This is a genomic window from Bradyrhizobium brasilense (assembly GCF_029714345.1).
Classification (GTDB): domain Bacteria; phylum Pseudomonadota; class Alphaproteobacteria; order Rhizobiales; family Xanthobacteraceae; genus Bradyrhizobium; species Bradyrhizobium australafricanum.
Map to the genome: position 1 here is coordinate 6,391,236 of NZ_CP121669.1, position 115,343 is coordinate 6,506,578.

The following is a 115,343-nucleotide window of genomic DNA, read 5'->3' on the forward strand; positions in this document are numbered from 1 at the left end:
CGAACGGCTCGTCGAGCAGCAGCATGCGCGGCTCGTGGATCAGCGCGCGGCACAGATTGGCGCGCTGGAGCATGCCGCCGGAGAGCTGCCAGGGATAGCGGCCGCCAAAGCCCTTCAGCCCGACCTGCTCGAGCAGCGTGTTGGCCTTGTCGCGGAACTCGGTCTTGCGCAGCTTGCGGAATTGCGAGCGGAACGGCTCGACGATCTTCAGCGGCAGCATGATGTTCTTTTCGATCGTCATCCACGGCAGCATGGTCGGGTTCTGGAACGCCATGCCGACCCGCATCGCGCGCGCCGCGACCTCGCGGCCGCCGACGATGACGACGCCGGTGGTCGGCCGCGCCAGGCCTGAAACCAGCCGCAGGATGGTGGACTTGCCGCAGCCGGACGGGCCGACCAGCGCGACGAACTCGCCGTCGGCGATCCGCAGCGTGGTTGTCGACAGGGCCGGCACGGCGCGGGCGCCGCGGCCGAAGGTCACGGAGGCGTCCGACAGCTCGATCGCGGTCGGCGCGGATCCGGCGGCCATCGGCTCGCCGGCAAATTCGGAGTTTGGTTGCATGCGCATCACGAGCAAAGTGCATGCAAGCCGGATGCCAGCGGCCGTAGCGTTAAAAATCAAGGAGATCGCGCGTGCCGCGCCTCAAAGGCCGGATTCCTTTTGAGCAATCCGCGGCTCAAACTGCATGCAATTCGAGCGCCCGATTGCTCTGGCGGTATGATAAAGAGGCGTTCGAAGCACCTTCGAGAGGGATTCGCGGCAATGGCGGGGCGCGCCGACAGCAGCAAGACGGCTGAATCGTCAGACAAGGTCAGCGTGATCTGCCGCGCGCTGCGGCGCGCGATCATCGAGCAGGCGCTGGAGCCCGGCGCCAAGCTGCCCGAGGATTCGCTTGGCGAGCGCTTCGGCGTCAGCCGCACCATCGCGCGGCATGCGCTCGGGCAATTGGCGGCGGAAGGCCTGGTCGAACTGCGCCGCAACCGCATCGCCGTGGTGGCGACGCCGAGCTGGCAGGAGGCGCGCGATGCCTTCGACATCCGCATCGAGCTCGAGCGGCTGGTGGTGCGGCAACTCGCGGGCAAGCTGACCAAGGCGCAGATCGCCGAGCTCACCGCCCATGTCGACGCCGAGGATCGGGCCCGCGACGGCACCGACGCGGTGTCGATCCGGCTCGCCACCGAATTCCACATCCTGCTCGCCCACATGACGAGCAGCCCGATCCTGGTGCGCTATGTCAGCGAGGTCGCCTACCGCTGCTGCCTGACGCTGTCGCTCTACAGCCGGCCGCATTCGTCGGAATGCGCGATCAACGAGCACCGTGCGATCATCGCCGCGCTGGCGAAAGGCGACGTCGACAAGGTGATGGGGCTGATGCACAGCCATCTGGATTCCGTGGCGACCCGCGCGCTGGTCGCGCCAAGCCCGCAGCGCGGCCGCGATCTGCTGGATATTCTGGCCCCCTATGCCGACGAGGCAACCGGCGAAAAGGTGGTGAAGCTGCCGAAGGCGGCGCGGCGCTGATGACTAGCTGCGCTTTACGACCGTCATCTTGAGGAGACTCCGTCGCTCTATCGCCGTCATCCTGAGGAGCGCGTAGCGCGTCTCGAAGGATGCATGGCCCCGCTGGTGGCCGTCGATCCTTCGAGACGCGCGCAAGAGCGCGCTCCTCAGGATGACGGAAGAACGACGGCAGGCGATACTTTACGCCTCGATCCCCCGCTGAATCAAAATCCGCTCGGCGCTGTCGTTCCAGACGTCCATCTTGACGATCTGCCCGCCCCGCACCACGAAGCGGTCGACATAGCGGTTGCCTTCGAACGGCGTGCCGTCGGTCCATTCGCCGTAGAGCGTGCCGACGCTGTAGACGACGGTCTCGTCCGTGCCGGGGCAGACATCGAAGCGGTCCATCTTCTTCTTCACCCAGCGATAGCGCTTCGCGTTGAAGCCGGTCGGCCCGCGCGGATGGTCGAATTCGCGCCCGCCGGTGAAGGTGATCACCGTGCCCGGCTTCATATAGGCCGCGGCCGCATCCGGATCGGGGATCATCGACGCCGTCAGATAGGCCTCGACGATCTCGGCATCGGACATCGGGCGGGCATCGGCTTTGGCGGGTGCGGACATGGGGCCTCCAGGAATAATCAGGACTCTACAATCTGCCGGCAAAAGTGTATGCATATTTTTTAGACAATCGAACCATAAAACTGCACACAATCTGGTGCTGCCGGATCCTGGCCGTTCCGCTAGGCTCAGACCACCCTGATGTTTCCCTCGCCGATGATCGCGAAACCTGCCTTCGACCTCGTCTTCCGCAATGCCGTGACGCGCAGCTCTGCCGCCGCGGTCGATATCGGCATCGCCGGCGGCAGGATCGCCGCGATCGCGCCGCGCCTCGTGTGCGAGGCGGTCGACGTCGACCTCAACGGCCGGCTGGCGTTGCCCGGCTTCGTCGACACCCATATCCATCTCGACAAGGCCTGCCTGCTCGGCCGCTGCGGCCACGATCATGCCAGCCTCGGCGAGGCGATCCGCGCGGTGTCGGCGATGAAGCGCGACTTCACGATCGAGGATGTCTATGCGCGCGGCTCAAAAGTGATCGAGCGCGCGATCACGGCGGGCACCACGCGGATGCGGACGCATGTCGAGATCGACCCGCGGATCGGGCTGCGCGGCTTCGAGGCGGTCAAGGCCTTGAAACGCGACTATGCCTGGGCGCTCGACCTCTCGCTTTGCGCCTTTCCGCAGGAGGGCCTGACCAACGATCCCGGCGCCGACGAACTCTTGCTCGCGGCGCTCAACGACGGTGCCAAGGCGGTCGGCGGCTGCCCCTATGTCGACAGCGATCCGAATGCGCATATCGCGCGCATCTTCGACCTCGCGCAGGAGTTCGACGTCGATGTCGACCTCCATCTCGATTTCGACCTCGATCCCTCCTGGTGGCACATGGAGGAGGTCTGCCGGCAGACCGAGCGGCGCAACTATCACGGACGCGTCGCGATCGGGCACGCCACCAAACTCTCCGCGCTGCCGCCTGATCGGCTGAAGGCGGCGAGCACGCGCCTCGCAGAGGCCGGTGTCGCGGTCACCGTGCTGCCGGCGACCGATCTCTATCTGATGGGCCGCGACGCCACCCACAACGCGCCGCGCGGGCTGACCGCCGCGCACCGGCTCGTCGCCGATGGCGTGCTGTGCTCGGTCGCGACCAACAATGTGCAAAATCCCTTCACGCCGTTCGGCGATGCTTCGCTGCTGCGGATGGCCAATCTCTACGCCAATGCGGCGCATGCCGGGATCGGCGAGTTCGACGCCTGCCTCGATCTCGTCACCGACCTGCCGGCACGGCTGATGAACCTGAAGGATTACGGCATCGCGGTCGGCAACCCCGCCGACATCGTCGTGCTCGATACCGACAGCGGAACCAACGCGATCGCCGAGCTGCCCGACGTGCTGATGGGCTTCAAGCGCGGCCGCAAGACCTTCGAACGGCAGCGGCCGACATTGTTCCGGCCTGACACCGAGATGTTTGTCCCGTCATCCTGAGGCGCGAGCTCTTGCGAGCCTCGAAGGATGCACGGCCCCGTGAGATCCATGCGGAAAGAGCCGGGCCGTCGCCCTTCGAGACGCGCGCAAGAGCGCGCTCCTCAGGGTGACGGTGAACGAAGAGGCGAGTGCCGCCTTGCCAATACGCATTGTCGCCTTGCCCTGGCGCGAATTGACGCCCTCGCCGATCCGTTGTTGAACGTCCTCAACACCAACAAACAACCCGGGCAGGAAACCATGAGCAAATCCACCACAATCAAAAGCGTCGAGACGCTCGCCTGCGATGCCGGCTGGCGGAATTATCACTTCGTCAAGGTGACGACCACGGACGGGCTGGTCGGCTGGAGCGAATATGACGAGGGCTTTGGCGCGCCCGGCGTGACGGCGGCGATCGAGCGGCTGTCGGCGCGGGTGGTCGGCAAGAACGCGTTCGAGCACGAGCGGATCTATGTCGAGCTGTTCGCCGCGACGCGCCCTGCCGCCGGCGGCGTGGTGGCGCTGGCGCTCGGGGCGATCGAGAACGCGCTGCTCGACGTCAAGGCCAAGGCGCTCGGCGTGCCCTGCTACGACCTGCTCGGCGGCAAGGTCCGCGACCGCGTGCGGGTGTACTGGTCGCATTGCGCGACCTGGCGCATCAATCATCCCGACTGGTACAAGCCGGCGATCACCGATCTCGACGGCGTCAAGGCGATCGGGGCCGAAGTGCGCGAGAAGAAATTCACGGCGATGAAGACCAACATCTTCGTCTATACCGACGGCAAGCCGCAAGGCTGGCGCCCCGGCTTCGGCTCGCCGTTCCAGCCCGAGATCAATATCGACCGCACTGTGCTGCGCAATCTCTGCATGCACCTGGAGGCGATCCGCGACGGCGCGGGGCCGGATGTCGATCTCCTGCTCGACCTCAACTTCAACGCCAAGACCGAGGGCTATCTGAAAATCCTGCGCGCCATCGAGAAGATGGACATGTTCTGGGTCGAGATCGATACCTTCAATCCGCAGGCGCTCGGCTACATCCGCCGCCAGAGCCCGCACCCGATCTCGTCCTGCGAGACGCTGCTCGGCCTGCGCGAATTCCTGCCCTATTTCACCGAGCAGGCGATGGACGTCGCGATCATCGACACGCCATGGAACGGGGTCTGGCAGTCGATGAAGATCGCCGCCGCCGCCGAGCATTTCGAGGTCAACGTCGCGCCGCATAATTTCTACGGCCACCTCTGCACCATGATGAATGCGCATTTCTGCGCCGCGGTGCCGAACCTGCGCATCATGGAGACGGACATCGATCGGCTGGCCTGGGACCACGAGTTGTTCACCCACGTGCCTGAATTCGTCGACGGCCATCTGGTGATCCCGGATCGTCCGGGCTGGGGCACCGAGCCGAACGAGGAAGGCCTGCGCGCACATCCGCCGAAGAACAAGGGCGGGCTGCTGAATTATGGATTGAAGAAGTAAACTCTCTCCACACCGTCGTCCCGGCGAAAGCCGGGACCCATAACCACCGCTGCGTGGTGTGAAAAGGATTGTTGCCCCAGCGACGCACAACAACTGAGAGTTGGGGTAATGGGTCCCGGCCTTCGCCGGGACGACGCATGACCCAACTCAACGGCCCTCAATTATCCTCGCGCACCGCCGTGAACGCGCTGTCGATCACGTCGCCGATCGGCTGCCAGGCATTGCCGTCGAACTGGACCAGGCGCATCTGCTTGATCGGGCGGAAGTCCTTCGGTCCGGTGTTGATCACGATCCCCGGCAGCGCGATCGGGCTCTGGTAGTCCTTCAGCGACGCGGCCTGGCGCATGATGTTCTCGCGCGACAGATCGTCGCCGCACTGGCGCAGCACCTGCATCAGCGTATCCGCGGCGGCGTAGCCGAACACGGCGTAGATGTCGTCCTTGTCGCCGTCGGGATAATACTTGTCCATGAAGGCGAGCCACGCCTTGATCTGCGGATCGTCCTTCCAGGAGGCATCGCCGGCATCCTTGAGGAACGAGGTCGAGATCACACCGAGCGAATTCTGCAGGCCCGCCGGCCGCAAGGCGCTGGCGATCGAGGCCGAGGCATTGTCGAGGATGAACACCGGATGCCAGTCGAGGTCGGCGGCGACGCGGATCGCGCGCGCCGCGATCGCCGGCGCGCCGTCGAACACCAGAATATCGGCGCCGGAGTTCTTCAAAATTCCGATCTGGTTCTGGATCGCGGTCTCCGATGCATCGAAGGCGAGATCGGCGACGATCATGCCGGCGGTGTCGCCGAGCCCCTCCTGCAATCCCTTGAACAGGTCGCGGCCGAACTGGTCGTTCTGCCAGAGCACCGCGATCTTGCGCGAGGGATAGGCGGCCTGGATGTAATTGGCGTAGATCCGCCCCTCGGCGCGGAAGGTCGGCTGCCAGCCCATGGTCCAGGGAAAGGTCGCAGGATGCGCCCACGCCTCGTCGCCGGAAGCGACGAACAGCTGCGGGACCTTGTTCTCGTTGAGGTACTTCCGGACCGCGAGGTTGCTCGGCGTGCCGAACGAACCGAACATCAACAGCACGTCCTGCTTCTCGACGAGATCGCGGGTCTGCTCCATCGCGATCTTCGGATTGGAGCTGTCATCGACCGAGACGAACCTGACCTTGCGGCCGTTGATGCCGCCGTGCTCGTTGACCATGTCGAAATAGGCCGCCTCCGCCCGCCCGATGGTCGCGAACGCCGCGAGCGGCCCGGTATAGGGCATGACGTTGCCGACGCGGATCTCGTTGCCGGCCGCCGTCTGCGCCTGCTGCGCGCGCAACGGCGCCGCCGCGAGGACAGCTGCGAGGACCAGGGACATCGAAAGCGCAGTTTGTCTTTTTGTTTGCATCAACATCGCCACAAACGCCGGCGGCTGGCCGGCGCTCCTCCCGAGCGAGCGGAGTTTATCGCCCAAGCCAATGCCCGAAAAATGAAATGTTGATGGCGGAGGCGGGCCTTCTTTCACCTCCCCCGCAAGCGCAGGGCAATCGCATATGGCAGCGAAAAGCTTGGCGGCGCTATTTCCACATCGTCATGGCCGGGCTTGTCCCGGCCATCCACGTCTTTTTCGCGCGGAAACCAAGACGTGGATGCCCGGCACAAGGCCGGGCATGACGAGTCCGTGGAGGGATCGAGCGCACATGCGATAGCCCTGCCCGCAAGCGGGAGAGGGAGTGCAGTTCCGACTTGGCGATCAGCGCAATGTTATGTCGAGCCAGCCCAGCGGGTTGACCGCGACGCGGTCGCCGCTGTCGACCAGGACGGTCGTGGTTTCAGCCTCAATGATCGCGGGACCGGCCAGCGCTTGGCCCGGCCTGAGATCGTCGAGCGCGTAGACCGGCACCTCGCGCCAGGCACCGAACCAGGCCTGCCGCTTGCCGCGCGGCGCACAGGGTGCAGCCGAGTTGGCCTTGCCGGCATCACTGCTGCCGCGCGCCACCTTGCCGACCGCGGCGACGCGGGCATTGACGAACACCACCTCCTGACCGCGCGAGGCATAGGTGTAGAGCTCCTCGTGGCGGCGATGGAAGCGCTCCTCGATCTGTGCCACCAGGTCCGCGGCGCCGAGATCGAGCTCGCCGAGCGGCACATCGATCTCGAACACCTGCTCGCCGTAGCGCATCTCGGCCGAGCGCTCGATCGCGATGTCGTCCTTGAACCAGTCGCGCAGCCGCCCCGCCGCCTGCGCTTCCAGCCCGGCGAACAAGGCGCGAACTTCGTCGGCGGAAATCCGGCCCGTGCCGTAATGGGTGCGGCTGACCTCGTAGCGCAGATCGCTGGTCAGCATACCCCAGGCCGAAAGCACAGAGGCGACCGTCGGCACGATAATGCGCTTGATCTCGAGCTCGCGCGCGACCTCGGCGGCGTGCATGCCGGCGGCGCCGCCGAAGCTGAGCAGCGCGAATTTGCGCGGATCGACGCCGCGGCGCAAGGTCATCAGGCGGATGCCGTCGGCCATCTTCAGATTGATCATCTTGTAGATGCCGGCGGCAGCCTCGATCCGCGACAGCTCGAGCGCTGCGGCAATCTGATCCACCGCCGTTTCCGACGCCGCGCGGTCGAGCGGGCGCGCGCCGCCCATGAAGGCGGCGGCGTCGAGATAACCGAGCACGACATTGGCATCGGTGACGGTGGCAGCCGTGCCGCCATTGCCGTAGCAGGCCGGGCCCGGCACCGAGCCCGCGCTCTCCGGCCCGACCCGCAGCGTGCGGCCGCCGTCGACACTCGCGATCGAGCCGCCGCCGGCGGCGATGCTGGCGATGTCGAGGCTGCGCAGCGCGATGCGCTGGCCGGCGAGCATGCCATCCGCCGACAGCGAGGCCTGGCCATCTGCGATCAGCGAGATGTCGGTCGAGGTGCCGCCCATGTCGAACGGCACGAGATCGGGGATCCCGAGCATCTCGGCGCAGCGGCGGCTGCCGGAGATGCCGCCGGCCGGCCCCGACAGCACCGTGCCCGCGGCGAGCCGCGAGGCTTCCTCCACCGGCGCCATGCCGCCATGCGACAGCACGACGAACAGCGAGCCCTTGAAGCCCGCCTCATGCAGGCTGCGCTCCAGATTGGTGAGATAGCCCCGCACCGTCGGCGCGACATAGGCGTTCACGATCGTGGTCGAGACGCGCTCATATTCCTTGATCTGCGGCAGCACGTCGCTCGAGCGCGACACGCTGACGTCGGGCAGCTCCTTGGCCAGTTGCTCGACGGCGGCAAGCTCATGCGCCGGGTTGAGATAGGCATGCAGAAAGCAGACCGCGACGGAATTCGCACCCGAACGTTTCACCTCGGCGATGACGTCGCCGAGCGCGGCGGCATCGAGCACAACCGCGGCGCTGCCGTCGGCCTTCAGCCGCTCGCGCACGCCGAAGCGACGCTCGCGCGGCACCAGCGGCTCCGGCGGCGGCGTGCGCAGATCGTAGCGGTCCGGCTTCAGCCCTTCGCGCATCTCGACGACATCGCGGTGGCCTTCGGTGGTCAAGAGCGCAACCTTCGCGCCCTTGCGCTCGAGCAGCGCATTGGTCGCAACCGTCGTGCCGTGCACCAGGCGATCGGTCGCGGCGAGCATCGCCGCGCGCGTCACGCCGAGGCGGCGCGCCAACTCTTCCAGTCCCGCCATGACGCCGATCGACTGATCGGCCGGCGTGGACGGCGATTTCGCAAAAACGGTGCGCCCGCTTTGATCCGTCGCAACCAGGTCGGTGTAAGTGCCGCCGACGTCGACCCCAATCGTGTACATCGCTGCCTACACCGCTTTCGAAACCAAACCTTGCGCAAGATCGCGCGCCCGCGCTTCCGCCGAGCGTTTCTCCGGTGGACCCCAGCCGCCGCCGCCGGAGGACCGGATCTCGAGGCAGTCGCCCGGACGAAGCTCGATGCCGACCTCTTTGGTCTTCAACACGCGCGGCTCGCGTCCTTCCGACAAGAGGCGATAGTGATGCGGCTCGCCGTCCTTGCCGCCGAGCATGCCGCAGGGACCATGGCGCGCGCCGTCGCCGGCGGTGTTGCCCTTGGCCGGCTTTTGCGTCTCCAGCACCATGTCGAGCGCGACGCCAAGGCCGCCGCGATGCTGGCCGTCGCCGCCGGAGTCCGGCCGGAATTCGTGCTGGCGGAAATGCAGGGGAAAGCGCACCTCGGCCACCTCGATGCTGCCGAATTTGAGCCCGCCGACCGAGTGCCATTCGCCGATCGACGAATAACCGTCGCCGCCCGGCGAGGCGCCGCCGCCGGGTCGAGCCTGGAACATGTGCCAGATGAAATTCCGTCCGTTGCGCGGGTCCTCACCCTGGATCGCGATGCGGAAACGGCGCCCCCAGCCGCCCATCACGCGATCCGGACAGGACGCCGACATCGCCTTGATGATGGCTTCGACGATCTCGTTGGAGGGATGGCTGGTGCACAACGTGACGGGACGGCCGGGATCAGCCCAGACAATCGTGCCCTGCTTCGCCACCACCTTGAGCGGCCGCAGCGCGCCGGTGTTCTTGGGAATGTCGGCGTCGATCAGATAGGCAAAGGCCATCGCGACCGCCGCCTGCATGTTGGCATGCGACGAATTGACGAAGCTGGTCGACTGCGGATCGGAGCCGGTGAGATCGACCTCGAGGTCGCTGCCCTTCTTCGTCACCTTGGCGGCGATCTTGATGTCGGTGCGGCCGTGGCCGTCATCGTCGAGCAGCGCCTCGCCATGGAACACGCCGTCCTTCCAGCTCGACACCACGGCGCGGGTCTGCTGCTCGGTCGCGTCCAGAATCGCCTCGATCGCAGCTTCGACCGTCTCCGCGCCGAACTCGCTGAACAGTTTGGAGACGCGGCGCTCGCCGAGATGCGCGGCCCCGAGCATTGCCGCGAGGTCGCCGCGGAATTCCCTGGGGTTGCGGATGTTGAGCGCCAGCAGGTCGAGCAGATCCTCGCGCGGCTTGCCGGCCTCGTAGAGCTTGATCGGCGGAATGCGGATGCCTTCCTGATAGATCTCGGTGGCGGCTGGATTGTAGGCGCCGTGGGTGGCGCCGCCGATGTCGCTCTGATGCGCACGCACGATGGTCCAGAGCAGCCGCTTGCCGCCGTCGAATACCGGCACGAATGCGGTGAGGTCCGGCAGATGGCTGCCGCCTTGATAAGGATCGTTGAGCAGGATGACGTCGCCGGGCGCGACATCCTTGAAGCGCTCCTCGACCGCCAGCGTCGCCCAGGGCAAGGCGCCGACATGAACAGGAATGTGGTCGGCCTGCGCGATCAGCCGCCCGTTGGTGTCGCAGATCGCCAGCGAGAAATCGCGGCTGGAATTGAGGATCTGCGAATAGGAAGTGCGAAGCATGGCTTCGCCCATCTGCTTCACGATCGACGACAGGCGGTGCTGGACGACGGAGCGGGTGATTGGATCGATCTTGGCGGACATTTTGGCCTTCTTGGCGCGAGGACTTGCGCAGGGAGGATGGTGGAACCGGTCGATCGAAACCGGAATTCCTTCTTATAGCCAGTGGCTTGCGGATCGCAAATCGGCTGCCCCGGCCGAAACGGATCATTCCGGCGATCAGCAAGTCGTGATCGACAAGAATCTGCCTGACGACGGAATAGAACTCACGCTGCTGCGTCCCACCCATGCAAGCCGGCCCAAGGCCGTAACCGCTCGGGCCTCCCCGACAACTCCCAGGGTGAACGCAAATGCTTCCTCGATTCCTTAAGTCCGGCCTCGCGCCGCTCGCCGCGGCCGCCCTGCTCGCTTTTGCAGCTGCGGCGGCTGCTTTCGCGCATGACGACCATCATCCGGTCCAGACCGGGCAGACGGCCGAGGAGAGCGCCTTCCTCGCTGAAAACGATACCGCGATGACCAAGATGATGAATGACATGGCAGCCAAGCCGAGCGGCGATATCGATCGCGACTTCGTCGCGATGATGACGCCGCATCATCAGGGCGCGATCGACATGGCCGTGATCGAGCTCCGCTACGGCAAGAACGAACAGCTGCGCCGGATCGCGCAGGAAATCATCGTCGAGCAGCAGCAGGAGATCGACGCCATGAAGCTCGCGATCGGAGCCCCGGTTACGGCGTCCGCGCCGGCCCCGACGCAGCAGAGCCCGGCGCCCGCTGCTCACGATCATATGAACATGTCCCACGGAATGAAGAACTAGGAGCCTCAAACGATGAACCGTCAAATCCTCAAGAGCCTGCTGGCCACGACGGTGCTGGCGATGTCGAGCCCTGCTTTCGCCGGACAGGCGCCGGGCGCTGCGTCCTCGCCCGACATTCCGGTCAGCCATCACGATCGCGTCTACGCCGCCGAGCAGTTCTCCAACACGGTGTCGGTCACCGACCCGGCCGACAACAAGCTGCTCGGCGTGATCCGGCTCGGCGACCCGCAGCCGGGCAATTTCAGCCCGCTCTACAAGGGCCAGGTGCTGGTCCACGGCATGGGCTATTCGCCCGACCACCGTACCCTCGCCGTGGTCTCGATCGGTTCGAACTCGGTGAGCTTCATCGACACGGCAACCAACTCGGTCAAGCACGTCACCTATATCGGGCGGTCACCGCACGAGGCGTTCTTCACGCCCGACGGCAAGGAAGTATGGGTCACGGTGCGCGGCGAGAATTACATCTCAGTCATCGACGCGCAGAGCTTCAAGGAAACGACGCGCATTGAGGTGCCCGCGGGACCCGGCATGCAGATCTTCTCGCCCGACGGCAAATACGGCTACATCTGTTCGTCGTTCAATCCGGAGACTGACGTGGTCTCGGTCGCAGACCATCAGATCGTCGCCAAGGTGAAGCAGGAAAGCCCGTTCTGCCCGAACATCGCGGCCTCGCCCGATGGCGACCAGGTCTGGTTCACGCTGAAGGATGTCGGCAGGACGCAGGTGTTCAATGCCAAGCCGCCGTTCGACCTGATCAAGACCATCGACACCGGCCCGATCACCAACCACGTCAATTTCGCGAAGACGCCTAAAGGCACGCTCGCCTATGTCACGATCGGCGGCACCAATGAGGTCAAGGTGTTTCGAACCGACGACTTCTCGCAAGTCGCGACCATTCCCGTCGGCAATCTGCCGCACGGCGTCTGGCCGTCCGGCGACGGCACGCGAGTCTATGTCGGTCTCGAAAATGCCGACGCGCTGGCCGCGATCGACACCGCGACCAACAAGGTGATCGCCAATATCCCGATCGGCCAGGCGCCGCAGGCGATCGTCTATGTGCCGAACGCCGCGCCAAATCCGGAAGATCGCCAGAACCTGCAAGCCCTCGGCGTCGCCGGCCAGGCCGCTCACCTCACGCTCGCACCGAAAAAGCAAGCCAAGGGCGAGAAGCCGCCGACCAGCGTATCGCTGTTCGATCAAGGGCTGATCCAGGTGCTGCAGGCTTCCGTGACCGGGCTCGAGCCGAAGCAGCGCTACGTGCTGGGCTTGGCCGAACACGCCGACGGTGGCGGCATGGTGGAGCCGCTGGCAGCCTTCATGACCAATCCGGCCGGCTCCGCGATCGTCAACGCGGCCGGTCCGATCCGGCAGATCGTGCAGAGCGCGGCCAGGACCGAGCGACGCTACCTCGTCATCGCATCCGGCGAACCGGCGAAACTCGGCGCGGTTGTGCAGGTCCAAGCGCCATGAGCGACATGCTGCACCTGGTCGAGCCGCTAATACCCGCCTTGCGGCGCTATGCGCGGGCCCTGGTCCGCGATCACGCCGCGGCCGACGACCTGGTGCAGGACTGCCTGGAACGCGCCGTCATTCACTGGGAGCAGCGGCGGTCGGACAATCCGCGCCCGTGGCTGTTCGCGATCCTGCATAATCTCGCCATCAACCAGTTTCGCCGCGCAACGGTGCGCGGCGTCCATGTCGCGATCGACGAAACCAACGAGGGTGCATTCGGTCAGGAAGCGGCGCAGGAGCACAAGGTGATGTATCGCGACGTCATGGCGAAGCTCGCCAGGCTTCCGCATGACCAGCGTGCGGTGCTGCTGCTCGTCGGCGTCGAGGATTTGTCCTACGCCGATGCCGCGAAGGTGCTCGGCGTGCCCATTGGCACGGTGATGTCCCGCCTCGCGCGCGCCCGCGAGCGGCTGCATCACGAACTGGAGGGGACTCCCGGCGACCGGGATCATAATGTCGTGCAATTGCGGAACAAGACATGAGCAACCGACCCATTACAGAAGACGATCTGCACGCCTATGTCGATCGCGCGCTCGAGCCGGAACGCGAGGCCGAGGTCCGTGCCTATCTGGACAAGCATCCGGACGTGGCCAAGCGCATCGCCGCCTACTCCGATGAGCGTAACCTCTTGCGATCAGCGCTGCTGCCGATCGCCGAGGAGCCGCTGCCGCCGCGGCTCAACCTCGCCAGGATGATCGAGAGCCCACGCCGCCGCCCCTCGTCGTTGCGCTGGGCCATCGCAGCGATGCTGATGCTCTCGATCGGCGGCCTCGGTGGATGGATGATCCGTGGTGCGACACAGGCACCGGTCGGCGGAATTGTGGCGCTCGCCGAGGAGGCCGGCGATTCCTACAGAGTGTACGCCTCCGATCGCACGCGGCCGGTCGAGCTGCGCGACAGCACCGAGCTCGTGCAATGGGTCTCCAACCGGTTGCATCAACCGGTGAAGCTGCCGGATCTCACCAAGTCGGGATATCGCTTGATGGGCGGACGGGTAGTGCCGACCGCACATGGTCCGGCGGCCATGTTCATGTACGACGACGATCGCGGCGAGCGGCTTGTGGTTCTCACCCGCCCGATGACGTCAGACCAGAACGCGCCGATGGCTGCGCATTCGGGGGACGACGTCGCGGGCTTCTCGTGGGCTGACGGCGGTACGGGCTACTCCCTGGTGGGGCCACGCGGAGTGGATTCCCTGCGGCCGCTCGCCAACGAGATTCGCAAGCAGGCGCAGACGATCTGATCGGAACGGAGCGCTAAGCATGATCCGGAAAAGTGCGAAGCGGTTTTCCGAAAAGATCATGCTCAAACAAAGAGCTAAGGCGCGATGCCGATTCAACCCAATCTCATCGCGCCTTAGGGCCCGGTGTAGACCAGGAACAGCACGATCCCGATCACCAGCGCGCCGGCGATGAACAGCAGCACCGCGGGCAGCCCGAACAGCGCCGCGACGCCGGCGGTGCTGGATTGCAGCAGCGCCGCGCCGAGGAAGAATGCGAGGTTGACCGAGGACAGCGCCTTGCCGGTGTTCTGTGCGGCGACAAGCTGGCGCGTCATGCCGTAGATCAGCGGCTGCGCCGACGTCGCGAGCCCGATCAGGATCAACAGCACCAGGTCATATTGCGTCGGCATCACGGTAACGCCGAAGAGATTCGAGACCGGGAAATGCGGCGCACCGGCCGCCATCAAGACGAGCAGCAGCGCGGCGATGGCGTGCGTCACCGCCACCATGGCGCGGCGGTGTCCGAACTTGCGATCGAAGGCGCCGATGCAGGCCGGGCCGACGATCATCGCCAGCGTGAACAGGCCGAGCACATTGCCGGCCTCGATCCGGCTCAGCCCTTTCTCGTCCATCAGCCACGGTCCGCCCCACAAGCCGCGCAAGGTCAGCGACGCGCCGAGCGACACCAGCGACAGCGCGATCAGGCCACGCAGGCCGCGCGACATGCCGAGCCGCAGCACCTCGGCCATCTGGTGCAGCGGCGAGGAATCATCCGCATGCGCCGCCGGCTGCCGCGGCACCAGCGCGAACACCGCGATCAGCACGACAATGCCGAAGCCGGCCGAAACCCAGAAACCGGCGCGCCAGCCGAACTGATCGACCACGAAGGCCAGCGGGCTTGCCGACAGCAGCATGCCGATATTGCCGATCGAGAGGATCAGGCCGGACCACAGGCCGAACTTCGCTGCCGACATCTGCTTGGCCGCGAGCGTCATCGGGCACATCAGCATGCCCGAAGTGGCGACGCCGAGCATGAGCTGGCCGAGCACAAAGCTCGCAGGCCCCGTCGCCAGCGCCGAGACCAGCGTTCCGATCACGGTACCGGCTAGCAGGCTCAACGACACCGGCCGCACGCCGAAACGATCCATCGCGGCGCCGACCGGGATTTGCGAGGCGGCAAAGGAGAAATGATAGATCGAGGTGAGGCTCGCCAGCGCCTGCGGCGAGGTGCCGAAATCCGACGCCATCAGATCGAGGCTGATCGCCGGGATGGTCCGCAGCAGCGTCGACAGCATGTGGCCGGAGGCCAATGCCAGAAGTGCAAGCACCAGGGCGCGGAACCCGATCCCCGCCTCTTCCTTCGTCACCACGCCGTCCACGAATCGCCTCTTCCCCGAGCGGTTTGGCGACGGGCGTAACATTATTGGGCGGATGGTGCCAACTTTGGCGGCAATGCTGCTGCCTCGACGCCGTCATGGCCGGGCTTGTCCCGGCCATCCACGTCTATCTTCACGCAGAACCAAAGACGTGGATGCCCGGGACGAGCCCGGGCATGACGAGTTTGTGGGGACTGCGTCCCTCACTGCTTATGGAATACCAGCGTGCGCAGCTCGATGCTCTCGCGCGGCGCGGCGTCTGCGGGCGTGGTCGGATCGACAAACGCGGTATGCGGCCCGAACCGGGTGCGGCCGTCGGTCGCCGAGTCGTAGCATTTCAGCAGAATTGCCTCGTCCGGCGTCATCTCGGGAATGTAGAACCAGCGGTGGTTCGGATTGTACTTCACCGAATAGGTCTCGCCGCTGCGGTTCGGATAGATCAGGTCCGAAGCAATGAGGTCCTCCGGTGCGACCGTGGTGCCGTCGGCCATCGCCAGCGGAGAATCGCGCAATGGCCCGCGGATCGGGCGCCACAGGTTGATCACCTGGACGCGGCCCTTCACCAGCTGCTCGGCCTCGTCGGGCAGATGCTCGAACACGCGGTTGCGGCCGGAGACGGCGGTCTGGTCGACATGGACGCGGGTCGCCGGCTGGCGCGGACCGCCGCCGCGGATATCCGCCGCACCCTCGACGCGCTTGCGCACGGTGTGATCGAAGATGAGGACGCGATCCGCCTTCAGCGTCGCCTTCAGGAAGGCTTCGACGGCCGGGTAGTAGACGTTGCGGACTTCGTTCTCGTCGTAATAGTCCTTCACACTGGTCGGATGCTTGACCAGCGCAAAGCCCTCGCGGTCGAGCGAGAAGCTGTTGGCGATCAAACGCCCGTCAAAGATCGGAACGTTGTGGGCTTCGGGCAGCGCGGTGGATTTGGGTTCGCCGGGCGGCGGATCGAAGGCGTAGGTCCGGGGCTTGCCCGGCGTCGGCGCAAGATAATTCAGTTCAGCGGTCACAAACGGCAGCGACTCGATGCGAGTTTGTTGAAGGCCCATGGTGATCTCCCGGACTCGATTGTTCGTGCTTTTGATCTTGGCAGCGCCGGCCGGGGTGGCAAGGCCGCGGCGAAAATAGCAACGTTGCGGTTCTGGAATGTGCCAAACGGGGAAAATCCTTGCCGCGCCGCAGCCCGCGGACGAATGGATGCTTTGAATCACGGGTTCGTTAGCGGTGCGATAGTGCGGAGCTGAATCGCTTCTGCGCAGACGGTCCACATCTCCCGCCTGCAGGGCCGCCGCAGGTGCGCAGGCAAAATATCGAAAACAACCCCATGCAAAGGACCTCGCGGCTGCCGGCCTTCGACAGGGCAGCTTGACACGTCGGGCAAATCAGGGATACATTTCCAATATTCCGAAATCGTGCAAGCAGCGTCGTCTGGCGAAAGCCAGGACCCATTACCACTGAATTTGATAGTGAGCGGGATCGCGGCCCCAGCGTCGTACAACAACTGCCATCCGGGGTAATGGGTCCTGGCTTCCGCCAGGACGACGCTGGTGTCGCTTGCAAATTGCCTACAACCCCGCGCCCTTCCCGACGGCCGCACCAAACGAGCGGTCGAGGATGTCGGCGGCGTTGATCTTCTGCCGGATCAGGCCCCAGCGGTCGTAGAGGTCGATGGTCTTCTGCTCGTCGGCCACCACGCTGTCGTCGATCGGCGCGATGCGGATCTTGGCGCGCGTCAGCCAGTTCAGCGGCACCGCGGGCGGGATGTTCATCAGCCTGCCCCAGGTGGCGGCGTAGCCCTCGACATTGTTCTGCGACCATGCGCGCGCGGCCGCCAGCCGCCGCACGAAATCCTCGAGCTCGGCGCGCTTGGCCTTGATCGCATCCGGTGTCGCGACCTGGAAGCCGAGGCCGGGCGTAATGCCGTCGGCCGTGATAACGCGGCGCGACTTGAACAGCACTTCTTCCTGGCTCACATAAGGCTCCCAGGTCGACCAGGCGTCGACCGCGCCCTGCGTGTAGGCGACCTTCGCGTCCGACGGCGCGAGGAACACGATCTGCACGTCGCTCGCCTGCCATCCCTTGGATTCCAGCGCGGCCAGGATCAGCTGATGGCCGATCGAGCCGCGGCCGGTTGCGATCTTCTTGCCGCGCAGATCGTCGAAGCTCTTGATCGCGGAGTTCTCCGGCACCACGACCGCGAGCCCGTCGCGCGACTGCCGCACCGCGGCAATCGCCTTGACCGGAATTTTGGCGGCCGCCGCGAAGGTGAACGGCGCGTCGCCGACCAGGCCGGTATCGATCGCGCCTGCCCCCAGCGCCTCCAGCAGCGGCGCGGCCGCGGCGAACTCCTTCCACTCGATCTTGTAGGGGACGTCCTTGAGCACACCGGCCGCTTCCATCACGGCCTGCGAATTGCCCTTCTGGTCGCCGACGCGCAGCGTGGTCTGCGCGGCAGCGCCATCGACGGCGGCGAGCGCAAGCACTGCCGCAACAATGAGACGGATCATTCGGCGGCAATCCCCCGCTGCTGGTCGCGCGCTTCGATCAGCTTGCGGGTCAGCGGGATCAGCGCCCGGCCATAATCGATCGCATCGACCAGCGGATCGAAGCCGCGGATCAGGAAGTGGCTGACGCCGAGATCGTAATAATCGCCGAATACCTCGGCGACCTGCTCGGGTGTGCCGACCAGCGCCGTGGTGTTGCTGTTGGCGCCGGTCAGTTTGGCGATCTCCGTCCACAGCCGCTTGTCGATGCGCGTACCCTGATCGGCGAGCGCCAGCAGCCGCTTGGCGCCGTCGGTCGCGTGGTTGGGACGGCGATAGCCGGTCTGGTCCTGCAGCGCGGTGGCGCGCTCGAGGATGTGCTCCGCCTTCTTCCACGCCTTCTCCTCGGTGTCGGCGAGGATCGGCCGCACCGACAGGCTGAAGCGCGGCGTCGGCCTTCCGTGCTTCGCAGCGGCAGCGCGCACCCGCGCGGTGACATCGCGCACCTGCGCGTAGGACTCGCCCCACAGCGCGAAAGTATCGGCGTGCTTGCCCGCGACCTCGACCGCGGCGTCCGAGCCGCCGCCGACGAAGGTGTAGATGCCGCCGTTCTGCAACGGCTTCACCTGCGAGAAGCCGTTCTCGACGTTGTAATACTTGCCGCTGTAGTTGAACGGCTTCTCGCTGGTCCATTCCAGCCGCACCACGTCGAGGAATTCGCTGGTGCGGGCGTAGCGCTCGTCCTTGTCGTCGAGCGTGTTGCCGTCCTGGCGCAGCTCGATGGCGTTGCCGCCGGTGATGACGTGCAGCGAGACGCGGCCGCCATAGAATTGATCCAGCGTCGCGAGCTGGCGCGCCAACAGCGTCGGCGCGGTGAAGCCCGGTCGCTGCGCGATCATCACCTTGAGCTGCTTGGTGATGGTCAGGACATGCTGCGCGACCTGCAACGCATCCGGCGTGGTGGAGTGGAACGCCAGCAGCGCGCGATCGAAACCGGCGAGCTCATGCGCCTTGGCCACCGTCTCGATATAGGGCGGATCAAGCACCGGGCCGGAGCGGACGATGGTCTCGGAGGCATTGTTGTTGGTGATGAAGCCGATGAACTCGACCGGCATGACGGGAACTCCGTTGTTGTTGGCTGTTGTTTTCAGACGCCCAGCGCGGAGCGTCCGGCGGAGACACGGGTGGCATCGTCTTGCGGGGTATGGACGCGGCCGCACAGCACGTCGCGGTAATGCCGCTCCAGCGGATTGGTTCGCGACAGGCCGTGATTGCTGGTCAGCGACAAGGCATCCTCCACCACTGCCGCGGCGTTATTGGTCACCGTCAGCTTGATGATGTTAGACTCGATCGCGGACAGCGGGAAGCCGTTATCGAAATCGGCGGCGAAGCTGTCGATCAGGCGGGCATTGACCGCAAGCCGCGCCTCGATCGCGCCGACGACATCCTGCATCCGCGGCAAGGTCGCGAGCGGCGCACCGAGATTGGCGGGCACCCGCTGCTTCAGGAATGTGACCAGCCAGTCGCGGGCGGCGCGGGCGATGCCGTCGTAGATCGCGGCGACGAAGATCGCATGCACGGTCGCCTGGGTCACGTCAGGAACCTTCCAGTCGTCGGGCCTGCGGACGTCGATCTCGTAATCCAGCGGAAACACCGCGTCGTCGAAGATCACGGTGTGGCTGCCGCTGGCGCGCAGGCCGAGATGATCCCAGCTCTCCTCGATCCGCGTTCCCGGCAACCCTGCTGGAACCAGAAACAAGCCGACACGCGTCTCCGGCTCATCAGTCTTTGCCCAGACCGAATACCATTTCAGGATCGGCGCACCGGTCGAATAGATCTTCTTGCCGGTCAACCGCCAGCCGGTTTCGGTGCGGCGCGCCGTGGTCGCCGGCAGGCCGCCGCGCGCGGGCGAGCCGAGCTCGGGCTCGACGCGGAGCGCGTTGATCAGCGCCCCGCCCTCGACCGTCTCCTTGGCGAGCTTGCGCGACAGCCGGCCTGGCCAGCGCGTGCTGCGCGCCATCACCAGATGCTGGATGTAATGCATCGACAGCACCAGCGCGGTCGACGGATCGGCCTTGCCGATGATGCCGAGCACGCGCGTGGCGTCGCGGGCACCCGCTCCGCCGCCGCCGAGCGCGGCCGGCACGGTCAGCGCCAGCAGGCCCTCGCGCGAAAGATCGGCGAAATTCTCGAACGGAAAACTGGCGTCGCGGTCGTGCGCCGGCGCACGCGCTGCAAACACGTCGGCGAGCCGTAACGCGCGCGCGATGTGCTCCGGCCCGTCCGCCGGATGCAGCTCCCTCGCCGCAGATCTCACCATGTCGCCTCCAGTCCGAGCAGGCCGAGAATCTGCTTGCGCAGCTCAGCCAGATAAGGATCGCCGCGATGCCGAGGATACGGCCGGGCGACAGCGATGTCGGCCTTGATCCGCGCCGGCCGATCGGAGAGCACGATGACGCGGTTGGCCAGCACCAGCGCCTCCTCGACGTCGTGGGTAACGAGCAGCGTGGTAAAGCCCTTGCGCTGCCACAGCGCCACGAGCTCGGACTGCATCGCGATCCGCGTCAGCGAATCGAGCTTGCCGAGCGGCTCGTCCAGCACCAGGATCTTCGGATCATTGACCAGCGCGCGCGCCAGTGCCACGCGCTGCGCCATGCCGCCGGACAGCTGGTGCGGATAAGCGTTGCGGAACGAGGACAGGCCGACCAGCTCGATGACGTCATCGACGCGGTGGCGTTGCGCCTTCAGGATGCCCTGCGCTTCGAGCCCGAGCGCGACATTGTCCCACACCGTGCGCCACGGAAACAGCGTTGGATCCTGGAACACGACAACCCGCGACGGATGCGGTCCGGCGATGCGGACTTCATCCTCGCGCAGCGAGCCCGCGCGCGGCTTCTCCAGCCCCGCGACCAGCCGCAGCAGGGTCGACTTGCCGCAGCCGGACGGGCCGAGCAGCGCGACGAACTCGCCCGGCGCGATCGCGAGATTGACATTGTCGAGCACCGGCAGCGTAGCGCCATCGATATCGAAGGCGTGGCTGACGCCTTCGACATCGAGCTCGGCGCCGACCGCCGGATAGGTGATCGCCTCAGCTGCGGACTGCACTACCATTTGACGACGCCCTTCTGCCAGACCAGCAGGCGGTCGCGGGTGCGGAACAAGAGCGTGATCGCGCCGGAGCAGAGCAGCGACATCACGATCAGCGCCGCATACATGTTGGCGTAAGCCGCCCAGCCCTGCGCCCATTGCAGGTACCAGCCGAGCCCGGCCTTGACGCCGATCATCTCGGCGACGACGAGCACGGCGAAGGATGAGCCGAGCCCCATGAACAGGCCGACGAATACATGCGGCAGCGCGGCGGGGATCGCGACCTTCAGCACCAGGAATGACGGTTTTGCGCCGAGCGTGCGCGCGACGTCGTAATAGGCGCTGCTGACGCTCGCGACGCCCGACCAGGTCAGGACCGTCACCGGAAAGCCGGTGGCGAGCGCGATCAGGAAGGTCGAGGCGCTCCAGCTCGACGGGAAGGTGAAGAAGGCGATCGGCAGCCAGGCCGTGGCCGGCAGCGGGCCGATGAAGCGCAGCACCGGATGCACCCAATAACCGATCTTCTGCGACCAGCCGATCGAGACACCGGTGATAAAGCCGACGGTTGCGCCGATGATGTAGCCGCCGAGCTGCAGCTTGATCGAGGCGAACACGCTGTCGAGCAGTTTCGGCAGATCGTCGGTATAGACCTCGAGGATCGACTGCGGCGGCGGGAAGAACGGCAGCGGCAGCCAGGCGAACTTTGCGGTGGCGACCTCCCACAACGTCACGAAGGCGCCGAACGCCACCAGCCACGGCGCGCGCTTGCGCAACGCCTGCCCGGCGCCGCCGAGATAATCCGCGCTGAATGTGCCGAACAGGATGAAGGCGGCGATGACGATCGCGCCGATACCGAGCGATCCGGTCCGCGACCAGTCGCCGACATCGGGCCAATAAAGGCACGAGAGGCCGAAGGCGAGCCAGACGAGGCTCGCCGCAAGGCCGACACCGTAACTGCCGGAAAGATTCGAGAACGTGACCGCCGCGCGCGGCCCGGCCGCAGCCGTCGTGTCAGACACTGAATACGTCGACATAGATCCGCTCCGCGAATTTGGCTGTGTCGGTGCTCTGCTTGAACACCTGCACCGTCTTGAGGTCGTCGGCGTAGCCCTTCAGCTCGCGCTTGAGCACCTCACCGGTCGGGTGATGGTGGTGGGTGTGGTAGCGAGCCATTGCCTCGAGATCGGCGAGGCTCGCCGCCTTCGGCGCATAGGGCTGGAACGACTTCGCCGCCTTGTCCGGGTTCTGCGAGGTGAACATCGCCGCATCGAGCAGCGCCTGGGTGATGGCTCGCGCAACTTGCGGCTCCTCGCGCACCAGGCTGCCGCGCAGGCCGACGATGCAGCAGCTCTTGTCGCGATATTCGCCGTCGAGGTTGGAGGCGACCTCCTTGTACTGCGCATCCTTCAGCCAAAGATAGGCCAGCGGGTCCGACGACAGGAAGGCCTGCACCTCGCCCTTCTCGACCGCGACATTAAGCAGATTGCCGGGATAGGCGCGCCAGTCGACGTCCTTGATCGGGTCGATGCCGAGCTTGGCGAGCTGGATCGAGAAGAAATTCTTGTCGGGACCGGCGAGATCGCCGACCGCGACGATCTTGCCCTTGAGATCGGCGAGCTTGTCGACCCCGGAATTGGTGCGGGTCAAGACGCGCATGCAGCCGCCATGGGTGCCGGCGGCGATCTTGACGTCAAAGCCCTGCTCCAGCGGCTTCAGCCAGCGCAGCGCCATGCCGAGACCGGCGTCGCTCTTGCCGGTGGCGATCGCCTCCAGCAGCTGGTCGGTCGAGCCCGAATAGTTGACCAGCTCGACGTCGAGATTCTGCTTCTGGAAGAAGCCGTGGTCGATCGCGACCGGCAGCGGCGCAAGGCAGACCGCGCCGGCGTTCCAGGAGAGCTTCAGCTTGCGCGGCGCGCCGGTCAAAGCCGGTGCATTGGATGCGGTCTTGCAGACCGGAAATTCGGAGAAGTCGATCGCCGGCGTGATCGCCCGTGGCGCGAAGGCCTGTGCGCTATAGGCCCCGATCGGCGCGGCAAAGGCCGCGGCGGCGCCCGCACGCAGCAATGTGCGGCGATCCATCACCGTCTTCTTGTTATCCGTCGACATCTTCACTCCTGCATTTCGGCAAGGCTTCGCCCCGCGCGCAAAACGTCTCCGTTTGCACGCCCCGTCGTTCGAAGCACATGGTTCAGAAAAAAGCGGATTTCTCCGGCGCGATTGCACTCAAAGCAACGTGCAAATGATGCGGCGCGACAAGATCATCGTCAATGAAATGGAATTTCGTATGTTGTCGGCGCCACAGCTGAACTCTCCACGATCGCATCGCGCGGCGATGAAAGGATTTTCACGATCGTCCCACACGGAGATGCGGCGCGATCACCCGCGACTGCATCAAATTTGAGCGGTCTACAGTCGCATGCGCGAAGTTTTCTACGCGCGGCATGCCTGACGAGATCATCCTTGCCGCGTAGCCGGCGAATTCAGATTTCCGTTTCGTTGACGGCGAACGGCTTGCTCATAGACTTGATCGAACGCTGCCGCGCGTTCCGCCGCGCAGCGAATGAATCAGAAAGAAAAATGCAGATGCGCAAACTGACCCGCTCGGGCCCTCCCCATTCTCTCACCCGCCGCACGGCAGCCGCGTTCGTCGCAGCCGTGATCACGCTGTCGACGTCGGCCGCGGCACTCGCGGCTGACGCGATCGTGCTGCGCGTCGGCGACCAGAAGGGCGGCAACCGCTCGCTGTTGGAGATTTCCGGCCTCGCCAAGGATCTGCCCTACAAGATCGAGTGGTCGGAATTCCCTGCCGCGGCCCCGATCCTGGAGGCGATCAACGCCGGCGCGCTCGACGTCGGCTACACCGGCGACTTGTCGTTCCTCACCGTCTATGCGTCGGGCGCGCCGATCAAGGCGATCGGCGGCACGCGCTCCGATGCGCGGACGCAGGCGATCCTGGTGCGCGGGGATTCGCCGATCAAGACCGCGGCTGATCTGAAGGGCAAGCGCCTTGCCGGCACGCGGGGCGGCTGGGGCCAATTCCTGATCAACGCGACGCTGGAAAAGGCCGGCAGCAGGATCGAGGACGCGACCTTCGCCCCGCTCGGCCCGGTCGACGCCAAGATCGCGCTACTCGCCGGCTCGATCGACGCCTGGGCGGTGTGGGAGCCGTATATCTCCTACGCCACACTGAAGGACAGGGCGCGCGTCGTCGCTGATGGCGAAGGGCTGACGCCGACCATCACCTTCATCGTCGCCTCCGACAACGCGATCGCAACCAAGCGCGCGGCGGTGCAGGACCTGGTGCAGCGGCTCAACAAGGCGCGGCTGTGGTCGCTCGACCATCTCGCCGAGTACGCCAGGAACACGGCCGAGCTCACAAAACTACCGGAGGACGTGCTGCTCGCCGCCTACACCGCGCAGAAGACGAGCCCGATCGCGATCGACGAGGCCGTGGTGAAGGAAGTGCAGGCCGCCTCCGATCGCGCCACACGCTACGGCATCCTCGGCAAGACGCTGGATGTCGGTAAGGCCGTCGACCGCAGCTTTACGGCAAGCGCGAGCTCGAACTAGCGGCGCGCGTGAACCGGGCACGCTCTTTCCTCACCTCCCCTTGAAAAGGGGAGGTCGGTTTGCGCAGCAATCCGGGTGGGGATCCTGCCTCCGCACGCGCCGGCGTCCGTGGAGAGAAACCCCCACCCCGCCCTCCCCTTTCAGGGGGAGGGAGACAGACGGCGGTGCTCGCCTAACGAGCATCAAGCCTCGCACCACCATGGAGACATCCGATGTCCGGTCCGCTCCATCTCGCACTGATTGTCACAGCACACCTGCTCTGCATGACCTTGTTGGTCGCGCTGTCGGTTTGATAGCGTCCTCTCCGGGCCAGCCCCAGGGAGAACAACAATGAACCTATCAATGAAGGACCGCGTCGCGGTGGTCACCGGCGGCAGCAAGGGCATCGGGATCGCGGTGGCGCGGCGGTTTGCCGAATCCGGCGCAAGGGTCGCAATCCTCGCCCGCGGCGCCGCCGACCTCGCAGCGGCGCGCGAGGCGCTCGCCAGGGACGGCCTCGTGGTGCGCGACTACGTCTGCGACGTCGCGAAGGCCGCCGATATCACCAAGGCCCACGACCACATCGTCGCGGATCTCGGCAAGATCGACGTGCTGGTCAACAACGCCGGCACGGCACGCACGCTGGCGTTCGAGAGCATCAGCGACGAGGCCTGGCAGGAAGACCTCGACCTGAAACTGTTCGCCGCGATCCGTTTCGGCCGGCTGGTGTGGCCGGGCATGAAGCAGCGCAAATGGGGCCGCATCATCAACGTGCTCAACACCTTTGCCAAGGCGCCGGCCGGCAATTCCGCGCCGACCTCGGTGTCGCGCGCGGCCGGCATGGCACTGACCAAGGTGATGGCCAATGAAGGCGGCGAGCACAACATCCTGGTGAATGCGCTCTTGGTCGGCCTGATCATGAGCGATCAATGGGTCAAGCGGCATGCTGCCCAGGCGCCGAACACGGATTTCGGGGAATTCGCCAAGGGCCTTGCCAAGGGCACGCCGCTCGGCCGCATCGGCACGGCGGAGGAGTTCGCCAACCTCGCCTGCTTCCTGGCCTCGGAGCAAGGCTCCTACATCACCGGCACCGCCATCAATGTCGATGGTGGCCGGTCGCCGGTGGTCTAGAGCCCCGGTCCCGGTTCAACCCGGTCCGGAGCTCCAGATTCTGCTTTGGCGCGTTTTCTTCACGCGAACCGGTGTCCACTGCGCTCGAAAACGCTCAAGCGGGCAACCTACGGCAGGAAGCGACGGCTCAAAAGCAAAAGGCCTCCGTTACCGGAGGCCTTTCATCTTAAACCGCGTCCTTGGCGGCCTTGACCGGCCGTGCGCGGACGATCTTCCGGGCCGGCTTGGCCTTGAACATCATCTCTTCGCCGGTGAAGGGGTTGGTGCCCTTGCGCGCCTTGGTCGCAGGCTTCTTGACCACAACGAACTTCGCGAAGCCGGGGACGAGGAACACCCCGGCCTTCTTCAGCTCCTTGTGGCCGACATCGACAAGCGAGTCCAAAACGTTCTTGACGTCGCGCTTGGAGAGTTCGGTGGTGGTCGCGATCTTCTCGATCACTTGCGACTTCGACAGTTGGGTAGCCATGGTTGCTCCATTGATTCTGGAGTGGGCACGATATGGCGGAAAACGCCGAGAAAAACAGTGTTTTCTGCACTCCCCACAGCAATATCGTTGTGGACAGCCCCCGAATCAGGGGTTTTTCCAGTGTTTTTTCCAGTCAAGGCGCTTCCGACCCCTAAATTTACAGGGTTTGCGCGGCTTCGGTGCTCCCGAAAACGCCCCCTCGAGAGAATCACCAGACGCAACTCGCGCGGCCCAAACTGCGACAATGCGGCGCCCGATCCGGGTTGCGAAGCGTCGCAATGCGCCACTTCAGGTTTCGGAAACGATCCTCCAAAAGGCCGAGGCATTAGAAAATGACTCGGGTTCCCATTCCATCGTAACATCGCAAAGGGGCGCCACGACCGATCCGGCTGGTCGCCCGATGCAAGCCTTTATGTAAGTACCGGAGACCCGCGTATGGATTTGAGCCGCCTCGAGATCAACCGCCGCACGGCCCTTCTGACCTCGGCCGCGATTGCGGCCAATGTCATCAATCCGATGCGGGCATTCGCGCAGGAGGCCCCGCGCAAGGGCGGCGTGTTCAACGTCCATTACGGCGCCGAGCAGCGCCAGCTCAATCCCAGCATCCAGGCCTCGACCGGCGTCTACATCATCGGCGGCAAGATCCAGGAGAATCTGGTCGACCTCGACGCCAACGGCCAGCCGGTCGGCGTGCTCGCCGAGAGCTGGGAGGCGACGCCGGACGGCAAGACCGTCACCTTCAAGCTGCGCAAGGGCGTCACCTGGCACGACGGCAAGCCGTTCACCTCGGATGACGTCGCCTTCACCGCGATGAAGATGTGGAAGAAGATCCTCAACTACGGGTCGACGCTGCAGCTGTTCCTCACATCGGTCGATACGCCCGATCCGCAGACCGCGATCTTCCGCTACGAGCGGCCGATGCCGCTCAACCTGTTGCTCCGGGCCCTGCCCGACCTCGGCTATGTCTCCGCCAAGCATCTCTATGAGAGCGGCGACATCAGGCAGAATCCGACCAATCTGGCGCCGGTCGGCACCGGCCCATTCAAATTCGTCAAATACGAGCGCGGGCAATACATCATCGCCGACCGCAACCCGGACTATTGGCGGCCGAACGCGCCCTATCTCGACCGCATCGTCTGGAAGGTGATCACCGACCGTGCCGCCGCGGCCGCCCAGATGGAGGCCGGCGAGCTGCACTACAGCCCGTTCTCCGGACTGACGATCTCGGACATGGCGCGGCTCGGCAAGGACAAGCGCTTCATCGTCCAGACCAAGGGCAATGAGGGCAACGCCCGCACCAACACCATCGAGTTCAACTTCCGCCGCAAGGAACTGGCCGACATCCGGGTCCGGCGCGCCATCGCGCACGCGATCAACGTGCCGTTCTTCATCGACAATTTTCTCGGCGATTTCGCCAAGCTCGGCACCGGCCCGATCCCGTCGACCTCGACCGACTTCTATCCCGGACCGAACACGCCGCAATACCCCTATGACAAGGCCAAGGCGATCGCGCTGCTCGACGAGGCCGGTTTCAAGGCCTCCGGCGGCAACCGCTTCTCGCTGAGGCTCCTGCCGGCGCCGTGGGGCGAGGACATCTCGCTGTGGTCGACCTTCATCCAGCAGTCGCTGGGCGAAGTCGGCATCCAGGTCGACATCGTGCGCAACGACGGCGGCGGCTTCCTCAAGCAGGTCTATGACGAGCACGCCTTCGATCTCGCGACCGGCTGGCACCAGTATCGCAACGACCCGGCAGTCTCGACCACGGTGTGGTATCGCTCCGGCCAGCCCAAGGGCGCGCCATGGACCAACCAGTGGGGCTGGGAGGACAAGACCGTCGACAAGACCATCGACGATGCCGCCACCGAAGTCGATCCGGCCAAGCGCAAGGCGCTCTATGCCGACTTCGTCAAGGAGGTGAACACCGAGCTGCCGGTCTGGATGCCGATCGAGCAGATCTTCGTCACCGTGATCACGGCCAAGGCGCGCAACCACTCCAACACGCCGCGCTGGGGCTCGACGAGCTGGCACGATCTTTGGCTGAGCGCATGAGGCCACATCTGCGCTAGGCGTGGCGCCCTCTTCTCCCTCGCCCCGCTCTTGCGGGGAGAGGGTCGGGGTGAGGGGCTGTCTCCGCGAGTCGCGTGCGCGGATGGACCTGTACCCCCTCACCCGGATCGCATTTCGCTTCGCTACATGCGATCCGACCTCTCCCCGCAAGCGGGGCGAGGTAAGAAGAGGCCGGTGGCCACTTCGTCTGAAAACGCTATAGATAACCGATGCGTATCCTGAGCCTTGCGGGGCGGCGGCTCGCCGCCTCGATCCCGACCCTGTTCCTGATCCTGATCGGCGTGTTCCTGCTGCTGCAGCTTGCGCCGGGCGACACCGTCGATGCGCTGATGGCGCAGATGGGCGGCGGCGACGCCGCGACCGCCGAGGCGCTGCGCAAATTCTACGGGCTGAACCTCTCGGTTCCGGCGCAGCTCGGGAACTATCTGTGGCACCTGGTCCGGCTCGACCTCGGCTTCTCCTCGATCTACGGCAAGCCGGTGGCGACCGTGATCCTGGAACGGCTGCCGCCGACCATCCTGCTGATGACGGCGTCGCTGTCATTCGCGTTCTTCTTTGGCCTCGTGTTCGGCGTGATCGCCGCGCGCGGCGTCAACCGCTGGCCGGACACGATGATCTCCACGCTCGGCCTGATCTTCTACGCCACGCCCTCGTTCTGGTTCGGGCTGATGGCGATCGTGGTGTTCTCGGTCTATCTGCAGTGGCTGCCGCCGGGCGGCTTCGAGGATATCGGCAACGTGCAGACCGGAATCTGGCGCGTGCTCGATATCGCGGCGCATCTGGTGCTGCCGACGCTGACGCTCGGGCTGATCTTCCTTGCGATCTATCTGCGCATCATGCGCGCCTCGATGCTGGAGGTCCTGAACCTCGATTTCGTCCGCACCGCCCGCGCCAAGGGGCTGGATGAGACCCATGTCATCACCCGCCATGTGCTGCGCAACGCGCTGCTGCCGATGGTGACGCTGATCGGATTGCAGGCCGGCACCATGCTCGGCGGCTCGGTCGTGGTCGAGAGCGTGTTCTCCCTGCCCGGCCTCGGTCGCCTCGCTTATGAGTCGGTGGTGCAGCGCGACCTCAACACCCTGCTCGGCATCGTCTTCGTGTCCGCGCTGCTTGTGATATCGGTGAACTTCGTCGTCGACCTGCTCTACGCGCGGCTCGATCCGCGCATCGCGGCGGAGGGCTGACGATGGATGCCGTGAAGCGCTACTTCCGCAGCCCGGCCGCGGTGATCGGCCTGATCCTGCTGCTGCTTGTCATCGCGATGGCGATCAGCGCGGGTCTCCTCTATCCGCGCGATCCCCTTGCCCTCGCGGGCCGGCCGCTGATCTGGCCGTTCTCCAACCCGCGCTTCCTGCTCGGCACCGACAATTCCGGCCGCGACATCGCCGCCCAGATCTTCTACGGCGCGCGGATCTCGCTGCTGATCGGCGGCGTCGCCACCGTGATCGCGATCCTGATCGGCATCCTGGTCGGCGCCTTCGCCGGCTATTACGGCGGCTGGGTCGACAATGTGCTGATGCGGATCACCGAGGCGTTCCAGACGCTGCCGAACTTCGTGCTGCTGCTGGTGCTGGTCGCGGTGTTCGGCTCGACCCTGACCACGGTGACGATTGCAGTTGGCGTGGTGTCGTGGCCGGCGCCGGCGCGGCTGACCCGCGCCGAGTTCCTGTCGCTGCGCAACCGCGAATTCGTTCAGGCCGGCAAGACGCTCGGCATGAAGGATATCCAACTGATCCTCGGCGAGATCTTGCCCAACGCGCTGCCGCCCGTGATCGTCTATGCCAGCGTGGTGATGGCGGTCGCGATCCTCTTGGAAAGCGCGCTCGCCTTCCTGCGTCTGTCCGATCCCAACGTCGCCTCCTGGGGCAATCTGATCGGGCTCGGCCGCGACGTGCTCCGGGTGCAGTGGTACGTCTCGGCGATTCCCGGCATTGCGATCCTCGTCACCGTGCTCGCGGTGTCACTGGTCGGCCAGGGCCTCAACGATGCGCTCAATCCGAGGCTGAAGAGCCGATGAGCGACACAGTCCTTTCGCTCGACGCCCTGACGGTGCGCCTGCCCAAGGGCGCCGACCGCCCGCATGCGCTGTCCGACGTCTCATTGTCGATCGCCTCCAACGAGATCCTCTGCGTGGTCGGCGAGTCCGGCTCCGGCAAGTCGATGATGGCGAACGCCATCATGCGGCTGCTGCCGAACGAGGTGACGATCGAACGGGGCCGGATGATGTTCGACGGCCGCGACCTCTGCGCCGCCGAGAGCGCCGAAATGCGCGACGTGCGCGGCGCCGGGATTGCGATGATCTTCCAGGAGCCGATGACCGCGCTCAACCCGCTGCGCACCATCGGTGACCAGATCGGTGAGATGTTTGCGATCCACACCGCTCTCTCGAAGTCCGAGATCAACGCCCGGGTGCTGGCGTTGCTCGAGGACGTCCGCATCCCCGACCCCAAGGCTGCCGCAAAAGCCTACCCGCACGAGCTGTCCGGCGGCCAGCGCCAGCGCGCCATGATCGCGATGGCGCTCGCGCTCGATCCGAAGCTTTTGATCGCGGACGAGCCGACCACCGCGCTCGATGTCACGACGCAGGCGCAGATCCTGAAGCTGATCCGCGATTTGCAGCAGCGCAAGAAGACCGCGGTGCTGTTCATCACGCATGATTTCGGCGTCGTCGCCGAGATCGCCGACCGCGTCGTGGTGATGCAGCATGGCGCGATCGTCGAGCAGGGCACGGCCGATGAGGTGCTGAACGATCCGCAGCATGCCTACACGAAGCAGCTGATTGCGGCCGTGCCGCCGCTGAAGGCACCGCCGCCGCGCATCCTGTCCGGCAAGGATATCCTGACCATCGATGGCGTCTCCAAGACCTACCGCACCGGCGGCTTCCTCGGCCGCGGCGCGCGGATCACGGAGGCCGTCAAGAACGTCTCGCTGCACCTGCCGCGCGGCGCGACGCTCGGCATCGTCGGCGAATCCGGTTCGGGCAAATCGACGCTCGCGCGCTGCATCGTGCGGCTGATCGATCCCGACACCGGTTCGATCGTGCTCGACGGCAAGGACTGGGCGAAGCTCGGCCGCGACGATGTCAGGCGCCAGACCCGCCACATCCAGATGGTGTTCCAGGATCCGTTCGCCTCGCTCAATCCGCGCCGCAAGGCGGCCGAGCTGGTGGCGCAGGGACCGATCGTGCATGGCACCGACCGCGCCACCGCGATTGCGGAAGCGCGAAAGCTGTTCGAGCTGGTCGGCCTCGATCCCTCCGCCGGCGATCGCTACCCACACGAATTCTCCGGCGGCCAGCGCCAGCGCATCGGGCTCGCCCGGGCATTGGCGTTGAAGCCGGACGTGCTGGTGGCCGACGAGCCGGTCTCGGCACTCGACGTCTCGGTGCAGGCGCAGGTCTTGAAGCTGCTCGCCGGGTTGCGCCAGCAGCTTGGCCTCTCCATCATCTTCATCACCCACGATCTGCGCGTCGCCGCCCAGATCTGCGATCTCGTCGCGGTGATGAAGGACGGCGCCGTGGTCGAGCAAGGGCTGACCGCCGAGGTGTTCGGCAAGCCGCAGCATCCCTATACGCAGGCGCTGCTGTCAGCGATCCCCGGCGGCGCGTTCGCGCGCGAGCACGGCACCGCAACCGTGTAGCCGGGCACGCGCGGCCCTACTCCGCCGCCTGTGGCTTGGGCTCCTCGCGCAGCCGGAAGCGCTTCAGCAATCCGGATACCGTGTCGCGGAAGCCGCCATATTCCAGCTCTGAATAGGGCAGCATCGCAGCGCCGGACCAGCCCTGGCTGCGCATCTCGATCGCCTTGCGCTGCGCGCGCTGGCGGACCTCGTCCCAGGCAAGGTTGTCAAAGAAGTCGGTATAGGACTCCGAGAACTTCCCGTCCCGGTCGATCGAGAAGCCGACGCAGGAAACGATCGGCAGGCAGTACATCCCCGTCACCGGGGTGTTGAGCGGCACCGGCATGAGCGGCATCACATGCGAGCCGCGCGCATCGCCGCCCACGAAGTGCGCCTTGGCGAAGGGCGAGATGATTTCTTCGGGCGCCGCAAAAATGCCCTGGTTCCTGACGACCGCGACCGGATCATCCTTGCCGGTGTACTTGCCTGCGATGGAGTGAAGGCGCTGTGCCGAAACGGCGACGGCGACCTCGCCATAGGTTTTCGAGACGATGCGATCAATGCCGAAGCGCTCGTTGTCGCGAAGCAGCGCCGCAATGTGGTAGCCGTCCGCGGGCGCATCGAGTTCGATCACGCTGTCGCCGGCCGTGTTGTCCATATCGATGATATGGAAACGGAAGCCCTTGATCATCGGGGGCAGCATCAGCCCGGCGCAATACATGGGATCGGCAAAAGCCAGATAGAGCGGCAGGTTGTAGGCGCCGGGGCCGCATTTGTCTGCGGCGAACACCATGAAGGACTCCGCGGGTCTCGCGCCCGAAAGGCTGTGGTCGAAGCTGAGTTCGGCGACGGCCGGGCCCGCGCCACGAACGTTTCCGGACGGGGCGTCGACGAGAAGATCCTGGCCGGCGCCGTAGAGCCCGGAGGTCTTCGCAACCGCAGTGGCCGCGAGAAACGTCTTCCAGGCGAATTGGTGGACTTCGGAGCTCCCTTCGCCCCGCGTGTGCGTCATGATGATCGCAATATCGTCGCCGGTATGGCGCACGAAACCGTCGATCAGGAGACCGTTGTCGATCGCTTTCGCGACCTCCCCTTCGACAGCCGCCATCATGCGCGCAGATGGTTTCGTGTGGCCCCCGACGGAGCCAATGTCAGCCTTGATGACCGAAATGGTGAGTTTCATGAGCATCCCTCCGACCGCAGCGCAGCGCCTTCGCCTCGGCGCTCGCTGCGCCGGGGGCGACGGCGCGCTCATTTGCGAAAAAGAACGTCGTGTGGTGCGACAGGTTCCCTGCGCAAATTTCTTGCGGAACTATGGCCCCTCCGTCACCGCCTGTCGATACGGGCTATCGACGCATCTGGAATAGCTCGTCATGCCCGATGGGGTTACCACCCGCCCTATGAAGCGCGGTTGAGAAAGATCGGCAGGCCCCGCTTGTTGGAATAGAGAGGACGGTAGCGCTCGGTGTTGTACGCGCTTGCGACGTCCAATTTGCGTGGCCCGAGCTTGGCGTCGGGGATCGGCACGAGGTCGTAGCGGCCCTCGACCAGCGCCGACATGAGGCCGGTTTTGCCTTCCAGGATCGCATCGTAAGCCATGTTGCCGAACGTCAGCGCCACAAGCTTGTCGATGAAGTCCGGATCGCCTGACCGCAGGTCGTAGGTGAGGTCAGAGACGATGGTCTCCTCGCCGGTGCGCCGCTTGATCTCGTCGGCGAACGCTTCGGCCACGCTCGCCTTCCTGCGGTGACCGTAGGCGTCAGGCTCGCCGAATTCCTGCACCTTGTAACCCTCCCACTCGGCGCCCTCGCTGAGCACGATCAGCGCGTAGTTGCTTGGGTTGCCGTGCTTGTCATCGAGGAGAAGCTGGATCAGCTTGTCGAGATTGACCTTGTACTCCGGTATGGCGCATCGGATCGAGGTTGCGTATGCGGTATAGAGCGCCGTAAAGCCGGCATCGCGACCAAAGACGCGGAAAATGCCGATACGCTCGTGCGAGCCGACGGTGGTGCGCTGGCGCTGGATGGCATCGCTGGCACGGGTGATCGCGGTCGAGAAGCCGATGCAGTATTCGGTGTTGCGAACGTCGTTGTCCATCGTCTTCGGGATGGCAATGATCTTGACGCCTCGCCTGTTGAGCTTGTCCGCGTAGCTGAGAGTATCGTCGCCGCCGATGGCGATCAGATGTTCGATACCGAGCCCCGCGAGGTTCGCGAGCACCTCGTTGGTGAGGTCCCACGTCGTGGTTGCGACGCCACACTTGGTGCTCTGGGAAACCGGAAAGTCGCGGCCCGCGAGATGATCGGGCAACTTCTTCATTTTGGAGGGATTGGTGCGGCTCGAGTGCAGCACGGTACCGCCGCGCCGGTCGATGACGCGCGTGTTTTCGCGGTTCAGCGGGATGATGTAATGGGACTTACTCGACGGGTCGTCGAGGTTCAGGTGCGTGAGGGCCTCCCAGCCCCGGCGGAGACCGACAACCTCGATGTCGTCCTCACTGCCGCGATAGGTCACGCTCTTGATCACCGCGTTAAGGCCGGGGACGTCACCGCCTCCCGTGAGAATACCAATGCGCTTCCTCGCCATGCCCACCTCCCAGGGTTGCTATCTGGCAATAACGCCTGCGTCGCGTCGGGGTTTCCACAACGCTATCCGCCAACGGCGGAATCCTCGTGATCACGGCACCCGGCCGAACCTGCTTGGGCCCCAATCTTCCAGCGACGTCCTCTGACCAGTCCCCACCTCGGGCGGCTTGCCCCTCCATGCCCTTTATCTCGCGTGCGTGGCGCGACGTTGCTCCGCGCTTACCGCGAACGGCGCGAGGCGAGGAAGTACTCGGCCCATCGCAGCAACTCGAAGCGATCGCCCTTGACCAGTTCCTGTGCATCGCGGCGCCGGTAGAGCACCAGCATCCAGGGCGCCAGCTTGCGGAGCAATCCATGCGCCACGTACTGCACCGGCTCGGAGAACGGCAGCGCCAGCTCGCCTTCCGGGACGCCCTGGACCGCGCGTGCCAATTCGCGACCGAGCGGGATCGTCAACGCGACCGCGCGGCCATTGCAGCCGGTCCAGCCATAGGCGTTCGGTCCCAACCGGTGCATGCGCGGCAGGAAATCCGCGGTCATCCCGACATAGCCGTTCCAGACATAGCCGAACGAGACGTCGCCGATCTGCGGCCACAAACGCTGCAACCGCTCGGTCACCCGCGCCTTCAGCCGCCCGGTCTTGTCGCCCGGACCGAGCACGGCGCCGCCGGTGACGAGGCGGTTGCGGGCGTCGTAGCGCGCGAAATAGAGTTCGCCATGGGTGTCCGACATCGCCTGCCGGCCGGGAATGATGGTCTTGCGCACATTGTCCGACAGCGGCTGCGTCGCCATCTGCCACGACAGCACCGGCATCACCTCGGTCGCGATCTCAGGCACCAGCGATTTCGCGAACTCGCCGCTATAGGCATTGGTCGCGACCACCAGCGCGCGGCCGGAGATTTCACCCTTTTCCGTCTTCACCACCCAGCGATCGCCGCGGCGCTCGAAACTCGTCGCAGGCGAGCGGGCATAGATCCGCGCACCAAGACCGAGCACGGTGCGCGCAAGGCCGCGCGCCAGCGCCAGCGGATTGACGTGACCGCCGGTCCTGTTCCAGAAGCCGCCGTACCACGCATCCGAGCCGAGCATGTCGCGGGTCTGATCGCGCGACAGCAGCTCAACAGGCGCGCCGAACTTCGACCATTGCTGCACCCGCCGCTCCGCGATCTTGATGCGGCCCGCCGAATGCACCGGCTGCACCCAGCCGGCCTGCTCCTGCTCGGCCTCGATGTTGTAACGCCTGACGACGTCGAACAGCATGGCCGCACTGTCGCGCAGCATCGCGACGAAGCGCTCGCCGGCCGCGCCGTGCCTCGCGATGATGTCGTCGGGATCGGGACGCGACAGCGTCGGGATCACCTGGCCGTTGTTGCGCCCCGAGGCGCCCCAGCCCGGCTCCGCGGCCTCGACGATCGCAACATCGACATTGGCCTCGCGCAGATGCAGCGCGGTCGATAGACCCGTGAAGCCGCCGCCGATGATCACGACATCAGCCTGCTGCGCGCCGGTCAGTTCGGGACAATCGGGGCCGGAGGGCGTCACTGCTGCCCAGAGCGAATTGGGCCAGCGCACGGCATTGCTGTTCATCATGATCCTTCCTTGCGGCCGTCCGGTCATTCTGGTTAGCTTTACTCTACTCTCCTATTCCAGCCGGGAAGACAACAAGTGGCACTCAAGAACGTCATCGGAATCGATCACGCCGTAGTCATGGTGAAGGACCTCGACAAGGCGGCCGAGAACTACAAGCGGCTCGGCTTCACCGTGTCGCCGCGCGGCACCCATAGCGCGCATATGGGATCGGGCAATTACACCATCATGTTCGACCCCGATTACATGGAATTGCTCGGCGTGCTGACGCCGACCGAACACAATGCTCCGGCGCGCGCCTTCCTCGAGAAGCGCGGCGAAGGCATCGAACGCATCGCGTTCACCGCGGTGGATTCCGCTGCTGGTGCCGAGGAGATCCGCGCGCGCGGCTATGCGCCGATCGGGCCGACCGATTTCGAACGCCCGGTGACCTTGCCTGATGGCACGGTCTCCGCGGCGAAATTCCGCACCTTCCAGTGGCCGACCGCGGAGGCGCCCGGCGGCGTCCGCATCTTCGCCTGCCAGCACAAGACCCGCGAGACGGTGTGGATTCCCGAATTGATGACGCACGCCAATGGGGCAAAACGCCTCAAGCAGGTGCTGATGGTCTCGCCCGATCCCGCAGCCGATGCCGCGCATCTCTCCAGGATGATCGACGTCGCCGTCAGGAACGACGCCGACGGTGCGGTTGCGGTGCCGTCCGGCGGCGACCGCGCCGACTTCGTGTTCCTGACCAGGGATCAGCTCGGCAAGCGCTATCCTGGCGTGTCGCTGGACGGCCTGCCCGATCGCGGCGGCGCCGGCCTCGTGATCGCGGCTGATCTTGCCGCGACCGAGAAGGCGCTGGGCTCAGCCGGCGTGAAGAGCGGCAACAGCATCACCGTGCCGCCGGCTTCCGGCAACGGCACCCTGCTCGCTTTCGTCAAGGCATAGCTGCCATACCATGCGCGGCGCAGCGTTATGCAACGGCGCCGCGCATGTGGGACTAGGCACAGAAAGTTGAGACGCTAGTATCTCTCCCAAACAAGAACCGTCCAGGGAGAGAAACATGTCGCATCACCTGATCTCGCGCCGGCAGATGCTGGCCGGTACCGCCGCCGCCGGCGCGGTTGGATTGACCGGGTTTCCGGCCCGCGCCGACGTCAACTGGAAGAAATATTCCGGCACCACGCTCGAGGTGATCCTCGCCAAGGGACCGCGCGGCGACAATCTGCAAAAGTACATCAAGGAATTCACCGAGCTGACCGGCATCAAAGTCGAGTCGGAGCAGATCCCCGAGCAGCAGCAGCGCCAGAAATGCGTGATCGAGCTGTCCTCGGGCAAGCCGAGCTTCGACGTCGTGCACCTCAGCTATCACGTGCAGAAGCGGCAGTTCGAGAAGGCCGGCTGGCTCGCCGACATGTCGGGTTATCTCAAGGATCCGAGCATGACGCCGCCGGACCTTGTCGAGAGCGATTTCTCGGCGGCCGGGCTGCAATATGCGCGCAACGACAAGGGCCAGATGCTGTCGCTGCCATGGTCGGTCGACTATTTCATTCTCTACTACAACAAGGAGTTGTTCCAGAAGAAGGGCGTCGAGGTCCCGAAGACGCTCGAGGAGATGGCAATCGCGGCCGAGAAGCTGACCGATCCGAAGGAAGGCATCTACGGCTTCGTCGGCCGTGGCCTGCGCAACGCCAACATGGCGATGTGGACCAACTTCTATCTCAACTATGGCGGCGAATTCCTCGATGCCAAGGGCAACATCCTGACCGACGGCCCCGAGGCGATCGAGGCCACCAAGCTCTATCAGCGGCTGCTGACGAAATGCGCGCCTCCCGGCGTCGCCGGCTTCAACTGGATGGAGTCGATGGCGTCCTTCACGCAAGGCCGCTCGGCGATGTGGATCGACGCCGACGGCTGGGCGCCGCCGCTGGAAGATCCCGCCGCCTCGCGCGTTGTCGGCAAGGTCGGCTACACGCTGGTGCCCGCCGGTCCCAAGGGCAAGTTCTCCTCGACCTATGGCGACGGCGTCGGTATCGCGGCGGCGAGCAAGAACAAGGAAGCCGCCTATCTGCTCTGCCAATGGGTGGTCTCGCGCGGACAGGGCGCCCGCCTGCTGCAGGCCGGCGGCGGCGTGCCGTTCCGCAACTCCATCGTCGACGATGCCGAGGTCGCCAAGGGCGTGAAGACCAAGGAATGGCTGCAGTCGGTGGTTGACTCCGCCAAGATCTCGAAGCTCGGCCTGCCCGTCATCATCCCGGTCGCCGAATTCCGCGACATCGTCGGCGCCGCGCTGACCGCGACGCTGTCGGGCGCCGATCCCGCCACCGAGCTGAAGAAGGCGCACGAGCAATTCCGCCCCATCCTGGAGCGTAGCGAAAAAGCGTGAGCGTGGTGACTCAGACTGAGCCGGCGGCGGCCGGCAAAGCGTTTTCAAGCGAAGTGGGTACCGGTTCGCGTGAAGAAAACGCGTCAAAGCAGGAATCCAGAGCCGCAGGCTCTGGAGAGGCCGCCCCGGCACGTGAATGGCGTCCGCCGTCGTACTGGCCGTTCGTGATCCCGGCGCTCGTCGTGGTGCTGGCGGTGATCATCTTTCCGTGGGTGTTCACGATCTGGATGAGCCTGCAGGAATGGAAGGTCGGCTCGCCGACCGTCTTCGTCGGGCTCGCCAACTATTTGCGGCTGCCGACCGATCCGCGCTTCGTCGAGGCGGTCGGGCACACGCTGTCCTACACGGCGCTGTCGGTGGTGCTGCCGCTGGTGTTCGGCACGCTGACGGCGGTGGTGTTTCATCAGAAATTCGCCGCGCGCGGCTTCCTGCGCGGCATCTTCATCATGCCGATGATGGCGACCCCGGTGGCGATCGCGCTGGTGTGGACCATGATGTTCCACCCGCAGCTCGGCGTGCTGAATTATCTGCTGTCGCTGGTCGGGCTGCCGCCGCAGCTCTGGGTGTTCAACCCCGCGACGGTGATCCCCTCGCTGGTGCTGGTCGAGACCTGGCAATGGACGCCGCTGGTGATGCTGATCGTGCTCGGCGGCCTCGCCGCGATCCCGACCGAACCCTATGAAAGCGCGCAGATCGACGGCGCCAATTTCTGGCAGGTGTTCCGCTTCATCACGCTGCCCTTGATCATGCCGTTCCTGTTCATCGCCGGCATGATCCGCATGATCGACGCGGTGAAAAGCTTCGACATCATCTTCGCGATCACGCAAGGAGGGCCGGGCTCGGCGTCGGAGACCATCAACGTCTATCTCTACAGCGTCGCCTTCGTCTATTACGACCTCGGCTACGGCTCGGCGATCGCGGTGGTGTTCTTCCTCCTGATCGTGGCGCTGGCGGCACTGCTGCTTTACTTGCGCAAGCGCCTGCTGTGGACATCTGAACTCGGGGGCGAGGCATGAACCCGCGCCAGATTCTCGGGCGGATCGGGCTTTGGCTGTCGGTGTTCGTCATCGTCTCGCCGGCGATCCTGTTCTTCCTCTGGATGGCCTCGCTGTCGCTCAAATTCGAGATCGACAACGCCTCCTATCCGCCGGTGTTCTTTCCGGAGCATATTGCCTGGAAGAACTATGCCGACGTGTTCGCGTCCAACCGGTTCCTGACCTATTTCAGCAACAGCCTTGTGGTCACCGGCTGCGCCACGGGGCTTGCGATGCTGGTCGGCGTGCCCGCGGGCTACGGCATCGCGCGGATGGCGGCGCATAAATCGGCGATCGTGATCCTGATCGCGCGCATCACGCCGGGCCTGTCGTATCTGATCCCGCTGTTCCTGCTGTTCCAGTGGCTCGGCCTGCTCGGCACGCTGGTGCCGCAGATCATCATCCACCTCGTGGTCACGGTGCCGATCGTGATCTGGATCATGATCGGCTATTTCGAGACCACGCCGCTGGAGCTGGAGGAAGCCGCGCTGATCGACGGCGCGACGCGCTGGCAGGTGTTCCGCCATGTCGCGCTGCCGATCGCCAAGCCCGGGCTCGCGGTTGCGTTCATCCTCGCGGTGATCTTCTCCTGGAACAATTTCGTGTTCGGCATCGTGTTGGCCGGGCGCGAGACCCGCACGCTGCCGGTCGCGGTCTACAACATGATCTCGTTCGACCAGCTGAGCTGGGGCCCGCTCGCCGCCGCCGCCTTGATCGTGACGGCGCCGGTGCTGCTGCTCACCGTGATGGCGCAGCGGCAGATCGTGGCGGGACTGACGGCGGGTGCGGTGAAAGGCGGCTAGAGCGCGTACTCGTAAACCCGCCCGCCGAATGACGCCTGCGTTACCGTCAGAAGCGGACAAACGACACGCGCTCGATCATGTCGGCTGAGGCCAATAGCGGAAGCCGATGGCACCCGGCCCCATTACGTCTGAGGACACTGAAATCTACATCTTGTCGATGATCGACGAACCACCGACTTCGGACGCGCTCTCTTTAGCAGCGGCCGCGACAATCGCGGGGATTACGTCCTCGGCACGATCAACGATAATGGGTTGAAGCAGGTGGTCCCTATGAAGGAAACCTGCGCTGCGTATGTGGTCCAGCATTGCCATCATCGGCGCCCAAAAACCTTTGATGTTCACCAAGACCATCGGCTTACGGTGCTGCCCAAGCTGGGCCCAAGTCATGATTTCCACGATTTCCTCGACGGTACCGATGCCACCCGGAAGTGCCACGAAGGCATCAGAACGCTCGAACATTCTGTGTTTGCGCTCGTGCATGGTGTCTGTGATCGTCAAGTCTTCGAACATCTTGAGCGCATCAGTCGTCGTTTCCCAGTTTGTGAGAAATCTCGGAATGATCGCGCCGACCTTGCCGCCGTTATTCAGTGTGCCGCGAGCGACCGCGCCCATCACACCATGGGTTCCGCCGCCGTAGATCAGCGTCAATCCCGATGCTGCAAGAGCGTGTCCCAATCGTTCGCCTGCCTCGACGTAGGCAACGTCGTGACCGGGCGAGGAGCCGCAATAGACGCAGACTGCTTTGATCGTGCTCATGTGGAGGATAAACGCGATGCACGGCCATAGCGTCAAGCTTGTTGTGCACGCCAGAGTCCGCTTTGGGTCACAAAGGCGATATCCCTGACGCGTCCCCTCGCCCTCTAGCCAGCGAGCGCCTCCAGCACCGCGGCTGAATCGGTGACCCAACCGAAAATGCCGCCCTGCGCCTTGATCATCTTCAGGCCCATCTCGTGGAATTCCGGGAAGTAGGACGCGCAGCCGTCTGATATCACGACGCAGCGGTAGCCGCGGTCGTTGGCCTCGCGCACCGTGGTGTTGACGCAGACCTCGGTGGTGACGCCGCAGACCAGGAGATTCTCGATGCCGTATTTCTGCAGGATGTCGCCGAATTCGGTGGCGTAGAACGCGCCCTTGCCGGGCTTGTCGATCACGATCTCGCTGTCGAGCGGATAGAGCTCTGGAATGATGTCGTGCCCCGCCTCGCCGCGGATCAGGATTCGTCCCATCGGTCCGGGATCGCCGATCCGAAGCGACGGCGCGCCGCGCTCGAGCTTCGCCGGCGGCGCGTCGGAGAGATCGGGCAGATGGCCCTCGCGGGTGTGGACCACGAGCAGCCCGGCGTCGCGCACCGCCGCGAGCACCGCGGCGATCGGCTTCACCGCGCGGGCGAGCCGGCTGACGTCATTGCCGAGCGTCTCGCCGAAGCCCCCTCGCTCCATGAAATCGCGCTGCATGTCGATGATGACGAGCGCGGTCCTGCTCCAGTCGAGCGTGATCGACTCCGGCTCCGCCGCGATTGTCCCGCTTGAATTCGCCATGACCCACGCCCCGAATGCGAGAATGCCCGCATTTGATTAAGCAAACCGCGTGCCATCGCGCAATGATGCGGCGCATCGCGGCGATCCCGATCAGCATGTGACCGTACGCTGCATTTGCGCATTCTGCGATCTTGCTGGCATGATCGTTGCTAGCTGGGAGCCCGACCGAACGAAGATCATCGTTCGCGAAATGACAGCCCATTTCAAACAGGCGGGAGGACAGGCATGAATGGACTTGGCGGTCTCAACAAATCACCAAATGGCGTGGTGATCGGACTGGTGCAGCTGCAGTTGCCTGTGGTTGCGACAAGGTCCGACCTGGCACGGCAGACGGAGCGCATCGTCTGGATGGTCGGCAAGGCACGGCGCAATCTCGCCACCATGGATCTTGTCGTGTTCCCCGAATACTCGCTGCACGGCCTCTCGATGGATACCAATCCGGAGATCATGTGCCGGCTCGACGGGCCTGAAGTCGCGGCTTTCAAGCGGGCCTGCATCGAGAACAAGATCTGGGGCTGCTTCTCCATCATGGAGTTCAACCCGCACGGCAACCCCTACAATTCCGGCCTGATCATCGACGATCACGGCGATATCAAGCTGTACTACCGTAAATTCCATCCCTGGATTCCGGTCGAGCCGTGGGAGCCCGGCAACATCGGCATTCCCGTGATCGACGGACCGAAAGGCGCCAAGATCGCGCTGATCATCTGCCATGACGGCATGTTCCCGGAAATGGCGCGGGAATGCGCCTACAAGGGCGCGGAGATCATGATCCGCACCGCAGGCTACACCGCCCCGATCCGCGACAGCTGGCGCTTCACCAACCAGGCCAACGCGTTCCAGAACCTGATGGTGACGGCCAATGTCTGCATGTGCGGCTCGGACGGGTCGTTCGACTCGATGGGCGAAGGCATGATCGTCAATTTCGACGGCAGCATCATCGCGCACGGGACCACGGGACGGGCCGACGAGATCATCACCGCCGAGGTGCGGCCCGACCTCGTGCGCGAGGCGCGGATCAACTGGGGCGTCGAGAACAACATCTATCAGCTCTGGCACCGCGGCTATGTCGCGGTGAAGGGCGGTGCGATGGATTGCCCCTACACATTCATGCAGGACATGGTGTCCGGCCGCTTCCGCCTGCCCTGGGAAGATCAGGTCAAGATCACCGACGGCACGTCCTGCGGCTTTGCTGCGCCGACACGGATATTCGGTAAAACTGCGAAGGCTGCAGAGTAGCGAAACGGCGGGCGCTACTTGAAGAAATGCACGAGGCCGATGCTCAAGCCCAAGAGCAGCATCAGCGACAGCGTGACGGCCGCCGTCACGCGGCCGCCGACCGTCGAGAGCACGCGCACATCGACGCCGAGCCCGAGGGCTGCCATCGAGACGACGGTGAGGATCGCCGCCGTCTTGGTCACCGGCGCGATCGCGATATCAGGCACGAGCTGGAACGAGCGCAGCGCGGCCAGCACCAGGAAGCCGATGATGAACCAGGGCACCAGCTTGAACGGGCTGATCGAGGCGGCCTTTGAAGTGCCCTCCCTGGCGGCGCCGGCCTTGCGCCGCCGCGCCACCAGCAGCGAGAGGCCGATCACGATCGGACCCAGCATCAACACCCGCACCAGCTTGACCAGCGTGCCGATCTGGGTCGAGACGATGCCGGCCGGCACGGTCGCCGCCAGCACCTGCGGCACGGCGTAGACGGTGAGGCCGGCGAGGATGCCGTATTGCGTCGCCGTCAGCTTCAGCAGCGGGATCAGCAGCGGCAGGCCGAGCACCATCAGCACGCCGAGAATGGCGGTGAATGAGATCGACGAGGCGATGTCGTCGCCGTCGGCCTCGATCACCGGCGCCACCGCCGCGATCGCCGAGTTGCCGCAGATCGAATTGCCGCAGGCGATCAGGATCGCGAGTTTGGTCTTGAGCCCGAGCATCCGGCTGAGGCCATAGCTCACCGCCAGCATGATCACGACGGTCACCGCGATGGCGCCGATCAGCAGCCCGCCCGACGCCACGATCGCGGCAAAGCTGATGGAGGCGCCGAGCAGCATCACCGCGACCTCGAGCAGCTGCTTGGCGCTGAAGGCAATGCCCGAGCGCCAGCGCGCCGACGGCTCCCAGGCGGTGCGCACCGCCATGCCGAGCAGGATCGCGACGACGAGGGCCTCGATATAGGGATGGTCGAAAACGCGCTCCTCGGCGGCCTGGATGCCGAGCGAGATGACGGTGACCGCCCCGCAGAGCAGAATCCCCGGAATGAGCTGGAATATGCGCCTCGGCGCCCCCTGCTTCTGCCCCTGGTCTTGTTCTTGTTCCGGCACAAAATCCTCTTTTCGGAGAAGATTTTATGCGCCATGACACCCCTCTTGGCTAATATATTTTCGGACTGCCCCGATAGAGAGAAGTTATGTCCCTCAACCTGCATCTGCTCCGCCTGTTCGCGGCCGTGGCGAGAACCGGAAGTTTCTCCCGCGCCGCCGACCTCCTGCACATCAGCCAGCCGGCGATCTCCAAGGGCGTGCGGGATTTCGAGCTGCAGGTCGGCTGCCGGCTGCTCGACCGCACGCCGAAGGGGGTGCGGCCGACGCGGGAGGGCGCGGCGCTGGCGCGGCATGCAGAGACCCTGTTCGCGGCCGAACGCGCGGCCGAGGACGAATTGCAGGCGCTGCGCAACCTCGACAGCGGTTCGCTGCGGATCGGTGCCAGCACCACGATTGCGACCTACATGATCCCGGAATATCTCGGCGTGTTCCACCGCGCCTTTCCCGGCATCGATCTGCACGTCGTCAGCGCCAACACCAGCGACATCGCCGCGCTGATGCTGGGGCACGAGATCGAGATCGCGCTGGTCGAGGGGCCGGTCGAGGACGAGAATTTGATCAGCGACGCCTGGCGCACCGACGTGATGGCGCTGATCGCAGGTCCGGATCATCGCTTCGCAGCGGTCCCGGGGCCGATCGACATCCGGTCGCTGAACGACGAGATCCTGATCGTGCGGGAACCCGGCTCAGGCACGCGCGAGGTGGTCGCGCAGGCGCTGGCGGCCCACCACGTCGAGCCGCAGCGGACACTCGAGATCGGCAGCACCGAGGCGATCAAGCAGGCGGTGGCGGCCGGCGTTGGCGTCGCCATCGTGTCGATCGCGACGATCGACGATCAAGTGAAGCTCGGAAAGCTGAAGGTGATCCCGATCAAGGGCATCCACATCGAGCGCACGCTCTGGCAGCTGAAATCGCCCGGCCGGCTCGACGTGCCGGCGGCGGTCGCGTTCGAGGGGATCATTCGGGAGGCGCAAAGGGCCAGGACGGCCCCGCGCGGACCTGCGGCTAGAGCGCGGCGAACAGACCCTGCGCCCAGGCAACGGCATGCTCGAAGCTGAACACGCCCGGCTCGAAATAGACGGCCCGTGCCAGCACGATGCCGACCACCAGCACCCAGAACACGCTGGTGCCCGCGGTCTTCAGCCATTTCGACACGCCCTCGCTCGCGATCGAAGGATCGACTGCGGGGACCGGCTCGCCGAAGGGATCGAATGCGGATTGGCTCATCGTCCTAACCATCAGGAATATCCTGAGAATGTCGCGACGACGGGGGCTGAAGCAAGGGTAGTGGAATGCCTTTTGCGGCGGTTACTTGGAAGGACGTTTTCCGGCTCGAAAACCGGGGAGCATTTCCTTCTCAACGCCCCCTGTGGGCATCAACTATCGGTTCCGCGCCGCGGCGCCACCCGTGGCAGCGTGATCCGCATGCGTGTCCCCATGCCCGGCGCACTGTCGAGATTGAGCTCTCCGCCCAGCCGGTTCGTGACGATGTTATGAACGATGTGCAGACCAAGCCCGATACGGCCGATGTCGCGGCGCGTGGTGAAGAATGGATCGAAGGCTTGCCGCAGCACGTCGTGATCCATCCCGCAACCGTTGTCGGCGAACAGGATCTCGACCTGGTCCGCGCCTGAGGCGCGCAGCCGGATCGCGATGATGCCGCCCTTGCCATCCGGAAACGCATGCGCCACCGAATTGACGAACAGGTTGGTCAGCACCTGGCCGTAGGGGCCGGGATAGCTGTTCATGGCAAGACCGGGCGGGCAATCGACGTCAAGCGCCAGGTTGTTCTTCGGCAAGGCCGGACGCAGGCTCGAGAGCACCTGCTCGGTCACCGCGGCGAGATCGAACTGGCTCCGGTCGAAATAGCTGCGATCGACGGCCACCTGCTTGAACGATTGCACCAGGTCCGCCGCGCGTTTGAGGTTGCCTACCAGCAGCGACGAGGCGCTTTCGACGACCTCGATGAAATCGCTCAGGCTGGATCGCTTCAGCTTGCCACGCGCAGCCTCGGCAGCGAAGTCGGCGCATTTCTGCTCCAGCACCGAGGCGACGGTGAGACTGGTGCCGACCGGACTGTTGATCTCGTGCGCGACGCCGGCCACCAGCCGGCCCAGCGCCGCGAGCTTTTCCGCCTCGATCAGCGACGCCTGGGTCTCCTGCAGATGGTGCAAGGCCTTCTCGGCTGCATCGCGCGCGGCGCGGATCTCGCGTTCGCTGCGCTTGCGATCGGTAATCTCCTCGGCCGCAACGTTGACGCCGACGATGCTCCCGTTCGGTTCGCGCTGCGGATGCCAATGCGTGATCCAGCATCGCTCGTCATTGTGGCCGGGGCGCTGGCCGTAAACCTCCACGTCGGTGACGGGCTCTCCGGTCTCCATGATCGACTGAACGATACCTTCGACGGCCGAAGCCAGCGCGGGCACGCAATCGTGCACCGTACGCCCGAGATGACCTTCGACCGAAATGCCGCAGATCTCGGTGAGACGCTGGTTGATCTGAAGGTAACGGCAATCCGGAGAGAGGTAGGCGAGCCCGATCGGTGCAGTGTCATAGATCAGCTGCAGCGCCGGTTGTTTTGGGAACTGAACGTCCTGGACGACGGACGACCTCATGTCCACTACCCCCCGTTGCACCAAGTCTAGCGCTTCACGCCCGGCCCGCAAATAGCCCAGCTGAGCCGGAAACGGTGGTCTGATCTGTCCGGATCAGGCACGGACGGGGCCGGCAGCGGCCCCTGGACCGGTGCCTGCGGCGTGCTGACGCAACGTGGACAGCAAGCGCTCCTCAGCGAGGGCCTGCGAAGCGCACAATTTTAGCTATTCACTGCAACGTGCGGACGAAAATTCTCGACGACGCGCAGCAGCACCCGCGCGCCGGTGTCGGCATCGGCGAGCTCGACATGCTCGGCCGGATTGTGGCTGATCCCGCCGCGGCAGCGCACGAAGATCATGCCGATATCGGCGACATCCACCATCGCCATCCCGTCATGCCCCGCCCCGCTCGGCAGCTCGAACGCGGCATAGCCCTCGGCCGCGACGGCCTCGGCGATCTGCGCCTTGAGCCACGGCGCGCAGGGCACGCTGCGGTTCTCGTGGGTGACGTCGATCTGCAAGGCGAGGTCGCGGCGTTTTGCGATCGCCTCGATCTGCCGCACGATGTCGGCGACGACGCGCTTGCGATGCGTGTCGTTCTGAGAGCGGATATCCATGGTGAAGGACACCTTGCCCGGGATCACATTGGTGGCGCCCGGCATCGCGTTAACATAGCCGACGGTGCCGACGAGGCCTTGTTCGTCGGACCTGCAAAACTGTTCGATCGCAACGATGCATTCGGCAGCGCCCGCCAGCGCATCGCGCCGCAGCTTCATCGGCACCGTGCCGGCATGGCCGGCGACGCCGGTGAGACTGGCGGCAAGCCGGGTCGCGCCCGAAATCGCGGTGACGACGCCGACCGGCAGCGCCTTCTCTTCCAGCACGGGGCCCTGCTCGATGTGCAGCTCGACATAGCCGAGCAGCTCCCGGCGGGCGCGCGCCGCCTTGCCGATATGATCGGGATCGAGCCCGAACTGGATCAGCGCGTCGCGCATCGACGTGCCGGCGCGGTCGCGCGTGTTGAGCACGCTCTCGTCGAACGTGCCGGCGACCGCGCGGCTGCCGAGCAGGGTCGAGGCGAAGCGCACGCCCTCCTCGTCGGCAAAGCCCACGATCTCGATCGCGAACGGCAGTCGCCTGCCGCGCCGGTTCAGATCGGCGACGCAGGCGATCGCGGTGATGACGCCGAGCGGACCGTCCCATCTGCCGGCGTCGCGCACGGTGTCGTAATGCGAGCCGAGCATCAGCGCCGGCAGGCCCGGCCGGTCGCCCTCGTAGCGGCCGCAGACATTGCCGATCGCATCGAGATGCGCGCTCATGCCGGCCTCGCGCATCCAGGACAGGATGAGATCGGCTGCCTTGCGATGCTCGTCGGTGAGGAAGATTCGCGCCAGATGCTCCGGCGTCTCGGAGATCGTCGCGAGCTGATCGATCCGCGCCACGATCTCTTCGCCAAGGGAAGATGGTTTCGAGGACGGTTTTGTCTCGCTCATGCTGTTTCCCATCAGTCCAACGCGGCCGGCGGAGCCCGCCTCACTCGTAGCAGGCCCGATCCGATTCACCAGCCAGCAAATGGCGCTTCGTGCGCAGGCCCCGACCGGGCTCGCACCGGCTGTCCGGCGGTTAGCGACTGCTTAACGGCATTGCATACAACAGCGATCGATCGCTCATAAAATAGGCAAATCAATCTCAATCGGCTTCCGAGCGTTCCGGGACCGATCACCATTCTCACGTACATTCAATCATTTACGGAAGACTGATCGCCAAACATGCTCTGGCATGAAGCTTGCGACACTTCCCCCAAGCTCCGCCGTCAGGCGGCTGCGACAAGGACAGGCGGGCCGGACCCGCCGGAGGGAGCAGGCGATGGATTTTGGCAGGATTTCAAGAAGGCATTTATTGCAGGGCAGCGCCGCACTGGCGCTCGGCAGCACGCTTGGCATTCGTGGCGCGGCGGCAGCGGAAACCACGATCGGCTTCATCTATGTCGGGTCGCGCGACGACTACGGCTACAACCAGGCGCACGCGCAAGGAGCCGCGGCGGTGAAGAAGCTTCCCGGCATCAAGGTCGTCGAGGAAGAGAAGGTGCCGGAGACCGATGCGGTCGAGAAGACCATCGAGTCCATGATCAATCTCGACGGCGCCACGCTCATGTTCCCGACCTCGTTCGGCTACTACAACCCGCACGTCCTCAAGATGGCGGGCAAGTTTCCAAAACTGCGCTTCGAGCACTGCGGCGGCCTGTGGTCCGACAAGGACCCGAAGAACGCCGGCAGCTATTTCGGCTATATCGACGAGGCGCAATACATCTCCGGCATCGTGGCCGGCTATTCGACCAAGAGCGGCAAGCTCGGCTTCGTCGCCGCCAAGCCGATCCCGCAGGTGCTGCGCAACATCAACGCGTTCACGCTCGGCGCCCGGCTCGCCAATCCGAAGGCGACCACCCAGGTGATCTTCACCGGCGACTGGTCGATGCCGGTCAAGGAAGCCGAAGCGACCAACAGCCTGATCGACCAGGGCGTCGACGTGCTGACCTGCCATGTCGACGGACCGAAGACGATGGTCGAGAACGCCGCGCGCCGCGGCGCTCTTGTATGCGGCTATCACGTCAACCAGTCGCCGCTGGCGCCGAAGGCCTATCTCACCGGCGCCGAGTGGAATTGGGAGGCGCTCTACCCGAAATTCGTCAAGATGATCATCGCGGGCGAAGCGATCCCGAACTTCTATCGCGGCGGCCTGAAGGAAGAGATCGTCAAGGTGTCGCCCTATGGCGAGATGGTGTCCGCCGAGGCGCGCAAGCACGCCGACGACGTCAAGGCCAAGTTCATGTCCGGCAAGTTTACGATCTTCAAGGGTCCGCTCGTCGACAACAAGGGCAAGACGGTGATCGCGTCCGGTACCGATCGCGGCCAGCAGGATCCCGAGCTCGAGAAGATGGACTATCTCGTCGAGGGCGTGATCGGAGCCACCGCGTGACGACGGAAACGGCGGAATCGGTTGAGACGGCCGGCATCGCTCCGGCCGCCGATCCCGGATTCCTCCAGCGCCACGGCGCGCGCATCGAATACATCCTGATCCCGGGCGCGGCGCTGGTCGGCGCGCTCGCGGTGTTCGGCGGCTTTGTCGCGCTCTACGGCAAGAACCCGCTCGATCTGTATTTCTACATGTATTACGGCGCGTTCGGCACCGCCTTCTCCTGGCAGAACACGCTGACCCGCGCCGCGCCGTTGATCCTGACCGCGCTGTGCACGGCGCTGCCGGCGCAGCTCGGCATGGTGATCATCGGCGGCGAAGGCGCGTTGTTGATCGGCGCGCTGTCGGCGACCGCGGCGGCGCTGGCGCTGCAGGGCGCGGCACCGATCGTGGTGCAGATCGCGATGGTGATCGCGGGCATGATCGGCGGCGGCCTCTGGATCACCCTGTCGGGCGGCCTGCGGCAATATCGCGGGGTCAACGAGACGATCTCGAGCCTGCTGCTGGTCTATATCGCGCTCGCGATTCTGAACCATCTGGTCGAGGGGCCGATGCGCGATCCGGCGAGCCTCAACAAGCCTTCGACGCGCGAGATCGGCGCCGCCAACATGATCGGCACCATTCCCGGCACCGACGTGCATTGGGGCCTGGCGTTCGGCCTCGTCGCCGCCATCGTCGCCTACATCCTGATCTATCACACCACTTTCGGCTTCGCCGCGCGCGTCGCCGGCGGCAACATCCGCGCCGCCAAGATCGTCGGCCTCAGTGTCGGCAAACTGATCCTGACCGTGTGCTTCCTCGCCGGCAGTTGCGCCGGGCTTGCCGGCATGATCGAGGTTGCGGCGGTGCAGGGCCGCACCAACGCCAACCTCGCGGCGGGTTACGGCTTCACCGGCATCCTCGTTGCGTTCCTGGCACGGCAGAATCCGCTCGCGATCATTCCGGTGGCGATCCTGCTCGGCGGTATCTCGGCCTCCGGCGGCCTGTTGCAGCGGCGGCTCGGCCTGCCCGATGCTTCGGTGCTGGTGCTGCAAGGCATCATCTTCGTGTTCGTGCTGGCCAGCGACGCACTCTACGGGCGCATCGGCTTCCTGAAGGGAAAGTCCTGACATGGCGGATGCATCGCTCGGGCTCTGGACCGTCCCGCTCGCCGTATTCGGCGGCGCCATCCGCGTCTCGACGCCGTTTTTGTTCGTCAGCCTCGGCGAGTGCATCACCGAGCGAAGTGGCCGCATCAATCTCGGCCTCGAGGGCACGCTGGTGATGGGCGCGATGAGCGCCTACGGCATCTCCTATCTGTCGGGCTCGCCGTGGCTCGGCGTGCTCGCGGCCGGCATCACCGGCGCGTTGTTCGGCGCGCTGCATGCCGGCATCTGCTCGCTGCCGCGCGTCAACGACATCGCGGTCGGCATCGCGCTGATGCTGCTCGGCACCGGCCTCGCGTTCTTCCTCGGCAAGCCGCTGATCGAGCCGACGGCGGCAAGGCTGCCGGCGATCGATTTCGGCTGGTGGAGCGACATCCCGCAGGTCCGCGCGGCGCTGCGCATCAATGTGCTGTTCCTGATCGGCGTCGCGATCGCACCGCTGCTCTATTGGGCCTTCAGGACCACGCGCTGGGGCCTCTTGATCCGCACCGCCGGCGAGAGCGCGGATGCGGCGCGCGCGATGGGCCATTCGGTGCTGCTGATCCGGCTGCGCGCCACCATGGTCGGCGGTTTCCTCGCCGGCATCGGCGGCTCGTTCCTGTCGCTGTTCTATCCGGGCAGCTGGAACGAAGGCCTCTCCTCGGGACAGGGCATCACGGCGGTGGCGCTTGTCATCTTCGCGCGCTGGGACCCGATGCTCTGCCTGTGGGCCTCGCTCGCCTTCGGCGGCGCCGCCGCGCTCGGGCCCGCGCTGCAATCGGTCGGCATCACCTCCGGCTATCATTTGTTCAACGCCGCGCCCTACATCCTGACGCTCGCGATCATGATCATCACCTGCTCGCCGAAGCGCACGCTGACCGGCGCACCCGCCGAATTGTCCATCACCCGATAGCATCTCGAAAGATCATTTCATGCCCGAGCGCTTCATCAAGTCCGAGCCCTACGCCTGGCCCTACAATGGCGATCTGCGGCCAGAGAATAGCGCACTCATCATCATCGACATGCAGACCGATTTCTGCGGCGTCGGCGGCTATGTCGACAAGATGGGCTACGACCTCTCGCTGACCCGGGCGCCGATCGAGCCGATCAGGAAGCTGCTCGCGGTAATGCGCGCACAGGGCTTTCACATCATCCACACCCGCGAGGGGCACCGGCCTGATCTGGCCGACCTGCCAGCCAACAAGCGCTGGCGCTCGCGCCAGATCGGCGCCGGCATCGGCGACCCCGGCCCCTGCGGCCGCATCCTGGTGCGCGGCGAGCCCGGCTGGGAAATCATTCCGGACCTCGCGCCGCTGCCGGGCGAGCCTGTTATCGACAAGCCCGGAAAAGGCTCGTTTTGCGCCACCGACCTCGAGCTGATGCTGCGGCTGCGCGGCATCGAGAACATCGTGCTGACCGGCATCACCACCGATGTCTGCGTCCATACCACGATGCGCGAGGCCAACGACCGCGGCTTCGAATGCGTGCTGGTCGAGGACTGCTGCGGCGCGACCGACCGGAGCAACCACGATCACGCGCTGAAGATGATCAAGATGCAGGGCGGCGTGTTCGGCGCGGTGACCAGATCCGCCGACCTGATTGGGGCGCTGTCGTGATCATCGGCGAGCCGCCCGCACCATCAGGCGCGTTCGGCGTCGACGCCATCGCCATGACGATGCGGTTCGGCGACTTCACAGCGCTCGACAATGTCGAGCTCAAGGTGCGTCCCGGCTCGTTCCACGCCTTGCTTGGTGAAAACGGCGCGGGCAAGAGCACGCTCGTGAAATGCATCATGGGCTATTACCACGCCACCGAAGGCGACATCCTCGTCGGCGGCCGCCAGCAGGCCATTGCCAATCCGAAGGACGCGCATGCGCTCGGGCTCGGCATGGTCTACCAGCACTTTACACTGGTGCCGGCGATGACGGTTGCCGAGAACCTGGTATTGGCGCGCGACGACGTGCCTGCCGTGGTCGACTGGCGCAAGGAGAAGCAGGAGCTGGAGGCCTTCCTGGCACGGATGCCGTTCAAGGTGCCGCTCGACGCAAAGGTCTCGGATATCTCCGCCGGCGAGCGGCAGAAATGCGAGATCCTCAAGCAGCTCTACCTGAAGCGCCGCTTCCTGATCCTGGACGAACCGACCTCGGTGCTGACGCCGGGCGAAGCCGACGAGGTGCTCGGCATGCTGCGCGCGATGGTGGTCGCGGGCGAGCTCACCATCCTGATGATCACGCACAAGTTCCGCGAGGTGATGGCCTTTGCCGACGAGGTGACCATCCTGCGCCGCGGCAAGCTTGCCGGCAGCGGCCGGGTCGCGGAGCTGACGCCGGACGAGATGGCCCGCACCATGATCGGCGCCGAACAGCTGACGGTACAGCCGCCGCGCACCGGCGAGACCGGAGCGGCCCGGCTCGAGCTCGACAAGCTCACCGCGCTTGACGATGCCGGCGCGATTGCCGTGCACGGCGTATCGCTGACCGTGAAAAGCGGCGAGATCGTCGGCATCGCCGGCGTCTCCGGCAACGGCCAGCGCCAGCTCGTGGAGGTCCTGGCCGGCCAGCGCGAGGCCGAGAGCGGCGTGATCCGCGTCCAGGGCGAGACCTATGCGGCGAGTCGCGCGGAGATGCGGCGGCACAGGATGTCGCTGCTACCGGAAGAGCCGCTGAAGAACGCCTGCGTCGGCGGCATGAGCGTCGCCGACAACATCGCATTCCGCGAGTTCGATCGTGCCCCGTTCGCGCGCGGCGGCTGGTGGCTGAACCGTGCCGCCTTCCGCAACGACGCCGAACGCAAGATCAACCGCTACAAGATCAAGACCCGCACGCCGGAGACGCCGATCGCGGCGCTGTCGGGCGGCAATGTCCAGCGCGCGGTGCTGGCGCGCGAGCTTTCGGGCGACGTCGAGGTGCTGATCGCCGCCAATCCCTGCTTCGGACTCGACTTCGCGGCCGTGGCGCAGATCCACGCCGAGATCATGGCCGCCCGCAACCGCGGCGCGGCGGTGCTCTTGGTCAGTGAAGACCTCGACGAGCTGCTGGAGCTGTCGGATCGGCTGGTCGTGATGTTCCACGGCGCCTTCGTGCATGAGGCCCGCGCCAGCGAGGCCGACCTCACCGAGATCGGCCGGCACATGGCAGGCCATTGACCGTCCGCGTCAAGCGAAGCAATCCATTGTTCCGCCTATGCGGGATCTCGCAATGACGAACAGCTCTGGCCTCACAAAGATGTCGTCCCTGCGAAAGCAGGGACCCATAACCACGAATGCCGATTGTTGCGCAGCGCTGGAACGACGAATCCCGTTCACAACGTCCGCCGCGGCGTATGGGTCCCTGCTCCCGTGCGCAATTGCGCACTAGGCAGGGACGACACGGAGTTTGTGGCGCGCGATCGCGGCAAGACTCCTTCATTGCAATGGCGAAGCCCTTTATCAGCACTCCGCGTCATATCAACGCCGAGTTAGCCGATCTCGAACGCGTGTTCCGCGAGATGCTTCAGATTGGCGTGCCAATGCTCGGCGATCGCAAGCCGGGTCGGCACCCAGACGTGCTCGTGCTTCTGGATGTAGTCGAGAAAGCGCATCAGCGCGGCGGCGCGGCCGGGACGCCCGACGACGCGGCAATGCAGACCGATCGACATCATCTTCGGTGAGGTCGCGCCCTCGGCATAGAGCACGTCGAAACTGTCTTTCAGGTAGGTGTAGAACTCCTCGCCGGCGCCGAAGCCCTGCGCGTTGATGAAGCGCATGTCGTTGGCATCGAGCGTATAGGGGATCACGAGATGCGGCTCGGTGCCGGTTGCCTTGATCCAGTACGGCAGATCGTCGGCGTAGGAATCGCAGAGATAGCGCAGGCCGCCCGCCTCCATCAAAAGCCGCAGCGTGTTGATCGAGGAGCGGCCGGTGTACCAGCCGAGCGGCCGCGCGCCGGTCGCCTCGGTATGCACGGCAATGGCGCGGGCGATCTCCTCGCGCTCCTCGTCCTCCGACATGTCCTTGTGCTCGACCCAGCGCAGGCTGTGGCTCGCGATGTCCCAGCCCGCCTCCTGCATCGCGGCGACGACGTCCGGATTGCGCTTCAGCGCCATCGCGACGCCGAACACCGTGGTCGGCAGCTTCCGCTCGGTGAATATCCGCCACAGCCGCCAGAAGCCGGCGCGCGCGCCATATTCGAACATCGTCTCGATATTGGCGTGCCGCCGGCCGACCCAGGGCTGCGCGCCGAGCACGTCGGACAGAAACGCTTCCGAGGCGCGATCACCGTGCAGGATGTTGTTCTCCCCGCCCTCCTCGAAATTGACCACGAATTGCACGGCGATGCGCGCCGCGTCGGGCCATTTCGGATCGGGCGGATTGCGGCCGTAGCCGCGGAGATCGCGCGGATAGCGGGCCTCGGTCACATCAGATTTCCTCGAAGCGGATGTTCTGCGCGCCTTTCCACAACACAGTCTTGCCGAAGGCGGTGAGGTTCTCCAGCCCCGAGGTCAGCGTGATGAAATGATTGCCGGCGAGCTGGCCCATCTTGCTGGCGAAATGCACGCCGCCATAGGCGAGCAGGATCTCGGTCTCGCTAATGCCGCCGGGATAGAGGATGATCTGGCCCGGCGCCGGATAGCTGGTGTGGTTCTCGTAGGACACGCCGAAGTCGAGATCGCCGAGCGGCATCCAGACGCCCTCGCCGCTCCAACGCACATGGATCGCCTGGCTCTCGAACGGCATCGCCTTGCGGAAGGCGGCGACCGTCTTCGGCGCGAGCTGCTCCTCGAAACGGGCGTCAAAGGTGAAATCGCCGGCGCGGACAATCAGTTTGCTCATCGGACTCTCGTGGGTGGGCCAAGAAGTGATGCCTCAACCATTGCCGCCGGCCCGGGCCGGACGCAAGGCCGATTCCGGCCCAGGAAGCCGGTTTTTCGCCGCTCGGCGGCCTCCAACGCAGATTTGAGCAGAGTTGCGTTGCACCGCGCCTCCCCGTTTGCGAGCCTGCGCGGATACGTCGAACAGGGTGACCAGATGACAACAAGCAGTCTGCACGGACATGTGGCACTGGTGACCGGCGGATCGCGCGGCATCGGTGCGGCGATCGTCAAGATGCTGGCGGATGCCGGCGCCGCCGTCGCCATCAATTATCGCGAGCGCTCGGCCGAGGCGGAGACGCTGGCAAAGGGCATCATTGCCGCCGGTGGCCGCGCCGTCGCGATCGCGGCCGACGTCTCGGAAGCCGCCGCCGTCGCCACGCTGGTCGAGCGCGCCAAATCCGGGCTCGGCCCGGTCGACATTCTCGTCAACAACGCCGGCATCGCCATCGTCAGGGGGGTCGACGACCTCACCGAAGAGGATTTCGACCGCACCATCACGGTCAATCTCAAATCGGCGTTTCTGTGCACGCAGGCGGTGCTGCCGATGATGCGCACCCGGAAATGGGGCCGCATCGTCAACATCTCCTCCGGCGCTGCGCGCGGCGCCGGCTCGATCGGACCGCACTACAACGCATCCAAGGCGGCCATGGAGGGCCTGACCCGCGGCTATGCCGCACGCCTCGTCAAGGAGGGCATCACGGCCAATGCCGTCGCGCCCTCGCTGATCGAGACCGACATGATGAAGGGACAGAGCGAACTGGTCAGCCGCATTCCGATGGGCCGTTTCGGCACCGCCGAGGAGGTCGCGCAGGCCGTGATGCTGCTGGTCAATAATCCCTACATGACCGGACAGACCATCGCGATGAGCGGCGGCATGGCGTTCAACTAGGGCACGTACCCATAAACCCGGCAGCATCATGCGATGAAGCTTACGTCCGCGTTGTCCGTATAGCGGTCATTTGTGCAGCATCGGAACATGTCGCGGTGGGCCATTTCCGGACTCTTGCATGGCAAGAGTCCCGCAAGATGACGGGCCAGTTCAAATGTCCGCCCGGAGTGGCACCTGCTTGCTACTTGCAACCGCGGCAAATCGTAAGCTTGCCCTTTAGTTTGTCGTCATCCCCGGGATCGACCGATTGCTGCCGAGAGACACGATCTGCTTCTTGATCGAGCTTGGGCTGCTTCGCCCGGTGTGACCTGACGGGTCGCGTCGTCCGGCTTGACGTGTCGTCGTCGATGCCGACGCTAAAACCATCGTAATCGGGGACCGGTCCAGCCGACGGCGGCGACCTGTCGATCACCTGTGCTGGCGAAGCGCTGCCTGACTCTACCGGCGTGTGTTCGACAGTGGCAGATCGTGGGGCAGTGGAGCGTGGCAAAGACTCCTTGGCGGCTCGGGGCAGTACCGAACTTTTAGCGGTCGCCGTCGGCGGCCAGACGTTGTTGGTTGCAGCCGGAGATGCCGATCCCCCGTCCGACGGCGGCGGCGCAAGCGAAAGCGGAGGGGAAAGCGAGGTCTGACATCTCGCGCTGTCTTGTGACCAAACTCCCGCCGTCAATAAACCAAGGGCAAGCAGTGTTGCGTTCTTCATTACTCGTCCTGCAAATCACTTGGAACGAAAGCATTGATCGCGTGACTCCTATCGCCACGCTTCGACAAGAATTTCCACATCTGACATGGCGATCAAAAATTGACGGAAGTTGGGAGCCATGGGCGGACAATGCGCGCTTCGGTCCACCCTCGTTCTGGCCCCACTGCCCGCTTCGGGTCCGATCGCGACCGCTTGGCCCGGTCTCGGCAAGATCCGGTATGCACCTCACAGCGGACCGTTTGGCGGTCGGGTGCATTGATCGCGATGGGCCATCAGCGGTGGTTCAGCCTTGCCTCATGCCGGGCAGCCCCCAAACCAGGGCTCGACAGGCCTCCGGGCCACCAGGCTCCGGCCCAATTCGCGGGACCAACAACCCGGTGACGAAATACCCAAACCGGCATAGCATCCGCGCATTGGAGGCGATCATGTTCAACCCAACTCAAATTGTCATCCAAGCGTTTGTCGATCAGCTCAAGGGTACATACGGCCAAATCTACGGAATCCTCGAGCCCGCCTATCCGGACATCATCGGTTTCGTTGGGCGCCTCGCGTTGGAGAATATTGCCAATAGCGATGCGGCCTACCACGACATGAACCACACCATCATGGTGACGTTGGTGGGACAGAACATTTTACTCGGGAAGCATACGAGCGAAGGCGGCGTCAGGCCGCGCGACTGGCTCCATTTCATGATTTCGCTCTTATGCCACGACATCGGCTATGTACGCGGGGTATGTCGAGGCGACCGGGACGGACTTTATGTTTGTAACGAAAACGGTGATCGCGTCCGGATATCTGCTGGAGCCACGGACGCATCCTTGACCCCCTATCATGTGACACGATCCAAGCTCTTTGTCCGCGAGCGTTTCGGCAAGGTGAGCCTGACCTCCATCGACACAAAGGAAATCGAGGCGAACATCGAGCACACGCGCTTTCCGGTCCCGGGGGAAGAGGAGCATACCAGTACGGCGGATTATCCCGGCCTGCTTCGTGCCGCGGATTTGATCGGCCAATTGGCCGACATTGACTATTTGCGGAAGACGTCAGCCTTGTTTGCCGAATTTCAGGAGACTGGCGCAAGCGAGAAACTCGGATATCAGACTCCCGATGATCTACGTGCAGCGTACCCTGCTTTCTTCTGGAAGGCCGTCTGCCCCTATATCGGCGACGCACTTCGATATCTGCGGGTCACGCAGGAAGGTAAGCAATGGATCGCCAACCTTTATGCGCACGTGTTCTCGGAGGAGCACAGGGGAGCGATTACTCGAGCATAGCCGGGTGGAAGAATAACTGGCTATGCCGTCTTGACCGGCTCGTTCGATTGCCTTACGCCACACGCCATGAACCGCTCGATCCTGATCGCCAATCTCTGGTGGCTCGCCGACTGACAGGCGGGCCGAACGCGTTCATGCATTTCGGGGCCGCCGCATTGGGCGGCCTTTTTCTTTCACCTCATCCAGCCCGCATGCGGTGTCCCCATTCAAACGAATGGAGACAAGCCGTGACCAAACCGATCATCCTCACCGGCGACCGCACCACCGGGCCGCTGCATCTCGGCCACTACGTCGGCTCGCTCAGAAGCCGCCTCGCGTTTCAGGACAGCCATGAGCAATACCTGCTGCTCGCCGACATGCAGGCGCTGACCGACAACGCGCACGACATCGGCAAGGTCCGCGGCAACGTCATCGAGGTCGCGCTGGATTATCTCGCCGTCGGCATCGATCCCGAACGGACCTCGATCTGCCTGCAGTCGCAGCTTCCGGCGCTCGCCGAATTGTCGATGCTCTATCTCAATCTCGTCACCGTCGCGCGGCTGGAGCGCAATCCCACCATCAAGGACGAGATCCGCGCCCGCGGATTTGGACGCCACATCCCTGCGGGCTTCCTGTGCTACCCGGTGGCGCAGGCCGCCGACATCACCGCGTTTCGGGCGACCGTCGTGCCGGTCGGCGAGGACCAGGCTCCCCTGATTGAGCAGACCAACGAGATCATCAGGCGCGTCAACGCGCTCGCCTGCCGTGCGCTCCTGCAGGAGGCGGTGGCCGTCATACCACGCGCGGGACGGCTGCCGGGCGTCGACGGACGCGCGAAGATGAGCAAATCCGCTGGCAATGCGATTGCTCTCTCGGCCTCGCCCGGTGACATCACGGCTGCGGTGCGCGCGATGTTCACCGATCCCGATCATCTGCGTGTCGGCGACCCCGGCAAGGTCGAGGGCAATGTCGTCTTCAGCTATCTCGACGCGTTCGACGACGATCACCATGCCGTCGAGGAATTGAAGGCGCGCTATCGGCGCGGCGGTCTCGGCGACGCAGCCGTCAAGCGGCGGCTCGAGGACATCCTGCAAGCCCTGATCGCACCGATCCGGACCCGGCGCGCCGAGCTGGCGGGCGATCGCGACCATGTCGCTGACGTGATCAGGCGCGGAACCCTGAAAGCTCGCGAGATCACCGAGCGCACCAGGCGCGATGTGATGGCGGGACTCGGCGTGTTCCAGCTCTGAATGCGCTGTCATCAAACCATGGCAGGAACTGTGCTTGCCTGTAACAGTTGTCCGCTTGGCGAAAACCGGATTTGGAGCTTGTCGTGATCGATCCGAAAACGCTTCTCGAACGCGCGGCGCAATTGACCGATCAGGCCAAGGGCGAGGAAGACGCCGGCATCCGCGAGCGGCTGCTACGCATGGCCGAGCATTACCGCGACCTTGCCGCGCATGAGGCCTGGGCGAACGAGAACCCGCCATCGGTCGGCGCGATCACCAGTGCGCTCAGCCCCCGCGCTCATTGACCTGTTCTTCGTCAGCTCACGCGAATGCGATAGCCCAGTGACTGCCGCGCACCCGGCGCGATGTGCATGAGGCCGGGCTTGCCGGCGAACTCGCCGTCGAATTCGACCGGGCTGGCGAAACCGTGCCACGGCTCGATGCAGAGGAACGCCGCGCCACCGACCTTCGACCAGATGCCAAGTTCGCGAAAGCCGCGCCAGGACAGCTCGATCGCGGGCCCCTGCGCAGCAGCAAAGCGAACCGACGCGCTCGCAACCTGATCGAGGATCATGGCGTCGTCATCGAACAATTGCGCCGACAACGCGAGCACCTTGCCCTTGATCGGACTTGGCTCGGATTGCTGCCGCATCAGTCCCTCCGTCAGCCGCCGGATCGGCGCCGGCTCATCCTTCGCGAAGGTCAACGCGTACGCCTCCTTTGCCAATCCCGGAAGCAGCGGCCAGTTGAAGGCGGGATGACCGCCGAGAGAGGCCGGCAGCGTCTCGGCGCCGGTGTTGACGATGTCGAAGGCGACATCGAGATCGGCGCCATCAACGGTATAGGTGACCTCGAGCCTGAACGCGAAGGGATAGCGCGCACGCGTCTCCGCATCGTCGGTGAGCGCGAGCTTGCAGGATCGGGGCCCCTGCTCCACCCAGGCAAAGCGGCGGTCGCGCGCAAAGCCGTGCTGCGTCATCGGATAGGTCTTGCCGTTGTGGCGCAGCGTATCGTTCTTCAAGCGGCCGACGATCGGGAACAGGATGGGCGCATGGCGCGGCCATTGCGGGCCGGCCTGCCACAACAGTTCGGTCCCGTCGGCATTTCTGAGCGACGACAATTCGGCGCCCTGCGCCGAAATGGTCGCGGCGATTCCTTCGCCGCGCAGCGTGTGACCGTCGCTCATGCCTCGCCTCGCCGGGTTGCGCTATACCCCGACAGGAGATGTTCGAAGCCGGCGAAGCCGTCAACCCCAAAGCAATGGGGCCGCCCACGCGTGGCGGCCCACGCTCGGGGCCTAGCCGGTAATCTTGGAGAAATCGGGCTGGCGGCGCTCGGCAAAGGCGGCAAAGGCCTCGCGTGCTTCCGCACTCATCAGCCGTTCCTGGAAGATCTCGCCCTCACGCGCCATCTGCGCGCTGATCCTGGCGGGGTCGCGCATCAGCGCCTTGGTGTGCTGGAGCGAGCCGAACGGCCGCTTCGCCAGCGCGTCCGCCGCCGCGCGTGCCTTGGCGCGCAGCTCCGCGAGCGGCACGACCGCGTTGGCGAGGCCGATCGAGACCGCGGTCTCCGCCTCGACCGGTTCGCCGAGCGCGAACATCGCATAGGCCCGCGCATAGCCGATGCGCTGCGGCAGCAGATAGGTCGACGCCGCCTCCGGCACCAGCGCCAGATTGACGAACGGCGTGATCAGCCGCGCAGTCGGCGCGAGGTAGACGAGGTCGCAATGCAGCAGCATAGTGGTGCCGATGCCGACCGCATTGCCCTGCACGGCGGCAACCAGCGGCCGCGTCGCCTTGGCAAGTCCGGCGAGGAAGCGCGTCACGTGGCGCTCGCCCTGCACGCCGCGCGACACCGCCGCGAAGTCGGCGAGATCGTTGCCGGCGGTAAAGCTGTCGCCGTCGCCCTGCAACAGCACGGCGCGGATCGCGGAATCGCCCTCCGCGCGCTCGAGCGCATCGGCCATCGCGCCATACATCGCGTTGGTGATCGCGTTCTTCTTGTCCGGGCGCGCCATCGTCACGGTGAGGACACCGCCGTCCAGCGCTACGACCACTTCACTCATGCTTCACTCCTGTTGCTCGCTTCTTGCTTGACGCGTCTTCTTCACGCGAACCGGTAGCCACTTCGCTTGAAGACGCTCTAGCTGTCCTTGCCTTTCGGAAACTTGTCTTGCAGGCTGGTCAGCCAGCGCGACACCACGTCGATCTCCGCGTCCGAGAACCCGTCCATCAGACGGTTATTGATCGCCCTGGTCCGCGTTGCGGCGCGCTTGCCGAACTCCTGCCCCGCCGCGGTCAGGTGGAGCCGCTGGCTGCGGCCGTCCTCGCCATCGCGGCGGCGCTTCACGAGGCCTGCACGTTCCATCCGGTCGGCGAGGCCGCTCATCGCCGACGGCACGATGTCGAGCGCCTGCGAGACGTCGCCGATCAGCGCGCCGTCATTGCGCCCGAGAAAGAACAGCACGCCTGCCTGGGCCGACGTCAGATCGTGCGTGGCCGTCTCCTGCTCGATGGCGCGTTGCAACCGGCGATAGGCCACGGTCAGAAGAAAGATCAGCCGGTGTTCCGCTTTCATGCCGCCCGTTATATATTTCGCACGCGAAATATCAAGATACTTCGTGCACGAAATATCCGACGCTGCGGCGAAGTCCGCTGGCTGGTTTTGCGGCGTGCACAAAGCCATGGTGTTCCCTCAAAAGCCCGGCCTGCATATCGACTGGAATGAGCTCCCGCCGACGGGTTGATTGCGACATTTTGATCCTGTCGCTGGATCGTCGCACTGCGGCCCAGCAGAAAATCCTTGATCGACATCGATCAAACGGGAAATCTTCCCACCCCGGGAGCCGCCCGGTTGCGTTGCGGCACCGGCGGGGTCACGAGAGTGTCATGACGTTAGCGGCAAGTCCGGCCAAGGAGCGTGTTGTCCGCCCAAAGCGGCCGCGCCATCTCAGCGAAGCCATGCGCTGTGAGACCGCGTTTCGCCTGATCCTGTCCGAATGCCTCGAGGAAGTCGCCACCAATCACGAGGCCATGAGTTCCGGCGATTCCGCCGCGCTGCACCAGACCCGTATCGCGCTGACGCGGCTGAAGGCGGCGATCGCCTTCTATGGGCCGATGGTGGCGGACACCGAATGGACGCGACTGAAATCCGAGTTGAAATGGCTGAGCGCCCATCTCGGCGCCACGCGCGACCTCGACGTCGCGATCGAAAACAGCAAGGGCCTGCCTGAAGAAGGCATGCTCCAGACGGCGCGAACCGACGCGTTCGAGGCGCTCAAGGAGGCGTTGCAAAGCGATCGATACTGGCGATGGTTCGACGGCATGTGGGACTGGGTCGGCAGCGGCCCCTGGACCACGCGGCAGGACCCCCGCGCCGCGCAGCGGCGAGCCGTGCCGGTCGCGGTGTTTCACGCGCGGCGGCTGGCGCGATGGCATGGCAAGCTGTGCCAGAAGAGCCGCGGGCTGCAAGGCATGGGCAAGAACAAGCGCCACCGCGTCCGTCTCGCCAGCAAGCGGCTGCGTTACGCGATCGAGTTCTCGGAGGGCGGCTTGCCCCCCGACGAATACGCGTCATGGCGGATCATCCTGAAGCATCTGCGCAAGGGACAGCAATTGCTCGGCGAATTGAACGATGACGAGGTCCGTCGCGGGCTGCTCGAGAGCGTCGATGCACCCGCGCAACGCGCCCACGAACGCAAGGCCAAGCACCAGCGCGTGCACGAACGGAAGCGCAAGAGCCGGCTGCTGCGCCACGCTGCGGCGGTCTATCGAAAAATCTCCGACTGAACGCGCGTCAGCGCAACTCCGTCGGCGCGCGGATACCGCTCGCGTTGAGGACTGCGCCTAGGAATGATGTATAAAACATCACTTATTGCCCTTGTGCCATCATTACTTGATGTGCATAAATGACATTCAAATAGACGCGACTCTCCAATCGACGGCCATCAATCGATGATCACCTCGGCGCAGCTACGAGCGGCCAGAGCCTTGCTCGGCATCGACCAACGGCAGCTCGCCGAACTGTCCGGACTTTCGGTGCCAACCATCCAGCGGATGGAGGCGAGCGAAGGTACCATTCGCGGCAACGTCGACTCGCTCGTGAAACTGATCGATGCGCTCGGCGCAGCCGGCGTCGAGGTCATCAATGAGGGCGCCGTCAGCAACGGCGGCGGCCGCGGGGTGCGATTGAAGGCCGGATCAGGCTCACCGAAGGTGCAGACATGATCCCGGCGGTCACTCAGCAGATCTGGTGTGTAGCCGCCCTGCTGGGAACGACCGCTCTCGCGATTGCAACGAGCAGATCGCGCCAATCGACAGCCATCGTCTACGGCGCGACTTTCGCGATTTCGCTGATCGCGCTGGCCGGGGCCATGATTTCGCTCATCTCCCGTACCAGCGCGACAGAACTGGCCCTGCCGATCGGGTTGCCCTGGCTGGGATCGCATTTCCGCCTCGATGCGCTCGCCGCATTCTTTCTCGTCGTGGTCAATCTCGGCGGTGCGGCCGCAAGTCTCTATGGCCTCGGTTACGGCAGCCACGAATCCGCGCCACAGCGCATCCTCCCCTTTTTCCCGGCGTTCCTGGCCGGCATGAATCTCGTCGTGCTCGCCGACGATGCGTTCACCTACCTCTTGTGCTGGGAATTCATGTCGCTCGCCTCGTGGGCGCTCGTCATGGCGCATCACCGTGACGCGGATAATGCCCGCGCAGGCTACGTCTATCTCGTGATGGCAAGCTTCGGAACGCTGGCTCTGTTGCTTGCCTTCGGCCTGCTGGCGGGAGCCGGCGGCAGCTACAGCTTTGCGGCCATCCGCGCTGCCCAGCACACTCCGTCCGAAGCCGCACTGGTGCTTGCGCTGATGCTGCTCGGCGCCGGGTCGAAAGCCGGCCTGATCCCGTTGCACGTGTGGCTGCCGCTGGCTCATCCGGCCGCGCCGAGCCATGTCTCGGCGCTGATGAGCGGCGTGATGACGAAGGTCGCGATCTACGGATTCATCCGGGTCGTGTTCGATCTGCTCGGGCCGCCAAGCTGGTCGGCGGGTGTCGCGGTTCTCATCCTCGGCGGCGCCACCGCCGTCATGGGGATCCTCTACGCGCTGATGGAGAAGGACCTCAAGCGCCTGCTCGCCTACAGCACGATCGAGAACATCGGCGTCATCTTCGCAAGCCTCGGCCTTGCGCTGGCATTTCAGGCGAACGGCCTTGGCCTCGCGGCGGCCCTCGCCTTCACGGCCGCATTGTTCCACGTGCTGAACCATTCGTTCTTCAAGAGCCTGTTGTTCTTCGGGGCCGGCGCGGTGCTGACGTCGACCGGCGAACGCGACATGGAGAAGCTGGGCGGCCTGATCCACCGCATGCCGCTCACGAGCTTCGTCTTTCTGGTCGGCTGCGTCGCGATCTCGGCGCTGCCGCCGTTCAACGGGTTCGTGTCGGAATGGCTGATGTTTCAGGCCGTCCTGCAGAGCCCCGACCTGCCGCAATGGCTGCTGAAGATCATGGTGCCCGCGGTCGGCGCCTTGCTGGCGCTGGCCGCGGCGCTCGCCGCCGCATGCTTCGTCAAGGCCTTCGGCATCACGTTCCTCGGCCGCGCGCGGAGCCCGGCCGCGGAAGCCGCCGGCGAAGTCGATCGCTATTCGCTCGCCGCGATGTTCAGCCTTGCCGTGCTCTGCTTCCTCGCCGGCATTCTGCCCGGCCTGGTGATCGACGCGCTTTCGCCGGTCGCGCAGACCGTGATCGGCCACCGGATGCCGCTTCAGGCGGACGATCCCTGGCTCTCGATCGTGCCGATCGAGGAGAGCCGCAGTTCCTACAACGGATTGCTCGTCTTTGCTTTCATCACCGCCGCGGCGTCGCTCGCGGTGTACTTTATCCATCGCTTTGCGTCGCGCGCGATCCGGCGCGGACCGGCCTGGGGTTGCGGCTTCTCCGACCCGACACCGGCGGCGCAGTATTCCGGCGTGAGCTTTGTGCAGCCGATCCGCCGCGTCTTCGGCACGCTGGTTTTCCAGGCCCGCGAGCATGTCGACATGCCTGCGCCGGGCGAACTGCGGCCGGCCCGCCTCAGGGTCGATATGCACGACCTGGTCTGGGAGCGGCTCTACACACCCGTGACTGAACTCGTGTGGTTCTTCGCCGATCGGCTGAACCAGCTCCAGTTCCTGACCATCCGCCGCTACCTCAGCCTGGTGTTCGCAACCCTCGTCACATTACTGCTGGCGCTCGCGATATGGTCGTGATCTCGGACATCCTCGTTCAGCTCGGCCAGATGGCGCTCGTGCTGCTGCTCGCGCCGCTGCTGACCGGCGTCGTGCGCAAGATCAAGGCGCGGCTGTTGCGGCGAAAAGGACCGTCGATCTTCCAGCCCTACCGCGATCTGCTGCGGCTGCTGCGCAAGGAGGTCGTGCTCGCCGAAAACGCGTCCTGGCTGTTCCGCGTCACGCCCTATGTGACGTTCGCGGCGATCTGGGTCGCGGCGGCGCTGGTCCCGACCTTTGCGACCGGCCTGCAATTCAACTGGAGCGCCGACCTGATCGCGATCGTCGCCCTGCTCGGCAGCGCGCGCTTCTTCCTCGCGTTGGCCGGCATGGACGTCGGCACCAGCTTCGGCGGCATCGGCTCCAGCCGCGAGGTGATGATTGCCGCGCTCGCCGAGCCGGCCATGCTGTTGATGGTGTTCTGCGTCGCGCTGATTGCCGGCTCGACGCAGCTGTCGACGGTCGCGACCTTCATGGCGTCGTCGGAGGTCGGACTGCGCGTCTCGCTCGGCATGGCGATGATCGCCCTCATCATGGTGGCGCTCGCCGAAAACGCGCGCATCCCGGTCGACAACCCGGCGACGCATCTGGAGCTGACCATGGTGCACGAGGCGATGATCCTCGAATATTCCGGGCGTCACCTCGCCATGATCGAGTTCGGCGCCTTCCTCAAGCTGCTGCTCTACATCTCCCTGATCATCTGCGTGTTCTTCCCCTGGCAGATCACCACCGAGGGCGCGGGTCCGCTGTCCTATCTGGTGAGCGTTGTCGCCTACATCCTCAAGCTTGCGGTCGCGAGCTTCCTCCTTGCCGTGTTCGAGACCGCGACGGCCAAGATGCGGGTGTTCCGCGTCCCCGAATTCCTCGGCGCGGCGCTGATGCTCGGCCTGCTCGGCACGCTGCTTCGGTTCGTGTCACGGGGCTTCTGATGCACAACCTCGCCTTCGACATCGCCCATCTGCTCGCCGGCGGGCTCGTGCTGATCAGCTTCATGATGCTGTACCAGGACCGCCTGTATGCGCTGCTGAACATCTTCGCACTTCATGCCGTGGTGCTCGCAGCTTCCGTCGCCTGGCAGGCCTTCATCCAGAATGCGCCGCATCTCTACGTCACCGCAGCGATCGCACTGGTCTTCAAGGCGATCGTCATCCCGGTGGCGTTGCATCGGATCATCAAGCAGCTCGGCATTCATCGCGATATCGAGACCGCGGTGAGCATCGGTCCGACCATGCTTGCCGGCATGGGGCTCGTCGCCCTGTCCATGGTGCTGATGCTGCGCGTCACCGGCGCCGCCGATCCGCTGGCAAGGGAAGACCTCGCCTTCGCACTGTCGGTGGTTCTGCTGGGATTGCTCGTCATGGTGACGCGGCGCAACGCCGTCAGCCAGGTCGTCGGCTTCATGTCGCTGGAAAACGGCCTGGTGCTGGCCGCGACCGGCGCCAAGGGCATGCCGCTCGTCGTGGAGATCAGCGTCGCCTTCTCGATCCTGATCGCATTCATCGTGATCGGCGTGTTCCTGTTCCGCATTCGCGAGCGGTTCGACACCGTCGACGTCGGTGCGCTCGATGAATTCAGGGGGGAGCGCCGATGACTGCTGCGTCGGACGCCGTCACCTGGGTCCTGTTAATACCGATCACCGCCGCGGCGGTGCTGGCCGCGCTGCCCGGTTACCGGCTGACCGCGGGCCTCAATGTCCTGGCCAGTCTCGGCACCTTGCTGGCCGCGCTTTCGTTGCTCGTGGTTGAGCGCCCGCAACCCGGCCAGTACCTGCTGATCGACGATCTCAACATCGTCTTCATCGTGCTCAACACCTTCGTGGGATTCACCACGAGCGTATTCAGCGCCAGCTATATCGCCCATGAACTCGAAACCGGACGGCTGACGCCGGGCTATCTGCAATTCTACCATGCCATGTATCAGGTGATGATGTTCGGCATGAACCTCGCATTCGTGTCGAACAATATCGGCCTGATCTGGGTCGCGGTCGAGGTCGCGACGCTCACCACCGTGCTGATGGTCGGCATCTACCGGACCCATGCGGCGCTGGAAGCGGCCTGGAAGTACTTCATCCTCGGCAGCGTCGGCATCGCGCTGGCGCTGTTCGGCACGATCCTGGTGTACATGGCCGCACTGCCGGTGGTCGGCGAGGGTCAGGACGCCATGGTGTGGACGGTGCTGATCAGCCGTGCGGCGACGTTCGACCCGGCATTGCTCAACGTCGCCTTCATCTTCCTGCTGCTCGGATACGGCACCAAGGTCGGCCTGGCGCCGCTGCACGCCTGGCTTCCGGATGCACATGCCGAGGGCCCGACCCCGATCTCCGCCGTGCTTTCCGGCCTGCTGCTCAACGTCGCGCTCTACGCGGTGCTCCGCTTCAAGATCCTGCTCGCCGCCAATCCGGATGCGATATCGCCCGGGCCGCTGATGGTGACGATGGGGCTGACCTCGCTGCTGTTCGCGGCCTTCATGCTTTACCGCCGCCGCGACATCAAGCGCCTGTTCGCCTACTCCTCGATCGAGCACATGGGCATCATCGTGTTTGCGTTCGGCATGGGTGGCCCGCTCGCCAACTTTGCCGGCCTGCTGCACATGGTGATGCACAGCCTCACCAAGTCGGGAATCTTCTACGCGGTCGGCCACATTGCGCAGGTGAAGGGCACGCAGCGGATCGCCAACATTCGCGGCCTGACCGAGTCGCATCCGGCACTCGGCTGGAGTCTCGTGATCGGCGTGGTCGCGATCGCCGGCCTGCCGCCTCTCGGTATCTTCATGAGCGAATTCCTCATCGTCAGCTCCACCTTCGCGCGCCAGCCGCTGCTCGCCATCCCGCTGGTGTTCGGCCTGCTGCTCGCCTTCGGCGCGCTGATCCTGCGCCTGACCAGCCTTGCGTTCGGCGAGCCGCGCGGCAATGCCGCGCCGGCGGATGCGTCCTATTTGCCGATGTTCGCGCATTTCGCGCTGGTGCTGACTGCGGGCATCTATCTTCCGGGACCGCTGGTCGTCTGGTTCCAGCACGTCGCCAACCTGCTCGGTTAGCGCGAGGGAGAACGGGATATGCCGAGGTTGATCGATCTGATCCGGGCGGGCCACAGGATCGAACGGCATCATCCATGGCCGCGCGCCGTGGTCGACGGCGATACCTGGCGCGCCGCCGCTCACGCGCTTGCGGATGGCGGCCTGAGCCTGCTCGGGCTGTGGGGTGAGCCGTCGCGCGTGCACATGGCCATCCTCGACGACCGCACGTCCGATATCGGCGTGATCAGCCTGGATTGTCCCGATCGCCAATTTCCTTCGGTTGCGGCCCATCATCCCCCGGCGCTTCGATTGGAGCGCACCCTGCACGACCTCTTCGGATTGCAGGCGCCAGACACACCGGATTCCCGTCCCTGGCTCGATCACGGCCGTTGGCAAACGCGCTTCCCGCTCGGCGAACATCTCGATGCATCGGCGGACGCCGCGCCTTATCAATTCCTTCCGGCCGAGGGGGACAGCCTGCATCAGATCGCAGTCGGTCCGGTGCATGCCGGTATCATCGAGCCCGGGCATTTCCGCTTTACCGCGAGCGGAGAGACGGTCGTCCGCCTCGAGCAGCGGCTCGGCTACACCCACAAGGGTGTCGAAGGGCTGATGACGGGCAGCACGATCGAGCAGGCCGCGCGGCTCGCCGGCCGGGTCTCCGGCGACAGCACGGTCGCCTATGGGCTGGCATTCGCGCAAGCCGTCGAGGCCGCGCAGCGGATTGCCGTGCCGCCGCGCGCGCTGTTGCTGCGCGCGCTGATGGCCGAGCTCGAGCGGCTGGCCAATCATCTCGGCGATATCGGCGCGATCTGCAACGATGCGTCGTTTGCGCTGATGCAGGCGCATTGCGCCGTGCTGCGCGAATCCGTGCTGCGCGCGGCCGACGCAGCATTCGGTCACCGCCTGATGCGCGACCTCATCGTTCCCGGCGGCGTCGCGCGCGATATCGCCGGCGATGGAGCCGACACGATCCGGGACGCGCTCGACCAGATCCGCCGGCATTTCCCTGCGCTGGTCGAGCTCTATGACAACACCGCCTCGTTGCAGGACCGCACCGTCAGCACCGGCATCGTTGCTCCAACGCTCGCCCGGCAATTCGCCGCCGGGGGCTATGTCGGGCGCGCGAGCGGCCGCGACCATGACGCCCGACGCAAGCCCGGCTATCTCCCCTATGATGGCCTCCGCTTCGAAGTCCCCGTCCTCAGCGACGGCGACGTCAACGCCCGGGTCTGGATCCGGATCCGCGAGGTTGAGCAGAGTCTCGCGCTGGCGTACCAGATCCTGATCGGCCTCGAGGCCGGCCCGGTGCAAGTGCCACTGCACAGTGCGGCAGAACCTTGCGAAGGCATGGCCCTCGTCGAAGGTTTCCGCGGCGACATCCTGGCCTGGCTGCGCCTGAACGGCGATCGGATCGAGCGATGCCATCTGCGCGATCCGTCGTGGTTTCAGTGGCCCCTGCTCGAGGCGGCCATCGAAGGCAACATCGTGGCGGACTTCCCGCTCTGCAATAAGTCGTTCAACTGCTCCTATTCCGGGCAGGATCTCTGAGGGCTTGAGGCGATGCGCAAACTTCTGTTCCAGAGCCTGTTTCGCCAGCCATTGACGGAGCAGGCGCCGCGCCCGGACGACGCTGCGCTCGCGGAGCTCGCGGCCATGGTCGGCCGCACCGCACGACGACGCCTCGGCCGCAGCCTCTCGATCCGCGAGGTTGATGCAGGCTCCTGCAACGGATGCGAGCTGGAAATACACGCGTTAAGCAATGCGCATTACGACGTCGAACGGTTTGGAATCCGGTTCGTTGCCTCGCCCCGTCACGCCGATGTGCTGCTGGTCACGGGTCCGGTCACCAAGAACATGCGTGAGGCGCTGGAGCGCACATACCGTGCGACGCCAGATCCCAAATGGGTCGTCGCTGCGGGCGATTGCGCCAGGGATGGCGGATGCTTCGCCGGCAGCTATGCCGTGGTTGGCGGAGTCTCCACGGTTGTTCCGGTCGATCTCCATATTCCGGGTTGCCCGCCTTCGCCGATCGCCATCCTGCGGGGCCTCGTGACCTTGCTCGAGGCGGTCGACGCCGGGGTCGCGACAAGGTGAAAGCACGGAAAGAGACGAGCACCTCCGCCCGCACCGTGGGCGAGGCGCGCTAGCCGCTGTCGCGCAGCACCAGTTCGAAGCCGAGATCGACGCGGCGCTCGCCGCCGCGCTCCAGCGTCAGCGTCGCCGCGGTGCGGCCGATCGCGTCGCCGTGCACGCTGATCGTGCTCAGGGTCGGCGAGATCAACTGGCCCATTTCGAGATCGCCAAGCCCGATCACGGCGACCGGCTGCGCCGATGCAGGCCCGTCGCGCAGCAGCCCAGCCTTGCGCAGCCCGGACATGAAGCCGATCGCATGCGCATCGTTGGCGGCGAACACCGCGTCGACACCGGGCAGCCGTGCATGCGCCGCCACGCTGCCGGAATCCTTGCGGTCCAGGATCAACCGCCGCGGCTCGGCAAGGCCGCTGGCCAGTGCCTCGTCCCTGAAGCCGAACCAGCGGCGTGTCCCGCGCGGATCGTCGCCGCCGATGAAGGCGAGCTGCCTGCGGCCCTGCGCGACCAGATGCTTCGCGACGGCGACACCAGCCTTGTAATTGTCGAAGCCCGCAACCGCGTCGATCGGGTTTGCCGGCAGATCCCAGGTCTCGACGATCGGGATGCGCGCATTGCGCAGCAGGCGGCTGCCCTCCTCGGTCGCCGGCGAGCCGACCATGATGATCGCCTCGGGCCGCCGCGACAGCAGCGCCGCCAGCATGCGGTCCTCGCGCTCCGCGTCATAGCGCGACTGCGCCAGGATCACGGAGAAGCCGAGCGGCTCGAGCTTGTCGGACAGGCCCTGCACCGTGTCGGCGAAGATCGAGTTGGCGATGGTCGGCACCAGCACGCCGACCGAATTGGTCCGCGCGCGCGCGCGCGCGCCCGCCACCAGGTTCGGGATATAGCCGAGGTCGCGCATCGCCTGCTCGACCCGCGCCCGGGTCTCCGGCGCGACCAGGTCGGGCATCCGCACCACCCGGCTCACCGTGATCGAGGAGACGCCGGCGCGCTTGGCCACCTCTGAAAGGGTGGGCGCGGCACCGGCCGGGCCGGTCCCGGGGGCGGTCAGTTCGGAGCTCATGGGCCGGAGCCTGCACGATTCCGGGTTGCCAAGCCATAATGTTAGCGCTAGCATCACCTCATGTTAGCGCTAACATGGAACAAAATGGGAGAAACGGCATGATTTCGGACGAACAGGCCCAGGCTTACAAGCGCGACGGGGTGATCGTGGTCCCCGAGGTGCTCAACCAGGAGACCTTAGGCAAGGTGCGCACGGTACTCGCGGAACTCGTGGCCGGCGCCGCCAGCGTGAGCGAGCACACCGACGTCTACGACCTCGAGCCGGGCCATTCGCCTGACAATCCGCGCGTCCGCCGCATCAAGGCGCCGCACAAGGTGCACCCGATCTTCGACGAGATCGTGCGCAGCCCCGCCGTGATCTCGATCCTTACCAAGCTGATCGGCCCCGGCCTTCGCCTGCACGGCTCCAAGCTCAATATGAAGTCGGCGCAATACGGCTCGCCGGTTGAGTGGCATCAGGACTGGGCATTCTATCCGCACACCAATGACGACATCCTCGCGATCGGCGTGCTGCTCGACGATTGCGATATCGAGAACGGTCCGATGCTGGTGACGCCGAGGTCGCACACCGGCGCCACGATGTGGGATCATCACGGCGAGGACGGCCACTTCGCAGGCCTGATCGATCCCGACCAGATTCAGGACGACATCAAGCGCGCGGTGCCCTGCATGGGCAAGGCCGGCAGCATGTCGTTCCATCACGTGCGCGCGCTGCACGGCTCGGCGACCAACACATCGAACCGGCCGCGCAATCTGCTGCTCTATGAAGTGGCTGCCAGCGACGCCTGGCCGCTGATGGGCGTGAAGGACTTCGACGAATTCAACAGCCGCCTGCTGTCGGGTCCGCCGGTGGTCGCGCCGCGGCTCACCGACGTGCCGGTGCGGATGCCCCTGCCGCCGGCCAAGCGACAGGGATCGATCTACGAGACCCAGTCGGCGTCGAAGAAATCCTACTTCACGCGCGCCGCTTAAGACCGACCACAATGCCCGCGGCCAGGCCGCGGGCATTGCTGCTTTCACGAGCACGATCCGCCGCGACAAAAGCGGAGATCGTGCCCGATCAAAACGACCATAAAAACCAAAACAACGGGGAAACGAATGACCGAGATGGCAAGAGATGGCGCTCGCACATCGCGCCTGCGTGTGATCCTGGCCGCAAGCATCGGCTCCGCGCTCGAATGGTACGACTTCTTCCTCTACGGCACCGCAGCGGCGCTGGTGTTCGGCGAATTGTTCTTTCCGAAGAGCGATCCGGTGGTCGGTACGCTGTTGTCGTTCCTGACCTTCGGCGTCGGCTTCGTGGTGCGGCCGTTCGGCGGCCTTTTGTTCGGCATCCTCGGCGATCGCTATGGCCGCAAGCCGGTGCTGGTCTCCACGCTCCTGATGATCGGCATCGGCACCACCGCGATCGGCTTCCTGCCGACTTATGGCCAGATCGGCGTTTGGGCGCCGATCCTCCTGGTCGCGATGCGCGTCATCCAGGGCCTTGGCGCCGGCGCCGAATATGGCGGCGCGGTGATCTATCTGGTCGAGAACGCACCGCCGAAGCATCGCGGCTTCTGGGGCGGCTTCGCGCCGCTCGGCGTCTCCGTCGGCAACCTGCTTGCGGCCGGCGCCTTCGCGCTGGTGACCATGCTGCCGCGCGAGGATTTGATGAGCTGGGGCTGGCGCCTGCCCTTCCTGGCGAGCTTCCTGCTGATCGTCGTCGGCATCTTCGTCCGCATGCGCATCACCGAGACCCCGGTCTACACCGAGGCGGTGGTCGCGCGCGGCAAGGTCGAAAGCAATCCGGCGATGGAAGCGTTGCGCCGGCACCCGCGCAACTTCTTCGTCGTGCTCGGCGCCCGCATGGCCGAGAACGGGCTCGGCTATTTCTTCCCGGTGTTCGGTCTCAGCTACGTGATCACCACGCTCGGCGTGCCGAAAGCCGAGGCGCTCAGCGCGCTGATGCTGGCATTTACGGTCGAGCTGTTCGCGATCCTCGGCTTCGCGGCATTGTCCGACCGGATCGGACGGCGGCCGGTCTACATGTTCGGCGCGCTGGCCGGCGTGGCGCTCGCCTTCCCGTTCTTCTGGATGGTCGGCACCAAGGAGTGGATCATGATCGCGCTCGCCTTCATCCTGGCGCGCGCCGTGGTAACGGCGGCGATGTTCGGGCCGCAGGCGGCGTATTTCGCCGAGCTGTTCCCGCCGCAACGCCGCTTCGCGGGCTTTGCCTTCGCCCGCGAGCTCGGCTCGCTGCTGTCGGGTGGTCCGGCGCCGTTCGTTGCCACCGCACTGGTCGCGGCCTACGGCACCTGGTGGCCGGTCGCCTGCTACGCGATGTTCTTGTCCGCCTGCACCGTCGTCGCGATCTGGATCGGGCCCGAGACCTACCAGGAGAACATCGCCGCCGACGAAGGCGAACAGGCCGAGCTTCCCGCGGCGATCCCGGCGCGGGCCTGATCGGTGGCGCAGCAACTGCGCGTCCTGCAGTCGCTCTGGGCGATGGAGCGACGGCTGGCCGATCAGGACGAATGGCCGCTGCAAACCCAGCTCGCGATGATCCGCGATGCCGGGTTTGACGGCGCCGGCGTTCGCTTCATCGATCCCGCCGTCGCGCGCGAGGCGACGAGCTTCCTTCGCACGCATGGCATGATCTGGCAGGCGCAATGCTACCCGAGGAGCGTCGACGACCTGAAGCCGGTGCTCGAGCTGGTCGCCCGGCTCGGCGCCGATCATGTCAACCTGCAGCCGGACGTTCGGCCGCGCCGGCTCGCAGATTGCATTCCGCTGCTCGAAGGCTGGCGGCGGCTTGCCGTGGAGGCTGGCATCGCCGTGCATGTCGAGACGCATCGCGACCGCATGACGACCGACCTGTTCTTCATGCTCGACCTGCTCGACTGCTTTCCCGATCTGCGGCTCACCGCCGATCTCTCGCATTATCTGGTCGGCCGCGAATTCGCCTGGCCGGTCGACGACGTCAACCACGCGATGATCCATCGCATCCTCGACAATGCCTGGGGCATCCATGGCCGCATCGCGAGCCGCGAGCAGGTGCAGGTCTCGCTCGGCTTTCCGCAGCACCAGGGCTGGGTGTCGCTGTTCATGGGCTGGTGGGACTACGGTATCCGCTCCTGGCGGAAACGTGCCGGTCCCGACGCGACCCTGACCTTCCTGTGCGAGCTCGGTCCCCCGCCCTATGCCATCACCGGGCCCGACGGCAGGGAACTGTCCGACCGCTGGCAGGACGCGCTGGTCATGAAGGACATGATCCGCGCGCTGTGGGATCGTATCGCGAACGAGCCGCAAGGCCCGCTCCCGCATTGATTCAAGTGAGCCGCGGCGGCATCCTGAACGCCCACAATCCGGAACGCCGCGAGGACCCGTGCGCGACCGCTGGGCTTATCCGCTTCGATGCCTCGTCGCCGTCTCGGCCATGGCAGCCTTCGCGCATACGAAGGCGGCCGCGGCAGAGTTCGCCCTGAATGTCGCGACCCTGCCGCGCGTCGCGACCATCGACCCGCGCTTTCAGTCCTACAACGTCGAGATGGTCGAGGTGACCGGCGGACGGTTCTGGAGGCCCTATGCAACCGCCGCCACGCGCCGGCGTGCAGAAACGGAGCGGTTCGCAGCTCGCGCTCCGATCGACCTGCACGATGGCAGGCTTCGCAAGCTCGCCGCAGCCCTCTCCCCCGCCTATCTGCGCGTCAGCGGGACCTGGGCCAACAGCACGTTCTTTGCGGATTCCGAGACGCCACCGGCTGCACCGCCGGCCGGATTCAACGGCCTGCTGACGCGACGGCAGTGGCGGGACGTGATCAAGTTCTCGCACGCTGTCGACGCTCCGATCGTCACGTCCTTTGCGATCAGCGCGGGCGCGCGTGACGCCGCGGGGCAATGGAGCCCCGAGCAGGTCCGGCAACTTCTCGCTTTCACGCGATCGGCCGGCGGGCGTATCGCCGCAGCCGAGTTCATGAATGAGCCCGATCTGCCGACCATCGGCAGCGCCCCTGACGGCTACGATGCTGCGGCCTACGGCCGGGATTTTGCAGCGTTCCGCACCTTCATGAAGGACACCGCGGCCGACGTGACGATCCTCGGCCCCGGCACGATCGGCACCGGCGCTGAGGCCCAAGCGCTTTTCGCCGCATCGGCAGCCGGCGTCGACGCGGTCTCTTATCATCATTATGGCGCGCTGTCGGCGCGATGCGGCGGTGATCGCAGGGCAAGGCATGCATTGTCGGACGAATGGCTGGCGCGAACCGGCAACAGCCTCGCCCTCTACGAGACGCTGCGCGACCAGCTTGCGCCGGGCAAGCCGATCTGGCTGACCGAGACGGCCGAGACCGCATGCGGCGGCAATCGCCTGGCCGCAACCTTCGCCGACACGTTCCGTTACCTCGATCAACTCGGACGGCTGGCCAAGGCCGGCGTCCAGGTGGTGATGCACAACACGCTTGCGGCGAGCGACTACGGGCTGCTGGACGAGCGAACTCATCTGCCGCGGCCGAACTATTGGGCTGCGCTGCTGTGGCGGCGGTTGATGGGCACCACCGTGCTCGACGGCGGTATCGCGGAGCGTCACGGCTTCCATGTCTATGCGCATTGCGCGCGCGACATGCCTGATGGAGTAACCCTGCTCGTCATCAACAATGACCGGCGAACACGGCGCAAGCTCACGCTGTCGGCCGCCTCGCAACGTTACACGCTCACGAGCAAAAAGCCTGCCGACGGCAACGTTCAGCTCAATGGCGCGACGCTTTTGCTTGGAACCTCTGATCGTATCCCCGCCCTGGACGGCAATGCGACAGTCGCCGGAACGATCGTCTTCGCACCCAGAACGATCACATTCCTGATCGTCGCCGACGCCGGCAACGCCAATTGCCGGTAGCGGCCCGACGTCGCCTTACGCCGCGTCGCGGCTGGCGTCGGAGGATTCCGGCGGGCGCGCCGCCAGATGGCCGAGCATGATGGCGGTCATCAGCCGTTCCATCTCGAGCCGTGCGGTGACATGCGACATGGTCGGCCGGCCACCGAGTGCGAGCTGGCTGACGTCGTCGACCGCCGTCAGTCCGCGCGGGTAGAATTCGCGGAAGATCACGCGTTCGGCCAGGCCATCGACCAGGCGGAAATTCAGCGTCTTGGACAATTCGCTCAAGGCTTCGCCGACCAGGCGCTTGTTGCGTGACCCGAGCGTGGAGAGACGGTTGCGCAGCACCACCCACTCGAATGCCGGCTGATCGTGTGCGCTGCGCTGACGCCGCGCTTCCTCCACCATCTTCGAATAGTGGCTGATGCCGGTCACCTTGAAGTCGTTCGGATCGACGCTGCCGAGCACGTCGAAATCGAGGAAGCTGTCATTGAGCGGCGTGATCAACGTGTTCGCCAGCGAATGCGTGAACGTCGTCAGATAGGTGTCATGGCCGGGACAGTCGATGACGACGAAATCGTGCGACCGGCCGAGCCGCTCGACGATCTCGGCAAGCGCGCTGCGCCCGAGCGTCTCGACCTCGCTGCTCCTGCCGCTCACCGTCTCGAAGCACATATGCGCGGGGACGCCGAGATCCAGCGAGGTTTCCCGCGCCCAGTCCCGCCGGTTCTCGACGTAGTGCGTCAGCGACTTCTGCTTGTTGTCGAGATCGATGGTGGCGACACGCTGACCCGCCTTGATCAGCGCGATGGCGACGTGCATGGCAATTGTCGACTTGCCCGAGCCGCCCTTGTTATTTCCGACAACTATTACTCGTGCGTTTGTCATGGGAATCCATACCGGACGCTTGAGTGAAAGCAGGACGAAATAGAATTTAATGAATGGATTCGAATCTCCCTGATTCGACGAATCTCGACAAGAGTCGCTGCTACATTGTCGTGATCGAAATCAAGAAGCTGCGACATCATTGTCACAGCTTCTTCGAGCACGTATCGTGAACGCAACTAGCGCCCCTGGAATACGGCCGCGCGGCGCTCAACGAACGACTTGATGCCCTCGGCTGCATCTGATGTGTTGAGCACGCGTTCGCGGATCTGCGGGATGATCGCAATTGCCGCCTGCTCGCCGGCTTCGATGAACTTGCGGCCCGCCTCCTTGGTCACCTGGATTCCAAGCGGCGCATTGCGCGCGATGATCTCCGCGAGCGCCATCGCGCGCTCGACCTGCTGGCCCGCCGGCACGACTTCCTGCACGAGGCCGATCCGATGCGCCTCGGCGGCGGTGAACTCGTCGCACAGCAACAGGTGATACATCGCATCGCCCCACCCGGCGCGGCTGATATAGCGGAAATGCGCGCCCGCCAGCGGCGCGATGCCGCGCTTGGCTTCCATCTGGCAGAAGCGGCTGTCGTCCGCGGCGATCACGACATCGCCGGCCAGCATCATCTCGATGCCGACGGTGAACACGATACCCTGCACCGCCGTGACGATCGGCTTTCGGCAGCGCTTCGACAATCCGAACGGGTCGACGTTGCCCTCCGGCAGCGGCTTGCGCGTCGCCGTCGGACCGAAGAACTTCGGCATGTCGAGACCGGCGGTGAAACTGCCGCCGGCGGCGCAAAGCACGCCGACCCAGAGGCCATCGTCATTGTCGAGCAGCGTCAATGCGTCGGAAAGCTCAGCCATCATCTCCGGACTGAAGGCATTCTTCTTCGCGGGATTGTCGATGATGATCTTGAGGATGTGGTCGTGCCGCTCGTGGCGGACCCGCCCTTCGCTCGCGCTGCCGGACATCAGTTCCTCCCTGCTTTGTGACTGGATAATTTCTGAATGATGGTTGTCATCCATATGCATGATGGTCATAATCCAGAAAGAGAGTCAAACAGGGGCCAGGCGAGATGGGCCATTCCCAGGCCGACAAGGCCAGGAGCCGTGAGCGTATTCTGAACGAGGCTGCAACGCAGATCCGCGACAAGGGCCTCGACGCGCTCAGCATCGGCGGCCTGATGCAGCAGGTGAAGCTGACCCATGGCGGTTTCTATGGGCACTTCGCCTCGCGTTCCGACCTGATCGCCGCGGCACTGGAACAGGCGCTGAACGCAGGCGAAGCATCGGCTCACGCGGCGCGCGGTCCCGACAAGCCGGTCAACATCAACACACTGGTGCGGAGCTATCTCAGCCGCGCCCATCGCGACTCGCCCAAGTCGGGCTGCGCGATCGGCGCGCTGATCTCGGATGTCGGCCGCGCCGATGCGCAGTGCCGCGCGGTGATGGAGCCGCACATCGAATCCTTCATCGCCAAGGTCGCCGAGACGTTCGGCGACGATGACGACGGCAACGCAATCCTCGCGGTGAGTGCGATGGTCGGGGCGCTGGCGATCTCGCGCGTCCTCACCGATCAGAAGCGGTCCGACGCCATTCTGCGCACGGTGCGCGACAGCATCGTCGCGATGGCATCCGACGAATGATTTCGCCCGCGCCGCGGGCACCTTGATGGAGCGAGCCATGAACGACCGATCCGCCCTCGAGCCGACCGCCGTACAAGGAAGCGTGCTGATTGCCGGCGTCGGCGCGTCGAACGGCCTCGGCGCCGCGATTGCGCGTCGCTTTGCCGCCGGTGGCTATCCCGTCGCGATCGCCGGCCGCAACGCCGACAAGCTCGCCGCGACAGCGGCCGAGCTGGCCGCAAGCGGCGCGACGGTCACGCACGTGGTCGGCGACGCCTCCACGGCGGCCGATGTCGCGCGCTTCGTCGCGGCGGCCGAGCGGCTCGCACCGCTCGCGATGGCCGTGCACAATGCAGGCTCCAACCGGCCGGCACCGTTCCTGAAGGTCAGCGAGCAGCGCTTCGAGGAGCACTGGCGCGAACACGCGCTCGGCGGTTTCCAGCTGGCACAGGCCGCGATCCCCGCTCTGCTCGCGCGCGGCGGCGGCACGCTGGTGTTCACCGGCGCCAGCGGTTCGCTGCGCGGCAAGGCCAACTACTCACCGTTCGCCGCCGCAAAGGCCGCGCTGCGCGCGCTGGCGCAGAGCGTGGCGCGGGAATTCGGGCCGCAGGGCATCCATGTCGGCCATGTCGTGGTCGATGGCGGTATCGAAGGCGACCGCCTGCTGAGCATGCGCCCGCAATTGAAGGACGAGCGCGGGCCGGATGGCATGCTCAACATCGCGGCCATTGCCGACGCCTATTGGGTGCTGCACCACCAGCATCGCAGCGCCTGGACGCTGGAGCTCGACCTGCGGCCGTGGGCGGAGCAGTTCTGAACGCGCTGCGCCGCCCTCCTCGCCCGAGAATATAGGTTGCGATCGGCCGGAATCTTGTCAGCTTATGCGGCAAGGTCCGTCGAGATCGCACCCTGTCCCGGGAGAAGGCCATGTCGCAGCCCACGCCGATCCTGCACCATTTCGATCAATCGCCGTTCTCCGAGAAGATCCGCATCATCTTCGGATTCAAGAAGCTCGCCTGGAGCTCGGTGCGGATCTCGCGGATCATGCCGCGGCCGGACCTGATGCCGATGACCGGCGGCTATCGCCGCACGCCGACGATGCAGATCGGCGCCGACATCTATTGTGACACCCAGATCATCATCCGCGAGCTGGAGCGGCGCTACCCGACGCCGACGCTGTTTCCGGCCGGCAATGCCGGCATGCCCTGGGCGCTCGGCATGTGGGCCGACCGGCCGTTCTTCCAGAACACGGTCAACCTCGTGTTCGGCTTCATCGGCGACAAGGTCCCGCGGGATTTCATCGAGGATCGCGAGAAGTTGCGCGGCGGCAAGTTCGACGTCGCCGTCATGACCGCGGCGCTGCCGCAGATGCGCGACCAGTTCCGCGCCAATATCGACTGGATCGAGGCGCAACTCGGCGACGGCCGGCCGTGGCTGTTCGGCGAGTTCAGCCTCGCGGACGTCAGCGCCTACATGAACGTGTGGTATGCGCGGCAGAGCCTCGCCACGATGGACGAGATCATGAATTCCTTTCCGCGCGTTGCGGCTTGGGAGGAGCGCATCCGCGCCATCGGCCACGGCACGCGCACCGAGATGTCGTCGGCCGACGCGCTCGAGATCGCGGCGAAGGCACGGCCGGAGTCGCCTGTGTGCGGCGACCCCAGCGACCCGAACGGTCGCAAGCCCGGCGACGTCGTTGCCGTGATGCCGGATGACTACGGCAAGATCCCGGTGCGTGGCGAGATCGTCTCGCTGTCGGCGCAACACATCGCGATCCGCCGGTCGGATGAACGCGTCGGCGAGGTGGTGGTGCATTTCCCGCGCGCCGGCTTCCTGGTGGTCCCGGGCTGATTGGCGCAGGCTGCTCCGAAGCGGGCCTGGAAACGCTGCGTTTCGCGGCGTGACCTTGCCGGCCCCCTGAACCGGCAATAGTTCCCATCTATCTCCAACCCAAGGCTCCACAGCGCAGGCTTGCGGATCGATCCGCAGCAACCCGACCTTTCGGCCTGCGTGCGATGGGTGGCCCGTGGCGGATGCTCCGCCACGCCGACAACCGGACTGACCATGACGACCTCCGTCGAATTCGGGCTTGATACGTTTGGCGACGTCACCAACGACGCCGCCGGCACGCCGCTGCCCCATGCCCAGGTGATCCGCAACGTCGTCGACGAAGCGGTGCTGGCCGATCAGCTCGGGATCGATTTCATCGGGCTCGGCGAGCACCACCGCGCCGATTTTGCGATCTCCACGCCCGAGACCGTGCTGGCAGCAATCGCCGCACGCACCCAAAACATCCGCCTCGGCTCGGCGGTGACCGTGCTGAGCTCGGACGATCCGATCCGCGTCTTCCAGCGCTTCGCCACGGTCGACGCGGTCTCGAACGGCCGCGCCGAGGTGATCCTCGGCCGCGGCTCCTTCACCGAGTCGTTCCCGCTGTTTGGCTTCGACCTCAGGCAATACAACGAGCTGTTCGAGGAGAAGCTCGATCTGTTCACCGAACTGCTCAAGCAGGAGCCGGTGACCTGGCAGGGCAAGTTGCGGCCACCGCTCAAGAGCCAGTCGGTCTATCCGCCGGTCGAGCACGGCCGGCTGAAGACCTGGATCGGCGTCGGCGGCAGTCCCGAATCGGTGGTGCGCGCGGCGCATTACGACCTGCCGCTGATGCTTGCAATCATCGGCGGCGATCCCAAGCGCTTTGCACCCTATGTCGACCTGCACCAACGGGCCTACCAGCAGTTTGGCCGCGAACCGAAGCCGATTGGCGTGCACTCGCCGGGCTATGTCGCCGAGACCGACGCGCAGGCACGCGAGGAGCTGTGGCCGGACTACAAGGTCATGCGCGACCGTATCGGCAAGGAGCGCGGCTGGCCGCCGATGGGCCGCGACGAGTTCGTGGCCGAGGCCGAGCACGGCTCGCTCTATGTCGGCGCGCCGGAAACCGTTGCCCGCAAGATCGCGGCGACCGTCAAGGTGCTCGGCGCGGCGCGCTTCCAGCTGAAATACTCGGCGGGCCCGCTGCCGCACGACAAGCTGATGAAGAGCATCGAGCTCTACGGCAGCAAGGTGGTGCCGATGGTGCGCGACATGCTCGCCGCGTGACCCGCCAGAACCGGCATGACAAAGCAAAACCCCCGGCGCTTGCGCGCCGGGGGCTCTGTTAGATCGCAATCAGATCAACCGGTATTACCAGTTGCGCTGAGCGCGGAGCAGCAACATGTAGGTGTTCTGGTCCTTCATCTCGTACACAGCGGCCGGCTTGCCGATCCCTGCAGCGCCGGGGAAAGTGAGCGTACCGGCAAAGCTCTGGTCCAGACGGGTGTAGGTGAAGTCGGCCGAGAAGGTCAGGTTCTTCACCGGGGTCCACTGGGTCTGCGTACCGAGCTGCGCGATGCTGTAGTCGGGGTTGCAGGACGTCAGGTTGGAAGCGGCACTAAAGAAGTTGCTGAGCGAACCACCCACGCCAGTGCCGGTCGGGCCGCAGAGGTAGCCCTTGGCCGTACCGTTGTAGTTAACCTGGGCCCAGGCACCGTAGATGCTGGTGTTCCAGTTCGGATTCCAGTTGTGCACGTAGGCACCGCGGAAGCCGTAGGTCGTGATCAGCTGCTGCTGGCCGCCCGTGACGAACACGCTGTCCGGCGCGAGGCCGAAGCCGATGCTCTGGTAGGCACCCGGAACGTTGGTGCCGCCGAAGATGGTGTTCGCACCAGCCGAGCCGGCGAGGTCCTGGATGTTGTAGCGCGTCGCACCGTTGGTGTAGACGCCCTGCAAGTTGATGGTGTCGCCAGGTCCGGTCGGGATGTTCTTGATCGACAGAGCCAACTGACCAGCCCAGCCCCACTTGTCGTCCGGATGACCGGTCAACTCGGTGCCGCCATAGTAGGCCACGTGGTTGTTATGCGCAGCGAACGATGCCTGGAACAGACCCCAGGCCTGGTCGACGCGCAGCATCGCGACGAGATCCGGAGCGATCGTGCCAGCGTAGTCGCTGAGGCCGAACGTGTTGGTGTTACCGACAACGCCGAAGGTTGCGGGAGCACCGAGGTTGGCCACACCAGCCTGATAATACTGGGTCTGATCCTGAGCCGACAGAGACAGCGACACGCCGTTGCCGAACTGTGCGGTGTAGGTGAACTGGTTCACACCAGTGATCGTGCCGCCGCCGCCGACGAGACCGTCGTAGCTGTTGCCCGGGTAGTTGGCCCACGGAGCCGAGAACTGCGAGACCGCCTTACCGATGGTGAAGCCCGCGAACTGGATGAAGGCGTAGTAGACACCGACCGTACCGCCAGCAACTGCACCAGAGCTGGCGTTGTTCGGAGCCTGAACAGTGCCGATCGGCGAATAGACGGTCGCGCCGTTGCCCTGACCAGCGTAGTTGTCCGTCGTCCAGGAGAACGTCGCATCGAAGAAGGTGCGGACCACGCCGTATTCGGTCGCGGTGCGCGTATCGATGTTCAGGTCTTCACGCGAACGCCAGGTGTAGCCGTTGGTGAAGCGGTTGTTCGCACCACCAGCACCCGAGGTGTTGCCGGTGTGGTCCGAGTTGGTGTTCGCCAGAACGTCGACGCGCAGGTAGCCGCCCAGCTTGATACAGGTGTCGGTGCCCGGGATGTAGTAGAAACCGGGACCATACAGGGAGCAAACCTTCACGTACTCGACCGCTTTGGCCTTGACGGGAAGATCGGCCGCCTGAGCTCCGCCGACCGCGACGAGAGCCGCCGCCGAGCCGAGGATAAGGCTCTTAACCATCTTCATGTTAAACCTCCAAGTTGCTCTATCTCAGGGAAGGTTCCGGATCCGCCGGGTAAAACACCCTCAGGTTGGTTCCCTTTGTCCCTTAAATCCCCGCTTAGTCGCTTCGCGTCTTCGGACACACCCGCATGAACGCGAGGGACTTAAGCGAACCACCTAGAACGGGACGACCTCGGGATGCCCCCCTCCGTCGTAGTTCCATATGAGACAGAAGGCCCCCGATCACGCAACAAAAGACCGCTCGGTTTGGGGCAAGTTGCGGCTGTTTTCGGGCAAATGTTGCACAAATATCACGGGCTTTTGAATTGCGGCATTTCCGCAAGCCATTGAAATACAATACGAATATTTCAGTTACCGCTATCGGGCACAAGATTGGGCAACACCGCGCGGAACGGTGTGCAAAACGCGTAGTCCTACTGAGAAAGCGAAAGCCAGAATCGGCTTCGGCAGCGCTGATTCCGGCATCCCGGGCACGACTTTTCGGCCCAAAACGCCGCGATTTGAACAACATAACCCGCCCCGAATACCGTCGACTCGCGCCTGGAAGGGGGCTTTCCGATGGCTCGGAGCAGGCCGAATGACGGCGGGCGGTTTGCCACGCATGTGCAGTAACGATGCTACATGTCACTGGGATGTCAGCGCGCAGAAACGGTCGATTGTTCTCCGCAGCCCCGGCGCGCTGAAATATCTCTACTGCGCGCGGCGCACCCGCAAGGCTCGTCTCCGACGGAGCCGCGTCGCGCTCACTCGTCCAAAATGTCCAGGAGATCCTCGATCCGCTCGAAAGGCGGCTCGTGTATGTTGTCCGAATAGAACACGCGATCGCCGTCGCGCTGGAGCGAACGTGCTCTGGATTTGAGCAGCCTCCCGGGAAGGAACGTCGCCGCGACGGCCTCCGGGCCGACATCGAGCCTCACGATACCTCTCCGCTTGCAATCGATCCTGAGCCTCGCCGCGGCGAAGAAGTCCCGACCGGCCGACGGCAGCCTGCCGAAGCGGCGCGAGGTCTCTTCCTCGAGATCCTCCAGATCGTCTTCGCTCCGGCACCTCGCGGCACGGCCATAGATTTCAAGCCGCACGGATTCCGATTGCACATAGCTCCTGGGCAGCAAATCCGCGAGCGGAAGGTTGAGATCGGGCACCCACATATCGGCGGACCGGTCGTTGGTCTTCTCCGAGGCTTGCTTGAGAAGGTGGCTGTAGAGCACCGGACCGAAAACCTGCACGTGGCCGGATTGACGCTCCGAAAGCAGATCCCCGGCGCCTCTGAGGTCGAGATCCCGCTCGCTGATCGCAAAACCGGCGCCCGGTCTGCTGAACTCCTCCAGAACGGCCAAACGCCTCCCGGATTGTTCCGAACTGGATTCGGTCAGCATGTATGCGAAGGCGCGTGTCCCGCCGCGTCCCACCCGGCCTCTGAGCTGGTGGAGCTGTGCCAGACCGAACTTTTCCGGCCAGCAGACCACGATGGTGTTCGCCCTGGGGATGTCGAGACCGCTTTCAACGATGTTGGTCGCCAGGAGAACGTCCGCCTCGCCTTCGACGAAACTCATCATTCGATCGTCGATTTCGTCGGCGGGTAGCTTGCCATGCAGGCAGACGATGCGGAGCTCCGGGGCCATCGACTGCACGCGCGCCAGCATCGGATCCAGATCCTGGATGCGCGGACAGATCAGAAAGCTTTGCCCGTGCCGTCGCTGCTCGCGCAGCAATGCGGCGGCAATGGCGGCGTCCGAGAGCGGAGCGATCTTGGTCGCGACCGGAAGCCGATGAACGGGCGGGGATGCGATCACGCTCAGCTCCCTGAATCCCGCAAGGCCCGCCGCAAGTGTGCGCGGAATCGGCGTGGCACTCATCCACAGCGTATGGGCGCCCTTCGCCAGCCCTGAAAGCTTCGCCTTCTCGGCCGCGCCGAAGTGCTGCTCTTCGTCGACAATGACCAGGCTCAGCTTGGCGAACTTCACGTCCTTCGATGCGATCGCCTGCGTGCCGACCACGACCTTCATCTTGCCGCTTCGCAGGCCCTCCTTGGTCTCCTTCATCTCCGGAGACGACGTCGCCCGCGACAGGCTTCCCACTTCGATGCCAAGCGGGGCAAACCGTTTGCGGAAGGTTGCGACGTGCTGCCTTGCCAGAACAGTCGTCGGCACGACGACGGCGACCTGCTTGCCCGACAGCGCAACGGCCGCCGCCGCGCGCAATGCCACCTCGGTCTTGCCAAACCCGACGTCGCCGCAGACGACCCGATCCATCGGATGACCGGACGCCAGATCATCCAGCACGTCGTGAATTGCCTTCGCCTGGTCGACGGTTGTGAAATAAGGAAAGCGCGCGACGAACCGCTCATATGCGGGACCGGGAGCGACCAGCTTGGGAGCGCGCCGGCGGCGCCGTTGCGCGATGTGTTTGGCAAGCGCCTTGGCGGCAGTTTGAATTTCCTGCTCCGCCTTGGTACGGCGCGTCCACCACGTACTGCCATCGGCCCTGTCCAATGCCAGCTTGCCGAGCTCCGCGGCATACGGCCAGATCAGCGCAAGATCGGCCGGCGGAACGAGGACGGCATCATCCCCCGCGAATGCCAGCCTGATCATCTCGCGCGATGATCCCTTCCCCACATCGAAAGTCTGCAAGCCATCGAGCACGGCCAGCCCGCGCTGCAGATGCACGACGACAGCGCCGCGCTCCGGCACGTCGGGATGATCGAAAGCCGAACTCCAGGCTCTCGCCATGGGCTGCGGATGATGCGCCCTGCTGCCGAGCACGTCGGTCGCCGTCACGACGACGAGCGGCTTGCGCCCTGAGCCGATGAAGCCGGTGTCGAAGTCGGCCAGCAGCGCGCCTTCGCCGCCTCGCCCCTTCGCCGCCTCGTTCCAGTCGGCGAAGCGCTCCGCCTTGATCCCGCTCATTCGTTCCATCGCGCGCAGATCGTCCTCGACCGCCGCGACAAACAGCAGCCGCGATCCGGCACGCTCGGTGTCGGCGACGAATGCGCGAAGAGCTTTCCGCGACGAGGCGACCTTCGAGAAGTCAGGCGTGGCGGTGAAAGCTGCCTTTCGGGGCAGCGAGCTCATCCGTCTGGTCAGCCGTTTCCAGTCAGCGGGCCCCAGATACTCGCGCTCCGCCTCCCTGCGGCCGGCCGCCTCCTTGATCGTGCTCAGCCAGCTATCGGCGTGGCCCGAAACGCCGGCGTCCGCGATCCAGCGCGCGCGCTGACAATAATCCGGCAGCGCCGCCCGCTGTGCCCGCTTGCCGCCCAACGCGATCCGTTCGGACATCGGGTCGATGTGCAGTTCCTCCGCGTCGAACACGACGTCGTGCTCGTCCGGATCGACACCTGCGATTCTGCGGATCACGCCACCGGAATGCTCAATTCTGAACGGCCCCAGCGCGCCCGCGGGAAATACCTCGAACGTCATTCCGTGGAACAGAGCGCTGCCGGGATAATCCGCCTCTTCGTCGAGATCGTATCCCAGAGCTTCCAGACGATCCTTGAGTTCCTGCTCGGAATAGCCCGCCCCCACCTTCAGGCTGATGCTGAGGCGCGCCGAGCTGGCGGGCAACGGCAACCGCTCCATGATCGCCTCGGCCGTCGACACCAGGAAGACCGGCTTCTTGCTCCGGGCGAGGCGCCTCAACACCGAACTGCGCCGGCCGGCGATCTCTCGTGACGGCTCCAGCCCGTCAAAGGGCAAGGTATTCAGCCTCGGGAACACCAGCACCTCGAGCGAGGGATCGAGCGAATGCAGCACGCTGCCCAGGCGCTCGGCCCTGTTCTCGCTTTCCGCAAGGAAAACGATGCCGTCCCGCCCGGACTTCTTCCATTGCTCGAGAAGATCGAGCGCCAGCATGCCAAGCGGTGAGGCAGACGATATCCCGGAACGCGCCGATCCCTTGCTTTTCTTCTTCGCGCCAGCAGCAGCGCGGGCCTTCTTGGTATTCGCCACGTCAGATCCGTCGTTATGTCGTGATTACGATCGCCCGTTGACCTGGATCTACGGGCGACTCGGGGCTTGTCGCCCGCCGCCATGGAAACCAAAGCGGCACAGATTTCCAGCCAGCCGGCCCAATCCGCCCGAAATGGCGGCGGGGGCGGCCGGCAAAAAACGATTCCTCTCTTGAAATCAACGGCTTGCTTGCTGGCTGGGGCGGGAGGGATCGAACCTCCGAATGGCGGAATCAAAATCAGTTTGATTATTCAACAAAATCAACGCGCGTTTGGAAAAAACGGCCGAATTCGCCTCTAACAAATTCAATAGCTTGGGACACGTTTCCAAACGGCCAGGTTGCCTTCGCGGAGCGGTCCCGACAGACTGAGGCGACAGGCTGAGGCGCGCTGATCGGAAAGAGAGACGCTTCGGCTACGATCCGTCGATTGAATGGCTAATTGGGCAAGATTGGCGCGATACCAAATTCGAGCCGCCCGAACGAACCAAAGGATGAAGCGTCGCGGGGATTGAGTCAGTAAAGCGTTACCGCCTTTCTCCACACCCGAAAAGCCTGCGGTATACCTTCTGCAATTGTGCGCCTAAAGTCGGCCCCTACGCCACTTCGAGCCAAGTTAGGCTCACGCCGCGCGTGCATTTGCGCCAAGAGCGTCGTCTCGTGTCGAAGCCAACCCCTCTACTCCTGTGACGAGAATCGGGGCGTCGCGGTTGCCAGCGCGACCGCGGGCCACTGACTCATTTGAGAGGACGGCGCGGTTCGTCTGGAGGGCATTTCCGCCGCTGTCGCTGGCCTGTCCTGCACCAGCAGCGCGCGGGTTGCCGCCGCGACATCGGGCTGGCGCATCAGGCTCTCGCCGACAAGGAACGTCGACATGCCCACGCGCTCGAGCCTGGCCAGATCGTCCGACGTGAAAATGCCGCTTTCGCCGACCATCAGCCGCTCCTTCGGGATCAGCCGCGCTAACGCCTCGCTTGTCGCGAGCGTGGTCTCGAACGTACGTAGATTGCGGTTGTTGACGCCGATCATGGGCGAGCGGAGTTTCAGCCCGCGGTCGAGTTCGAACCGGTCGTGGATCTCGATCAAAACATCCATCTGCAGCGCGATCGCGGCGTCCTCGATATCCTTAGCGGCCGCATCGTCGAGTGCGGCCATGATGATCAGGATGCAATCGGCGCCGTGAGCGCGGGCTTCGACAACTTGATAGGTGTCGAACATGAAGTCCTTGCGCAGCACCGGCAGATTGGTTACCGCGCGCGCCGCGACCATGAAGTCGAGATGCCCCTGGAACGACGGCGTATCGGTCAGCACCGAAAGGCACGCCGCGCCCCCGGCCTCATAGGCTTTTGCCAAGGCGGGCGGGTCGAAGTCGGCCCGGATGAGGCCCTTCGATGGCGACGCCTTCTTGATCTCGGCAATCAGCGCATAGTCGCCGGCGCCATGCTTTTCTTTGATCGCACGGAAGAAGCCGCGCGGTGGCGGTGCCGCCTTGGCGCGAGCCTCGATGCTCGCAAGGGGACGAGCACGCTTGGAGGCAGCAATCTCTTCGCGCTTGTAGGTTTCGATTTTCTTCAAGATGTCCGACATCATCGACCAGTTCGTGGATTCACTTGTCGCTCAACAATCTGCATTGCTTCAGCGCAACGACACAAATCAACAAATATCGTCGCCTGACTCACTTCCTCTTCATCGACCACTCGTGCCGATAGGCATGCGCGATCGCATGCAAGGCGCTCTCGCATGGCGCCATCGCAGCCCTATTCCCCGCCGTCATGGAAACCATACATGACGGCTATTAGAAAATTTCGTCCCGCGGTGCGATCAATGGGCGTCGCTATGGCGAGATCCCATCGACTAGCGCCGACGCAACTTCAATCCGTCGCATCCGCCGGACCAGGCCGCATCAGGCGACTTCATCATGTTGAGGGCTTCCAATGCGTGGGCGCTCGTCGACTCACCCCTCGCTCCCAATGCGCTTGAGAGGCATCCATGGCTTTCACGTTAAAGATCAACGGCACATCCCATAAAGTCGATGTCGACGGCGATATCCCGTTGCTGTGGGTGCTGCGCGACGTCCTCGGCATGACCGGGACCAAGTTCGGCTGCGGCCAGGCGCTGTGCGGCGCCTGCACCGTGCATGTCGACGGTCAGGCGGTCCGTTCCTGCCAGACATCGGTTGACAGCGTCGGCGACAGCGCGGTCACCACGATCGAGGCGATCGGCCAGGCGCCGCAGGGCGCGGCCTTGCAGAAGGCGTGGCTCGAGCTGGAGGTGGTTCAATGCGGCTACTGCCAGTCCGGCCAAATCATGTCGGCGGCGGCCTTGCTGAAAGACACTCCGAAGCCGAGCGATGCGGATATCGACTCAGCGATGTCAGGCAACGTGTGCCGTTGCGGGACCTACCAGCGCATTCGCGCCGCGATCAAGCGCGCAGCGGGAGTTTGAGGTCATGGATAGGCAAATTCTGAAGGGCCGGAGCGACGAAACGGCGATGTCGCGGCGCTCCTTGCTCCAAGGCACCGGCTTGCTGCTTGGCTTTGCGTTGACCGGAACGAGCACTAAATCCGTCTTTGCGGCGTCCGCTTCGCAGGTGGTCGAAAACGAGGTCATGGGTACCTTCGCGCCGAATGGATTCATACGGATCAATCCAACCGGCGCCGTCACGCTGATCATGCCGATGGTCGAGATGGGACAGGGAGTTTACACGTCGCTGTCAATGCTTCTCGCCGAAGAGCTGGAAGTCAAGCTTGACCAGATTCAGGTTCAGCATGCGCCCCCAAATCATGCGCTTTACGTCAACTCGATCATAGGCCTTCAAAACACCGGTGGTTCCGCTTCGGTGCGTGCCTTCTGGACGCCGCTGCGTCAGGCAGGGGCAGTAGGTCGCAACCTGATGATTGCGGCGGCCGCCAAGCGTTGGAATATCGATCCAGCGACTTGCCGAGCCGCCAGCGGCGTTGTGTTCGATAGGTCAGGCTCGAAGCATCTGAACTATGGCGAACTTGTGGAGGCCGCGGCGAAACTGCCTGTGCCGGCCGCAGCAAACATCAAATTGAAAGATCCGAAAGATTTCGTGCTGATCGGCACGCGTGCCAAGCGCGTGGATTCATCGATAAAGGTCGACGGGCGCGCTCTCTACGGCATCGATGTGCGGCTACCCGGTATGAAGGTTGCCGCGGTGGCTATCTCGCCTGTGCTCGGCGGCAAGGCGAAAACAGTAAACGAGAAAGCCGCCCTCACGGTCATGGGCGTTAGGCAGGTGGTCAATATCGATGAAGCTGTCGCCGTGGTGGCGGATCATATGGGGGCGGCGAAGAAGGGGCTCGAGGCCGCCGCCATCACGTGGGACGATGGGCCGAACAGCAAGGTCAACAATGCCGACATCGTCAAGCAGTTGGAGGCGGAATCAAAAAAGCCCGGCGTGGTTGCCCGCAACCATGGCGATGCAGGCAAGGCCCTTGCTGCGGCGGCGCAACGGCTTGACGCCATCTATCAGGTTCCTTTTCTGGCTCATGCGGCGATGGAGCCGATGAACTGCACCGTTCATCTGCAGAAGGATCGTTGCGACATCTGGGTCGGGACACAGGCGCCGACGATAACGCAGGCTCTGGTGGTCGAACTCACCGGCCTGCCCAAGGATTCGATCAAGATTCACAATCATCTGATTGGCGGGGGCTTCGGCCGGAGGCTGGAGGCCGATGGCACGGTGCTGGCCGTCAAGATCGCCAAGCACGTCGACAGCCCGGTCAAGGTGATCTGGAGCCGCGAGGAAGACATCCAGCACGACATGTATCGGCCGTACTATCTCGATCGACTGTCGGCCGGACTTGATGCCGCCGGCAAGCCGGTTGCCTGGACGCACCGGATCGCCGGCTCCTCGATCTTCGCTCGCTATTATCCCCCTTATATCAAGGATGGTCTGGACCCCGACGCCGTCGAAGCCGCGGCCGAGCCTCCCTATGCGTTGCCCAACATCCATGTCGACTATGTCCAGGTCGAGCCCCGCGGCGTCCGGACATCCTGGTGGCGCGGTGTCGGACCGACTCACAACGTGTTTGTGGTCGAAAGCTTCATGGACGAGCTCGCCCATGCCGCGAAGCAGGATCCCGTCGCTTATCGCAAGGGATTGCTTGGCCACAATCCGCGCGCGCTTGCCGTTTTGTCGCTTGCCGCAGAAAAAGCAGGCTGGGGATCACCCCTTCCCGCGCGGCACGGTCGCGGGATTTCGGTCCAATTTGCGTACGGAAGTTACGTCTCGCAGGTCGCCGAGGTCGAAGTGGCAGCCGACGGCTCTGTCAAAGTTAAACGGATCGTCTGTGCGCTTGATTGCGGCATGTACGTCAATCCCGATACGATAGAAGCCCAGGTTCAGGGTGGAACGCTTTTCGGGCTGACTGCCGCTCTTCGTGGCTCGATCACCTTCAAGGATGGACGGGTTGAGCAGAGCAACTTCGACAGTTATCTGCCGATGCGCATCGACGAGGTGCCGGTGGTGGAGACGCATTTGATCAAGAACGCGGAGGCTCCCGGTGGCGTTGGTGAGGCTCCGACGGCCATCGTCAACGCCGCAGTGACCAATGCGGTCTTCGCCGCAACTGGCAAACGTGTTCGCAGTCTGCCGATCGATGCGGATTCGCTCAAGTCGTCGTCCTAGTCCTTTGCCCGCTGTCCCCGTGCCGCAGCGTTTGGGCTCGCCTGTAGCTGCGCTCCACATGACGGCATCGAGCGCCTGAATCTGGTCAGCTGCCACGAGCTGAAGTTGCTTCAGGATCGACCTGCAAGAGTTTCACTTCCCTACCAGGACATTCTGATCATGATCACTCCATCGGGTTTGGAAAGAACGTCGGTCAGCAGGTGCAATCGAGCATGGTGGCCCCTTGCTGATTCTTCGAGAACAGGCTTCAAAGCACGATTGGCGCCGTTAGCCAGACAGTAGAGGGCCACCACGGTCATGCACACGAAAGCGGGTCCAGCGCAGGCTCTCGTCGGGCAGAACATTTTTCCGACCGGGGGCTCGACTGTCAAATTGTCTACAACAGACCTCAACAACTTGATGCAGGACCTCGACATCGATGTCATCGCCCTGACTGAGCTTCTGGTGCCGCGCGGCCATCGAGTCGAAATGGGAATGATTGACGCGCCCGGGATCCACTACAATTTGAGTGGCGAGGGAAGCATATCGATCAACGGCAGACCAGCGATACCGCTGAGCCCTCATTTGCTCATCATCGTACCGCCAAACACCCCGTTCTCGATCGAGGTCGACGGCAGTAACGTCCCACCAAAGCTCATTTCGAGAGACTGCTGGACCCGTCAAGACGGCATCCTCCGCGTCGCGGTGCCAAACGAGTACCCCGAAATCGTTCAGATATGCGGCTTTTTTAACGCATCGTTTGGCCAATCTGTGAGGCTGTTCGCGGAGCTTCGGGAACCGGTGATCGAGCAGTTCGAGCCGGCGGACAGGATCGATCAAAAGCTTCGCGAAGCCATGGACGAGTTGCTACAGCAAGAGGTCGGCGTTGGAGCCATGACCGCGTCCCTGCTCAAGCAAATCATTGTCTCATTGGTGCGACGGTCGCTAAGGTCATCCCGGCGGTGGACTGAGCGATTCTCGATACTTGCCGACAAGCAGCTCACCCGTGCCTTCGCAGATATGGTGGCGCGGCCAGGAGCCACCCACTCAGTTCAAAGTTTGGCACACAGTGCGGGATTGAGTCGCTCGGCGTTCATGGCCCGATTCTCTGAAGTCTTTGGACGAACCCCGATGGCGATCCTGCGGGACTTGAGAATGCGCCAGGCTGCAATCGATTTGGCGACGACGACGACGTCGGTCGATGTTGTTGCTCAAAATGCGGGGTACGAGAGCCGTTCAAGTTTCGCTCGAGCTTTTCGAAAGGCGTACCATCGAGATCCGAGCGACTATCGGCGGATGGCCAAGGAGGGCCAAGCTCGGAAGGATATCTGAGAGCGAGGCACCGCGGCTTGCTTTTTGACACAAGGAATCGACGACCGGAAAGCAAGCAGAGGACCGCCCGTCACGGCACAACCCCGCCCTGCGTCATGCAGGGCGGCTCCTCGCAAGTGTTTCACGCCTGCAGCCGAATGCCTGCCTATGGCGGCAGCCAGAGCTGCCTAGGTCCGCTTCAGATCGGCGACCAGCATCGCACTAGCGTGGCGCGCAAGCGCCTGGGTCGGGGCGTTGGTATTGCCGCTGGTGATGTTCGGCATGATCGAGGCGTCTATCACCCGTAGGCCCTCGACCCCGCGGACCCTGAGCCTTGCGTCAACCACCGCTTTCCCGTCCTGACCCATCCGGCACGTGCCGACCGGGTGCCACATCGTCGTCACGACACGCTTCACCCATTCGCCGATCTCCGCATCCGACCGGACCTGCGAGCCAGGATCCATCTCTTCCTCGATCACCGACGCCAACGACTCCTGGGCCATTACCTCGCGGATCGCGCGCACCGATTGCACTGCGGCCTTCAAGTCTTCTTCCTCGCCGACGAAGTTCGGGTTGATGAGGGGCATCGACGCCGGGTCGCTGTCGGCAAGCCGCACCCAGCCACGGCTCCTGGGCTGAAGCACCACGAGTTCGAAGGTGACACCCGAGCGGTCGCCGGTCGGGCCGAGTTGCTCGTTCAAGATGATAGGAGCGTGATAGCATTGGATCGTGGGGTCGGCGGCGAAGTCCGACGGATTCCAGTGGGTAACCGTCTCGATGCCGTTGCCCGACGCCGGGCCATCCTTGGTGACGAGATAACGCAGGCCGGCCTTAACGGTGCCGAGCCCCTGCGCGGCCGCCTGATAGCCGAGATCGCCCTTTACATAGGCCCGGACGGGTACCATCGGGTGGTCGTGGAGATTTTCGCCGACCCCCGGAGAATCGACAATCACCCGAATGCCGTGCCGCTGCAACTGCTCGGCTGGTCCGATACCCGAGTGCATGAGAATCTTCGGGCTATGGACGGCCCCGGCCGACAACACGATCTCGCCGGCCATGATTCTCTCGAGGCCGTTGTCCTTCAGCTCGATGCCGACGGCCCGCTTGTTTTCGATAAGAATCCGAACGACGGTCGTGCTGGTGAGAAGAGTGACGCGGCCTGAGACGAGGTGCGGACGCAGATAAGCATCGACCGCACTGCACCGGCGCTGATTTCCGACCGTCGACTGCACCGGCGAGACGCCGATCTGGCTCTCGCCGTTATAATCGGGATTATAGGGAATCCCATACTCCTGGAAGGCCTTGAGGCAATATTGGTTCAGCTCGTTGATGCCCTTCGGCAACTGCACCGCCAGACCACCATTGATGCCGTGATATTCGTCGTGGAAGGTGTCGTTGCGCTCCTGTGCCATGAAGACGGGAAGCAGGTCTTCATACGACCATTTACCGGTGTCGCCGACTGCATCTTGCCACGCGGCGAAGTCGCGTATCTGGCCACGGACATAGCACATCGCATTGATCGAGGAGCCCCCGCCTAGCACCCTGCCCGAGCGATATGCTCGGCTCTTGCCGTGCTGGGGAACCGTCTCGTATTTCCAGACATGCCGGTCGTGAACCAGGATATTGGCGAAGCCCGCCGGAATGTGGATGAACGGATCGCGATCCATCTCGCCCGCTTCGATAAGCGCGATCGACGCATCGGTGTGTTCGGCGAGATAACTCGCGACCACGCAGCCGGCCGCACCCGCACCGACAATGACGATGTCATATCTCTCCTGGGGCATCTGTGTTTTTCTCTTTCGCACCATTTTTTTCGCCCGATCAACGCCCGTAATCGGCGCCACGCTATCGCGGCGCTGATCAAGAGATTGAATGGACCTTGCTTTTGGAGGGTGACCCTGCAACGTCGGCGAGGGAAATCACCTCTCGCCATGGAGTCGATAGACGGTCGTTATCGTCGCTCGCCGTACTCCACGACGTCAGAGGATCTGGCCGCACCGCCCGAAGGCTGGCACTGCGAAAGCCTTCCACCATCGACGCTCAAAAGGATGATCTGGTCCAAGCCTCTAACGCGCCCCATTCGTGACGGACGCCAGCGGACGAACATCAGCAACGTCTTGCCCTCGATTACGTCATTAGCGCCTTCAACCCGCGGCGCGCCTGCCGAATTCCGAATGCATCGCAACCGGCTTCTCGGGCGCGTTCAGGACTGAGGTCGTGATCAGGACGGCGGCGGCGAGAACCCAGTAGTACCAGGCGTCGAGCCCGGCGAATCCGAAGGCAAACGGAGCAATGACAAACACCACCCCAACGGCCCGATCGACCCAAAGGTGCAACCAGTAGGGAATGATGCGGACGAGCCCGGTGGGATGGTCGGTCAGCGCGGCCAGCAGCAGCGCGGCCACACCGGCGAAAACCGAGAGCCACATGGCGACCGGCCCACTCTGACCGAGCTTCAGCACAAACGGTGCCGCGATTAAGGCGATCGCAACGGGGTAGTCGATCAGGTAGGCATGGATAGACTTGGTGATAAAGCGGAACGACATCGGTGACTCCTACTGACTTGATTGCTCGAGCCGATTCTTGCGAGGCGGAGAGCGCGTGCACCCAAGAGGCGACTACGCCGTCCCATGCTTGTTCGCATTCCGCGCAACCGTTACTCAGCTCGGTTAGACAACCAGTAAGCAGGCACGCCAATCATTAGAAATGCCGGGTCGTTATCATTTCCATTCCACTCGCTCGGCGCGATGGACACATTCCACGATTTTCACGCCGTCCGAACAACGGCCGACCAGTCGCGAAGCCGTGCGACCTTGACGAAAGCGTCCAGCGCCGGCGAGTAGCGACGCCCCTGCACTGCCAGCAGCCGAACCTCCCGCGAAACCAGATCGCCTTCGAGCGGGATGGTCTTGAGCGTCGCGAGACGCGGCATGTGCTCGGGCGCGATTATCACACCGAAGCCAGCCGCCGCCAGATGTTGCAGGTGCAAGTCGTTACTTCCGGAGTGCCCAAGGTGGAATGGCTCCTCAGGGGAATACGACCGTTGAATCTTCGGGGTGATGTCGCATCCGGAGCGTTCCAGCAAGATGGTCTCACGGAGGTCATCGATGCCGAGCGAGGAATGATTTGCAAGCTCGTGTGTCGGCGCGAGAACGGCGACATAGCGCTCTTCGAACAGCGACCAGTCGTCGATGCGAGCGGGCATGTCCTGCACCTCCCCGACCATTGCGGCGCTGATCTCGCCCTTGAGTAAAAGGTCGACGAGCTTCTCAGCGGCCTCTTCGCGCAGCTCGACGTGAAGTCCAGGTACGAACTTCGCTGTCTCCGCAATCGGATCGAGGACGAGCGATGCTGAGATCGATGGGGCAAGGCCGATCTTCAGTGGCGCAACCTCCTTGCGTTGGAACTCCTGTGCCCTGCGACGCACCGCCTCTGCCGAGGCCAGAGTGCGCTCCAGCATTGGAAGGATTGCCTTTCCAAGGTCGGTCAGCTGCGTCAGTCGGCGTTCGCGATAGATCAGCTGACCGCCGAGTTCCTGCTCCAGCTTCTGCACTCCCTTGGTCAGGGCGGGTTGCGCGACGTTGCACCGCTCGGCTGCGCGGGTGAAGTTGAGCGTGGATGCCACGGCGAGGAAGTAGCGAACTTGATGAAGCTCCACGGTTGATCTCCGTCAAGTTGTTGGAACAACGATTGCCTGATCCCTATCCGGACTAAGAGTGGCGTAATGCACGTCAAATCCCGGTTCAGAATGCGCCGAGCGACCGATAAACGGGCGCATTGTAAGCTCGCTTGCGTCGAAAGACGGCCTTCCAAAGAGAGCCTTGTTGAGCGCAGTCTGATGGCTCGGGCCACTGCCGTCGATTGCGCGGAGGTATTGCGAGGTTCGCTCGTCGCTGCTTGTGTTAAGCGTTCGCTTAGAAGCGATCACGCAGACCTCGCGGCCCGAGTCCGTTAGCCGGATGGGCACATGAGACAGGACTCAATAGCGCAGCAAAATGCGGCAGACGCGACTAGATGGCCGCGCTCACACAGCAACTGACGGCAGGCCCCTTGAGGTCAGGAGCTTTGCGGTTGCTGATGTCTTACATTGAGAAGGTCCGCCATCCGGCTGAGCTCGGGAAGCGAACGCGCCTTCATCTTCCTCATCAGATTCACGCGATGAACCTTTACCGTGGATTCGGTGATACCGATATCGTTGGCAACCTGTTTGTTCAGGCGACCGGCCACGACGCCGAGCATGACTTCACGCTCGCGGGAGCTGAGCGTGTCAAATCGATCCTTGAGCGTAGCCAATGCGCTATCACTCTCGCGACGGGCGCGATCGCGATCGAGGCCGGCTTGGATGGCATCAAGCAAATCCTGATCACGAAATGGCTTTGTAAGGAACTCGATCGCGCCGCCCTTCATCGCTTGCACGGTCATCGGTACGTCGGCGTGCGCCGTAATGAAGATGATCGGCACCTGCCTATTTGCGGCGACAAGATCGCGTTGAAGCTCAAGACCGCTTCGCCCCGGCATTCTCACATCGAGCACCAGGCAAGTGGGACCGTCCGGCGGATCGGCCTTGAGAAAATCGGAAACAGACGAAAATTGTCGGGCAGATAAGCCGACTGTCCGCAACAGCCGAACGACCGAGTCGCGAAACTCCGGATCGTCATCGATAACCAAGACACTGGGATCTGCCTCACCCATTCTCGGTAACCCTGCGTTGAGGAAGTACATTTTCCCTATTTCCGGCGTCATTCTACGCCCGATCTGTGGCGATGAACAATATCCGTCGCCTAAGCGGATAGCCAAAAGCCTAAGCCATAGCTTAGGAACGGCGGCCTTGCACTATCGGGGAATGTCCGTGACGTTAAGTTGCATGCTGCGAGGCGTCGCCCCGTGCCGGTCGGCGGACGTGCCTGGAACCCGCAATGTTGAATCGTACAGTGATATCTATCGTCGACGACGATCAGCCTTATCGTGAATCGATGCGGAAGCTCATAATGTTTCTGGGCTACATTGTCGAAGCGTTCCCATCAGCGGCCGATTTCCTGGCATCGCCTGTCTTGGCTGAAACCGCCTGCCTGGTCACCGACGTTAGCATGCCCGGAATGACCGGGCTCGAGTTGCACAGGTATTTGGTCGATGCAGGGTACGAGATCCCGACAATCCTCGTTACCGCTTACCCCGATGAGGTCGTCAGGCATCAGGCTCTTAAGGACGGGGTTGTTTGCTACCTCAGCAAGCCAGTGGACGACGACCATCTCGAGCGATGCCTTCGTTCGGCTCTGCAGCCGGGCCGGCCCATTGAAGACACTTCATGAGTCGTCGTCCGCAGGCAGAGTGAACTGAAATACGGCACCACGAGGTTCGTTTGCTTCTACCCACAACTTGCCCCCATGAGCGTGGATGATAGAACGGCATATCGACAATCCCATCCCTGTTCCGCTGGACTTCGTGGTGTAAAAAGTGTCGAAGATTCGGTCCAAATGCTGCGCATCAATGCCGGGCCCTGAATCCCGTACAGCTACGAGGGCGCCTGACTGATCCTGCTCAGTGCTGATCAACAGCTCCCTTGCTCCATCTGCAACCGAGCTCATTGCTTCGACCGCGTTGAGAATCAGATTCAGCAAGACTTGCTGCAGCTGAATGCGATCACCCAGAACTGGACGCAGTCCATCAGCAAGCCGGGTTTGGATCGAAACCTCATTCCGGTGTGTCACGCTTTGCGCCAATATCAGCACTTCGTTGATCGCCGCGTTAAAGTCAAAGCACTCCTTTCGCGTTGGCGCTTTCTTGACGTGATCACGCATCCGTCCGACAATGTCCCTGGCCCGGTCCACGTCCCTGACAACACAACCGAGTGCTTCCCTGACCTCACCCAGGTTTGGCGGATTCATTTCCAGAAAACGCACCCCCGCACGAGCATTGTTGCGGGCGGTCGCAATCGGATGCAGAATTTCGTGAGACAGCGAAGCTGCCAATTCCCCCATCATGCTCACGCGGTTGATGTGGGCAAAATCCAACTCGAGCTGGCGCAGCTTCTCACGTTCCTCCTGTGCCAACCTTCGTTCCGTCACGTCGACAGTTGTGCTGATAACTTCAGCCAGCGTACCCCGAGGGGAAAACACGTGGTAGCTGGTCCCTTCGACCCATTTGACCGTTCCATCCGGCAGGAGGAGCCTGAACTCGGTAATCAAATCCTTCTTCTGATGCACGGCCCCCTGAACCGCGGCCCACACTCTGTCGCGGTCCTCCGGGTGAATGCGTTCCCACATACTTTGCCGGCTTGGAAGTCCGTGCAGCGGATCAAACCCCCAGATCCTGTAACTCTCGTCCGACCAGTAGAGATAACGCATCGCTGTCGCGTCGTAGATCCAATTTCCGGTGCGGCTTAGTCTTTGTGCTTGGCTCAGCGCTTCCTCGGCCCGCTTGCGTTCCGTCAAGTCGAGCACGAATGCAAGGCCTTCGTCGCCTCCCTCCTTGAACAAAGCGGCGCCAATAAGCACGGGCACACGGCTGCCGTCTTTCCGAATATACTCCTTTTCGAAAGGCTGAACTATCCCGGTCGAACTCAGTTCTGCTTGAGTCAGCATGTCGCGCTCGCGCCATTCCGGCGGGGACAGCTCGGTCCAGCGCATACGGCCCGAAACCAAGTCCTCGCGGTCATAACCCAAAATGCGTAAAAACGCGTCATTGGCTTCAAGAATTCGGCCTTCGCCGTCGGCGATGATGATTCCGATGATGTTGGCGTCGACCAAACGCCGAATCTTACCTTCGCGATCTGCGACGTCGCGATAGAGCCGCGAGTTTTCCAGCGAGATCGCCGCCTGCGACGCGAGAACTTTCAGCGTCGCGACGCGATCGGGTGTGAAAACGTGGGCCGCCAGGTTGTTCTCGAGGTAGAGCAAACCGGCAAGTGTGCCTTGTTTGAGCAACGGCAGGCAGAGAATTGAACGGGCGTGATGCTGATGAATGTACTTATCGGCAGAAAACGAACTCGGCGCTGCAGCATCGTCGAGAAGAACGCTCTCTTTTGTCCGGATCACGTAGTGTAGGATGGACTCCGGCAGATCTGCGGCGGTTACACTCGCTCGTCGCTGACCGACGTTCACCGTATTATTTCCGGTCGTGACCTCCGCCTCAATCCGATAGACATCACCTACCGCCAGAATCAACAGACCTCGTCCGGCACCCGCGTGCTCAATCGCCGCGCGCATAAGCGTGTCGATAAGTTTGTCTAGAACGATCTCGCCCGACACCGCTTGCGAGACTTTGATCACAGTAGCTAGATCCAGCTGTTCAACCGATGCCCCGATCGTGCTTGTGGGACCGGCAATCGGCTTCTCCTTCCTTAGGTGCGGATACAACTCGTCGAGTTGGCTTACCTTGCCGGCGGCTCCCCATCGGAGGTACGCGTACCGCGCATCTTGCAAATAGGCATTCGCGATCTTCCCGAACCCGCGTGCGGCAAAGAAGCGTGCGGCGACCTCGTTGGCGAGCGCCTCGTTGTGAACGAAGCCTTGCGAGTGTGCCGAATGGATAGCGTGTTCGTAAAGATGCTCAGCATCGAGCGCGCGGCCTTCGATCCTCGCGATCTCAGCGCCGACGAGTGCTGCGCGATTCTCGAAGTTGTCCGGGCAAGCCGTCGCCCAGACCTCAAGCTGCCGGTGATGCACCGCGAGTGCCCTGACATGCTCCTGGCATCGGTCGGCCGCCGCGGACTCGCAGGATGCAGCTCTAGAGAGCGCACTATAAAAGTGATATTCCGCGCATTCGAAAAACGACGCCGATGTCGGCTGCAGCTGTTGCGCCCTCAATGAAGCCTCGAGGGCACCGGCATAGTCGCCGGCAAAGAAGCGTGCCTGCAGCTTGCGGGTCCAATACGAGCCCGCGGCCAACGCCAGATCCGGGTTCCTGCAAAAGCGGGACTCCAGCACGCGTTCGTCAAACTGCATATCGTCAAAGCGACCGAAAATCGGCGTCAGGCCGCGGAGTGTCCGAATCAGCCCAAGCTGGCCGGCGATTGAATCAATCGCAAAACCGAACCGCATGTTGTGCGCGAACGTGAGACCATGCTCGACCTCGACTTGCACGTCATCGAGCGGATCGCCCGCCGCGAGAAGATATGTGTTCAGATGAGTGTAGTAATATGCTGCAAAAGTTAGGTCGCCGATCTGGTTTGCGGTCTCGAACGCACGCCGCAGCAGATTACGGCCTTCCTGGACATGTCTCGTCCAGAACATGAGCAGATATCCAAAGTTCAAATAGGTCCTGGCCTGGAAGCGCCTTAGCCCGCGCTGTTCGACCAGTTCGTAGCCGAGACGGCCGAATCGAAGTCCCGCCTGGTAGTCGCCGAATTCCGGTCCAGCGAGCCTGCCAAGCACCGCATAGGCGTAGCACGAGCCGTCGCAATTGCCGCCCTCGAGGCTGAGATTGACCGCTCGACAGATGACCATCGAACGCAACTTCGCATCCGTATAGTGGGCAGGCGGCCCGAGCTTCGTCAGGACATCGAGGGTCGCAAGCGATGCGGCATTGCTCATGAAAGGCAGATCAATAAGGCTTTCTATCGTGCGGGAGCCAAGTTGGGACCAGATCCGCTCATACTCGCGCCGAGCCTCGTCGTCCGTCGGGTGCGGCGACCAGTCGATGCCGAGGTGGCGGAGATAGTCGAGACCGACCGCGATCGCACGGCTGCCCTGATCCAGGGTCGTGTAAAGATCCACCTGCAGGCACGTGACGCGGGCTCGTTCGATCGTCGTTGCGGCTCGGGTTGACAGCGCCGCCAGGCGCTGCTCGGCCTGCGCCAGTGCACCGGTGAGGAACTCACATTCGGCCCGGTGCAGCTCCAGCTCAAAGATCAGGTCGTGCCGGCGTTCCCAAGAGTCCGCTGGCAACAGGGCCACGCCGGAGAGCAGATAGTTCAGCGCCGAAGCATAGGCCGTCGATGCCTTGGCGCGTCTACCTGCAATGAAATTCAACTCGGCGACCCGCACAAGCTCCTCAATTGACGTGATAAGACGCGAGCCGCGGTTGAGCTGATTGACGATTTCGAAAATCGTCTCCTCCAGCTGTTCTGGAGGGGATCGCGCTGCGAGCAGCATCCCTATTCGGAGGTGGGTTTCGGCGCGAGATTCCTCCGGAATCAAGGAGTAGGCCGCTTCATGAACACGGTCGTGCAGAAACGTATAGGAATTGTCCGAACGAAAGATCAGCCCTGCTCGCACCGCCTCCCAAAGCTGGCCATGCATTTCCTCCTCGGAGCTCTGGTAGACGATCCGCAACATGGCGAACCCTGCGTCGTTGCCCAGGCAGGCGAGCTTCCGCAACGCGTTCCGGGTTTCGACAGACAGGCGGTTCAACTTCCCCACCATAAGGTCCACGACATTGTCGGTGTAACCTTTGGCGTGAATGCGATTCAGGTCCCAGCACCATCGTGCCTCGCCATAGTCGAAAGTGAGCAACGCTTCGTCGGCGAGCGCAGAAATGAACTGAATGGCAAAAAGCGGATTGCCGGTTGTCTTCTCGTGGATCAGCCCTGCCAGCGGCACGATTCTCTCGGGTTCGCTGTGAACGGAATCCGCGATGAGTTGCCCGAGGTCTCCACTGGTTAGGGGTGCCAATACGATGTCTTGCAATATCGCTCCAGCCTGGCGCATCGCTTCGAGCTTGCGCATCAGCGGGTGGACGGGATCGACTTCGTTGCTGCGGTAAGCGCCAATCAACAACAGATTCCGCACATCCGGCCGGCTCAACAGATCCTCGAGCAAATCGAGCGTTGCTGCGTCGAGCCATTGGAGGTCATCGAAGAACAGGGCGAGCGGATGTTCCGGCCGCGCGAATACGCTGATAAATCGCCGGAACACCAGCTGAAAGCGGCCCTGCACATCCTGCGGTGGCAACTCGGGGACGGGCGGCTGTTCGCCGATGATGTGCTTCAATTCCGGGACGAGATCAACAATGAGCCGGCCGTTCGGTTCGAGCGCCTCGAGCAGCGCCTCCCGCCATTGCCGCAGCTCCGCTTCGGTCTTGCTCAGCAGCGGGCGGATCAGGTTCTGGAAGGCCTGCGCAAGCGTGGCGTAGGGGATGTCGCGCTTGTACTGGTCAAACTTGCCCGATGCAAAAAGACCGCAGCGCGGCACGAGTCGCTTATGAAGCTCGTTGACGATCGCGGACTTCCCGACGCCGGAGTATCCGGAAACCAACACCAACTCCGGCCTGCCGCCGACGGCGACGCGGTCGAAGGAGACAAGCAGGGTATCGATATCGGCTGTCCGACCATACAGTTTCTCGGGGATCAGCAGCCGGTCCGGAGTGTCGTGTTCCCCGAGCGGGAATTCGTTGATGTCGCGTCGGCCTTCCCATTCAGCAAGGCAACGCCGTAGATCGCTCTCGGCGCCTGCAGCTGTCTGGTAACGTTCCTCAGCAGTCTTGGCGAGCAGCTTCATGATGATCGCGGAGACGATACCTGGGAGATTCGTTGACCGCTCGCTGGGAGGCGCTGGTGGTCTTGCAATATGGCAGTGCACCCACTCCATCGGGTCGGCCGCTGTGAAGGGCAGGACACCCGTGAGCATCTGATACAGCGTGACACCGAAGGCGTAGAGATCGCTGCGGGCATCGACCGAGCGGTTCATCCGCCCGGTTTGTTCGGGCGCCATATAGGCAAGCGTACCGGCGATGGTCTCGGGCGGTTCGGGGGCCTGCCGCTCGCGGGACAGGCGCGATGCGATGCCAAACCCGGTGAGCCGCGCATTTCCATCCGCGCAGTCCACCATGATATTAGCTGGCTTGATGTCTTTGTGGATAAGCCCGCGCTGATGAAGCTTGCCCAGAGCCGATGTAATCGCGACAGCCAGCCGCAAGAAGCGCCCTACATCCATGGGCGCGCCGAGCAGATGGTCTAGCGGCACGCCGCCCGGATCATCGATCACCAACACGGTCCGACCGGCGTCACGTAAGAGGCCGAGCGGCCGCGCCGCCCATGCGCTATCGAGCTCATCTTTCAATTCGTATTCGTGCGTGAGGCGATCGAGTCTTGAGCGCGACGGTTGGTCGGCGGCAGGAGCAACGAGCAACACGGCGAGCCGGTTGCCATTGTCGTCCAGTCGCCAGCCACGGCTGAACACGCGCTCGCCGTCCGCCCACAACACCTGAGAGCTACCACGCGAGTACGCGACGTTCAGCGACTGCTGCACCATCTGTCAGATCCCGGCGACGGGCTTCAGCTTGAAGTCGGCTGATCAAGCTCTCCACGCAGCACACGCGCGGCCACTCGAGAAAGCGTACTCCATCGGCCGGGAAATGCCAGTCGCCCCTCGGTCTTGCCGGCTAGCAGGGTGACACACGCGGACAAATAACCGCATGCCCGCTGACGCAAGGGAACTCGGGGCGATTCACCCGGCCGCGGCCGCGGTCGTCTGGGGCGGTTTGCCCTCGTTCTTTCCTTCCGCAAGGTTGCGCACGACCATGTAGAAGATCGGCGTGAAGACGAGGCCGAACAGGGTGACGCCGAGCATGCCGAAGAACACGGCGACACCGACCGCCTGGCGCATTTCCGAGCCCGAGCCGGTCGACACCACCAGCGGCAGCACGCCGAGGATGAAGGCGAACGACGTCATCAGGATCGGCCGCAGGCGGAGCCGGCAGGCCTCGATCACCGCGTCCAGCCGCGACCGGCCCTCGAGCTCGATGTCGCGCGCGAACTCGACGATCAGGATCGCGTTCTTGGCGGCCAGCCCCACCAGCACCACGAAGCCGATCTGGGTCAGAATGTTGACGTCCTGGCCCATGATGCGCACGCCGATGGTGGCCGCGAACAGGCACATCGGCACGATCAGGATCACCGCGAACGGCAGCGTCCAGCTGCCATATTGCGCGGCCAGCACCAGATAGACGAACAGCACGCAGATCGGGAACACGTAGAGGCCGGCATTGCCGCCTGTCACTTGCTGATAGGACAGGTCGGTCCATTCGAACGCGAAGCCGCTCGGTAAGGTCCGGTCGGCGAGTTCCGTGACGGTCGTCAGCGCCGTCGCCGAGCTCACGCCGGGTGCCGGCTCACCCTGCAGTTCCGACGCCGAATAGAGATTATAGCGCGCGACGCGGTCGGGTCCCGAGATGTCCTTGAAGTCCACGATGCTGCCCAGCATCACCATGTCGCCGGCGACGTTGCGGGTACGTAGCCGCGCGAAGTCAGAATTCTCTTTCCGGAACGGCAGATCGGCCTGCGCGGTAACGTGATAGGTGCGGCCGAACAGATTGAAGTCGTTGACGTAGGTCGAGCCGAAATAGGTCTGGATCGTGTCATTGATGTTGGCGATCGGAACCCCGAGCTTCTGCGCCTTGACGCGATCGACATCGACGAACAGCTGCGGCGTGTTGGCCGAGAACGGCGAGAACACCGAGGTCAGGTTCGGCGACTTGCGCGCGGCGGCGACCAGCTCGTCGGTCGCGGCGGCCAGCAGCTCGGGCCCGCGCCCCTGCCGATCCTGAATGCGGATGGTGAAGCCGCCGCCGGTGCCGATGCCCGGCACCGCGGGCGGCGGAATGACGATGATGAAGGCGCCCTGGATTACCGACAGCCGTTTGCGAAGGTCAGCTGTGATCGCGTCGGCCGACAATCCGTTCTTCTGCCGTACTTCCGGCTCGTCGAACACCGGGAACAAGGCCGCGGCATTGCCGGCCTGCGTGCGCGTCGCGCCGGAAAAGCCGCTAAATGCGCCAACACGCACGATACCTGGGGTATCCAGCGCAATTCGCTCGATCTCGCGCACCACCGTCGCGGTTCGCGCCAGCGACGCCGCGCCCGACAACTGCACCGAGATGATGAGGTAGCCGCGATCCTGCGCCGGAATGAAGCCCTGCGAAGTGGTGGCGAGCAGCCAGCCGGCGCTGCCAATCAGCACGAGGTAGATCATCAGCATCACCGCGGTGCGCCGGATCACGAAGTCGGCGAGAGCCGCATAGCCATGCGCCAGGCGATCGAACACGCGGTCGAACAGCGCGGTGAAGTTGTCCCAGCCGCGCGCGATGATGTTCCAGCGTGCCGGGGGCCGTTTCTCCTCATGCTGCACGAGGATCTGCGACGCCAGCGCCGGCGACAGCGTCAGCGAGCAGAAGCAGGAGATCGCGGTCGCGACCGCGATCGTCACCGCGAACTGCTGGAAGAACTGTCCGGAAATGCCGCCGAGGAAGGCGGTCGGCACGAACACCGCACACAGCACCAGCGCGATCGAGACCAGCGCGCCGCCGACCTCCTCCATGGTCTTGAGCGCGGCATCGCGCCTCGACATCCCGCGCTCGAGATGCCGTTCGACATTCTCGACCACGACGATGGCGTCGTCAACCACGATGCCGACCGCGAGCACGAGGCCGAACAGCGTCAGATTGTTGATCGAGAATCCGAGCACGGCCATCACCGCAAAGGTGCCGACCAGCGACACCGGAATCGCGATGATCGGGATGATCGCAGGCCGCCATCCCTGCAGGAACACCAGCACCACGATGACGACGAGCGCCATCGCCTCGTAGACCGTCTTGATCAACTCATGGACCGATTGGGCGATGAATTCGGTCGGGTTGTATCCGATATTGTAGTCGAGCCCCTTCGGAAAACTCTCCTTCAGCTTCGCCATGGTGGTCGAGATCGCCTTCGCTGTATCGAGCGCGTTCGACCCCGGCCGTTGCGTCACCACCATTGCGACGGCCGACTTGCGCAATATGCGGCTGCTGGTGGCGTAGGACAGCGCGCCGAGCTCGACGCGGGCAACGTCGCGCAGCCGCACGGTGCGGCCGTCGGAGCCGGCCTTCACCACGATGTCCTCGAACTGCCTGATGTCCTTGAGGCGGCCGGTGAACACGAGGTTGGGCTGGAAGGCGCGATCGGCGATCGGCGGCTCGGCGATCTGGCCGCCGGCGATCTGCAGGTTCTGCGCCCGGATCGCCGCCAGCACCTCGCCCGAGGTCAGGCCGAGATTGGCGATTCGGTCGGGATCGAGCCACAGCCGCATCGAATAGTCGCGCGCGCCGAACATCTGGATGTCGCCGACGCCGTCGAGCCGCAAGAGCTGGTCGCGGACCTGCAGCAGCGTATAGTTCGAGATGTAGAGCTGGTCGAAACTGTCGTCGGGTGACAACACGAACACGGCCATCAGGATGTCAGGTGAGTTCTTGCGAGTGACGACGCCGTTGCGCTGCACTTCTTCAGGCAGACGCGGCTGCGCGATCGCGACGCGGTTCTGCACCAGCACCTGGGCTTTGTCGAGGTCGGTCCCGAGCTTGAAGGTGACCGTGATGGTGAGCTGGCCGTTCGACGTCGACTGGCTGTAAAGATACAACATGTCCTCGACGCCGTTGATCTCCTGCTCGATCGGAGCGGCGACGGTGTCGGACACGGTCTGCGCCGAAGCACCCGGATATTGCGTCGTAACCGTGACGGTCGGTGGCACCGCCTGCGGATATTCCGAGACCGGCAGCGTCTGATAGGCGATCGCGCCGACGATCAGGAGCACGATTGACAGCACCATCGCGAGGATGGGTTGATTGACGGAGAGCCTTCCGAGATTCATGGCTTCGCACCTGCCGCTGGCTTGTCATCTGCCGGAGCCGGCGTCATTTTGGGCGTCACCTTGGCGCCGACGCGGGCGCGTTGCAGCCCGTCGACGATCACATGGTCTTCCGCCTTGAGGCCTTCGCGGATCACGCGCAGGCCGTCATCGAGCGGGCCGAGTACGACCGGCTTGGCCTCTACCATGTTGTCGTCCTTGACCACGAACACGATCTTGCGCGACTGGTCGGTGGCAACAGCGGTGTCCGGAATCAGCAGCGCCTCATAGGGCGAGGAACCGATGATGCGGACGCGACCGAACTGGCCGGGCAGGATCGAGAGATCGTGGTTGGGAATGATCGCGCGGCTGCGAAGCGTGGCAGTCGAGACGTCGAGCCGGTTGTCGAGGAAGTCCATCTTGCCCTCATGCGAGGGCTTGGTTTCGCCGGTCAACACGATCTGCACCGGGTTCGCCGTGTCGCGCGAGCTCGGCCGCCTGCCTTCGAACCACAGCTTGCTGTTGCGTTGATAGGTCGCCTCGTCGACGTCGAAATAGATGTAGATCGGATCGAGCGACACGATCGAGGTCAAGAGCGTCGCGCCGCCCTCGCTGCCCTGCACCAGATTGCCGGGCGTCACCAGATGCCGGCTGACGCGGCCGGTGATCGGTGCCAGCACGTGGGTGAATTCGACATTGAGCTGCGCGGCCTTCAACGTGCCCTCGGCCTGCGTCTCGGCGGCGCGGGCCGCCTGCAATGCCTGACGGCGCTGATCGACGACCTGCTCCGAGACCGCGCTGGTCTGCACCAGGGTCAGCCCGCGTTCGAGATCGCGCTTGGCAAGCTCGCCCTTGGCGCGCGCGTCAGCGAGCTGGCCTTCGGCCTGCAGCACCACCGCCTCGAACGGACGCGGGTCGATGATGTAGAGCAGATCGCCGGCCTTGACGATCGCGCCGTCCTTGAACTCGACGCTGTTGACGAATCCGCCGACGCGGGCGCGGACTTGGACCTCCTCGATCGCCTCGAAGCGGCCGGTGAACTCATCCCAGTCGGTGACGATGCGCTTGACCGGTTGCGCGACCGTCACCGGTGGCGGCGCGGCCCCTTGCGACTGCGCTTCGTCGCAGCCAATGATCGCCAACACAACCAGCATAACGATCACTGCAGCGCCGCATCGCAGAAGGCGACGAAACGCACTGCGATTGAGCCGGCTCGCCGGAGCCCGATCCTCCGTTATGTCAATCGTACTCACTGCCTTCTCTCCAAGCACTTTGGCGCGCCGATCGCGAAACCGCGAGTTCGGTACGACGATGCCCGGAGATTGACGTTGCAGCGTCGGCCAGGGAAATCATCTCTCGCCATGGAGTCGATAAACGATCGTTATTGCCGCTCGCCGCGCGCTGTACTGCCGTGGCGAGGATGACGAACGCCGAATGGCACTCGAGGCCAACGTTGTTGCTCGATGTCGACTTCACGGCGCATTCCTACCGATTATGGATACGATAGCTTTACCTGAATGGTCACCGATCTTAATTGCCAAGCGTGCCGCTCCGGCGCTTGCGACAAGTTCGTGACGCCGCTTCACATGGCGCTGAACACAGTGGAAGGACGCCATGACGCCACGGGACAAAGCATCCAAGCGCCGCGAGGTTTTCGTCGCGAGCGACCCCGCCAATCACGGCACGCTGGTCGGTCAGGTAGACGGATCTCAGTTTCCCATCGGCGGCCCGGATGGAATCGGCCACGTTTCTCCCGGTCCCAATCCTTACGACCTTCTCAGCACCTCTCTCGCTGCATGCACCGCCATGACTGTTCGCTTTCACGCCCGACGTCGAAAACTGCCGTTGGTGCGGGTGAAAGTCGGTGTCAGCTTCCACCATGGCGCAAACGGCGAACGAGATTCGTTCGAACGCACACTCGTGCTGGAGGGCGAACTCGACACCCAACAACGAGCCTTCTTGCTGGAGGCCGCGAACCTCTGCCCTATTGGCGAGCTTCTCGGCATTAGCGCGGATATTCACACACGCCCGGACGCCGCAACTTCCAGCCACAACGCAAGCACCCAGGCCAGCTATGAAGATGATCTGGCTGAACTCCACATCCCCTATATCGAAGCGGATTGAGCGCTTCGCCCGCCAGCGACCACCGCGCCGGGAGCGCCGGCGGCATTGCTCGTTTCGACTTTGCAATTGCGACCGGTCGGCCGCCTCATCAGCGATGTGGCGGTAGAACCTTCCTCGTGCGCGCGATCAGGATCGAATTGACGCGTAAGCCGACAGAACCGGCTTTTCTGCGCACGACGCAGATCTTTCTCGCGTCCTCAATGACCAAAACTCATCACTGCGGGTCGTCGCTCTGTTCACTGCTGCGCCATAGCGCCTTTCACTTTCACGCGGCGCGCCAATGGCATCGATTCCATAGCCACACGTCATTGGACCATCGAGTTTCGCGGTCGTATTTTTGCTCCTCTACAACTGAATTCAGAAGATGGTGGCACACCACATGCAGAGGAGTGGATGATGAAGGCAATCGTCGTAGCGGACCAGGCAGCGGGGACCGGTGGAATGAGGCTCGTGGAGCGTTCCGAGCCGCAGGCCGCCATCAACGACGTTATCGTTCAGGTTCATGCATCGGGATTCGTCCCGACCGAGCTAACGTGGCCCTCGACGTGGACCGATCGCCTCGATCGCAGCCGAACACCGTCGATTCCGGGACACGAGCTGGCCGGTGTGGTCACCGCTCTCGGCTACGGCACGACGGGGCTGTCGGTGGGGCAGCGAGTGTTCGGACTTGCCGATTGGTATCGCGACGGCTCTCTGGCGGAGTACGTAGCCATGGAGGCACGCAACCTCGCGCCTCTGCCGGGGGACGTCGAATTCACGGCGGGCGCGAGTCTGCCAATTTCAGGCCTCACCGCATGGCAAGGACTGTTTGTGCATGGCCGCCTTCAGGCTGGGCAGACCGTCCTCGTGCACGGCGCAGCCGGTGCAGTCGGATCGATGGTGACCCAACTCGCAAGATTGTCTGGCGCCTACGTCATCGGCACCGGACGTGCCGCCGATCGTCAGAACGCCCTAGACTTCGGCGCGCAGGAGTTCCTGGATCTCGAGAACGACACCCTTGAAGACGTCAACGGACTCGATCTGGTGTTCGATGTCATCGGCGGCGACATCGGGAGGCGTTCCGCATGCCTGATTCGAACCGGTGGAACGCTGGTGTCCATCGTCGGACCGAGCGAAGTACGACCCGTTGACGGCCTAGCCGTCGACTTCGTTGTTGATTCCGATCGTGCCCAACTGGGAGAGATTGTCCAGCGGGTGCGGGACGGACGACTGCGGACCAACATCGGCAGCATCGCGACTCTCGACGACGCTGTCGCCGCCTTCAATCCGACGAAGCGGATCAGCGGGAAGACGATCATTCGCGCTCGTCCGTGAGCAACACCTACTCGATGTACGTTACCGGCCGGCCGCGTCCTATCAGACGTGCCGGAGGCAGCCTGCGATCTACCCTGCCCCTCGGCATGAGATGTCGACCGGGCTGCATCCCTGCAGCATTTCCGACGAAGAGAGCGAAAGCACTTCAACCTGTCCCTTCACGCATAGGAATTACCATGACAAACGGGATCACCACGACCAACGCGGTCATCGAATGCATCCTGGGCCGCAGCTCCGCCAAGTACTACGACACCGCAGCCACCCTGAGCGACGATCAAATCCGCGAGCTGGTGCGAATTGGCACCACCGCGCCAACATCCTTCCACTTGCAGAACTGGCGCTTCATCGCCGTACGTTCGCGCGAAGCCAAGACCCGATTGCGTCCGATCGCTTGGGATCAGCCCGCAATTACCGAAGCAGCCGTTACCTTTATCGTTTGCGGCCAGCTGGCCGACTCCAGCGTCGTACCAGAGCGCCTGGCACCGCTGGTGGAAGCGGGCATCATGCCGCCAAAGATGGTGCCGGAATGGGAAATCCCCGCCCGCGATCTGTATATGGAGTACCCGCAGCGTCAGCGCGACGAAGCACTTCGCAGCGCCACCTTCGGCGCGGCCGCGATGATCTATGCAGCCCGCTCGCTCGGCCTGGGTTCGACGCCGATGATCGGCTTCGATGCGGAAGCTGTGCACCGCGAGTTCGGGCTCGCCAAAGACGAAGTACCGGTCATGTTGCTGTCCGTAGGCGCTCTGCGTCCGGGCAACTGGGCGCAGAAGCCGCGCCGTCCGGTAACCGAAGTGTTGAACCTCGTTTGATCGTTAGCGAAACCAGCAACCCGCGGGAATTATGATGCCAAGAACTGCCGCTCTCAAGCCGGAACAGGTGCCGGCCGATTCAAAACCGACCCTCGATATGTTCACCAAGAACATCGGGTTCACTCCAAACATGATGGCGACCTTCGCGGCAAGCCCGGTCGCGTTCAACTCATGGGCCACCCTGCTCGGCTCGTTAAGCAAGGCGCTCGACGTAAAGACGCGTGACAGCATCGGCCTTGCCGTCTCCGAAGTGAATGGCTGCGACTACTGTCTGACGGTTCACAGCTTTACGGCCGATCACATGGCCAAGCTGCCGGCCAATGAAATTATTCTGGCCCGGATGGGCCATGCCAGCGACCCGAAGCGAGATGCCGCCATCCAGTTTGCGCGCAAAGTCATCGAGACCCGCGGCAAGGTCAGTGACGCCGATCTGAAAGCCGTCCGCGATGCCGGCTACACGGATGCGAATGTCATGGAGATCGTCGCGCTGGTGGCAATGTACTCCCTAACGAACTTCTTCAACAACGTCTTCGATCCCGAGAAGGACTTTCCAGCCGTTGCGCCCGCTAGGTCGCTCTGAACTCCAGTCTGGCCGCATCGATCATCGCTGAAGGTTATCGGAGCTTTTTATGTGATGCGCGATGCGGCGAGGACTCGACGTGACGGGACTGGGCGAAGAGAGTAAAGCATGAAGAGTATCCTGCATATTGATTGCAGCCCACGTGCGGAATCACACAGCCGGCAGCTGTCGTCGGCGATCGTGGAGAAGCTCCTCGAGGTCGCGCCCTGCGTGACCATCTGTCGGCGAGATCTTGGCGCCGCCCCACTGCCGCATGCCACTCCTGGCTACGCCACGACCCTATCGACGGCGGCAACGTTGGCCGCTCCGCTGAAGGGGTCGCTGGATCTTTCTGAAACGCTCATCCGGGAGGTCGAGGCGGCGGATGCGATCGTGATTGGAACGCCGATGCATAACCTCACTGTTCCCTCGGTCCTGAAGGCATGGATCGACCAGATCCTGCGCGCCGGCCGCACCTTTAGATCGACGCCGAATGGGAAAGTGGGAAAACTCGATGATCGCCCGGTGTTCATCGGCATCGCTTCTGGCGGCGTCTTTACCGGTGACCGGGCCAACCAGCCCGATTTTCTCACGCCGTATCTTGCGGCCGTGTTGGGCTCCATTGGTCTGAAAACCCTGCAATTTCTCCCCGTGCAGGCCACTGCGTTTCTCGAGGGAGATACCGCCACGGCAGCGAGGGCAAAAGCGCTCGTGGCGATCGACCTGACGGTCATGGGGAGAGTCCCGTGTCCCGCGACTGTCGAAGGTGAGTGAAACATCGCCCCGCCGCGCGCGGCGCAGACATCTCAACCGGGTGACCGCGGAGGAGGACGCTTCAGACTTAGAAGCTCCGTCACGTCACGCCGGTCGGCTGCGGATGAGATACCAACTTTCAACCATTTTCCGTCGGGGTATGCTCGGGCTTCATCGTAGAGCTTGACCAATTGCGGGCGCCACCCGTAACGCCGCGCCTCAAACTTCTCTCGCTCTGCTCCCCCCAAGACTACCTCGACCGAGAACAACCTGTATTCCGGTAGGAAAGTGCAAAATGCCCTGGACTTTTTATAGCGCAGGGACCAACCGCGCTTCTTGCCACGATAGAGCCATTCCGGCGCGAAGACCGCGGGGTAGTATGCCTCGATCCAGTTGCGCAGTTCAGCCCAATGCCCGAACGCCTTCGGCCCGATCCAGTCGCACACGGTGTCGTCATCGGGCGGCGCTGATTTGTCGGTGATCCTGTCGCCGACCTCGGGAGATTGTTCCATATCGCTTTCCTTCACATCGCAACTCCATATCGTAAGCTTCGGAAGACTTGGTGGGGCTGCACGATTGGCCGTTCAGTGCCGGCGTCAGTCCCGCGGAATAAAATCGACGTGGGGCCCGGGCTCGATGACGAACACCGCGAGCGTGGCGAGGACGCAGGTGACCGCGGCAACAGTCATTGCGATGTGGAATCCCGAGAACAGCTGAGGACCGCCCTGCTGCAGGACGCCGCCAAGCAGGGCGATGGCGAAGAGCGACCCGGCGCGAGAGAACGCGCTGTTGACTCCAGACACGGTTCCGGCGCGATCGGGCTCGACGGAGGTGAGGACGAGGGTCGTCAACGGCGCAATCGCCAGGCTCATGCCAAGCGCCAGCAACAGGATGCTTGGGAAGATGTCCGCCCAATAGGTCGCGCTCGGACCGATACGGAGCGCCATGATGCATCCCAAGGTGGCGACGGCGCCACCAGAGAACAACGGCACGCGTCGGCCGAACCGGCGGCAGAGCACGCCGGCGAGCGGCGAGACGGCCGTAATCAGCACCTGCAGGGGAATGAAGGACAGGCCTGCCACCAGCGCCGGCAGGTGCGCACCCCGGATCATCACGAACGGGATCAAGGTTAGCATGATCGTGAACGGCCCATAGAGGAGCGCGGTGAACAGGTTCGCACCAACGATGGACCGTGAGGCGAAGATCGACGGGGGCAGCATGGCGCTGTCGCCTAATCGCCGTTGGTTCACGATGAAGCCGGCCAAGCCGCCCAGACCGACGATCAGGGTGAGGA

The 115,343-nt window shown here is 64.1% G+C and carries 97 protein-coding genes and 1 pseudogene (2 of these 98 cut by a window edge); 54 read left to right on the forward strand and 44 right to left on the reverse strand.

The genetic code is table 11. The features are described 5' to 3' along the window. On the reverse strand, positions 1–562 hold the 5' portion of the coding sequence (locus QA635_RS29855; RefSeq protein WP_283063085.1) for an ABC transporter ATP-binding protein. It extends 293 nt beyond the left edge of the window; only the first 562 of its 855 coding nucleotides appear in the window; its start codon is at positions 560–562; its stop codon lies beyond the left edge, outside the window. 201 nt (positions 563–763) lie between these two features. Here QA635_RS29855 and QA635_RS29860 point away from each other — a divergent pair, with 201 nt between their 5' ends. Continuing rightward, the gene (locus QA635_RS29860; protein WP_283063086.1) at positions 764–1,522 is read left to right on the forward strand and encodes a GntR family transcriptional regulator; all 759 of its coding nucleotides are present in this window, start codon (positions 764–766) and stop codon (positions 1,520–1,522) included. 180 nt (positions 1,523–1,702) lie between these two features. On the opposite strand, the gene QA635_RS29865 is transcribed toward QA635_RS29860, so the two are convergent. After that, complete coding sequence (locus QA635_RS29865) at positions 1,703–2,122, reverse strand: nuclear transport factor 2-like protein (protein ID WP_283063087.1); 420 nt, start codon at positions 2,120–2,122, stop codon at positions 1,703–1,705. Positions 2,123–2,275: 153 nt separating this feature from the next. On the opposite strand from QA635_RS29865, the gene QA635_RS29870 reads away from it, so the two are divergent. Beyond that, on the forward strand, positions 2,276–3,538 hold the full coding sequence (locus QA635_RS29870; protein WP_283063088.1) for an amidohydrolase family protein: 1,263 nt from the start codon (positions 2,276–2,278) through the stop codon (positions 3,536–3,538). Positions 3,539–3,775: 237 nt separating this feature from the next. Next, positions 3,776–4,990, forward strand: a complete 1,215-nt coding sequence (locus QA635_RS29875; protein WP_283063089.1) for a mandelate racemase/muconate lactonizing enzyme family protein — start codon at positions 3,776–3,778, stop codon at positions 4,988–4,990. A 157-nt stretch (positions 4,991–5,147) separates the two neighbouring features. Here the strand turns inward: QA635_RS29875 and QA635_RS29880 are convergent, their stop codons facing one another. From QA635_RS29880 to QA635_RS29890, 3 genes are all read right to left on the reverse strand, one after another. After that, entirely contained in the window at positions 5,148–6,350 is a 1,203-nt protein-coding gene (locus QA635_RS29880; protein WP_341850394.1) for an ABC transporter substrate-binding protein, read from the reverse strand. Between the two features lie 375 nt (positions 6,351–6,725). After that, complete coding sequence (locus QA635_RS29885; RefSeq protein WP_283063093.1) at positions 6,726–8,765, reverse strand: hydantoinase/oxoprolinase family protein; 2,040 nt, start codon at positions 8,763–8,765, stop codon at positions 6,726–6,728. Between the two features lie 6 nt (positions 8,766–8,771). Then, positions 8,772–10,424, reverse strand: a complete 1,653-nt coding sequence (locus QA635_RS29890) for a hydantoinase B/oxoprolinase family protein (protein WP_283063094.1) — start codon at positions 10,422–10,424, stop codon at positions 8,772–8,774. 266 nt (positions 10,425–10,690) lie between these two features. On the opposite strand from QA635_RS29890, the gene QA635_RS29895 reads away from it, so the two are divergent. Genes QA635_RS29895 through QA635_RS29910 form a run of 4 tightly spaced genes read left to right on the forward strand, consistent with a single transcriptional unit; the run spans position 10,691 to position 13,913 of the window. After that, positions 10,691–11,158, forward strand: coding sequence for a DUF305 domain-containing protein (locus tag QA635_RS29895; RefSeq protein ID WP_283063095.1), 468 nt, complete (start codon positions 10,691–10,693; stop codon positions 11,156–11,158). A 12-nt stretch (positions 11,159–11,170) separates the two neighbouring features. Then, positions 11,171–12,628, forward strand: a complete 1,458-nt coding sequence (locus tag QA635_RS29900) for a YncE family protein (protein ID WP_283063096.1) — start codon at positions 11,171–11,173, stop codon at positions 12,626–12,628. After that, a complete protein-coding gene (locus QA635_RS29905; protein ID WP_283063097.1) occupies positions 12,625–13,152 on the forward strand; it encodes an RNA polymerase sigma factor in 528 nt (175 codons plus the stop codon). Before QA635_RS29900 ends, QA635_RS29905 begins: the two co-directional genes overlap by 4 nt. Beyond that, complete coding sequence (locus tag QA635_RS29910) at positions 13,149–13,913, forward strand: anti-sigma factor family protein (protein WP_283063098.1); 765 nt, start codon at positions 13,149–13,151, stop codon at positions 13,911–13,913. The genes QA635_RS29905 and QA635_RS29910 overlap by 4 nt, the downstream gene beginning before the upstream one ends. A gap of 113 nt (positions 13,914–14,026) precedes the next feature. On the opposite strand, the gene QA635_RS29915 is transcribed toward QA635_RS29910, so the two are convergent. From QA635_RS29915 to QA635_RS29950, 8 genes are all read right to left on the reverse strand, one after another. Further along, positions 14,027–15,262 (reverse strand): MFS transporter, encoded by a 1,236-nt coding sequence (locus tag QA635_RS29915; protein WP_283071891.1) that lies wholly within the window; start codon positions 15,260–15,262, stop codon positions 14,027–14,029. Positions 15,263–15,471: 209 nt separating this feature from the next. Next, the gene (locus QA635_RS29920) at positions 15,472–16,317 is read right to left on the reverse strand and encodes a CmcJ/NvfI family oxidoreductase (RefSeq protein WP_225164508.1); all 846 of its coding nucleotides are present in this window, start codon (positions 16,315–16,317) and stop codon (positions 15,472–15,474) included. A gap of 516 nt (positions 16,318–16,833) precedes the next feature. Next, positions 16,834–17,775: an ABC transporter substrate-binding protein gene (locus QA635_RS29925; RefSeq protein ID WP_283063099.1), complete on the reverse strand. Its 942-nt coding sequence runs from the start codon at positions 17,773–17,775 to the stop codon at positions 16,834–16,836. Beyond that, the gene (locus tag QA635_RS29930) at positions 17,772–18,866 is read right to left on the reverse strand and encodes an LLM class flavin-dependent oxidoreductase (RefSeq protein WP_283063100.1); all 1,095 of its coding nucleotides are present in this window, start codon (positions 18,864–18,866) and stop codon (positions 17,772–17,774) included. The genes QA635_RS29925 and QA635_RS29930 overlap by 4 nt, the downstream gene beginning before the upstream one ends. Before the next feature lie 32 nt (positions 18,867–18,898). Further along, positions 18,899–20,071 carry an acyl-CoA dehydrogenase family protein gene (locus QA635_RS29935; protein ID WP_283063101.1) on the reverse strand — a complete coding sequence of 391 codons (1,173 nt, stop codon included), beginning with the start codon at positions 20,069–20,071 and terminating at the stop codon, positions 18,899–18,901. Further along, a complete protein-coding gene (locus QA635_RS29940) occupies positions 20,065–20,862 on the reverse strand; it encodes an ABC transporter ATP-binding protein (RefSeq protein ID WP_283063102.1) in 798 nt (265 codons plus the stop codon). Before QA635_RS29940 ends, QA635_RS29935 begins: the two co-directional genes overlap by 7 nt. Next, complete coding sequence (locus tag QA635_RS29945; RefSeq protein WP_283063103.1) at positions 20,856–21,872, reverse strand: ABC transporter permease; 1,017 nt, start codon at positions 21,870–21,872, stop codon at positions 20,856–20,858. Before QA635_RS29945 ends, QA635_RS29940 begins: the two co-directional genes overlap by 7 nt. Next, positions 21,850–22,944: an ABC transporter substrate-binding protein gene (locus QA635_RS29950; protein WP_283063104.1), complete on the reverse strand. Its 1,095-nt coding sequence runs from the start codon at positions 22,942–22,944 to the stop codon at positions 21,850–21,852. Before QA635_RS29950 ends, QA635_RS29945 begins: the two co-directional genes overlap by 23 nt. A 477-nt stretch (positions 22,945–23,421) precedes the next feature. Between QA635_RS29950 and QA635_RS29955 the strand changes: the two genes are divergently transcribed. Both QA635_RS29955 and QA635_RS29960 read left to right on the forward strand, forming a co-directional pair. Next, a complete protein-coding gene (locus QA635_RS29955; RefSeq protein WP_283063105.1) occupies positions 23,422–24,408 on the forward strand; it encodes an ABC transporter substrate-binding protein in 987 nt (328 codons plus the stop codon). Positions 24,409–24,738: 330 nt separating this feature from the next. Next, the gene (locus QA635_RS29960) at positions 24,739–25,518 is read left to right on the forward strand and encodes an SDR family oxidoreductase (protein ID WP_283063106.1); all 780 of its coding nucleotides are present in this window, start codon (positions 24,739–24,741) and stop codon (positions 25,516–25,518) included. A 166-nt stretch (positions 25,519–25,684) separates the two neighbouring features. Here QA635_RS29960 and QA635_RS29965 read toward each other — a convergent pair whose 3' ends face one another. Beyond that, entirely contained in the window at positions 25,685–25,984 is a 300-nt protein-coding gene (locus tag QA635_RS29965) for an HU family DNA-binding protein (protein WP_021077434.1), read from the reverse strand. A 435-nt stretch (positions 25,985–26,419) separates the two neighbouring features. On the opposite strand from QA635_RS29965, the gene QA635_RS29970 reads away from it, so the two are divergent. The 4 genes from QA635_RS29970 to QA635_RS29985 all read left to right on the forward strand — a co-directional run bounded on the left by QA635_RS29970 (position 26,420) and on the right by QA635_RS29985 (position 31,693). Beyond that, positions 26,420–28,033 (forward strand): ABC transporter substrate-binding protein, encoded by a 1,614-nt coding sequence (locus QA635_RS29970; RefSeq protein WP_283063107.1) that lies wholly within the window; start codon positions 26,420–26,422, stop codon positions 28,031–28,033. Positions 28,034–28,260: 227 nt separating this feature from the next. Next, positions 28,261–29,238: an ABC transporter permease gene (locus QA635_RS29975; RefSeq protein ID WP_038383993.1), complete on the forward strand. Its 978-nt coding sequence runs from the start codon at positions 28,261–28,263 to the stop codon at positions 29,236–29,238. Positions 29,239–29,240: 2 nt separating this feature from the next. After that, entirely contained in the window at positions 29,241–30,071 is an 831-nt protein-coding gene (locus QA635_RS29980) for an ABC transporter permease (protein WP_283063108.1), read from the forward strand. Next, positions 30,068–31,693, forward strand: coding sequence for an ABC transporter ATP-binding protein (locus QA635_RS29985; RefSeq protein WP_283063109.1), 1,626 nt, complete (start codon positions 30,068–30,070; stop codon positions 31,691–31,693). The genes QA635_RS29980 and QA635_RS29985 overlap by 4 nt, the downstream gene beginning before the upstream one ends. Positions 31,694–31,709: 16 nt before the next feature. On the opposite strand, the gene QA635_RS29990 is transcribed toward QA635_RS29985, so the two are convergent. The 3 genes from QA635_RS29990 to QA635_RS30000 all read right to left on the reverse strand — a co-directional run bounded on the left by QA635_RS29990 (position 31,710) and on the right by QA635_RS30000 (position 35,844). After that, a complete protein-coding gene (locus QA635_RS29990) occupies positions 31,710–32,927 on the reverse strand; it encodes a fructose-1,6-bisphosphatase (protein WP_283063110.1) in 1,218 nt (405 codons plus the stop codon). A 143-nt stretch (positions 32,928–33,070) separates the two neighbouring features. Next, the gene (locus tag QA635_RS29995; RefSeq protein WP_283063111.1) at positions 33,071–34,258 is read right to left on the reverse strand and encodes a 6-phosphofructokinase; all 1,188 of its coding nucleotides are present in this window, start codon (positions 34,256–34,258) and stop codon (positions 33,071–33,073) included. Between the two features lie 218 nt (positions 34,259–34,476). After that, positions 34,477–35,844, reverse strand: a complete 1,368-nt coding sequence (locus QA635_RS30000; RefSeq protein WP_283071893.1) for an NAD(P)/FAD-dependent oxidoreductase — start codon at positions 35,842–35,844, stop codon at positions 34,477–34,479. Positions 35,845–35,922: 78 nt separating this feature from the next. Between QA635_RS30000 and QA635_RS30005 the strand changes: the two genes are divergently transcribed. The 4 genes from QA635_RS30005 (at position 35,923) to QA635_RS30020 (ending at position 40,052) form a co-directional block, all read left to right on the forward strand. Next, positions 35,923–36,777: a VOC family protein gene (locus tag QA635_RS30005; protein WP_283063112.1), complete on the forward strand. Its 855-nt coding sequence runs from the start codon at positions 35,923–35,925 to the stop codon at positions 36,775–36,777. 115 nt (positions 36,778–36,892) lie between these two features. Continuing rightward, the gene (locus QA635_RS30010; protein WP_172648325.1) at positions 36,893–38,215 is read left to right on the forward strand and encodes an ABC transporter substrate-binding protein; all 1,323 of its coding nucleotides are present in this window, start codon (positions 36,893–36,895) and stop codon (positions 38,213–38,215) included. Positions 38,216–38,268: 53 nt separating this feature from the next. Beyond that, entirely contained in the window at positions 38,269–39,231 is a 963-nt protein-coding gene (locus tag QA635_RS30015; protein WP_425249209.1) for a carbohydrate ABC transporter permease, read from the forward strand. Further along, positions 39,228–40,052 carry a carbohydrate ABC transporter permease gene (locus QA635_RS30020; protein ID WP_038383999.1) on the forward strand — a complete coding sequence of 275 codons (825 nt, stop codon included), beginning with the start codon at positions 39,228–39,230 and terminating at the stop codon, positions 40,050–40,052. The genes QA635_RS30015 and QA635_RS30020 overlap by 4 nt, the downstream gene beginning before the upstream one ends. A gap of 144 nt (positions 40,053–40,196) precedes the next feature. Here QA635_RS30020 and QA635_RS30025 read toward each other — a convergent pair whose 3' ends face one another. Next, entirely contained in the window at positions 40,197–40,808 is a 612-nt protein-coding gene (locus QA635_RS30025) for an LOG family protein (protein WP_283063114.1), read from the reverse strand. 104 nt (positions 40,809–40,912) lie between these two features. Continuing rightward, entirely contained in the window at positions 40,913–41,590 is a 678-nt protein-coding gene (locus QA635_RS30030) for a cysteine hydrolase family protein (RefSeq protein ID WP_283063116.1), read from the reverse strand. Positions 41,591–41,815: 225 nt separating this feature from the next. Here QA635_RS30030 and QA635_RS30035 point away from each other — a divergent pair, with 225 nt between their 5' ends. Further along, entirely contained in the window at positions 41,816–42,829 is a 1,014-nt protein-coding gene (locus tag QA635_RS30035) for a formamidase (protein WP_283063117.1), read from the forward strand. Positions 42,830–42,843: 14 nt separating this feature from the next. Here the strand turns inward: QA635_RS30035 and QA635_RS30040 are convergent, their stop codons facing one another. Then, positions 42,844–43,914: a YeiH family protein gene (locus tag QA635_RS30040; RefSeq protein ID WP_283063118.1), complete on the reverse strand. Its 1,071-nt coding sequence runs from the start codon at positions 43,912–43,914 to the stop codon at positions 42,844–42,846. A gap of 86 nt (positions 43,915–44,000) precedes the next feature. On the opposite strand from QA635_RS30040, the gene QA635_RS30045 reads away from it, so the two are divergent. Continuing rightward, positions 44,001–44,972 carry a LysR family transcriptional regulator gene (locus QA635_RS30045; RefSeq protein WP_283063120.1) on the forward strand — a complete coding sequence of 324 codons (972 nt, stop codon included), beginning with the start codon at positions 44,001–44,003 and terminating at the stop codon, positions 44,970–44,972. Here the strand turns inward: QA635_RS30045 and QA635_RS30050 are convergent. The 3 genes from QA635_RS30050 to QA635_RS30060 all read right to left on the reverse strand — a co-directional run bounded on the left by QA635_RS30050 (position 44,920) and on the right by QA635_RS30060 (position 48,001). Further along, complete coding sequence (locus QA635_RS30050; protein ID WP_051003272.1) at positions 44,920–45,153, reverse strand: hypothetical protein; 234 nt, start codon at positions 45,151–45,153, stop codon at positions 44,920–44,922. The two genes, QA635_RS30045 and QA635_RS30050, sit on opposite strands and share 53 nt — an antisense overlap. Before the next feature lie 137 nt (positions 45,154–45,290). Further along, positions 45,291–46,529, reverse strand: coding sequence for an ATP-binding protein (locus tag QA635_RS30055; RefSeq protein WP_283063121.1), 1,239 nt, complete (start codon positions 46,527–46,529; stop codon positions 45,291–45,293). 200 nt (positions 46,530–46,729) lie between these two features. Further along, on the reverse strand, positions 46,730–48,001 hold the full coding sequence (locus QA635_RS30060; RefSeq protein ID WP_283063123.1) for an allantoate amidohydrolase: 1,272 nt from the start codon (positions 47,999–48,001) through the stop codon (positions 46,730–46,732). 373 nt (positions 48,002–48,374) lie between these two features. On the opposite strand from QA635_RS30060, the gene QA635_RS30065 reads away from it, so the two are divergent. Genes QA635_RS30065 through QA635_RS30085 form a run of 5 tightly spaced genes read left to right on the forward strand, consistent with a single transcriptional unit; the run spans position 48,375 to position 53,750 of the window. Next, on the forward strand, positions 48,375–49,484 hold the full coding sequence (locus QA635_RS30065; protein WP_283063125.1) for a BMP family ABC transporter substrate-binding protein: 1,110 nt from the start codon (positions 48,375–48,377) through the stop codon (positions 49,482–49,484). After that, complete coding sequence (locus QA635_RS30070) at positions 49,481–50,590, forward strand: ABC transporter permease (RefSeq protein WP_283063127.1); 1,110 nt, start codon at positions 49,481–49,483, stop codon at positions 50,588–50,590. The genes QA635_RS30065 and QA635_RS30070 overlap by 4 nt, the downstream gene beginning before the upstream one ends. A 1-nt stretch (position 50,591) precedes the next feature. After that, on the forward strand, positions 50,592–51,518 hold the full coding sequence (locus QA635_RS30075) for an ABC transporter permease (protein ID WP_018270387.1): 927 nt from the start codon (positions 50,592–50,594) through the stop codon (positions 51,516–51,518). A 19-nt stretch (positions 51,519–51,537) separates the two neighbouring features. After that, entirely contained in the window at positions 51,538–52,221 is a 684-nt protein-coding gene (biuH, locus tag QA635_RS30080; RefSeq protein ID WP_283063130.1) for a biuret amidohydrolase, read from the forward strand. Beyond that, on the forward strand, positions 52,218–53,750 hold the full coding sequence (locus QA635_RS30085) for an ABC transporter ATP-binding protein (RefSeq protein ID WP_283063132.1): 1,533 nt from the start codon (positions 52,218–52,220) through the stop codon (positions 53,748–53,750). The genes biuH and QA635_RS30085 overlap by 4 nt, the downstream gene beginning before the upstream one ends. A gap of 311 nt (positions 53,751–54,061) precedes the next feature. On the opposite strand, the gene puuE is transcribed toward QA635_RS30085, so the two are convergent. Then, on the reverse strand, positions 54,062–55,000 hold the full coding sequence (gene puuE / locus QA635_RS30090) for an allantoinase PuuE (RefSeq protein ID WP_283063134.1): 939 nt from the start codon (positions 54,998–55,000) through the stop codon (positions 54,062–54,064). Position 55,001: 1 nt separating this feature from the next. Beyond that, a complete protein-coding gene (locus QA635_RS30095; protein WP_021077459.1) occupies positions 55,002–55,415 on the reverse strand; it encodes a DUF3830 family protein in 414 nt (137 codons plus the stop codon). Positions 55,416–55,610: 195 nt separating this feature from the next. Between QA635_RS30095 and QA635_RS30100 the strand changes: the two genes are divergently transcribed. The 4 genes from QA635_RS30100 to QA635_RS30115 all read left to right on the forward strand — a co-directional run bounded on the left by QA635_RS30100 (position 55,611) and on the right by QA635_RS30115 (position 59,835). Further along, entirely contained in the window at positions 55,611–56,345 is a 735-nt protein-coding gene (locus QA635_RS30100) for an SDR family NAD(P)-dependent oxidoreductase (RefSeq protein WP_283063137.1), read from the forward strand. Positions 56,346–57,473: 1,128 nt separating this feature from the next. Beyond that, the gene (locus tag QA635_RS30105) at positions 57,474–58,322 is read left to right on the forward strand and encodes an Npun_R2479 family HD domain-containing metalloprotein (protein ID WP_057015250.1); all 849 of its coding nucleotides are present in this window, start codon (positions 57,474–57,476) and stop codon (positions 58,320–58,322) included. A 227-nt stretch (positions 58,323–58,549) separates the two neighbouring features. Then, a complete protein-coding gene (trpS, locus tag QA635_RS30110; protein ID WP_283063139.1) occupies positions 58,550–59,551 on the forward strand; it encodes a tryptophan--tRNA ligase in 1,002 nt (333 codons plus the stop codon). Between the two features lie 83 nt (positions 59,552–59,634). Next, positions 59,635–59,835, forward strand: coding sequence for a hypothetical protein (locus QA635_RS30115; RefSeq protein WP_016843073.1), 201 nt, complete (start codon positions 59,635–59,637; stop codon positions 59,833–59,835). An 11-nt stretch (positions 59,836–59,846) separates the two neighbouring features. On the opposite strand, the gene QA635_RS30120 is transcribed toward QA635_RS30115, so the two are convergent. The 3 genes from QA635_RS30120 to QA635_RS30130 form a co-directional block, all read right to left on the reverse strand. Further along, positions 59,847–60,716 (reverse strand): aldose 1-epimerase family protein, encoded by an 870-nt coding sequence (locus QA635_RS30120; protein WP_283063142.1) that lies wholly within the window; start codon positions 60,714–60,716, stop codon positions 59,847–59,849. A gap of 111 nt (positions 60,717–60,827) precedes the next feature. Further along, positions 60,828–61,595, reverse strand: a complete 768-nt coding sequence (locus tag QA635_RS30125; RefSeq protein ID WP_283063144.1) for an enoyl-CoA hydratase-related protein — start codon at positions 61,593–61,595, stop codon at positions 60,828–60,830. 77 nt (positions 61,596–61,672) lie between these two features. Then, complete coding sequence (locus QA635_RS30130; RefSeq protein ID WP_057015246.1) at positions 61,673–62,107, reverse strand: MarR family winged helix-turn-helix transcriptional regulator; 435 nt, start codon at positions 62,105–62,107, stop codon at positions 61,673–61,675. Positions 62,108–62,418: 311 nt separating this feature from the next. Between QA635_RS30130 and QA635_RS30135 the strand changes: the two genes are divergently transcribed. The 8 genes from QA635_RS30135 to QA635_RS30170 all read left to right on the forward strand — a co-directional run bounded on the left by QA635_RS30135 (position 62,419) and on the right by QA635_RS30170 (position 70,898). Next, positions 62,419–63,318 (forward strand): CHAD domain-containing protein, encoded by a 900-nt coding sequence (locus tag QA635_RS30135; protein ID WP_283063146.1) that lies wholly within the window; start codon positions 62,419–62,421, stop codon positions 63,316–63,318. 165 nt (positions 63,319–63,483) lie between these two features. Beyond that, positions 63,484–63,756 carry a helix-turn-helix domain-containing protein gene (locus QA635_RS30140; protein ID WP_283063148.1) on the forward strand — a complete coding sequence of 91 codons (273 nt, stop codon included), beginning with the start codon at positions 63,484–63,486 and terminating at the stop codon, positions 63,754–63,756. Next, positions 63,753–65,768, forward strand: a complete 2,016-nt coding sequence (hyfB, locus tag QA635_RS30145) for a hydrogenase 4 subunit B (protein WP_253603056.1) — start codon at positions 63,753–63,755, stop codon at positions 65,766–65,768. The genes QA635_RS30140 and hyfB overlap by 4 nt, the downstream gene beginning before the upstream one ends. Beyond that, a complete protein-coding gene (locus QA635_RS30150; RefSeq protein ID WP_283063149.1) occupies positions 65,759–66,715 on the forward strand; it encodes a respiratory chain complex I subunit 1 family protein in 957 nt (318 codons plus the stop codon). The genes hyfB and QA635_RS30150 overlap by 10 nt, the downstream gene beginning before the upstream one ends. Then, on the forward strand, positions 66,715–67,377 hold the full coding sequence (locus QA635_RS30155) for a hydrogenase-4 component E (protein ID WP_016843065.1): 663 nt from the start codon (positions 66,715–66,717) through the stop codon (positions 67,375–67,377). Before QA635_RS30150 ends, QA635_RS30155 begins: the two co-directional genes overlap by 1 nt. Beyond that, positions 67,374–68,822: a hydrogenase 4 subunit F gene (locus tag QA635_RS30160; RefSeq protein ID WP_283063150.1), complete on the forward strand. Its 1,449-nt coding sequence runs from the start codon at positions 67,374–67,376 to the stop codon at positions 68,820–68,822. The genes QA635_RS30155 and QA635_RS30160 overlap by 4 nt, the downstream gene beginning before the upstream one ends. Positions 68,823–68,840: 18 nt before the next feature. Beyond that, positions 68,841–70,352 carry a hydrogenase large subunit gene (locus QA635_RS30165; protein WP_283063151.1) on the forward strand — a complete coding sequence of 504 codons (1,512 nt, stop codon included), beginning with the start codon at positions 68,841–68,843 and terminating at the stop codon, positions 70,350–70,352. Positions 70,353–70,364: 12 nt separating this feature from the next. Further along, positions 70,365–70,898 carry an NADH-quinone oxidoreductase subunit B family protein gene (locus QA635_RS30170; protein ID WP_283063153.1) on the forward strand — a complete coding sequence of 178 codons (534 nt, stop codon included), beginning with the start codon at positions 70,365–70,367 and terminating at the stop codon, positions 70,896–70,898. Between the two features lie 49 nt (positions 70,899–70,947). On the opposite strand, the gene QA635_RS30175 is transcribed toward QA635_RS30170, so the two are convergent. Then, the gene (locus QA635_RS30175) at positions 70,948–71,958 is read right to left on the reverse strand and encodes a LacI family DNA-binding transcriptional regulator (protein ID WP_283063155.1); all 1,011 of its coding nucleotides are present in this window, start codon (positions 71,956–71,958) and stop codon (positions 70,948–70,950) included. A gap of 98 nt (positions 71,959–72,056) precedes the next feature. On the opposite strand from QA635_RS30175, the gene QA635_RS30180 reads away from it, so the two are divergent. The 4 genes from QA635_RS30180 to QA635_RS30195 all read left to right on the forward strand — a co-directional run bounded on the left by QA635_RS30180 (position 72,057) and on the right by QA635_RS30195 (position 76,830). Then, positions 72,057–72,929: a phytanoyl-CoA dioxygenase family protein gene (locus QA635_RS30180; protein ID WP_283063157.1), complete on the forward strand. Its 873-nt coding sequence runs from the start codon at positions 72,057–72,059 to the stop codon at positions 72,927–72,929. Positions 72,930–73,055: 126 nt separating this feature from the next. Then, positions 73,056–74,402 (forward strand): MFS transporter, encoded by a 1,347-nt coding sequence (locus QA635_RS30185; protein ID WP_283063159.1) that lies wholly within the window; start codon positions 73,056–73,058, stop codon positions 74,400–74,402. Positions 74,403–74,405: 3 nt separating this feature from the next. After that, the gene (locus QA635_RS30190) at positions 74,406–75,266 is read left to right on the forward strand and encodes a sugar phosphate isomerase/epimerase family protein (protein ID WP_283063160.1); all 861 of its coding nucleotides are present in this window, start codon (positions 74,406–74,408) and stop codon (positions 75,264–75,266) included. A gap of 58 nt (positions 75,267–75,324) precedes the next feature. Further along, positions 75,325–76,830, forward strand: coding sequence for a hypothetical protein (locus tag QA635_RS30195; RefSeq protein WP_283063161.1), 1,506 nt, complete (start codon positions 75,325–75,327; stop codon positions 76,828–76,830). A gap of 15 nt (positions 76,831–76,845) precedes the next feature. On the opposite strand, the gene QA635_RS30200 is transcribed toward QA635_RS30195, so the two are convergent. After that, positions 76,846–77,631 (reverse strand): division plane positioning ATPase MipZ, encoded by a 786-nt coding sequence (locus tag QA635_RS30200; protein WP_283063163.1) that lies wholly within the window; start codon positions 77,629–77,631, stop codon positions 76,846–76,848. Positions 77,632–77,873: 242 nt separating this feature from the next. After that, complete coding sequence (locus QA635_RS30205; RefSeq protein WP_283063165.1) at positions 77,874–78,662, reverse strand: crotonase/enoyl-CoA hydratase family protein; 789 nt, start codon at positions 78,660–78,662, stop codon at positions 77,874–77,876. A 104-nt stretch (positions 78,663–78,766) separates the two neighbouring features. On the opposite strand from QA635_RS30205, the gene QA635_RS30210 reads away from it, so the two are divergent. The 4 genes from QA635_RS30210 to QA635_RS30225 all read left to right on the forward strand — a co-directional run bounded on the left by QA635_RS30210 (position 78,767) and on the right by QA635_RS30225 (position 82,414). Continuing rightward, positions 78,767–79,336 (forward strand): TetR/AcrR family transcriptional regulator, encoded by a 570-nt coding sequence (locus tag QA635_RS30210; RefSeq protein WP_283063167.1) that lies wholly within the window; start codon positions 78,767–78,769, stop codon positions 79,334–79,336. A 37-nt stretch (positions 79,337–79,373) separates the two neighbouring features. Next, on the forward strand, positions 79,374–80,132 hold the full coding sequence (locus QA635_RS30215) for an SDR family NAD(P)-dependent oxidoreductase (RefSeq protein WP_225643526.1): 759 nt from the start codon (positions 79,374–79,376) through the stop codon (positions 80,130–80,132). A gap of 110 nt (positions 80,133–80,242) precedes the next feature. Further along, a complete protein-coding gene (locus tag QA635_RS30220; protein ID WP_283063171.1) occupies positions 80,243–81,166 on the forward strand; it encodes a glutathione S-transferase family protein in 924 nt (307 codons plus the stop codon). 213 nt (positions 81,167–81,379) lie between these two features. After that, positions 81,380–82,414: an LLM class flavin-dependent oxidoreductase gene (locus tag QA635_RS30225; protein ID WP_283063173.1), complete on the forward strand. Its 1,035-nt coding sequence runs from the start codon at positions 81,380–81,382 to the stop codon at positions 82,412–82,414. Between the two features lie 84 nt (positions 82,415–82,498). Here QA635_RS30225 and QA635_RS30230 read toward each other — a convergent pair whose 3' ends face one another. Both QA635_RS30230 and QA635_RS30235 read right to left on the reverse strand, forming a co-directional pair. Beyond that, positions 82,499–84,070, reverse strand: a complete 1,572-nt coding sequence (locus QA635_RS30230; RefSeq protein WP_283063175.1) for a porin — start codon at positions 84,068–84,070, stop codon at positions 82,499–82,501. Between the two features lie 740 nt (positions 84,071–84,810). Beyond that, positions 84,811–87,915, reverse strand: coding sequence for a DEAD/DEAH box helicase (locus tag QA635_RS30235; protein ID WP_283063177.1), 3,105 nt, complete (start codon positions 87,913–87,915; stop codon positions 84,811–84,813). A gap of 162 nt (positions 87,916–88,077) precedes the next feature. Here QA635_RS30235 and QA635_RS30240 point away from each other — a divergent pair, with 162 nt between their 5' ends. After that, positions 88,078–88,311 carry a hypothetical protein gene (locus tag QA635_RS30240; RefSeq protein ID WP_283063179.1) on the forward strand — a complete coding sequence of 78 codons (234 nt, stop codon included), beginning with the start codon at positions 88,078–88,080 and terminating at the stop codon, positions 88,309–88,311. Between the two features lie 496 nt (positions 88,312–88,807). Here QA635_RS30240 and trpC read toward each other — a convergent pair. Beyond that, positions 88,808–89,596: pseudogene (gene trpC, locus QA635_RS30245) on the reverse strand (indole-3-glycerol phosphate synthase TrpC); the annotation flags it as partial. A gap of 402 nt (positions 89,597–89,998) precedes the next feature. On the opposite strand from trpC, the gene QA635_RS30250 reads away from it, so the two are divergent. From QA635_RS30250 to QA635_RS30260, 3 genes are all read left to right on the forward strand, one after another. Continuing rightward, the gene (locus tag QA635_RS30250; protein WP_212061667.1) at positions 89,999–90,454 is read left to right on the forward strand and encodes a (2Fe-2S)-binding protein; all 456 of its coding nucleotides are present in this window, start codon (positions 89,999–90,001) and stop codon (positions 90,452–90,454) included. Positions 90,455–90,458: 4 nt separating this feature from the next. Continuing rightward, the gene (locus tag QA635_RS30255; RefSeq protein ID WP_283063181.1) at positions 90,459–92,663 is read left to right on the forward strand and encodes a xanthine dehydrogenase family protein molybdopterin-binding subunit; all 2,205 of its coding nucleotides are present in this window, start codon (positions 90,459–90,461) and stop codon (positions 92,661–92,663) included. A gap of 297 nt (positions 92,664–92,960) precedes the next feature. Then, positions 92,961–93,974 carry an AraC family transcriptional regulator gene (locus QA635_RS30260; protein WP_283063183.1) on the forward strand — a complete coding sequence of 338 codons (1,014 nt, stop codon included), beginning with the start codon at positions 92,961–92,963 and terminating at the stop codon, positions 93,972–93,974. Positions 93,975–94,141: 167 nt separating this feature from the next. Here QA635_RS30260 and QA635_RS30265 read toward each other — a convergent pair whose 3' ends face one another. The 4 genes from QA635_RS30265 to QA635_RS30280 form a co-directional block, all read right to left on the reverse strand. Then, the gene (locus QA635_RS30265; RefSeq protein ID WP_283063185.1) at positions 94,142–95,797 is read right to left on the reverse strand and encodes a GMC family oxidoreductase; all 1,656 of its coding nucleotides are present in this window, start codon (positions 95,795–95,797) and stop codon (positions 94,142–94,144) included. Positions 95,798–96,097: 300 nt separating this feature from the next. Then, positions 96,098–96,499, reverse strand: coding sequence for an SPW repeat domain-containing protein (locus QA635_RS30270; RefSeq protein ID WP_283063186.1), 402 nt, complete (start codon positions 96,497–96,499; stop codon positions 96,098–96,100). Between the two features lie 221 nt (positions 96,500–96,720). Next, on the reverse strand, positions 96,721–97,611 hold the full coding sequence (locus QA635_RS30275; protein ID WP_283063187.1) for a LysR family transcriptional regulator: 891 nt from the start codon (positions 97,609–97,611) through the stop codon (positions 96,721–96,723). A gap of 398 nt (positions 97,612–98,009) precedes the next feature. Next, positions 98,010–98,645, reverse strand: a complete 636-nt coding sequence (locus QA635_RS30280) for a response regulator transcription factor (RefSeq protein ID WP_283071898.1) — start codon at positions 98,643–98,645, stop codon at positions 98,010–98,012. Positions 98,646–98,869: 224 nt separating this feature from the next. Here QA635_RS30280 and QA635_RS30285 point away from each other — a divergent pair, with 224 nt between their 5' ends. After that, positions 98,870–99,262 (forward strand): response regulator transcription factor, encoded by a 393-nt coding sequence (locus tag QA635_RS30285; RefSeq protein WP_283063189.1) that lies wholly within the window; start codon positions 98,870–98,872, stop codon positions 99,260–99,262. On the opposite strand, the gene QA635_RS30290 is transcribed toward QA635_RS30285, so the two are convergent. The 4 genes from QA635_RS30290 to QA635_RS30305 all read right to left on the reverse strand — a co-directional run bounded on the left by QA635_RS30290 (position 99,257) and on the right by QA635_RS30305 (position 109,963). After that, a complete protein-coding gene (locus tag QA635_RS30290; protein ID WP_283063191.1) occupies positions 99,257–105,142 on the reverse strand; it encodes an AAA family ATPase in 5,886 nt (1,961 codons plus the stop codon). The two genes, QA635_RS30285 and QA635_RS30290, sit on opposite strands and share 6 nt — an antisense overlap. A 195-nt stretch (positions 105,143–105,337) precedes the next feature. After that, positions 105,338–108,511 (reverse strand): efflux RND transporter permease subunit, encoded by a 3,174-nt coding sequence (locus QA635_RS30295; RefSeq protein ID WP_283063192.1) that lies wholly within the window; start codon positions 108,509–108,511, stop codon positions 105,338–105,340. Next, positions 108,508–109,668: an efflux RND transporter periplasmic adaptor subunit gene (locus QA635_RS30300; protein WP_482151240.1), complete on the reverse strand. Its 1,161-nt coding sequence runs from the start codon at positions 109,666–109,668 to the stop codon at positions 108,508–108,510. The genes QA635_RS30295 and QA635_RS30300 overlap by 4 nt, the downstream gene beginning before the upstream one ends. Positions 109,669–109,726: 58 nt before the next feature. After that, complete coding sequence (locus QA635_RS30305; RefSeq protein WP_283063196.1) at positions 109,727–109,963, reverse strand: hypothetical protein; 237 nt, start codon at positions 109,961–109,963, stop codon at positions 109,727–109,729. 138 nt (positions 109,964–110,101) lie between these two features. Here QA635_RS30305 and QA635_RS30310 point away from each other — a divergent pair, with 138 nt between their 5' ends. The 5 genes from QA635_RS30310 (at position 110,102) to QA635_RS30330 (ending at position 114,070) form a co-directional block, all read left to right on the forward strand. Next, positions 110,102–110,611, forward strand: a complete 510-nt coding sequence (locus QA635_RS30310) for an OsmC family protein (RefSeq protein WP_283063197.1) — start codon at positions 110,102–110,104, stop codon at positions 110,609–110,611. Positions 110,612–111,007: 396 nt separating this feature from the next. Then, positions 111,008–111,925, forward strand: coding sequence for an NADP-dependent oxidoreductase (locus QA635_RS30315; protein ID WP_283071900.1), 918 nt, complete (start codon positions 111,008–111,010; stop codon positions 111,923–111,925). 176 nt (positions 111,926–112,101) lie between these two features. After that, positions 112,102–112,737 (forward strand): nitroreductase family protein, encoded by a 636-nt coding sequence (locus QA635_RS30320; RefSeq protein ID WP_212059464.1) that lies wholly within the window; start codon positions 112,102–112,104, stop codon positions 112,735–112,737. 34 nt (positions 112,738–112,771) lie between these two features. Next, positions 112,772–113,317 (forward strand): carboxymuconolactone decarboxylase family protein, encoded by a 546-nt coding sequence (locus QA635_RS30325; RefSeq protein ID WP_283071902.1) that lies wholly within the window; start codon positions 112,772–112,774, stop codon positions 113,315–113,317. Between the two features lie 108 nt (positions 113,318–113,425). Continuing rightward, positions 113,426–114,070, forward strand: coding sequence for an FMN-dependent NADH-azoreductase (locus tag QA635_RS30330; RefSeq protein ID WP_283063199.1), 645 nt, complete (start codon positions 113,426–113,428; stop codon positions 114,068–114,070). 32 nt (positions 114,071–114,102) lie between these two features. Here the strand turns inward: QA635_RS30330 and QA635_RS30335 are convergent, their stop codons facing one another. Together QA635_RS30335 and QA635_RS30340 are read right to left on the reverse strand one after the other, a co-directional pair. Then, a complete protein-coding gene (locus tag QA635_RS30335) occupies positions 114,103–114,561 on the reverse strand; it encodes a DUF3788 domain-containing protein (protein WP_283071904.1) in 459 nt (152 codons plus the stop codon). A gap of 84 nt (positions 114,562–114,645) precedes the next feature. Beyond that, a protein-coding gene (locus QA635_RS30340; protein WP_283063201.1) for an MFS transporter crosses the window boundary here: on the reverse strand, positions 114,646–115,343 show its 3' end. The gene runs 739 nt beyond the window's last position; the window shows 698 of its 1,437 coding nt (coding positions 740–1,437); its start codon lies off the right edge, out of view — the gene reads right to left on this strand; the stop codon is at positions 114,646–114,648.

Bases quoted from the DNA above. Each gene is read 5' to 3' on its own strand.
- biuH (WP_283063130.1), top strand. From the start codon at position 51,538: ATGCCCGAGCGCTTCATCAAGTCCGAGCCCTACGCCTGGCCCTACAAT.
- QA635_RS29970 (WP_283063107.1), top strand. From the start codon at position 26,420: ATGGATTTGAGCCGCCTCGAGATCAACCGCCGCACGGCCCTTCTGACC.
- QA635_RS29860 (WP_283063086.1), top strand. From the start codon at position 764: ATGGCGGGGCGCGCCGACAGCAGCAAGACGGCTGAATCGTCAGACAAG.
- QA635_RS30215 (WP_225643526.1), top strand. From the start codon at position 79,374: ATGAACGACCGATCCGCCCTCGAGCCGACCGCCGTACAAGGAAGCGTG.
- QA635_RS29900 (WP_283063096.1), top strand. From the start codon at position 11,171: ATGAACCGTCAAATCCTCAAGAGCCTGCTGGCCACGACGGTGCTGGCG.
- QA635_RS30235 (WP_283063177.1), bottom strand. From the start codon at position 87,915: ATGCTGGCGCTCGATCTTCTCGAGCAATGGAAGAAGTCCGGGCGGGAC.
- QA635_RS30135 (WP_283063146.1), top strand. From the start codon at position 62,419: ATGACGTTAGCGGCAAGTCCGGCCAAGGAGCGTGTTGTCCGCCCAAAG.
- QA635_RS30130 (WP_057015246.1), bottom strand. From the start codon at position 62,107: ATGAAAGCGGAACACCGGCTGATCTTTCTTCTGACCGTGGCCTATCGC.
- QA635_RS30320 (WP_212059464.1), top strand. From the start codon at position 112,102: ATGACAAACGGGATCACCACGACCAACGCGGTCATCGAATGCATCCTG.
- QA635_RS30335 (WP_283071904.1), bottom strand. From the start codon at position 114,561: ATGGAACAATCTCCCGAGGTCGGCGACAGGATCACCGACAAATCAGCG.
- hyfB (WP_253603056.1), top strand. From the start codon at position 63,753: ATGATCCCGGCGGTCACTCAGCAGATCTGGTGTGTAGCCGCCCTGCTG.
- QA635_RS30165 (WP_283063151.1), top strand. From the start codon at position 68,841: ATGCCGAGGTTGATCGATCTGATCCGGGCGGGCCACAGGATCGAACGG.
- QA635_RS29965 (WP_021077434.1), bottom strand. From the start codon at position 25,984: ATGGCTACCCAACTGTCGAAGTCGCAAGTGATCGAGAAGATCGCGACC.
- QA635_RS30050 (WP_051003272.1), bottom strand. From the start codon at position 45,153: ATGGTTAGGACGATGAGCCAATCCGCATTCGATCCCTTCGGCGAGCCG.
- QA635_RS30125 (WP_283063144.1), bottom strand. From the start codon at position 61,595: ATGAGTGAAGTGGTCGTAGCGCTGGACGGCGGTGTCCTCACCGTGACG.
- QA635_RS30160 (WP_283063150.1), top strand. From the start codon at position 67,374: ATGACTGCTGCGTCGGACGCCGTCACCTGGGTCCTGTTAATACCGATC.
- QA635_RS30260 (WP_283063183.1), top strand. From the start codon at position 92,961: ATGCACACGAAAGCGGGTCCAGCGCAGGCTCTCGTCGGGCAGAACATT.
- QA635_RS29910 (WP_283063098.1), top strand. From the start codon at position 13,149: ATGAGCAACCGACCCATTACAGAAGACGATCTGCACGCCTATGTCGAT.
- QA635_RS30035 (WP_283063117.1), top strand. From the start codon at position 41,816: ATGAATGGACTTGGCGGTCTCAACAAATCACCAAATGGCGTGGTGATC.
- QA635_RS29990 (WP_283063110.1), bottom strand. From the start codon at position 32,927: ATGAGCGCGCCGTCGCCCCCGGCGCAGCGAGCGCCGAGGCGAAGGCGC.
- QA635_RS30270 (WP_283063186.1), bottom strand. From the start codon at position 96,499: ATGTCGTTCCGCTTTATCACCAAGTCTATCCATGCCTACCTGATCGAC.
- QA635_RS29985 (WP_283063109.1), top strand. From the start codon at position 30,068: ATGAGCGACACAGTCCTTTCGCTCGACGCCCTGACGGTGCGCCTGCCC.
- QA635_RS29875 (WP_283063089.1), top strand. From the start codon at position 3,776: ATGAGCAAATCCACCACAATCAAAAGCGTCGAGACGCTCGCCTGCGAT.
- QA635_RS30330 (WP_283063199.1), top strand. From the start codon at position 113,426: ATGAAGAGTATCCTGCATATTGATTGCAGCCCACGTGCGGAATCACAC.
- QA635_RS29895 (WP_283063095.1), top strand. From the start codon at position 10,691: ATGCTTCCTCGATTCCTTAAGTCCGGCCTCGCGCCGCTCGCCGCGGCC.
- QA635_RS30185 (WP_283063159.1), top strand. From the start codon at position 73,056: ATGACCGAGATGGCAAGAGATGGCGCTCGCACATCGCGCCTGCGTGTG.
- QA635_RS30020 (WP_038383999.1), top strand. From the start codon at position 39,228: ATGAACCCGCGCCAGATTCTCGGGCGGATCGGGCTTTGGCTGTCGGTG.
- QA635_RS30230 (WP_283063175.1), bottom strand. From the start codon at position 84,070: ATGAAGATGGTTAAGAGCCTTATCCTCGGCTCGGCGGCGGCTCTCGTC.
- QA635_RS30315 (WP_283071900.1), top strand. From the start codon at position 111,008: ATGAAGGCAATCGTCGTAGCGGACCAGGCAGCGGGGACCGGTGGAATG.
- QA635_RS30155 (WP_016843065.1), top strand. From the start codon at position 66,715: ATGCACAACCTCGCCTTCGACATCGCCCATCTGCTCGCCGGCGGGCTC.
- QA635_RS30220 (WP_283063171.1), top strand. From the start codon at position 80,243: ATGTCGCAGCCCACGCCGATCCTGCACCATTTCGATCAATCGCCGTTC.
- QA635_RS29890 (WP_283063094.1), bottom strand. From the start codon at position 10,424: ATGTCCGCCAAGATCGATCCAATCACCCGCTCCGTCGTCCAGCACCGC.
- QA635_RS30055 (WP_283063121.1), bottom strand. From the start codon at position 46,529: ATGAGGTCGTCCGTCGTCCAGGACGTTCAGTTCCCAAAACAACCGGCG.
- QA635_RS30000 (WP_283071893.1), bottom strand. From the start codon at position 35,844: ATGAACAGCAATGCCGTGCGCTGGCCCAATTCGCTCTGGGCAGCAGTG.
- QA635_RS30140 (WP_283063148.1), top strand. From the start codon at position 63,484: ATGATCACCTCGGCGCAGCTACGAGCGGCCAGAGCCTTGCTCGGCATC.
- QA635_RS30065 (WP_283063125.1), top strand. From the start codon at position 48,375: ATGGATTTTGGCAGGATTTCAAGAAGGCATTTATTGCAGGGCAGCGCC.
- QA635_RS29885 (WP_283063093.1), bottom strand. From the start codon at position 8,765: ATGTACACGATTGGGGTCGACGTCGGCGGCACTTACACCGACCTGGTT.
- QA635_RS30170 (WP_283063153.1), top strand. From the start codon at position 70,365: ATGCGCAAACTTCTGTTCCAGAGCCTGTTTCGCCAGCCATTGACGGAG.
- QA635_RS29925 (WP_283063099.1), bottom strand. From the start codon at position 17,775: ATGATCCGTCTCATTGTTGCGGCAGTGCTTGCGCTCGCCGCCGTCGAT.
- QA635_RS30280 (WP_283071898.1), bottom strand. From the start codon at position 98,645: ATGGGTGAGGCAGATCCCAGTGTCTTGGTTATCGATGACGATCCGGAG.
- QA635_RS29960 (WP_283063106.1), top strand. From the start codon at position 24,739: ATGAACCTATCAATGAAGGACCGCGTCGCGGTGGTCACCGGCGGCAGC.
- QA635_RS30150 (WP_283063149.1), top strand. From the start codon at position 65,759: ATGGTCGTGATCTCGGACATCCTCGTTCAGCTCGGCCAGATGGCGCTC.
- QA635_RS29880 (WP_341850394.1), bottom strand. From the start codon at position 6,350: ATGTCCCTGGTCCTCGCAGCTGTCCTCGCGGCGGCGCCGTTGCGCGCG.
- QA635_RS30025 (WP_283063114.1), bottom strand. From the start codon at position 40,808: ATGAGCACGATCAAAGCAGTCTGCGTCTATTGCGGCTCCTCGCCCGGT.
- QA635_RS30225 (WP_283063173.1), top strand. From the start codon at position 81,380: ATGACGACCTCCGTCGAATTCGGGCTTGATACGTTTGGCGACGTCACC.
- QA635_RS30310 (WP_283063197.1), top strand. From the start codon at position 110,102: ATGACGCCACGGGACAAAGCATCCAAGCGCCGCGAGGTTTTCGTCGCG.
- QA635_RS29980 (WP_283063108.1), top strand. From the start codon at position 29,241: ATGGATGCCGTGAAGCGCTACTTCCGCAGCCCGGCCGCGGTGATCGGC.
- QA635_RS30075 (WP_018270387.1), top strand. From the start codon at position 50,592: ATGGCGGATGCATCGCTCGGGCTCTGGACCGTCCCGCTCGCCGTATTC.
- QA635_RS29905 (WP_283063097.1), top strand. From the start codon at position 12,625: ATGAGCGACATGCTGCACCTGGTCGAGCCGCTAATACCCGCCTTGCGG.
- QA635_RS29920 (WP_225164508.1), bottom strand. From the start codon at position 16,317: ATGGGCCTTCAACAAACTCGCATCGAGTCGCTGCCGTTTGTGACCGCT.
- QA635_RS30210 (WP_283063167.1), top strand. From the start codon at position 78,767: ATGGGCCATTCCCAGGCCGACAAGGCCAGGAGCCGTGAGCGTATTCTG.
- QA635_RS29945 (WP_283063103.1), bottom strand. From the start codon at position 21,872: ATGTCGACGTATTCAGTGTCTGACACGACGGCTGCGGCCGGGCCGCGC.
- QA635_RS30175 (WP_283063155.1), bottom strand. From the start codon at position 71,958: ATGAGCTCCGAACTGACCGCCCCCGGGACCGGCCCGGCCGGTGCCGCG.
- QA635_RS30120 (WP_283063142.1), bottom strand. From the start codon at position 60,716: ATGAGCGACGGTCACACGCTGCGCGGCGAAGGAATCGCCGCGACCATT.
- QA635_RS30060 (WP_283063123.1), bottom strand. From the start codon at position 48,001: ATGAGCGAGACAAAACCGTCCTCGAAACCATCTTCCCTTGGCGAAGAG.
- QA635_RS30290 (WP_283063191.1), bottom strand. From the start codon at position 105,142: ATGGTGCAGCAGTCGCTGAACGTCGCGTACTCGCGTGGTAGCTCTCAG.
- QA635_RS29870 (WP_283063088.1), top strand. From the start codon at position 2,276: ATGATCGCGAAACCTGCCTTCGACCTCGTCTTCCGCAATGCCGTGACG.
- QA635_RS30180 (WP_283063157.1), top strand. From the start codon at position 72,057: ATGATTTCGGACGAACAGGCCCAGGCTTACAAGCGCGACGGGGTGATC.
- QA635_RS29995 (WP_283063111.1), bottom strand. From the start codon at position 34,258: ATGGCGAGGAAGCGCATTGGTATTCTCACGGGAGGCGGTGACGTCCCC.
- QA635_RS30105 (WP_057015250.1), top strand. From the start codon at position 57,474: ATGTTCAACCCAACTCAAATTGTCATCCAAGCGTTTGTCGATCAGCTC.
- QA635_RS30045 (WP_283063120.1), top strand. From the start codon at position 44,001: ATGTCCCTCAACCTGCATCTGCTCCGCCTGTTCGCGGCCGTGGCGAGA.
- QA635_RS29955 (WP_283063105.1), top strand. From the start codon at position 23,422: ATGCGCAAACTGACCCGCTCGGGCCCTCCCCATTCTCTCACCCGCCGC.
- QA635_RS30200 (WP_283063163.1), bottom strand. From the start codon at position 77,631: ATGCACGTCGCCATCGCGCTGATCAAGGCGGGTCAGCGTGTCGCCACC.
- QA635_RS29930 (WP_283063100.1), bottom strand. From the start codon at position 18,866: ATGCCGGTCGAGTTCATCGGCTTCATCACCAACAACAATGCCTCCGAG.
- QA635_RS30095 (WP_021077459.1), bottom strand. From the start codon at position 55,415: ATGAGCAAACTGATTGTCCGCGCCGGCGATTTCACCTTTGACGCCCGT.
- QA635_RS29975 (WP_038383993.1), top strand. From the start codon at position 28,261: ATGCGTATCCTGAGCCTTGCGGGGCGGCGGCTCGCCGCCTCGATCCCG.
- QA635_RS30250 (WP_212061667.1), top strand. From the start codon at position 89,999: ATGGCTTTCACGTTAAAGATCAACGGCACATCCCATAAAGTCGATGTC.
- QA635_RS30030 (WP_283063116.1), bottom strand. From the start codon at position 41,590: ATGGCGAATTCAAGCGGGACAATCGCGGCGGAGCCGGAGTCGATCACG.
- QA635_RS29865 (WP_283063087.1), bottom strand. From the start codon at position 2,122: ATGTCCGCACCCGCCAAAGCCGATGCCCGCCCGATGTCCGATGCCGAG.
- QA635_RS29935 (WP_283063101.1), bottom strand. From the start codon at position 20,071: ATGGTGAGATCTGCGGCGAGGGAGCTGCATCCGGCGGACGGGCCGGAG.
- QA635_RS30325 (WP_283071902.1), top strand. From the start codon at position 112,772: ATGCCAAGAACTGCCGCTCTCAAGCCGGAACAGGTGCCGGCCGATTCA.
- QA635_RS29940 (WP_283063102.1), bottom strand. From the start codon at position 20,862: ATGGTAGTGCAGTCCGCAGCTGAGGCGATCACCTATCCGGCGGTCGGC.
- QA635_RS30255 (WP_283063181.1), top strand. From the start codon at position 90,459: ATGGATAGGCAAATTCTGAAGGGCCGGAGCGACGAAACGGCGATGTCG.
- QA635_RS30010 (WP_172648325.1), top strand. From the start codon at position 36,893: ATGTCGCATCACCTGATCTCGCGCCGGCAGATGCTGGCCGGTACCGCC.
- QA635_RS30285 (WP_283063189.1), top strand. From the start codon at position 98,870: ATGTTGAATCGTACAGTGATATCTATCGTCGACGACGATCAGCCTTAT.
- QA635_RS30205 (WP_283063165.1), bottom strand. From the start codon at position 78,662: ATGTCCGGCAGCGCGAGCGAAGGGCGGGTCCGCCACGAGCGGCACGAC.
- QA635_RS29950 (WP_283063104.1), bottom strand. From the start codon at position 22,944: ATGTCGACGGATAACAAGAAGACGGTGATGGATCGCCGCACATTGCTG.
- QA635_RS30100 (WP_283063137.1), top strand. From the start codon at position 55,611: ATGACAACAAGCAGTCTGCACGGACATGTGGCACTGGTGACCGGCGGA.
- QA635_RS30295 (WP_283063192.1), bottom strand. From the start codon at position 108,511: ATGAATCTCGGAAGGCTCTCCGTCAATCAACCCATCCTCGCGATGGTG.